Here is a 115,343-nt window from a genome sequence, read left to right as displayed (position 1 = left end):
GAAACGGTGCAAATATAGGTTCTGTTATCAGCGGAGGCTTGAATATAAAAAGTTCCGCGGAAAAGTCCAATGCCGAGGTCACTGGACTTAGAGCAAGTTTCGAACGTCGAGAGCAGGAATGGCGGCGGCAATTGGCATTGGCGCAAAAGGATCAAGAAATTGGGAATGCGCAAATCAAAGTTTCTAGTGATCAGGTGGCCGTCGTTGATCAAGAATATGCGATCGCCAAGGCTCAGGCCGAGCATGCGATGCACATGGTTCAGTTCCTGTCCAAAAAGTTCACCAATGCCGAACTCTACAAATGGATGGCTCAAGTTCTACAACGCGCATACGGTTATTTTCTGCAACAAGCGACCGCGACCGCGCGGCTAGCTGAAACGCAACTGATCTTCGAGCGCCAACAAGCGATGCCGGCGTTCATCCAAGCCGACTATTGGCAAGCGCCGAACGACGGTTCTGCCAATCAGCCTTCCGACCATCGCGGCATGACCGGCTCGGTGCGTTTGTTGCAGGATATTACCGAGCTTGACCAGTACGCATTCCTGAGCAATAGCCGGAAGTTGCAGATGAGCAAGACCTTCTCGCTGGCGGCGCTGTCGCCGATCGAATTTCAACGCTTCCGCGATACCGGGGTGATTCGCTTCAACACCGCGATGGCGCTGTTCGACCGGGATTTTCCCGGCCATTATTTGCGTTTGATCCGCCAAGCGCGGACCAGCGTGGTCGCGTTAGTCCCGCCGACGGTAGGCGTTCACGCCACGCTGACCAATCTTGGGGTATCGCGGGTGGTCGTTGACGACGGCGGTTTCCGGCAGGTCGAAGTGCATCATGGCATGCAGTCGGTAGCGCTGACCGGCGCGGTTAATGCGACCGGGGTATTCGAACTCAATCAACAGCCGGAATTTTTGATGCCGTTCGAATCGGTCGGCGTCGATACCTTTTGGGAATTGCGCATGCCCAAGGCGGCTAACCCCTTCGATTTCACCACCATCGGCGACGTGTTGGTCACGTTGGATTACACCGCGTTGGATAGCTGGCAATACCGTAAGCAGGTCATTCAAAGTCTGCCTACCGATTTCGGTGCCGACCGTTCGTTCGGCTTGCGCGATCAATTCCCGGACCTTTGGTACGACTTGAATCATCCCGATCAGGCAGCGACACCCAATATCGTGCAGTGGGATATCGCAAAAAGTGATTTTCCGGCGAACGCGCTGGACGTGTCGATATCGCAGCTGGTGCTGTACTTCGTGGGTAAGGATGGCTTGGTCTTGCCGGAACTGCCGATCAAATTTCTTGGCCTTGATAACGGCAATGCCGAATCGGTCGGCGGTGCGGCGACGGCGGTTGCCGGTATCGCCAGCAGCCGGCGCGGCAATGCCGCGAGTTGGTTGGCGTTGCAGGGTAAGTCGCCGGTCGGACGTTGGCATTTGGATCTTAGCGATCGGCTGGCGGACGGGCGTTTAGTCAGTCAGTTGATAGGCGACGAGTCCATCGCCGATATCTTGTTTGTCGTCAGCTACACGGCCCGTTACCCCGCATGGCCCGCGTAACTGAAGACCGGCGCTAAGCATTCGAACCATCGACTAGAAACCCTGTTATACGAGGTCCCGCTAATGTTAATAACCCCTTATTTTTCTTTATCTAAAACCGCTAACCAGGCCAATACCATTTACAAGCAGGCCAGCCCGTCGGTATTGGTGCATTTGTTTGCCGAAGCGAGTAAAGCGGCCGGACCGGTGGTGTATATTCCGGCGGGCCGATACCCCTTGACCGCACCGCTGGTCATCGAAGGAATAGACGATTTAACCGTCATCGCCGAGCCCGGTAGTCTGTTGGATTATTCCGCCTATTCCGCCGACACTAGCCGGGTCGGCAACGAGACCGTCATCGGCAATCAAGCGGCCCGTAGTGCGTTGTACTTTAAAAACTGCGCGCGGCTCAAAGTCGTAGGATTAAGCACTACGGGCGATTCGACGAATTTCGTCGTCGAGGAAAATATTGGCGCCGGCATTTATTTACACGGGTGCGGCAATGCGAGAATCTCCCATTGCCAAAATTTTTACGGCGGTGCGTTGTTTATGCAGGATGCCGCGCCCGGCGATTTCGGCACGGTTTTGGAAAATTGCTATTCGTTCGGTGCCAGGAACGCAACCATTCCGGGGCCTGGCACCACATTTTCGGGCTGTGTGTGGGAATTGCCGACCGATACCGCCTATGACCGAATCGGACCGCTGGGTTCCAGTGCCGCTTGTTACGCATGGGCCGGTCGCAGTCATTGTAAGTGGCAGGCTTGCACTTTTAAAAACATTCGTCAGGCGGCGATTAAGATCAGCGGCAGCCACGATAACGTCTTCAATTCGATCATCGACGCCAATCATTTTTTGGATTGCGGCGCGGCGTTGGTATACGGCGGCGATCAGGCGGGCGACGCCGATCATTACGGCTTGTTATTTACCAACAACGCTTGTCACAATTGCGCCACCAATCGAGCAGGCTGGCATCAAGACGCCGCAGTGGTCGTGTTCGGCAGCGCCATGAGTAAAATCCTGAACAATACCTTCTTGTATACCCGCGACCATTTGGGGACGCTCAATGGCGATTCGCTGGCCTCCGCCACGCGCGGAATTTTAGTTTCCCGGTATAGCGCCGCCAGTCCGGAAGTGACCGGGGTCGAAATCGCCAATAATGCATTCCTGACCAAACTGCATAAAAATACCGCAAACAGCAACGACGAGTCGGCGAGCTCGCCGGGAAATGTCATTAATCAATGTATTTATGTCGAATCGGCTAGAGGCGTTTCCATTCACCATAATCATTTTCAAAATCAGCAAATCGGCATTTTTTCCAATAGCAATATTGGCTTGCTCGAGGAATTCAATCAAGCCGACAATACGATCATTTTCTCGCAAGGGTTTTCGAATATTACGCCGATTTATCGAAATAATTCTTTACTACCCGGACAATTTACATCGGAACACAGTCAATTGACTTCGCAATCGGATAGTTATCCGACACTGGAGGACAACTACCAATTGCGTGAAACGGCGGGCCAAGGCGATAAAATTCCGATGACTCAAACACTCGTTTAAGCCAAAATGGCAAAGGTATATTTAATCGAGGGTCCGGTCGGCGCGGGGAAATCGACATATTCCAAATCGCTGGCCGCCGAAACGAATGGTATTTATATTGCGCTGGACGAATGGTTCACGTTGCTGTTCGGTCCGGATAGACCGGATGCGGAAGTTGTAACCTGGTATCTCGAACGGAAAGACCGAGTATTGAATCTGATTTGGAAGCACGCTGGCGCCTTATTGGCTTCCGGCATCGACGTTGTGTTGGAGTTAGGTTTGATTCAGCGCGCCGACCGGCAGGCGTTTTATCGGCGCGTTATCGAAAACGGCTTTGATTTACGGGTGTTTGTACTGAGTACGCCGGAAAACATCCGACGCCGGCGAGTGCAACAGCGAAATGTCGAGAGAGGCGCCACCTTTTTCATGGTCGTCAGCGACGAGGTTTTCGATCTGGCCAACCGATTATGGGAGCCGCCAGACGAAAGGGAGACTAGCGAGTATTGCCTTGAGTTCGTAAGCTATCACAGCACTGTGCCGGAAGTTTAACCGCGACCAATACTTTTGGCGAATTTAAAATTCGAGTGCTATTGTTATGGCGATAGCGAGTATTTCACTATTCACATACGCAAAATAATCGATGTCGCTTTCCAACGCTACATCGAAGTTCATGTAGCTATGGCGTTCGAACGTTTTGAGAGTTATGGCGCCGGAAAATAACTCGATAATATTGCAATTTTTCAATTGAAATTGGATGCGATTTAAACTATCCTGTCAGCCTTTCCTCTGAATCAGGTCAAGCTGAATGGTGGATGTTCAATATCGCGTAGATATTGATCCATTATTTCAATTCAACGAAGATTTTATCAGCAAAGCCTATTAAATTTATCGGGGTTTATCGATTGATTTGCTTGGCGTCGCCTGAGTCCGAGATCGAAAATCGTTTGGCGTCTCGCCGAATCGGCGACGAAATTGACGGTAAAAATAGGAAACATCGTTAAATCCTGAGTGCAGCGCAATATCGGTTATACTCAGCTGGCGATAAATAGGCGAAGTTAACATTCTCGCGGCACATTCCAATCGGAGACGATTGAGAATTTGAGTGACGCTTTCATTGTTTTCGTTGAGTAAGGCATATAAATAGCGTTTGGATATTTTCAAGGCGGTAGCAATATCGGCCACCGACAAGCCGGGTTGCCGAAAATGTTTTTCGATATAGTCCGTCAAGGCCGCTTTGCGGGCCGCTCGAACGCCGCCCGAAGCCCCATCATCATTGCTACAGCTACCGCATAAAAAGGCCGCTAGGTCTAACACGTGTTCGCCGACCAATCGATCGAGGTCGGCGCTCGGTTCCAATTCTTGTCGGTCAAGCATCCGAAGATAATTGATCAACAACGATAGCGCTTCCTTGTTTTCGAAGGGTTGCATGGTCAGGCATTCCGCTTTCGGGACTCGATGCAAAAATTCGCCGCGCGGTAGGCACAAACTCATTTGGAATTGATGCTCTCCGGGCGCAGTGGGTGCCAAACCGCCGTTCAAAGCCCGACCGAAATCCACTAAAGCCGCTCTGTCCTTGTGCATCGACATTCGGGTCTTACCTTGGCTTATTTCCAGTTTTCCGTTCACGCAGAGCGGCAACGCGAAGCCATCCAATCCGTCGTGCGCGATATTTTGTTGGTTTCTATCGAAAAGCATCGCGGTGCTGAGGTTAGTAGCCAAGCTCACCGCGCCCAGTGCGCGAAAACTTGCCTTGGTATAGAACGGACGGACGTCGCAATGCCGCATGTCGAATCCGGCCATTTCCTTGGCAAAGGTTTCCCGCCACACGTCGAAGCGAGTGTTTTCGGGAAGTTCGGCACTGGAGTACAGGATTGCGTTATTGGTCATGGCGGCATGCGCGGCTTGCTCCGGGGATACTCTGAACGCCGGAGCTCGGTGTCGGGGGCGGATAGTTTACCGCCGGACGGAACACGATGAACACTAGATTTTCCTATGGTTCCTCTGCTTCCGAGTCTTTGAATGCGGTTATTTTTCGAAAGTTTGTCGCAAACGGAGCCCGCTGTCGGATCGATTGTTGTCAAAATGACCAGCAATCGCCTCATGCAGCACTTGCTTAGCGGAAATCGACGCTTTAGATATAGCGGCCGCCGGTTCCGCCAATCGCTTGATTCTAAAAGATCTCCTGGCTTAAACGTCTCCGGCGGGCGCGACTAGCCTTCCAAGACCGAGGCTGGTTTAAATTTTGCTTTGCTGAACGTAGACAGCTAATTGGGGTTTGAAGATGAACAAGATTGGAATTTTCTACGGGACCGAAAAAGGCATGACGGAGATGATGGCGCAAGTGATGTACCGAGTGCTGGGCGATGAGATTGCCAGCGAGCCGGTCAACGTTAATCGGGCAACGGTCGGGCAATTGCTCGGCTATAAGGCCTTGATCTTAGGCATGCCGAGTTATGGCGTCGGCGAAATCCCCGGCCGGACCACCGGCAGCGAGGAAGGCAACTGGGAAGAGTTTTTATACCGTTTGGATGAGGTCGATCTGTCCGGCAAGCGTGTCGCGCTATTCGGCCTGGGCAATCAGCAAAAATACTACGCCCGCTTTGCCGGTTCCCTGATTCATTTGTATCACTACGTCGCGGGCTACGGTGCCGAAGTGGTCGGTGCCTGGAGCACGGAAGGCTATCAATTCACCCATTCCAACTCCGTGGTCAACGGTAAATTTGTCGGGTTGGTGTTGGACCACCATACCCAACCAGAAATGACCAAGAGCCGGATTTTGGATTGGCTGGATCAAATCAAGCCCGCCTTGCTGGAGAAGCTGAATTAGGGAGCCATGCACCAATAGTGTCTGCTCGCCAGAAACAAAGCATTAGGCAATACAAATAAAAACTGACTTTTCCGCGACTCCGGCCAATACTTGTGACGTTTGCGTCATTCAATCCGAGGAGTCGAAGGCATGAGTTTTGTCGAGATTTACTTTAACAGCTCGCTGCAAAACGTGGTCGAAATCGGCGATCAGGCTTGCAGCATCGGCCGGGCCAGCTATAACCACGTTTCGATTGGCAATAAGGGCGTTTCGCTGGTGCATGCCGCGATCTCCAAACAAGGCGACGCCTGGTGGTTGGAGGATATGAACAGCACCAACGGCACTTATTTGAACGGAAAAAAGATCGAAGGCCGGCAACGACTTCAATTCGGCGACGTCATCACCTTGGGCAAGCACGAATTAAAATTCGTGGCCCAACCCAACGCCGCCAACAGCGGTATTGGCCAGACGCAAGCCGACGATTTCGACCGAACCTTGCTGGTGAATTCCGCGTCCGGCGCGGCCGGCAATGCGCCAAGAACCGGCGATTACGCGTTGCTGATGCGCGGCGAGGCCCGCAACATCAATAAGCTGCTGTTAAACCGGGATTACTATTCGATCGGCAAGGGGACGCAATGCCATGTCCGGGTGGGCGGCTGGTTTACGCCCAAGCTGATCGCCGAAATCATTCGCCTCGGCGACCATTATTATCTGACTCCGGTCGTTAAAAAGCATATCCGTTTAAATGGTCGGGAAGTCGGACATCAGGTCCGCTTGAGCAACGACGACAATATCGCGATCAAACAGGTGTTGTTGAAGTTCGTCGAGCAATGACGCCGACTCATTGGCACAGCAAAATCACCGAGATATTGTCGGTTCCGCCGTTGGCGTTGGCGGCATCGATCAACGCACCGGCCTTGGCCGGCAGATTGTCGGGGGTTAATCCGCCCAATAGGTCCGCGATTTCGCCGTCCTCCAGCATGCCGGTCAGACCGTCTGAACACAGCAGGAAGCTGTCGCCGGTGGCAAACTCCACCAGTTGCACATCCGGGACTATCGCCGGCTTGGGGCCGATGGCCTGATAAAGTCGGTTGGCGGGCGGCGCCTCGCCGGTCCGGCCGGTGTCCTGCCACTGCCGGTACAGCGAGTGGTCCTTGGTCAATGCTTGCAACGCGTTGCCGCGCAGCCGATACAAGCGGCTATCGCCGACGTGAAAAACCTGCATTTTCGCCGACCCGCGCGCCAACCGGCAACCGACCAGCGTGGTGCCTATCCCGCAGCCCTCCGCCGCGCCTCGGGCCTGATTGTCGCGATATAAGGTCCGATTGGCTTCCCTAATTATGTCCGCCAGCAAATCCAGTTGCCGTTCCAGGCTATCCCGATCCGCTCCGTCGCGGCGCTTGAACCAACGTTCGAACCAGCTCGGCGCGAATGGCTCGGCGGCGGCCGGCAAATAGCGGCCGATCAAATCGTTGACGCTGGCGACCACTTGCCGGCTGGCGACATCGCCCTGACCGTGCCCGCCCATGCCGTCGGCCAGCAAGCACAAGCCGGCGGCGGCATTTATCGAGATCGCATCCTCGTTCGCCGCCCGCGCCAGACCGGGGTCGCTGAGTCCGTAGGCGTAATAACTTTCCAACAAGCGCGTCACCGTCATTAGGGTTTCCATCGTTAAATTACCGGGCGAGATAGCAGTCGCGTTAGAGTATGGCGTAAAGTGCATCTCGATATCGAAAAGTGGCCGCAACCCACCGACTTGTCAAGCCTTGGAGCGCCAGCCTGGCTTACAGGTCGGACACGAGCCGTTCGCAAATTTTTTCCGGGTGTTGTCGATTTCCGTCAAGCGGGTTCGACTAGTCAACGCAAACCCTTTTATCCCAAGCAGGAGTTATACGATGAGCAAGCCAGTCAACCCCATTCCCGACGGTTACCAAAGCGTCACGCCCTATCTGACCGTCGAAGACGCCGCGGCGGCGTTGACGTTTTACCAACAAGCCTTCGGCGCCCAGGAATTCATGCGGCTGACGATGCCGGGCGGCAAAATCGGCCATGCCGAGTTTACGATCGGCGTCTCGCATTTCATGATTTCCGACGAATATCCGAACGCCGGTTCGACGTCTCCAACGAAATTGGGCGGTACGGCGGTCAAACTGCATTTGTACGTTGACGATGTCGATGCCAGCTTCGCCCAGGCCGTCGCGGCCGGCGCCGTCCCGGCCATGCCGCCGGCCGATCAGTTCTGGGGCGACCGGATGGGCGTGCTGATCGATCCGTTTGGCCATCAGTGGATGTTGGCGACCCACGTCGAAGACGTCGAGGCTAGCGAATTCCAGTCGCGTATGGACGCGATGTTCGCCGGCCACGGCGGTTGTGAGTGAAACGACGATGGCTACGATCACACCGTTTTTATGGTTCGACGATCAAGCCGAACAGGCGATGAATTTCTACTTGTCAGTGTTTGCAGAGGCCAGGGTGCTGAATGTCAACCGCTACCCTGCCGGGGCGCCGTTGCCGGAAGGTACGCTGATGACCGCCAGCTTCGAGCTGAACGGTCTGGCTTTCGTCGCGTTGAACGGCGGGCCGATGTTCTCGTTCAATCAGGCGATCTCCTTCGTCATTAACTGCGAATCCCAACAGGAAGTCGATGACTACTGGGAAAAACTGTCAGCGGAAGGTCAGCCCGGCCAATGCGGTTGGTTGACCGACCGGTTCGGCGTACCTTGGCAAATCGCGCCAACCGCGCTCGGCCGCTTGCTTAGCGACCCCGATTCGGGCAAAGCCGCCAGAGTCATGCAGGCCATGCTGAGGATGGGCAAAATCGACATCGCCACGCTGGAGCGCGCCGCCGCGGATGCTTGAAGCGCTCGCCGCCAGTCACTGAGGGCACGCCAACCGGGTTCGGCCGGCGTGCCTCGCTTTTTAATATTTTTAATGGGAGAAACCCGATGACCGATTTAGATCCGCGACTCGACCTGACATTCGAACGCATCACCGACCTTCCTAAGGACAAAATCTGGCAAGCGTGGACCGTGCCCGCGCATGTGCTGCCCTGGTTTTGCCCGCTGCCGTGGAAAACCGTGGCCTGCGAAATCGATTTAAAGCCCGGCGGCGCGTTTCGGACCACGATGCGCTCGCCGGAGGGCGAGGAATTTCCGCATCTCGGTACTTATTTGGACATCGTCGAAAACCGCCGCTTGGTTTGGACCAATGCGTTGTTGCCCGGCTTTCGGCCGAAACGGTTCAGCGCCGGGGATGAGCCTGCGGCCTGCGGCGACTTTGCGATGACCGGCATTATCGAGCTCAGCGATCACCCGCAAGGCACGCTCTACAAAGCCACGGTGTTGCACGCCGATGTCGCCGGCCGCGATCAGCACGCCGCGATGGGTTTCGAGGACGGTTGGGGCAAGGCCTTCGAACAATTGGTGGCGTACATGAAAAGTTGCTGATGCGGGTTAGTTTTGCCGCTAGAATTTATCGGTGCCGAATGTTTCCGGCTCAGGCAGATTCAGCCTCCTTTTTCAAACATCATCCAGGAATCCAATATGAGCAATCCCACGTTACGTCACGGCACATTTAGCTGGTGCGAATTGTTAACCACCGATCCGCAAGCCGCGAAAGACTTTTATGCCAACTTGTTCGACTGGACGCTGGAGCCGGCGCCGAACGCACCGCCCGGCGTCGATTATTCGGTTGCCAAGCTCGACGGCGAACCGGTGGCCGGGATGATGGCCATTCCGCCCGGCGCGGCCGGCATGCCGCCGCATTGGGGGAGTTACATCACCGTGAACGATGTCGACGCCACCGTGGCGCGGGCTACCGCACTGGGTGCCAGCGTGTGCGTGCCGCCGCAGGATATTCCCAAGCTGGGCCGCTTCAGTATGTTGCAAGACCCGCAAGGCGCGGTGTTCGGCATTATCAGCTATTTGCCGACGCATTGCGGGTAAGCGCGGTCGGCATCAAGGTAGCCCGCCAATCAACAGCGTCGGTTTTCAAGTAGTGCCGGAGCAGTCCGGCACCGTTCGATGGCTATCCACACGTAAAGCTTACGATGGCGTTGGGATATTCCATTCAGCCTCTTCGATCCATGTTGTACAGGTGGACTTCCAAGGCAGGAGCGGAATAACCCGGCTCGCCGGGATCGTAGCGTCCAACGACACAGGTTAGGCGCTCCGGTAATCCAATCGATTTACGCGATGCGACGTCGGCTTAGCGAAGCACCGGCCAGGCCGATCAAGCCGGAAACAAAGGGCCATACCGCGGCGGGCAAAGGCACGCTGGGGACGTCGGTCGAACCGCTGATTGCCGCGCTGCTAGTCGCTTGGGCGTAAAAACTGTAGGTCTCGCCGTCGGCAACCACGACCGGCAAGTAGAGCGTACCGGTTTTCCGTTCGGAATGCGCAAGGCCATTCGGGGACGCCGGGAACAGTAACTCGTAGGCGAGATGGTTGCTGTTGCTGGATGCGGTGGCTTTAGCGGCGCCCAAGGTGGCGCTGGCGGTCGCGTTAGAGCTCGGTGAGTAGCCATCCGGGTAAAAGTCGATGGCTAACGAATACGTCACCGAAAACAGAATCAAGCCGTTGCCGGACACGGTGAATTCGCCGTGCCGAATCGCCGAGGCGGTCGCGCTGCTGCCGCCGGTCGGGTTCACATCGCTGGCGTTGGCCGAAATGGCGTCCGCGGCGATTTCAGCCCATGCCTGAGTCGATGAGTCACCGGCGCTCGATAGCGAACCGGTCCCCCAGTCAGGCACAAAATCGGTTTGTGAAATATCCGGCCCGGAGGTGATGGCCGAGGTACTGGCCGAATAACTGCTGTCTATCCAGGTCAGCATCGGCGTGCCGGCGCCTAGACTGATCGTGGAAACCGAAAACGTACTCCAGTCTAGCGACGCGCCGGCGGAGGCCGAGGCCGCGAGCGCGGTGTTTGACAGACATGGAATGGATAATGCCAAGATTAACCAATTAGCGTGGCGCATGATTTTCTCCTTAAATAACTGTGGGAATAACTTTTCGCGGATCAAGCCGATTTTGGATTTCACCGGCAATTGGCAAGCAATAATAAATCCGGTTGATGCCTGACTTGCAGGCGGCTGTTTTATAAAGAATTTTTCCTAAAGAAAACTTCCTTAAAAAAACTACTGTAAAAATAATCGACGTATATTTGCCGCTGTGCACGTAATCCTAAAATCCCATTCGAAGGACTCCCGTTTGGCGATTTATTATTAAGGGAAAGCGGAGGACACCAACGGTAATCCGCCGAATATTCAGTAGCGCCGTAAACTCGGTTCCGAGTCTTATGCGGCGAGTTCTTTGACGTACGACCGAATTTGCCGATTGCGCTGCCGGCTAAGCGGTGCCGACGCCAGGAATTCGCTCCAGCCGTTTGCCTCGGCAACCGGCTTGTTTCAAAACCCACAGTCTGTCGGCATTTCGGTGCCGGATAGGCGGCTAAGTACGGAATGCCGAAACCGGCGAATTGGCGTTAAAACGCCGTCAAGCCAGGTTTGGCGGGCATCCAGCGAGGGTCAATCGGCTTGGTATTTATCTTGCAGCTTTACCGAAACATTCTTGTTAATTCGCCAATCAGGTAAAGACCATGCATCAAAATCCGTGGCCGGAGGAAGAAGAACTTTGGGTGATTTGGAATGGCTCGCTCGGCATCGTGGATACCGTGACCATCGGCCAAGTCGAAGCCGGTCCGCTGGGTAAGAGCGCTTGGCTGGAGGAACCGTACGACATGGTCGGTCCGTTTGATCTTGACTGGTTGGAGGCCAACGGCTGGATAGACTTCGAAGCCTGTACGGTAATGTCCCGGCAAAAATGGCGGGAGGATCAGGTGGCGTTGCGCCGGGAATCGTTAAAGCTGCGCAGCGCGGCTCAAGAAAGATTGTTCGAATACCAGGCCCGTCACAATCAGAGCCGTTTTCGCTATCCGGGGCAGGACCGTACGCTCGGTGACCAGCGGCATCGGGAGACCCTGAATCTGCCGCTCGAAGGCGTGCTGGAGGCCGCGCAAATTAAAGCCGCGTTTCGCCGGCTCGCCCAAAAGACCCATCCCGATGTCGGCGGCAGCCACGAACAATTCATTCGTATTACCGAAGCACGCAACGCCTTGCTGGAACGCGCTTCGTGAACTAATCCAACGCGGATGATAAAAACGCGGGCCGCGTTCGCCTAACCGGCTTAACCCGGCAGGCTATCGAGATGCGGTTCGCGGCTAAAACATCTTCAAGGTTGAAGTTTGCCGAGGATAGCGCCGCCGTATTAAAGGCTTAGCTTAGCCATGGGTACTGAAACGGCTGGAATGTTCTTCGTCGTCAAAAATCGGCTCGCCTCTGCCCATCAGCGACTTTTTGCCCAGCGCGACGAAATTGATCAGGCGCACGGCCGTCTCATCGGCGATTTTCAATTGCTCCAGCGTTGCTTGCAGTAGCTCCAAGGCCACGTCGTAAACGTCGTCCACCGGCTGCAATCGCAGAAAGTGGGAATGCGCCGGGCAAAGCAAGGTCAAGCGCGGCGTGCCGTCGTCGTCGCCGACGATATTGCCGTTCATCAGCGCGCCTAGAAACGCGAAATCGCGATTGTTGACCAAGCTCGGTTTGGCGTTGCCTCGGGCAAAGGCCGCGGTAAACGCCTCGTCCGCCAGCCCGGACAAGGTTGCCGGATCGACGGTCTGGTTCGCCAGCAATGCGCGCATCAGGTTCTTCAACGACGCGATCTGGTCGGCGATCGGCCGGTCGTAAAAATAACGGTTAATGCGGAAATCGTCGCGCATTTTGGCGTACCAGACTTCGACCAATTCGGCCAGTATGTGGTCGTCCAAATTAAATTTTAAAGAGTTACTCATGTTCTCCCCCTATCGGCTGAAAAAACTACCAAGGCACTCCGCAGCCATTCTCATGGCCGAGCTGAAGTGTAACGCTAGCCGGTGTTAAAGGCTAACCGCCCGTTTCGCGTCGTCTAACCCGGCTAGTGAACGGTAACTTTCCCGCGATGGCCCGGCCTGGGGTCTAAACTGACAGCGGCTAGTATGCCGCGAGATTTTGATTTGGATAGAACGCCGACCGCTCGCGCCGGGCCGATCCGCCGATTGGTGGGTTAAAGTCTTCATTTTGTCACAGTATTCGCGGCATAATCAGTCTAGCGCGCGTCGTCCCGTGCGCGCCGGCTTAACCCTGATAACGCCCCCTGAGGAGTGTCCATGTCCCTAACCAAATTGTTTGCCGCGGTTTGCCTGGCGCTGGTCGCTGTCCTCGCCCATGCCGACTGCGTCGATCCGAAAGATACTTACGAGTCTTACAATGTGGTCGCCGATCCAACCCAAGACCGGCCGTCGGAGTTCTATGTTTTGTCTTATTCCTGGGCCCCGAGCTATTGTGCCCAGAAGGGAGGGCAACGCCGTCCGGGCCAAAAAGACTATCTGCAATGCGGCGGCAAAGCCCACTTCGGCTACATCTTGCACGGACTCTGGCCGCAAGGCAGCGTGGCCAGGCCCAATGACTACCCGCGCGCCTGCGGCGGCGATCAGCCTAAAATCGACCGGGCGTTACTGGCGAAATATTTCTGCATGACGCCCAGCGTGTGGTTGTTGCAGCACGAATTCGAGAACCACGGCACCTGCATGATCGATCAACATCTGCGCACGCCGGTGGCCTATTTCGATAAAGCCCTGACGCTGCATAACGCATTGCATCTGCCGAGTCGGCAAATGACCAACGAAGCTCAGGGCAAGGCTTGGTTCGTGCTACACAATCCGCAACTGCCCGAGGACAGCGTTTACTTCGACCGCGAGGCCAAGGAATGGCGCATCTGCTACGACCGGGACTTCGCCCCGTTTGCCTGTCCCAGGCCCGGCGAACAAACGGGAGGCCAAACAGGCGGCCAGTCCGGCGGCGGCGATACGAACGCCGGCAACGGCGATGCCAACGCCTGCCCGGTCAAGGGCAATATCTCGGCCAAGCATCGCAAACTCTACTTCGAACCCAGCCATCCGACCTATGCCAGCGTGGTCATCGACTTCAGCAAGGGCGAACGTTGCTTCGATAACGTCGAACAGGCGGTTGCGGCGGGCTGGCGAAAGGCGCCGTGATTTTTACTGGTCGCTTGGAGCTTTGATCGGCATTTGCCGAAATCACTCTGGATAAACTGCCGGTCTGATTGCGATCGCGGCGTGACGATGCGGAAAGTGCGAGATAAGCCCGTTGGACAAAACTTAAATGATCAACACCCAATGTCCATCAAAACCCGACGCGGTGTGTGATGATTTACGAACTACCGATTGCTAAACCCATGGCCAATAGCGAAAGTCGGGACTGGGCGAATCCCCGGCTTTCCGAAAGGGCCATTAAATGCCCTCGGGCAATTTCGCCGCCATCATCTCCCGCCGATCCAGCTTAACGCCGTCGGCAACGAAACTGCCGTCGCCAACCGCGTGCAGGGTGCGGCGTTCCGCGCGTTCGTCGTCCAGGTAAGCGGCCAGCCCCTCCAGCACGACGATGTTATGGCGTTCCACGATGTCGATCACCCGGCATTCGATGTTCGCTAAGCATTCTTGGATTAAAGGCGCCGCGACGTGCTGGCCGCGTAGCGCGGTCAAACGGAATTTGGCGAATTTGTCGGTATCGCTGCCCGAGCAAATGCCTATGCCGACCACCCGGTCGAGCAAGTCCAGCGTCGGAATCGCCAGCACGCAGGCCTTGGTGTCGCGCAACGCTTGGTAGGAATGGTTCCACGGCCCGGTTGCGATCGCGAACTTGGGCGAGAAGTCCAGTACCATGCTCCAGGAAATAGTCATCACGTTGTCGCGCCGGCCGTCGTTGGTCGTCACCCACACCACCGGGCCGGGTTCGATCAACGTGAAGGCGTGGTTGAGGGGCAGGGTTTTCATCCGGCTAGACTCCGAAAGGGGGACGCCGGTAAAGCCGTCACAGCTTCACAAGCGGTCGTGATGCATCGCGTACCACGGGTACCGGCATAAGCTTATCACCGTAGCGAAGCCGGAAACAACGCGGTAGGTTCGTACTGGTTGGTATTGCGTAGCCTTGATGCAGTGTTAGCGGAATCGAGGGTGTCGGCGGTTCTGTCACGAGACTAACATCGGCGAGTTGTGGGGGGTATGTCTTCGAATCCTCGATTCCATTGAGGTTACTTGCTCCGGCCGCTCTCGCCAATCCGGCCCGGAGCGCCGGTTCAGCGACCGCCGCCATCGGGAGACCTTACACCTGCCGCTCGACGGCTTGCTCGAAGCCTGGCAAATCAAAGCCGCATTTCGCCGCCTGGCCCAAAAGGCGCATCCCGACGTCGGCGGCAGCCACGAGCAATTCATTCGAATTACCGAAGCCCGCAACGCCTTGCTGGAACGAGCGCCTTAAACCATCTAGGTGGACGTGGCTCAGAACAGAATTCGGCCAACTATGCCGGATTGACCGGACCGCATAGGCCATGGCGCCGAACGGCCGGCTAACGATAACCCTCTAAATTAACGAGAGATTTATGGCTAAAGATTTAAACGAACTCCGTGCGGTATTGGACAAGCTGGACGCAATGGTCAAAAGCATGAGCGAAATGGACGCCGAAATTCTGGATTTCGTCGAAGCACATTATCCGGACGCGCACTGAACGATCAAAAAGTGTTGCAGGCGTTTAAAAATATCGGCGACGCCGAAGACGAATTGCAAAGGCAGCTAAGTTTGTTGCGCTCCCGCTTAGCCGCCGACATTCCGGAATTGAACGGCTAAGCGCCGCTTGTCTAGCCGGTTTTGGGTCGGGTTACGCTGCGCTAACCCGACCTACGGGCTATCGGGCGGACTGGGCTTGCGTAGCCTCAATGGAGCGTTAGCGGAATCGAGGGTGTCGGTCATTCCGTTATCAAACCAACACCAGCACTTGAAAGGATGTTGGTCTTCGACTCATCGATTCCATCGAGGCTTGCTTTATCTCGAATCAGCTTCTTCCAATAACGCCGTAGCGACGACTAGGCAGATGTAGGGTACGCAACGTGTACCTTAAGAGGAGTCCGGAGATGAAGACAGAAAATTACGTGATGCGGACTACAGGCTGTTATCGCGGCGAAGGAAAGGTACGCGGTGCGTACCCTACGCGGCTTGCTGGTTTTGATGCGATACACGCCAGACATAGAGCCAAAAGCCTCTCTCGATAAGCGCTCCACTAAATTTCAGCTCGTGTGCTTTCACAGCTGCTAACGCTCGCCATAACCGGCAGCCAAAAGTGGTACGACGAAGGAGCGGCGCTTTTGGCTGTCCGTGTTGATGGCGTTGTTAGCCATTATCTTCTTTCTCGCGGTAGTACTTCCGAAGGACTTTCTCTTCTTTCGCTTCGTCCCACCATGCCCCGAGCTGATCCCGAAAGATGTACGATTCAGGAACCGCCTTTAGCTCGTTCCATGGAACGAACTCGTCTCTGCGATGGTGATAAAAGGACTCCACAACACTGATTTTTGGATGTGGCATAGGAGTACGCACCCTCTTAAAGGGAACGTCATAACCGCCTGCATCCCTCTGCTCGGCGAGTTCAACGTCGTACCACTCTGAATAAGGAACGTGACGCCAGGCCAATCCGTAGTGGACGGGTGTAACCATAAGCCCATCGCCTTTCATCCAGTAGTACGTCCGACCGTAGTATATTGAGTGGAGATATCGTTCATACAGTCGCGGACTAATAAAACCTTCTGGAAGTGGTTCCTTCAAAGGAACGATCCATAGAATCGCCACCCCCCGCCCGGAATACCCTTTTACGCGCTTTACGATCTGAGGCAATGTCAGTGCACTCACTTGGATTTCTATCGCAACTCGCTTGCCGTTTATTCGGCCGCCAATGTCCGGTTGCAATTCAGGTAGCTTCTTCGTCTTATCTGCTTTTATGCGCACGCTATCGCACACCCAATGCCCGTCGGGGATTTCGTGCTTGAGAGCTTCAAATATTTCTAGCTTGCATTCCCGATGGAGTGCGGACTCATTGTGACCGATGACCTTGGTCGTAGGCGCTTTATGCGCGAAATGATCCTTCTTTTCGGCGTAGTGTTTCCTGACCGCATCTGAGAAGCAACTCGCACACATGAATGGGCCGTCTGCTCTCGTAACCTCCTCAACATGCACTCTCTTGCCGGAATTGCGAATCACGGCAAAGCCATCAACCAGGCCATAGCATCCTACCTCCACTGCCTCGCGGTGTATGTGATCTGCCGGATTACGATTATTCATAGGCTAACTAGTTATTAGATGGTTTCCGTATATCCACCAAAAAACGATCCCCGAAACAATAGTTTATTGATAAGCATGGGAGTTTTCCTTCCGTATATCATCGGAGCCAAGTAGATAGAGTAGGTCTACATCAAGTTGCCGGCATTGAATCAGATTGAACGGTAGGCTGCAACCGCGCGCAGGCCGGTGCGCAGCCCCCAACTCACCTCTCCCCCAACAACGCATAACACGCCGGGGTCAAAATCAAGCTGGCGGCCATGCCGATCAGCAGGCCGGCGGACAGCGACAGCGTCATCGGGATCAGGAATTGGGCTTGGGGGCTGGTTTCCAGCAGGGTGGGCAGGAAGCCGGCGAAGTTGGTCAGGAAGGCCAATAGGATGGGCCGGAAGCGGGAACAGCAGGCCTCGGCGATCAGCACGTCCACCGGCCGCTCGTCGCCGTCGTGCTGGCGCAGATAGTCCAGCAACACCAGGCTGTCGTTAACGACGACGCCGCTAGCGGCGATCATGCCGACCAAGGATTCCATCGACAGCGGCAGGCCGGCCGCCCAGTGGGCCAGCACCGCGCCGCACCAGGCCACCGGCGCGGCCAGCAGAAAGATCAGCGGTTTGGCGTAAGAGCGAAACGGCACCGCGATCAAGGCGTAGATCACCAACAGCGCGATCAGCGTGTTTTTGCCGAATGCGGCCAGCAGCTCTTTCTGCTCCTGGCGTTGCTGGCCAATTTTAACGTTCAGGCCGGGAAAGCGGCTTTCCAACGTTGGGAACACGTCGCGTTCCAGTACCGCGTAGACTTCGTTGGCGTCGGCCACGGTCGGATCGACCCTGGCCTGGACTTTCAGCACTCGTTGCCGGTCCTCGCGAATGATGCGGGCGTAGCCTTGCAGCACTTCGACGTCGGCCAAGCTCGCCAGCGGCGCGCTGGCACCGTTGGGCAGCCGTACCGGTTGGGCTTGTAGTTGCTCCAGCGAGCGGCGCTCGCGCAACGGAAAACGCACCATCACCTTGACTTCCTTGCGGCCGCGCATGAAGCGATGCACTTCCTCGCCGTAATAGCCGTTGCGGACCTGCTCGGCCAGTTGTTCCAGGCGCATGCCCAGCCGTTCGGCCTCGGGCTTTAGCGTTAAGTGAATTTCCGGCTTGCCGGGCTCGCCGGAATCGATCACGTCGTAGGCGCCGCGAAAGCCTTTGATTTGTTGCTTGAGTTGTTCGACCGCCGGGCCGAGTTGGGCCGGATTGTCCGCACCGACTGTCAGCTCCAGGTCGTAGGGTTCGTCGCCTTCCTTGAAAATGAAATCCACCTGGCCGATTTGAATCTCGCCGATGCGCTTGCGCCAGTCGCGGATGAAATCCTCGACCTTGATGCGTTGGCGGCCCGCCGCCGACAATTCCAGCCACAGTCCGCCGCCGTGTTCCCAGACGATGGTTTCGACGCCGACAATGACGCTATTCTCGGGATCGTGGTCGCGCTTGCCGGCGCCGGGCGGCACGCCGTCCAGTTCGTCGCGCAATTCAAACAAGGCGTTTTCGACGCGGGTGGCCAGGGCTTGCGCCTCGCTATACGGCGCGCTTTGCGGCAGCCGGATCGAGACCCAAAAGCTGTCCTTGGACACGTCCGGATTGATCGATTGACGGACCCGGTCGCTGGCGACCAAACCCCAGCAAATAATCAGCAGGGCCGCGAACAGCGCGACGGTCAGATAGCGCCAGCGCAAGGCCGCCGCCAGTAGCGGCCGGTAAACCCGCTCGACCAAACGGTCCAGGCCGCCGTTCAGCCGCGCGCGCAGCCGGTGCAAGGCGTTGCCCGAGGCCGGCGTCTGTACCGGCGCGACCAGATGCGAGGGCAGGATCAGCAGCGCCTCGATCAGCGAAAACACCAGCGTCAGGATCATGATCAGACAGATCGGCCGCATCATTTGCCCGGCCCAACCCGGCAAGTACAAGCCCGGCAGAAACGCGACCAACACGATCAACACCGACAGGGTCACCGGCAAGGCCACCGCGCGCACGCCGTTGACGGCGGCTTGCAGCGGGGTTTCGCCGCCTTCGATCTGCCGGCTGTGTACGCTTTCGCCGATGATGATCGCATCGTCGACCAACACGCCCATCGCCAGCAAAAAACCGAACAAGGACAGCATGTTCAGCGAAATATCCAGCGCGGGCATCAGCCAGAACGCGCCCAGTACCGACGTGAAAATGCCGACGCCGGCCCACAAGGCTACCCGCACCCGTAGGAACAGCGTCAACACCAAACACACCAGCAAAAAGCCGCTCAGGCCGTCTTCGAGCAAGGTGCCGATGCGCTCGTCGTAGGCCTGGGAATCGTCCCACCAGCTAATCAGGCGCAAACCTTCCGGCAGACCGGCGCGGATGGCCTCGATTTCAGCCTTGACCTTGCGCGCCACCGCCACGCTGTCGCGCTCGGTGTGGATTTCCCAGCCCTGCGCGGTTTCGCCGTTGTGGCGCCAGTCGTACAAGCGTTCCTCCAGGCCGTCGCGGATCGTGGCAATCTGGTCCAGCCGCAGCCGGTTGCCGTCAGGCAGGGTCTTGACGATCAGCGCGCCGACCGCGTCGGCGTCCTTGGCCCGACCAGCCACCCGCAGCAGCAATTCGCCGTCCGGATTGCGGATCAGGCCGCCTGGCAGGTCGACCGACGCCACCCGCACCGCTTGGGTGACTTCGTCCAGCGTCAATTGATATTTGCGCATTTGTTCCGGCGCGACTTCGATGCCGATTTCGTAAGCCCGTTCGCCGTAATTGCGCACCCGGCTGACGCCGGGGATGGTCGACAGCTGTTGCTGAATCCGGTCGCCGAACTGTTGCAATTTGAAGGCATCGGTGTCGCCGTGCAGCGCCACCCAGATCACGCCGTCGTCGTCCTTGCGGTCGGCCGGCAGTACGTCGATTTTTTCCAGTTGCTTGGGCAGACGCGGAATGGCTTGCACCCTGGCGCGCAACAAGGCCATCATTTGTTCGCGATCCCGGTCGGGCCGAATTTCGACCGATACCAGACAGGTATCGCCCTGGATTTCGCCGTGCAAATGCTTGATACCGGGCAAGTCCTGAATCGCTTCCTCTATCGGGATGCACACCGATTCCTCGACTTCGGATGGTCCCGCGCCGGGGAAGGTGGTGGCGATCTCGATCTGATGCGGACTGAAGCGCGGAAACACTTCCTTGTCGACGTCCAGCATGCCGATCACCCCGCCGGCCAGAATCAGCAGCATCAGCAAATTGGCCGCGACCGGGTTGCCGGCAAACCAGGCCAAGACCCCGCCCCGGCGGGCCGCGCCTTGCGAGCGGCTCATGGCCGTTCTGCCGAGACTTCGACCCGCATGCCGGCCACCGGCATCGGCATGTCCGAAACCACGATACGCTCGCCGGCGTTCAGGCCGGATTTGACGATGACCCGGCCGGGCTCGCCGCGCAGAAGTTCTACGTCGCGGAAGGTTAGGCGTTGTTCGGCATCGACCAATTTGACCTGGCCCAGATTGTTCAAGGCGTTGCGCGGCACGGCGTACAGTCCGGCCCGAGCCACGCCTTCGATTTCGGCTTGCACGAACAAGCCGCTCAGCAGCGGCGCGCCGCCGTCGCGGCTGTTATCGGGTTGTTCGACCTGCGCGACTAGAAACAATTGGCCGCTGCTGCTGTCCAGCTCGGCTTCGCCGCGGACGATGCGCCCCCGCCAGGTTTGCGGCTGGCCGGCCACCTCGGCACTCAAGGTCACCGCCGGCCATTGCGCGGCCCGGCCGGATTGACCCAGCGGCAAATCCAGAAACGCCAGTTCGTTGATGCCGACCGGTAGCCGGATTTCGGCGATGTCGTTGGCGTAAATTCGGGCGATCGTCGCGCCGGCCGGCAGAAATTGGCCGCGGCCGACTTGCTTGTTCAGCACCCGGCCGGAAAACGGCGCGCGGATTTCGCAGCGGCTACGGTCCAGCTTGGCCTTGGCCAGGTCGGCTTCGGCGGCTTGCAATTTGGCCTCGGCTTCGGCCAGCTGCGGTTTGCGCAAGGCCAGATCGCTGGCTTCGCCCTCACCCAGCGCCTGCCATTCGCTGCGGGCTTGCTCGGCCTGGGCGCGTTCGTTGATCAACACCCGTTTGGCTTCGGCGATCTTGGCCTGGGTCGCGACGATGGCGTAATCGTAGTCGCGCGGATCGATGCTCGCCAGCAGCTCGTCGGCCTTGAAGAAGCCGCCGGACACCAGGGCCGGGTGCATCTTCTCCACCTTGCCGGCGACTTGGGCGATCAAGTCGATGGCCTCGCGCGGCGCGACCACGCCTTGCGAATGCACTTTCAATTTCAAGGTTTGCGGCTCGGCTTTGATGACCTCGACGCGCGGTACCGGCGGCTCGGCCGGGGCCGGCAGACTGCCGGGTCGCAACGCGATCATCGCCCAGGCCGCGCCGACCGCGGCGGTCAGCACCACGGCCGGCAAAATCAGTGGTAACCATCGGGATTTTTCGTTCACACAGGGCCGCCCAAGGCCAAATACAAGTTAATGCGATTGGTTAATAACTGCCGCCGCACCGCCAGATGCGCGCTTTGCGCATTCAAGGTGCTGCGGTAGCTGTCCAGCAAGGTCAGAATTTCGATCAAACCTTGCTGATAGGAATATACCGCCAACTTGCGGCTGGCTTCGGTTTGCTCGACCGCCTCGCGCAGCGCGCGTTCCTGGTCGCGCAGCCTGGCCTCGGCGGCTAGTGCCTGTTCGACTTCGCGAAACGCGTTCAGCGCCACGCTTTGGTATTGCTGGTAGGCGTCGCGGACGCGGGCTTCGTTCAGACGGATGTCGGCCTGCAAGCGGTCGCCGGTGAACAAGGGTTGGGCCAGACCGGCCGCCAAGTTCCAGGCCGCCGAGCGCGGATCGACGATGTCGGCCAGGGCCGGCGTACTGGTGCCGCCGCTGCCGGTCAACGTCACGCGCGGCAGCAAGGCTTTTTGCGCGCTTTCCAGCCGGGCGTCGGCGGCCGCCAAACGCCGAAACGCGGCGGCGATATCCGGGCGGCGTGTCAGTAATTCCGCCGGCAGGCCGACCGCCAAGGCCTGGGGCGTTTCCGGCAAGGCCCTGCGGCCGGCCAATTCGCCGTCGGGGTAGCGGGCGATCAGACTCTGCAAGCGCTTGGCCAGAATCTGCACGCCGTTAAGCGCGCTGGCCGATTGCGCTTCGGCGTTGGCCAGATCGGTCAGGGCCAGACGCAAGTCCAGGCCGCGGGTCAGACCGCGATTGAAACGGCCGCGGATCAAATCGACGATCACGCGGCGATCCTTGACCGACTGGGCGGCGACTTCGGCTTGCCATTGCGCTTCCAGCCATTCGAAGTAGGTCTGGGCGATCGCGGCGGCCAGCGACAGGCGGGCGGCGGCGTAATCGGCGCCGGTCGCGTCGGCCTCGCGCTCCTGGCCGATTTGGGCGGCCTTGATTCGACCCCACACGTCCAGCTCCCAGCTGGCGCTGAACAGCGCGCTGAAGGCGCCGGACTCCACCGATTGGCGGCCGTCGGCGTCGCCGCGCTGGTAGCCGGGAACGAAGGACAGTTGCGGCCAGCGACCGGAGCCGGCGATCACGGCTTGTTCGCGCGCGGCATCGACCCGCGCGGCGGCGGACAGCAGGTCGAAATTCTCGGCCAGCCCCACCCGGATCAGCGCGTTCAGTTGCTCGTCGCCGAAACCGGCCAGCCAGCCGGCTACCGGTTCCTGCACGCTCGCCGCTTCTCGCCACTGCGCGGGCACGGCCAAGGTCAACGCGGCCGGATCGCGTTCCGGCGCGGTTTCGCAAGCGCTCAGCACGCCGGCCAGACTGCCGACCAGCGCTGCGCGGCGGACATTGAATTTCGGTATTCGAATCAAGCGATGAGCGATTTAATGAGTTTTAGGGCGGCGCTTTTTCAACCAGATGACCACGCCGGTGACCGACAGCATCACAATGGTCAAACCCAGCAGGCACACGAAGATCCGGTAGGGCATGCCGAACACGTTGGCCATGTGCAAGGCCGCCAGCCAAGCGGTAATGGTATTGCCATTGTATTGGCCGCTGGGCAACAGCAGCATTTTTTGCGCACCGCTGACCGCGTCGATCACCACCCGCAATTGGCCGCCCTTGTCTTGGAAATCCAGGTCGCTACGCGCGCTGTATACGTAAAAGCCTCGGCCGGCGTTATACCAGATCGCCGCAGGTTGCAATACCGCGAAGCCTTGCTCGGCCCCGGCTTTGCGCGCGGCGGCGTCCGCCAACTGAAAGGCCTCGCCGATCACGACCGGCGGGTTTTGCAAGGGTTGCGGCAATTCGGGAATGTCGGTCCAGGGCTGCCGGAAATCGCTGACCGTCTGCATCACCTTGGCGTAAACCGTATCGCCCAAGTTCATGTACACGCTGGACCAGGCGAAAGCCAATAGCGCGATCCACACCCACAAACCGCCGGCGCGGTGCAAGTCGTAATTGATGCGGAACGGCGAGCCGCGCCATTTTACCGCCCAAGCCGGCCGCCAGCGCCGCCAAAACGACGGGCCCGCCGCGCGAGCCGCTAGCGGCTCGCGCGGCAAGGTCAGATAAAAACCGACGAAACAATCCAGGGTCCACACCAGCGCGGTGATGCCCAATGTCCAGGCGCCGATGTCGTCCAGGGCCAGGTTGTAATGCAGTTTATAGATAAAGGGCATCAAGTTGCTTATGCCTTCGGTAATCGAGCCCCAGTGCCGCCGGCCCAGTTCCGCGCCGGTGTAGGGGTCCAGAATCACTTGATCGAAATCCAATGCCAGCGGCTGGCCGGTTTGGGCGTCGTTGTTGGGCGAAACGCCGATATCGACGTGGCGCGGCGACAGCCACAAGGAGGCTACCCGCGCGCGGCTGCCCAAGGCGTGTTCGGCGCTATCGAGTAACTGCGGAATCGGCAAAGTTTGCCGCCCTGCGGGTTCGGCGTATAGGTGCGGGCTGACCAGGCCGTCCAATTCCTCGTAGAAGGCCAACAGACTGCCGGTCAAACCGACCACGATCAAAAACGCGGTCATCGCCAAGCCGGCATAACGATGCACCAGCACCCAAAACGGGCGAATTTTCATAAGCTCTCCTTTTCGATTCGGACTTACCAGCCGTTAGTTTGGCACTCAATCTAATAAGACGACTGAGACCGCAAAATCCCCACCAAAACAGCCGATTATTTGGATTGATGGATGAAGATGGGAAATTTGCCTGGGTGTTTGCGGCATTCGAACCGGAGGCGATCGGCTCAATGCCGGCCGATTCACTGGTCTGGGCGCTAGGTTGACGCCGTTAGCGAAGACTGGGACGAAATTGGCGGCATGTCGCGATAACCCGGCTGAACAGGCTCGCCCGAATCTTCGCGTTACGCGTTCTCGGCTGAAAATTACTGTTCGAAGCGCCGCGGGGGGGGCATTCCCCACACGTCCGAAAATCGCGCCGGTTTATTGCTCTCTGCGCTGGTATGTCCAATTAGGGTTATATTTTTCAGGCGACGCGAGGGGCAGGGTGTTCGCATTGAATGCGGGATCGAAAATCTTTCCAAAATTTAGGCATATGCTAGGATAGGTGTGTGTGCATATATGCTGGCAATTTTGCATGGCAATTAGAGTGGTTGTAGATACAAATGTCCTTGTTGCCGGCTTGATCGGCGGTAAAGGACCGAATCGAGAAGTTCTTCGCCGTTGCCTCCAAGGCGATTTACAGCCCTTTGTCGGCAACGCACTTTACCTTGAATATCAAGACCTTCTTAATCGGCCGAAGATTCAGGCTCTTTGCAACCAAACTTCGGTGGCTTTGCAGGAATTTCTTGATGGTTTTGCACAGGTTTGTACCGCAATCGACGCCCGCTACTTATGGCGGCCCAATTTAAAGGACGAAGCGGATAATCATTTGGTGGAACTGGCGATTGCCGCTCGTGCCGCTTACATCATCACCAACAATGTGTCGGACTTTGCCCATGCCGAGCTTAAACGTTTGGGTTACGAAGTCGTGACACCGGAGCAAATATTGAGGTTATTAAGATCATGACAACCTTATCCATTCGATTGCCCGACGATATGGCCGAAAGGCTGAAAAACATAGCCAAGGTCCGCGACATCAGCCTCAACAAGCTGATGTTCGAATTATCCATCCAAGCCTTGGCGGAAGAGGATGCCAAACAACGCTTTCTAGCCGCCCAACTGCGAGGCGACCCTAAGCGGGCTTTACGGTTGTTGGATGAATTGGATGCGCTGGGGTTTTGAAGGGTGCTGTTCGGCAATTTTGATTACGGCGAATTGGTAGCACGCTAATTGCTCGACAACCCTTTGAGTACTGGCAATGTTTGATCGCAAGACCTGACCCCTTTATCCCCGCCACCGTCAAAAGGCAGTGCATCCGCGTCAATGGCCGCCCTGGAAGCAAACCGATTACCGATTCCGTTAAATCATCGGACGCCGAAATCGATGCCGAAATTCGAGAGTTAACGGAAATTTTTCGCAGTCGCTTGCTAAAATTAACTTTTAACACTTATAAAATGGCAGAATTTGCCAGATAACATCCACTCCAACAAACCAAAATTGTTGCAACCTACAGAAAAGCCAATGACCGTTAGTTCTCATGTTCGGGTAGAGATACCAACCGACCAACTTCTTTTTGATATTCAAAACCCTAGATTAGTTGGCGAGTTATCATCGGGGAGCACAGGCGATATTTCGGTGATACAACACTTGTGTGAAACAGCGGATATTGCTGAACTTGTCATTTCAATCTTAAAAAATACTTTTGTCGATTTTGAGCCGATTGTGGTCATAAAGGCGACAGATCAAAACTATCGTGTACTAGAAGGGAATCGTCGATTAGCGGCTATTAAGTTATTACTAGATCCGATATTATCGCAACAACTTGAGTCATCCTTAAAATATCATATTGATAGGCCTCTCCCTCAGGATGTGGAAGCATCTATAAAAACAATACAGGCCATTGAGGTAACTTGTGAGGAAGATGCTCAGGCTTACATCGGCTTTAAACATATCAATGGTCCTCATAAGTGGACGTCTTTTGCCAAGGCAAAGTTTGTCACAAATTGGTTTAAGCAAGGGATGTCGATTGATGAAATCGCGCGAAAAGTGGGGGATAAAAACCAGACAGTTAAAGATTTAATTGCTGGCATGTTAGTTTTAGAACAAGCAGAAGAAGAAGAGTTATTCGATATTTCAGACAGGGCAAAACGCGGTGTATTTGGATTTTCCCATTTATATACGGCATTGAATCGAAAGGAATACAGGAGCTTCTTGGGGCTAAGCAAGGATTGGACTGATGATATGCAAGAAAACCCGGTAAAAGAAGAGAATCTAGGTAAGCTTGAAAAAACATTAAAGTATATGTACGGATCAAAACGTGACAATATTGATTCAGTTATTAAATCTCAAAATCCACATTTACGAGAACTGGGAGTCGTATTAAGCCATCCAATTGCAATTCAAAAACTAATAGACACCAACAATTTACAACTCGCCCTAGAAGAAACCGAATCTCAGTCTGCACTATTTGAAAAATCATTAATCGCATCACATACAAATCTACAGAAAGCGGCAGGCACAGTATCCAGCTATAGTGGTGGAAAGGCTATATTTGATCTAGCTAAAAATATGGAAAAGATGTTGGGAGTCATTGTTAACAGCATGGAGAAGCTATCAAATGCCAACTAAAATAACTCCATCTCATACAGCCCCAGTTGAAGATACTATTAGCAACTTAACGGATTGGGTTGAATTCAAAGCGTTACAGTCAGATTATCACGCTTATAATCTTTATGAGCTAGCGAGCCTAAATGAGGAATATGAAGACGAAGAAAATGAAAACTTTGCCGAACAGGATTTGTTTAACGAAGAAATAGTGATGAGGGTAATTGACGAAATTGCCCACCGGGCAAAAGTACTAAATGAAGCCTACCCTTTTGCACTTTGCCACAATGACAAAGACATTTGCTTGAAAAGAAATTCTTTTAACATTGGGCAGTGGATTTACCTGTACTGTTTAATTATCTCTCATAGGGCAGCGGACGGTGTCAATATAGACAGTTTTGACCTGAGCAATGCGGATAGAGACCTTCTACAAATTGCTTCGGTATATGCTGCTGTAGGACATCTGGATGATGCATTTTCTTTTGGATTTCCAAGACCAGAAAACAGTGGTTTCTTTGATGCGTTGAGAGACGTCTTTGCAAAATTTGGAGAGGGAACACCTCTAACCGAAACCAAGTTAGGTTATAGCCCAAAAGTAAAAGATGGCGAAGTCGACATTGTTGCTTGGCAAGTTATGAATGATCACTTGCCTGGAAAAAAGTTTTTACTTGGCCAAGTCGCAACTGGGGCTAACTGGAATCAAAAATCTATTAAATGTGCCATAGAATATTTTCTAGACAGTTATTTCTTAGACTCCCCCAAAAGCACTCCAATACCTGCAATGTTTATTCCTTTCTGCATTGAGGAGCAATACGGCGGAACACGGCACCATGTAATGCTTAATCTAACCAAACAATTCGGTATCATCTATTACCGATTGAGATTGCCTTACTATGCATTAATGGGTTTTAATAAGCCTAATAATTTTCATCGAAAGAATGAAAACAACAAAATAGTGGATTTTGTTAAAAACTGCTTAGGCGATCAGTTGCCCGATGTTGTTTTTACGACGTAATCGAGAGGAAAAAACAATTAGTTCAGATCCTTTGCGTTTGATTTGGGCTGTATAATTCAATGAAAAAGATTCTGGATTGAAAACCTTATACAATTCATAAATTTCCGGCGTATCATCGTAAGTTAGCATCCAACGTTGATCGAGATTTGCAATGATACTTGCCAAACGAACATGATCTTCATGGTCAAAAAAGTTTTGATACAACTCTTTACCTTTATTGTAGTACGGGGGGTCAATGTTAATTAATACATGATCTCCAAGCTCGGTTAATTTAGTCTCCAAAAAATCACCCGCATCCAAGTTGCTTAATTGTATTTGCTTAGAGTAGCTTGCTATTTTTTGAATTTTTTTTATCAAATCTAGCTTATTAAAACGACAATCTAATTTATAAAGACCAGATTGAGCTTTGCCTCCAATAACACCCGCGTTAATAATCCCTGAGCGATTAACCCTATTCAGGAAAAATGTGGAAAAACCAAGTTCAAGTCCAGATACCTGCTGCCGCTGAATATCTTTCTGTTGATACCATTGGTCTATGGTAATGGGCGTTGATTCGATCATCTCACAAAAGTCTACTGTATGATTTAAAACAGCAAACCAAAACGAATAAATCGATACAGATAGGTCGTTAATAACGACGTTTTCGACTATATGATTCCGTAACAGATGCCACGCAATGCCAGCTCCGCCAGCAAATGGCTCAACATAGACCCCCCCCACCAAACCGTTATGTTTAATAAGGCTCTCCACGAAGGAGGACAATTGTGTTTTTCCTCCAGGGTATCGTAAAGGCGAATAAGTTACGGGCATAAGTTAAGAGAGTAAGCTGCAAGATCATGTATCATTTTACATTAAACACGCGATGCTCAATTTTTTTCGAAAAAAGAGGCCAGGTTAGCGCAGAATTACTGGATCGGGTCTTGCAATCAAGCACCGATAGCTAATTGAATGGCAGAATTTTAATCGCAGTAAGTGCGGTTAACAAACAACGTGTATCGCTTCGTTCGCGGCCGTTGCGCCCGCAAAGCTCGACGCAAGCAGTTTTTGGCAGGGCCGTAGTTCTACTTTGTCAGATTATTAGAAGACCGTCATACACGCCGGGAAGCGGGTATCCAGTGCCATGGATGGCGAGCTTCGAATCATCCATGGCGGCTAGATTCCGGCAATCCATGCCGGAATGACAGCCTTCGGTAAGTGGGAGCCTGAAATCTGACAAAGTTGAAGGATGCGGTAAACAACATGCACCGCATCGTTTGCAGCCCGCAAAGCTTGACACAAGCAGTTTTTGGCAGGACACGCTTCGCGTATTACCGAATTGCTACTGATCCGCGCTGAACTCCCCAGAAATGTCACGGGCGCCGTGGAGTACCCTGATTAATGGTCACTTCTTGCTCAGCGCACTAAAGAAAATCACGTAGTTACTATAGGCGCACGAGCGGAGGTCCTCCGCCAACTCAGGACGGAGACGGTGCCTAGCGGATTTCCAGCGATGGTTTTGCACTGAGCAAATAACTCTCTAACAAAATTGACTGCGCGCCAGGGATTATCTTGGGCAATGTAATCGCCGATCGCTTCGATGTCGCATTTGGCCAGTGGCGTGACAATCAGCTTGCTCACTGGCTGTCGGCTTGTTGCTGGTACTTTGCTTCTAATCGTGCGAAAAAGCTATTGGCTGGGATGCCGGGCCCACTGGCTTTGCCGGCAGCGATTTCGGCTTTTAACGCTTCCAGTTGTAAAGCCTGGCGTTGCTGTTGTTCTTCCAGTAATCGCAAGGCCGCACGCACCACTTCACTGGTATTGTTGTAACGACCGCTGGCGATCTGGTCACGGATGAAGGTTTCAAAATGTGGGCTTAGTGCGACGCTGGTGGGCATGAGAACTCTCCTAACAATTATTAATTGTTATTTGACTCGTCTTAAATAGGGCTGTCAATTGTCTAAGGTCAGTAGCAGGCGGTAAACGGCATCCGCTGCATCGTTCGCGACTGGCGCACCCGGTAGATGCTGCGAGATAGGGCTGTTGCCGCAGTAATGTCGTTTAAGGAGCGGATGAAATAAGCTTTAGCAACAACCCGGCAATCAGCGCGGTCTGTAACAGGCCGACGCTAACGACCCAGCGGATCAGCACTGGTTTGGTTTCGACGATTTTTAGCTCGACATCCTTAATGCGTAAATCCAACGATTGGTTGGTCACTAGGTTATCCAGCTCGAAATCGTGTTTTGCCCGGTCAAGCGTGGAGGCTACCGCCAATTTTTGCAGCTTGGTAATAATTTCCGCCTGCGCCTCGCTGAAGCCGGCACCTTCAGCTCTATCGGCGGATTCCGGCCGAAAACGCCGACGCAAAAAAAGCCCCCGATCCGATCCCGGACGGGGGCTGTGGAAGTACAGAGCACTTAACAACGGGAGGTACTACGAACTTACAGCAACGCCGGAACACTGCGGTCTAGCGGTTTCCGACGTTCGCGCGTCCGTGCGCTCCGAAGATGCCGGCTCGACCGGCACCCGAGCTAAAACCGGGACATCGCTCGCGCGGGTTTGGCGGGTTGCAGATTGCTGGCTAAAGCGGCGGCGCCGAACAAGGCCATGGATAACAGCCATTGCTCCAACACCAATCCAAAAATGCCGGCTGAAAAGAACGCGCCGGTCGCGATATCTCTGTATAAAGAGTCGGCCTTTTTCATTTCTGCTCCTAGACTGCATCGAGTCGGTTAGTGAAGTTGGTTTCACTTTAGGCCTGAGCGGATTTATTTACAATACGCATTTTTACAGATTTAAAATTTCCAAATAAGAAACAAAATTCTTCCCACAAGGACCGTCGCTCTTGTTAATATCTTGAGGATTGGCTGGAAACCGTCATTAACTTGTAAAGACGGCCGGGAATGGCGTCACCGGCTGGGAGACGACAAGTACGCTTAGGCCTCGTTCTCGCGGTCAATCAATGCGTCGCAAAACCGTCAGCGGCGCTTGCCGCACCACGCCGCGCACGCCCCAGAATCCCGCCAAACCCACGCCCAGCATGCCGATCAACGGCAATGCCAGCCACAGCGTAAAGTTGGGCCGGTATTCGATCTGCATCACTCGGTTATACAAAGCAAACAACACCGCTTCCGAGGCGATCACCGCCAGCACGCCGGCTGCTCCGCCCAACACCGCGAACTCGATCCAATGGCCGCGCCGCAAGAAGCCGCGGCCGGCACCGAGCGTGCGCAACAAGGCGCTCTCGCGGATGCGCCGGTCCAGGCTGGCGTAAACCGCCGCGAACAATACGGTAAACCCGGCGGCCAACGCGAAGTACAGCAAGACGTCGATGGCGCGGGTCAGTTGGGTCAGGATGGTTTTGAACTGCTTCAACAACAGATCGACTTCCAGGATCGTCGTCGCCGGAAAGCGCTTGACCAAACCGGTCAACAGAGATTTTTGCGATTCGTCCAGATAAAAGCTGGTCATGTAGGTGGCCGGGAAGCCGGTCAACGTGCCGGGCGAGAAAATCATGTAAAAATTCGGCTGCATCGTATCCCAACGCACGCTGCGCAGATTGGCGACCGTCGCGGTCAAGCGCTCGCTGCCGACCGTGAAACTCAATCGGTCGCCGGGATGAATACCCAGATTGTCGGCCAGCTTTTGTTCGACCGATACCAGGCCGGGCGCCAAGCCCCGCCAGGCGTCGCCGGCGACGACGCGGTTATCCTCGGGTAATTGCTCGGCCCAGGTCAGGCTCAGTTCGCGTTGGGTCGCCGCTTCGCCGGTGCTGTCCTTACTAACTCGGCGCTGCACCGCTTCTTGATTGATCTCGATTAGACGTCCCCGCACCACCGGGTAGAACGGGCTGGCGGTGATGCCAACGCCGGCGATGTCCCCACTAAAACCGCCGACCTGGTCCGGCAGAATGTTAAGCGCAAAGTGGTTGGGCGCCTGGTCCGGCAATTGCTTTTGCCACTCGGCGATCAAATCGGACCGTACGGTAAAGCTCAAGGCCATTGCCGCCAGGGTTACGCCGAAAGCCAGGATTTGACCGATGCCGGCCGGGCCGTGACTGATCAGGCCGCGCAAGGCCATGCGCCAGCCCAGATTCATGGCCGGCAGCGCGCGGCGGGCGGCCCTCAGCAGGCCGTAGAGCAACAAGCCCAGCAGTGCCAAGGTCAGCGCGCCGATGCCGAGTATCGTCGCGGTCATTTTCCAATCGCCGGTATAGCGCCAGATCAACGCGCCCACCACGCTCAGCGCCAAACCGTAAATCAGCCAGCCGCTGGCCGGCATCGGTTCCAGATCGCGGCGCAATACCCGCAGCGGCGCGACCCGGCGTAGCCGCAGCAGCGGCGGCAATGCAAAACCCAGCAGAATCGCCAAGCCGGTGGCGAAGCCGAAACCGACCGCCAGCCAGCCGGGATCGGCGACCCGCGCCGGCAACAAATCGCGCAGCATCAGGAACAAGCCGTGCTGGGCCAGCCAACCCAGCAGCGCGCCGCTGCCGCTGGTGACGATACCCAACATTAAAAATTGCCCCAAGTACAGCGCCACGATTTCACCCTGCTTGCAGCCCAGGCAGCGTAACAGCGCGGTAGCGTTGAAATGCCGCTCGGTGTAGCGGCCGGCGGCCATCGCGATCGCGACGCCGGCGATTAAAATCACCACGACGCTGGACAGCCCCAGATAGCGCTCGGCCCGGCTCAACGCCGAATCCAGTTCCGGCCTGTCGTTACGCACGTCCAGCAGGCGTTGCGACGGGTTCAACTGCGGCTTCAGCCAGTCGCGGTAGGCGTTCAGCGCCGTCTCGTCGCCGCTGAATTGATACGCGAAGCGCACCCGGCTGCCCGGTTGAACCACGCCGGTCGCGGCGAGATCGGCCAGCGCCATCATCACTCGCGGCGAGAAACTGTACAGATCGCCGCGCCGATCCGGCTCGTAGCCCAGCACTCGAGTCACGGTCAGCACGGCCTCTCCGACGGTCAGCCGGGCGCCCGGTTCCAGTTTCAAAGCTTGCAGCACCCGCTTGTCGACCCAAACCGTGCCGGGTTCCGGACCGGTGTGGACTTCGCTCAAATGATCGAAATCGCCGTCGCCGGTTTTCAAATAACCGCGCAACGGATAACCGCCGCCGGTCGCCTTGATCGAGGCCAGCAGCATTTCACCGTTTTCCAGCAACATGCTTGGGAATTCGACGGTTTGCGATTGAGCCAAGCCCAGTTCGCCGGCCTTGCCCAGCCAGGCGGGGTCGATTGCGGCCGGGCCGGCGACGGCTAGGTCGCCGGCCAGAAATTCGGCGGCCTGCAGCGTCATCGTGCGCTGCAGTCGGTCGGCGAACAGCGCAATCGCGGTCGAACTGGTCACCGCGATCAGCAAGGCCATCACCAACAGGGTCAATTCGCCGGAACGGCCGTCGCGCCACAGCATTTTCATCGCTAAGCGAAAGCGCTTCATACGATGCTCCCGGCTTCCAGCCGTATCGTGCGCTGGCAACGCGCCGCCAAGCTCATGTCGTGGGTTACCAGAATCAGGGTCGTGTGTAATTCCTGGTTCAATTCGAACAACAATTCGACGATGTGCGCGCCGGTGTTGCTGTCCAGATTGCCGGTCGGCTCGTCGGCGAACAAAATCGCCGGCCGGCCGACGAAGGCTCGCGCCAACGCGACGCGTTGCTGTTCGCCGCCGGACAGTTGCCGAGGCGTATGTTGCAGCCGCTTACCTAGGCCGACCCGCTCCAGCAAGGTTCGGGCGGCCGGTTCGGCGTTCGCGTTCCCGGCCAGCTCCAACGGCAGCATGACGTTTTCCAGCGCGGTCAAGGCCGGCAGCAATTGGAAGGACTGGAACACGAATCCGACCAACTCGTTGCGCAGCGCGGCCCGGCCGTCTTCGTTCATTTGGGTCAAATCGCGGCCGGCAACGATCACCGAGCCGCTACTCGGGGTGTCCAGCCCGGCCAGCAGACTCAACAGCGTGGACTTGCCCGATCCGGATTCGCCGACGATCGCGATGCTTTCGCCCGGCTTGATGATTAAATTCACCGATGCCAAGATATGCAAATCCCCATCCGAGGTGGGAACGGTTTTGCCGAGACCTTCGGCGACAATGACAGGTAGAGCGGCTGTGCGATTAATTGACATGACTGGAATGGTCCTTGCGATGGTATTAAGTGTGGCACCCACCGGGGCCGCGGCTAAGACGATCGTGGTGTTGGGAGACAGTATTAGTGCCGGTTACGGCATCGAAGTTCAGCTCGGCTGGGTCGCGCTGCTGCAAAAAAAACTGGTCGACGCCGGCAGCCCCCATGCGGTATTCAACGAGAGTATCAGCGGCGACACGTCGGCCGGCGGCTTGGCGCGTTTGGAGTCGATCTTGGCGCGTCACAAGCCCGATGTCGTGGTGCTGGAGTTGGGCGCCAACGATGGCTTGCGCGGCCTGTCGCCGCAAGAAATGAAGCGTAATCTGACCGAAATCGTCAACCGCTCGCGACACATCGGCGCTGAAGTGTTGTTGCTGGCGATGAAGATTCCCCCCAATTACGGCAAACGCTATATCGAGATGTTTTACGAAGTTTATCCGCAATTAGCCGGCGAGCTACAGTTGGCATGGGTGCCGTTCATTTTGGAAGACATTGCGCTGAAACCGGAACTGATGCAGGCCGACGGCCTGCATCCCAACGCCGACGCGCAACCGGCGCTGGTCGAGAAAATTTGGCCGTCCTTGCTTCCGTTGCTGAAATAGCCGCCGTCAACCGGCGATGAACGGCGACTTCCAATTGCCGGAACGGTAGCGTTCCAGATTGTCGCGAAATACCCCGGCGCCGCGGTATTCCCAATAGCCGGACAATTGGCCGAGGTTGTTGCAAAAACTGCGGACCATGACGATGACCGGCACGTAAAACCAATAGCTCGGCCGCAAGTCGGGGTTGTTGCGCTTTAAGGTGGTGATGACCGGATTGACCAGCGTGAAAAACATGAAGCTCAGTACCGCCATCGCGATCAACCAAAAACCGAAGAAACCGAAGCCCAGCAGCAGCGCCAGCATCCAGATCACGTGGTTGCGCAAGTGATAGAACACCGTTTTCAAGTCGGTTTGGCCAATCCGCCCAGTCCCCTTGCCGTACAAATAATATTGCTTGGCGAGTTTTTTCAGATTCGGTCGTGGGCGCCAGGAAATCACCGCCTCCGGCGCTACCGCCACCTTGCAGCCCAAGGCCTTGGCGCGCTGGGCGAATAAGGTGTCTTCGGCGGTGTACAGCCATTCCGGATAACCGCCGGCCGCCAGCCAGACGCTTTTGCGGAATGCCGAATTCCGGCCGTGAAACACTCGTTCCTCCTCGTTGGCGGCGTTGCCCGACGTGGATAGTTTGCCGGCGAAGAACTCGAAGTCGTTGATGCTTTCGACATTCCTGACCCCGGTCACGGCGCCGTAGTTCGGGTCGTTCAGCAAGGGTTGCACCAGCGCGGCCAGCCAGCCGTCCACCGGCCGGCAACCGCCGTCGGTGACGGCGACAATATCGCAATGGCTGCGGGCGATCGCGATATTGCGGCCCTGGGCAATATTGACGCCCGGCTCGACAAAGAACTTAACGTTGCGATGTTCGGCCGCGTAAGCGTTCAGCACGTCCAATGTACCGTCGCTGGAGCCGCCGTCGACGATGACGATTTCATCGGCGCGCAAGCTTTGCCGCAAGAAAGCGTCCAGCAATTGCCGAATGCTTTCGCGTTCGTTTAACACCGTGGAAATGATGGCTATAGTTGGTCTTTGCATGGGCTGCACACTTACCTTTTGGGGTTGATCGGAGCGACTCCGCCGCTACAAAGGATTGTCGAAATAGTCGCCGTCGAGTCCGCTACGATACCAAGCTTCCGTTACGGCGGCGGGTAACGGCGGCTCGCTAAAAACATGGTAACGATTGCCCTGCGACGGCAGGGCCTCGTAACCCAGGTCGCGAAACACCGGCGTCAGCCAGGGCGCCGCGACCTCCAGGTTGATCCAGGTCATACCGATTTCCCGCCAGTAGGCATATAGACGATACAGCAAGGCCGGCAGGGCTTCGCTGTCGTCGAGCCGGTAAAACACATCGCGCAACACCGCCATGTCGATCCCGTCGCCGAAGGCTTGCCGGTGCCAGACGGCGTAAGCTCTCAATCGCCCGCTAGCGTCGCGCAAACCCATTAGTTTCAACGGACAAGTAGGAAAATCGAATATACGCCAATTCAAATACCGGCTGCTTCTTTCCAGACAGGAGACATAGCCGCCGCGTGCCTGGTTCCACAATATGTCGTACTCGTCGCCGCAACGGGTTTCCTCGGTCAGCTTGAAGCCGGCGCGGCGCAGTTTGGCATCTCGAAGCGACAAACCGAGATCGAACAGCGAGCCGATGATCCGGCCGGCCGAGGTGCCGACCCGTTTTTGCCACGAGGCCTTGAAGCTGCTCCGCAAACGGAAAAAATCGTTGCTGTCGCCGCCGATCGCCGCGTACCCGAGTTTCCGATAGGCTTTTTGGGTAACGACGCCGGCCGAGGTACTGCTGGTCATCGCCGCGAATTGTCGGCATTGATCGATCAGCTCGGTCCCTATACCGCGACCGCGATAGGTCGAATCGACACTGGTGTTGGCGGCGAAGGCGATAACGGTCGATTGGCCGTCCAGCCACCACGGCTGGGCGAAGATGGCCCGAAACCCGATCAATTTACCGTGGTCCCTGACCCCGACGCCGATACCCGGAAATGCGGCCTGCCACGGGTTGTTGAGAATTCGGCGCTCCAGCCAATCGCCGACGCATTCCGGCGTTTGCTGAAACTCGGTAAAACTGTTCAATACCACCTGAATGCAGTCCGGAATATCGGCCGGACCGATGAATGAATAGCTGAAATTGTCTGCCTGATCGGGCTTGGACATGGAGATTCTCTAAAACTGGACGGAAAACGCGGCGGCCCAAGGCTCGCGCGCTACCCGGCAATCATAGTAGAAGCCCGGCGGCTTTGCCAGCGCCGGCGCCGCCAGTCCTTAAGTCCGGCTCTCCATTCAAGCTCGCGCTAATCGCTTGCCGACGGCCGCCCGTTTTTGTAAGCCCAGTAAAGTCAGCATGCCGCTTAAAAACAGCCAGGCGGCCGACGGCAACGCGCCTTTTAGATCGATAGATCGGGTCTCCTCGACGATGGGTTGAAACACGCTATTCAGTAACAGGGGAAAGTCGATGTCGATACTGCTAGTACTGACGCTACCGATTGCCGTGATCGCGCCGCCCAAGGTTTGCTCGGCTTCGAATCGAACTTGTTCGAAAACCGCTTCCGCTAAATCCCGAGCGGCGCCGACGCTAAGCGGCGCGGCGTCGGCGGCAAGCGCGGCGCCGCCTAAACCGATGCTTTCGTTACCGTTGGCCGGCGTGAGATTGGCCGCTAAACCCGCGTCCGCCCATAATGGACAGACTAACAAAATAACAGTCGAAAACCGCGTGATGCTCTCCATATAAACTCCCTATCAATATTCCAAAACCGATGGCTCGTGTGTTTCCCCTTCGAACCCGCGCGATCGGCCGCTTCAACAAGCCGGACTCAGGCGACCGCCATCCCGATCAGTAGTTTAGCAACTAACACGCCAGATGCCAGTCTCGATGGCCCATTTTTTTCAGGCTTACCGTGGCTTCCGGCGAACTGGCTCAAGGACTCGCCGTGACGAATGCTGGATTGCCGACAAATATTGCCTGGCACTTGTTGCACATACAACAATTCGGTCGGCGCCGACATTGATCGCCGCGAAGGTCCGCCCCGGCACGTCCCGAATCTCAGGGAAATCCCCCAGGGAAATACGGTTGAAAGATCGGCGCAACTTGCTACAGTAGCCGGCAGGTCGCCAACTCAAGGACTGCCGCCATGCTACGCAAAATCCTGATCGCCAATCGCGGCGAAATCGCGGTGCGGATCATTCGCGCCTGCGCCGAAATGGGTATCCGCTCGGCGGCGGTCTATACCGAGGCCGACCGCTTTGCATTGCACGTCAAGAAGGCCGACGAGTCGTATTGCATCGGCAGCGAGCCGGTCGCCGGCTATCTCAATATCTACGGTTTGGTCGATCTGGCGCTACGCACCGGTTGCGATGCCATCCATCCCGGCTACGGATTTCTGTCGGAAAACGCGCTGTTCGCGACCGCCTGCCAGGAACGCGGCCTGGTCTTCATCGGCCCGTCCGCCGAAGTGATCCGCAAGATGGGCGACAAGACCGAAGCTCGCGCGGCGATGCGGGCCGCCGGCTTGCCGGTCACGCCCGGCAGCGACGGCAACGTGGCCGATGTGGAACAGGCGCTGCAAGTGGCGGACGCGATCGGTTATCCGGTGATGCTGAAAGCCACTTCCGGCGGCGGCGGGCGCGGCATCCGCCGCTGCGACCATGCCGACGAACTGCGTCAGCAGTATCCGCGGGTGATTTCCGAAGCCGGCAAGGCCTTCGGCAGCGCCGAAGTGTTTTTGGAAAAATGCATCGTCGATCCGCTGCATATCGAGGTGCAAGTCCTGGCCGACCAATTCGGCAATACCATCCATCTCTACGAGCGCGATTGCTCGATTCAGCGCCGCAACCAGAAGCTGATCGAAATCGCCCCGTCGCCGCAACTCGACGAAGCCCAGCGCCAGTATCTGGGCGGTCTGGCGGTGATGGCGGCCAAGGCGGTCGGCTATACCAACGCCGGCACCGTCGAATTTTTGCTGGATCGCGACGGCCGCTTCTACTTCATGGAAATGAATACCCGCGTCCAGGTCGAACACACCATCACCGAGACCATCACCGGCGTCGATATCGTCGAAGAGCAGATTCGCGTCGCCGCCGGTTTGCCGTTGCGCTTCCGCCAGGAAGAGATCGTTCGGCGCGGCTATGCGATTCAATTCCGGGTGAACGCCGAAGACCCGCAGAACAGCTTTCTGCCCAGCTTCGGCCATATTTCCCGCTACTATGCGCCGGGCGGGCCGGGCGTGCGCACCGACACCGCGATTTATACCGGTTACGAAGTGCCGCCGTTTTTCGATTCGATGCTGGCCAAGGTCATCGTCAGTGCCATGACCTGGGAAGACGCGCTCAATCGCGGCGAACGGGCGTTGCGCGACATGGGCTTGTTCGGCATCAAGACCACGATCCCTTATTACCTGGAAATCCTGCGCCATCCGGATTTTCGGCGCGGCCGCTTCAATACCGGTTTCGTCGATGCGCATCCGGAATTGGTCAACTACTCCAACAAACCCCGCCCGGAAATTCTCGCCAGCGTGCTGGCGGCGGTGGTTGCGTCCCACACCGGCCTGTAAGCCGAGGAGCTAGCGATGAAAAAAGTCTATGTCACCGATGTGATTTTGCGCGACGCTCATCAATCGCTGATCGCCACCCGCTTGCGTACCGAAGACATGTTGCCGGCCTGCGCGCTGCTGGACGACATCGGCTACTGGTCGCTGGAATGCTGGGGCGGCGCCACCTTCGACGCTTGTTTGCGTTTTCTGAAGGAAGATCCGTGGGAGCGTTTGACTAAACTGAAAGCCGCGCTGCCCAACACCCGGCTGCAAATGCTGTTGCGCGGCCAGAACTTGCTCGGTTACCGGCATTATTCCGACGACGTGGTACGTAAATTCGTCGAAACCGCTGCCCAAAACGGCATAGACGTATTCCGGGTTTTCGATGCGCTGAACGACATCCGCAATCTGGAAACCGCCGTCGCGGCCGCCAAGACCGCCGGCAAGCATGCCCAGGGCACGATTTGCTACACCACCAGCCCGGTCCACGATATCGCCAGTTTCATCGCGCTGGGCAAGGGCTTGGCGGATCTTGGCTGCGACTCGATAGCGATCAAGGACATGGCCGGCCTGCTGACCCCCTACCGCGCCGAGGCATTGGTCAAGGCCTTGAAAGATGCGGTCGATCTGCCGCTGCATCTGCACTGCCACGCCACGGCCGGACTGGCCGAAATGTGCCAGCTCAAGGCCATCGAGGCCGGCTGCGAGCACGTCGATACCGCCTTATCGTCCTGGGCCGGCGGCACCAGTCATCCGCCGACCGAAAGCCTGGTCACCGCGTTGCGGGGTAGCGAATACGACACCGGCCTGGACTTGGACAAACTGCAGGCGGTTAACCAATACTTCGCCGAAGTCCGCAAGAAATACCGGCGCTACGAAAGCGAGTTCACCGGCATCGACACCCGCGTCCACATTTTTCAGGTGCCGGGCGGGATGATTTCGAACCTAGCCAATCAACTGAAGGAACGCAACGCGCTGGACCGGATCGGCGAGGTGTACCGGGAGATTCCGGCGGTGCGCAAGGACCTTGGCTATCCGCCGCTGGTGACGCCGACTTCGCAAATCGTCGGCACCCAGGCGGTCTTGAACGTGTTGACCGGCAAGCGCTACGAGACCATCAGCAACGAGGTCAAACGCTACCTGCACGGCGGTTACGGCAAGGCGCCGGCGCCGGTCGATCCGGAACTGCTAAAGAAAGCGGTTGGTAAGGAGGAGCCGATCGAGTGCCGACCGGCCGATCTGCTGAAGCCGGAATTTGTACATCTGCGCGGCGAGATCGGCCATCTGGCGTTGAACGACGAAGACGTGCTCAGTTACGCGATGTTTCCGGAAATCGGCAAGCAATTTTTGGAATTGCGTTCGACCGGCAATTTGGTCCCGGAACCTCTGGAACTGGAGGCCCCGCCGGAGGCTGTGGACAACAAGAAAGCGCCGACCGAATTCAACGTCGCGCTACACGGCGAGTCCTATCACGTCAAAGTCACCGGCGCCGGCCCCAAAAACCAGAGCCTGCGGCATTTTTACTTCACCGTGGACGGCATGCCGGAAGAAATCGTCATCGAAACCCTGGACGAAATCGTGCTGGACGGCGGCGCCCAGGGCGCGGTGAAAAGCGCGATCGCCAGCAAGCGGCGCCGGCCGGCCGCGCCGGGCGACGTGGTGACCAGCATGCCCTGCAACATCATCGACGTATTGATCCGCGAAGGCCAAAAAGTCGTGGCCGGCCAGGCCTTGCTGGTGACCGAAGCGATGAAAATGGAGACCGAAATCACCGCCCCGCTGGCCGGCATCGTCAAGGCCATCTTCGTTGCCAAGGGTGATGCGGTGAATCCGGACGAGGTGTTGATCGAAATAATTTAACACCCAACCGCCGGCTCGGAAGGTAAAATAGGCCGTTTGCTATCGAGACCGGCATCCTCCAAACACAACCAGCCGCGCGCGGCCGGGAGGAGCAACCGGCTCCAGTCTCATCGTTTATCTAGCCGGCAAAGACATTGACTCCGACTCCCGTCACCGAACAATCGATTAATCAGGCCGCCGATTTGTTGCGGCGCGGCGAATTGGTCGCCTTTCCGACCGAAACCGTCTACGGCCTGGGCGGCGATGCCGCCAATCCGGCCGCGGTCGCCAAAATTTTCGCGGCCAAAGGCCGGCCGGCTGACCATCCGCTGATCGTGCACATCGCCTCGGCCGAGCAACTGACCGAATGGGCCGTCGAGATTCCGGACGCGGCGCTGAAACTGGCCGCGCAGTTCTGGCCAGGCCCGTTGACGATGATTTTGAACAAGCGCCCGGACGTGCCGGACGCCGTGACCGGCGGTCAAACCACGATCGCGGTGCGGGTGCCGTCCAACCCGGTCGCGTTGCAGTTATTGCAAGCCTTCGGCGGCGGGATCGCGGCGCCGTCGGCCAACCGCTTCGGCCGGATCAGCCCGACCCAGGCCGGCCACGTCGCCGAGGAATTGGGCGATCGCGTCGCCTGCATTCTGGACGGCGGCGCTTGCTCGGTCGGCGTGGAATCGACGATTATCGACCTCAGCGACGGCCAGCCGGCCATCCTGCGGCCGGGCCGGATCACCCGCAGCCAGCTCAAGGCCGCGCTGGGTACCGAAGTCCGCCTGTCGCCGCAGAGCAAAATCCGCGCGCCCGGCATGCTGGCGGTGCATTACGCGCCGAATACGATGGCCTTGCTGTGTCCTGCCGACACCCTGATCGCGATGACCGACGAGCTGTGCGGCCAGGGTAAGCGCATCGGCATTCTGGCCTTCAGTCCGGCCATCGCCGAGATTCCCTGCCCGAACCTGATCAAATTGCCCGAGCAAGCCGAACACTACGAAAGCGCGCTGTACAGCGCCTTGCGCGAATTGGATAGCCGGCAACTGGACACGATTTTGATCGAGCAACCGCCCGACAGCGAAGCCTGGGCCGCCGTCAACGACCGGTTGAGCAAAGCCACGGTGTGAAATGACCGACGCCGAATGGATGCGCCACGCCATCCGCCTGGCGCAACGCGCCGAAGCGCAAGGCGAGGTGCCGGTCGGCGCGCTGTTGGTGCTGAACCAGCGCTGCATCGCCGAAGGCTGGAACCAGCCGATACAAAGCGACGATCCTACCGCCCACGCCGAAATCGTCACTCTGCGCAAGGCCGGCCGGGCGCTGCATAACTACCGCTTGATCGACACCACCTTGTACGTGACGCTGGAACCCTGCGTGATGTGCATGGGGGCGATCGCCCACGCCAGGGTCAAGCGCCTGGTGTTCGGCGCCTACGATCCTAAGCGCGGCGCGGTCTGTCATGCCCTGCAACTCAGCGACGCGCCGTTTTTGAATCATCGGGTGGAATGGAGCGGTGGCGTGTTGGAAGCCGACTGCGCCGAACTACTCAGCGATTTTTTCCGAGCCCGGCGCGGTTAACGACATGTATCAGTTTCTGGGTCGAAGTAGGTCGAAATGGTGCAAACTCAGGGGGATATCGTAGACTCCCCGGAAATTGGCTCGGGTAACGCGCCGGTTTGACCGCGCCGAGAATTCCGTCGGGCGCAAAGGCTGCGGCCTGCCATGCGACGGTCATGTGGGGCTGGGGCTTGGTAGCGCCTCGCCCGTTTCTGGAACCAGCCAAAGAGAGCAAGCGATGGGAAAGCGTTACACCGAATTGTCCGATAAACACATGCAATTCATCCGCGAACAAAAGCTGTTTTTCGTCGGCACCGCCACGGCCGACAGTCGGGTTAATATCTCGCCCAAGGGCATGGACTCGTTCAAGGTGCTGGGGCCGGCACGGGTGGCCTGGCTGAACGTCACCGGCAGCGGTAACGAAACCGCCGCCCACGTGCGAATCGCCCCGCGGATGACGATCATGTTTTGCGCCTTCGTCGGTTCGCCGTTGATCTTGCGCTTGTACGGCAACGCCCGCGTCGTGCATCCGGGCGATGCCGACTGGCCGGACTTGTTCGGCAAATTCCGGCCGCTACCCGGCGCCCGGCAAATCTTCGATGTAGAAATCGACTTGGTGCAGACTTCCTGCGGAATGGCGGTGCCGTTTTTCGATTACGCCGGCGAACGCGAACAGTTGTCCGATTGGGCCGCTGATCAAGGCGAGGCCGGCATCCGTCGTTATTGGCACGACAAAAACCAGCTCAGCATCGACGGCCTGCCGACCTATATCGTCGAAAAAAGCGGTTGAAATCGCGGAGTACAAACCGAGGTTTGTACTCCAACCCACCGGCGAATCGGCCTCGGTGCTGCTTGGACGTTATCCGGTTTCGTTGCCGTCAAATATTGCCATCCCCAATGTGTCGGCGATAACGCCAGACCGCTAAGTCACGGAGTACAAACCTAGGTTTGTACTTACCAGTCAACGAAACGAGATTTTCCCACTTGGGTATTGATCCGCCGATTCGACCGCGCCCTTTTTGCCATCGCCGCCGGTTTTCGCCTATGCTAAGCGGCTGATTCCACTCAATGGCTCGTTACCATGCACGTTACCCTCGTTCACGTCCACGTCAAACCCGAACATATCGACGACTTCATCGCCGCCACCCGTTTGAACCACTTGGCCTCGGTGCAAGAGGTCGGCAACCGCCGTTTCGACGTCCTGCAAACGCCGGACGACCCCAGCCAATTTATCTTGTACGAAGTCTACGCCTCAGCCGAAGACGCGGCCGCGCACAAGCAGACCGAACATTATCTGGCCTGGCGCGACACGGTCGCCGACTGGATGGCCGAACCGCGCCGGGGCGTGCCGTATAAAGCCTTGTTTCCGGAGACGTGAGCATGCAGACTTTCAAGCCGTTTTACATTGCCCGCCTGCCGCGCATCTTGTTCGGGCGCGGCCGCCTGAACGAAGCACCCGCATTGATCGCCGGATACGGCCGCAAAGCCTTGCTGGTCACCGGCAAGCAGTCGTTTTGCGGCACGCCGGGCTGGCAAAGCTTTGTCGACGCGTTGGCCGGGCAAGGTGTGGCATGGCAACATTGCACGGTGTCCGGCGAACCCTCGCCGCAATTGATCGATGACACGGTGAGCCGATTTCGCGAGCAGAACATCGAAGTCGTGGTCGCGATCGGCGGCGGTAGCGTACTCGACGCCGCCAAGGCCATCGCCGGTCTGCTGCCCAGCGGCGATTCGGTGATGGACTATCTGGAAGGCGTCGGCCGTAACCAAACCTATCACGGTCCCAGCACGCCTTTCATTGCCGTACCGACCACCGCCGGCACCGGCAGCGAAGCCACCAAAAACGCGGTGCTCAGCGTGCAAGGCCCGGACGGCTTCAAAAAATCCTTTCGCGACGAATGTCTGGTGCCGGAATACGCCATCCTCGACCCAGACTTGCTAGCGACCTGTTCGCCGGCATTGATCGCCGCCGACGGCATGGACGCGTTGACCCAATTGCTGGAATCCTACGTGTCGGCCAAGGCCAATCCGTTTACCGACGCGCTGGCCTGGAGCGGTATCCAGGCGGTCAAGTCCGGTTTCTTCGCGGCCTGGCGCGGTGTGGAACCGGACGCCGGCGAAGGCCGCGCGGCGATGGCCTATGCGGCGCTGTTGTCCGGCATCACGCTGGCGCAAGTCGGCCTGGGTTCGGTGCACGGCTTGGCGTCGCCGCTGGGCGCCTTCTTCCCGATCCCGCACGGCGTTGTGTGCGGCACGCTGGTCGCCGCCGCGACCGAGGTCAACATCGGCGCGCTGCAAGCCCGCGAACCGGCCAATCCGGCCTTGGTTAAGTATGCCCAAGTCGGCCGCCTGCTGACCGGGGAAACCGGCATGGACGATCAACAAGCCCGCGAGGCGTTGATCGCGCTGCTGGCCGACTGGAGCGACACCCTGCAATTGGACCGCCTCGGCGCCTACGGCATCGCCGAAGCCGACTTCCCGTTGATCGTCGCCAACGCGCGCGGCAGTAGCATGCAGACCAATCCCATCGTATTGACCGACGAAGAGATTGGGGAGATTCTGGCGCGGCGGATTTGAGTCGAATGAGCCGTCCGGAATGGCGACGCCCCTGTATTGTCTCGGGATTCAATGAGCGCGAAGCGATGAATTCCGCTTTCGAAGGTTTAAGTTCCCTTCGGCTCCGCTCAGGGAACGAACGACAGGTTCTCCGGCGCAGCGGTGAGTTCCCTGGATGGATTTCGCCTTCGAGTTTTAAATTCCCTTGGGCGCCGCTCAGGGACCGAGCGACACGTTCTGCGGTATAGCGGTGAGTTTCCTGGATGGATTTCGCCTTCGAGTTTTAAATTCCCTTGGGCTCCGCTCAGGGAACGAACGACAGGTTCTCCGGCGCAGCGGTGAGCTCCCTGGATGGATTTCGCCTTCGAGTTTTAAATTCCCTTGGGCTCCGCTCAGGGACCGAGCGACACGTTCTGCGGTACAGCGGTGAGTTTCCTGGATGGATTTCGCCTTTGAATTTTAAATTCTCTTGGGCTCCGCTCAGGGAGCGATCGACACGTTCTCTGGTACAACGGAGCGTTCCCTGAATGGATTTCGCCTTTGAATTTTAAATTCCCTTGGGTTCCCCCCCAGGGAGCGAACGACACGTTCTGCGGTACAGCGGTGAGTTTCCTGGATGGATTTCGCCTTCGAGTTTTAAATTCCCTTCGGCTCCGCTCAGGGACCGAGCGACACGTTTTCCGGTACAGCGTGCGTTCTACGGCACACCGCGCGTTCCCTGAGCGGAGCCGAAGGGAACATGCCGGTGGGTTCAACCCTTTACAAGCCCGATCTATAAACCACAAAACCCAGGCATTCACCAAAAACGGGAGTACACAGTGAGTTCGAAACGATATTTTCATCATCCGCTATATGCACTTTTTCTGACTTCGGCGTTGCTATCCGCCTGCGCCGGCAATCGGCCCGTGCCGCCCGCTAAACCCATTGCCGAGACTGCACCGGTCAGCGAACCGGCGGTTTCCGAGCCGTCGTTGCCGGCCGACGAAAAACCCGGTCCGGTCGACGTGTATATCCTGCCGCTGGACGATTTTTCCGACGACGCGGCGGTCGAGGTGGCGAAGATTGTCGGCCGGGAATTCGGCATCTGGGCGAAAGCCAGTTTGCCGCTCGGCGCGCTGGCAATCCAAGCCTTTCCGGGCACCCGGCAATTCGCGGCGGAAGACATTTTCGAGCAAGCCCGCGCCGTGATGCGGCGCCTGCCGGAAACCGACCCCAACACTCATTTCGTGTTTTTGACCAATCGCGACATCAACAGCCGTACCCGCAATTTCCGTTTTCAGTTCTCACATCACGATCGGGTGTGCCGCTGCTCGGTGATCTCCACCGCCCGCATGCACCAGCCGGGCGACCGCAATGCCAACCAGGCTGCCGCGACCCGGCTGTTGAAAATGACCAAGCGCGCGATCGGCGAAATGGATTTCGGCTGGACCCGCTCCGCCGACATCAAGGACCTGATGTACGCGCCGATCATGAGCCTGGACGATCTCGACGCCATCGGCGACCGCCACCCGCCGATTCCGTTGCGTTGAGATTGCGCTAATCCTGTCGCCTTAGGTGCGTTTTGCTAGCGTCAAGTCGCCAATAGAGCACGCTGCCTTGCCGAGTAGAGACCCGACCCCGATATTCCATTCCACAAAAGGGCCGTTGGGGAACTTGCGGCGGCTGGTATGACCGAGGGCGTCGGTTTGTTCGATAAAGCAACCGACGTCGTCGTAGACATAGATGGCCTGATCGGTCAGGGTTTCGACGCCGGAGGCGCTGCAACAGCCGACGCGGATGGTTTGGACGTCGCCCAAGGGCGGTGTACTGGCTTTCGGTGACCTGGCAAATGCCGGTCAGTCCCCTTCGCCGACGCCGGGTTTCACTCAGCTTACCCAGCACTAAAATAACGTAGAAATAATTGCCGGCCGGTCTGATTCGCAACTAGTTCCACTTACTATAACGTTAATTGGTTTATTTATAACTTTTGATGTTAATAGTGAAGCATAGATTCTGGACTGAGTCTCTTTGGTTAAAGTAGTGAGGACCATATAACTATCGGCGTCAAGACAGTTTGCGGGATTTGTTCTGCCCTGGTCCGTAGTAACACGAATTACGTTCTCGTTTGCCCCGTTTCCTCCAGCACTTGACCACACATTAAAACTGCTTAATGTTACGGTTTCGTTGGCAATGGCGGATAAAGAAATAATTGCTAATTGTATAAAGCCTATTAATTTTATTTTCATAAAAATCTCATGAGCTAAAGTAAATAATTTTTATATCATGATTGAATCAGGAATGACTAGCGGTAAATTAGAGTCATTTTTTATATATTCCAATTGTAACGGTAATACCTGAATCCGTGCTCCTTGCGGTTTAAGTGAGGGCTGCCGCGTTTCTGGGGCAGTTTTTTAAAATACCTGCCACCCATCGAAATTTAAACGTCGTTCATGAATCCTTTAACACGATTCGGTGCGCATCCATAGGTTGTGCCTAGCCAGCGACGAGACCTAACGGTCGCGAACGATGCGCCTAACGCTCATGAAAACGCTGTATCGCCCCGGTCAATGAAAGTCAGTGGGCGGAAGCCGATACGACTGCAGGGATGCAGGCGGTAGAGCAACGCATGGAACAGTTGCCAAGGCGTTCCGCCTTACGGCTTTACCGTTTACCCCTCATCGCCAACGCTCATCGTTGACCGTCGGCAGTTCGCCTATGTCGCCACACCCATCCAACGGTAAAATTTCATTCAAAACATAGCGATGGAAGGTGGAATATGGCCAATCTCTCACTCGCTCGACATAGCCATGTTTCAACGGATTGACGTGCACGTAATCAATATGCCGGACATAGTCCAATTCGTCGATGACAGTATGTTCCCAATAGCGTCTTTGCCAAACACCGCGCTCGCGGCGTTTACGGCGCGTGGCCGATAGTCGTTCGGTGCGCGGCAATCCTTTGGCAAACAACAATTTCATCAAGCGCAAACGCACGGGAAAATCGTCGGTATCGGGCGGCAAGGTCAATACCATATGCATAGGGTCCGGAAGCACCACCCAGGCGTCGATATGAAACGAATACCGCCTTTTGACCCTACGCACCGCGTCGCGTAGCAAATCGATGTGATCGGTCAACAACGTCCGTTGGCGTTCCAGCAAGTTCACCGTGAAGAAATAGCAGCCGCCTGCCACAAAATTCCGTCGATAGTTCGGCACAACCCCTCCCAAAATCAATCCATGAAGTGCACCGCCATGCAACTCCATGGGAATGGCGTAGGGCGGATTCGGAGCGCAGCGACAATCCGCCAAAACCCAAGCCAACCGCATAGCAAGGGCGCGAGCAAATTAAAAGCCATCAATGGTGGATTGCTTCGCGAATCCACCTTACGACACGTCACCGCGCGATTTATCCGCTGTACGGCCGTATCCGCCATACGGCCATTGGCTCCCGCCGTTGGCCCGGAGCCTTTCCAAACGGGCGGCATACCATCAGCCGCATCTTGCAGCAACGTAGGGTATGCACCGCATACCATTTTCGAGGTTTCCGATGGATCAAACGCCAAAAAGGTACGCGGTGCGTACCCTACTTGGCTTTTAAGACGGTATCTACTTGGCTTTCACCACACTGATTGTGCGCCCTTACGGGCGCACGCAATACGGCTTCGCCTATTGGCGCCCTACCGATTACACCTTACGGCCGTGGGCTCATAGTGATAATGGCCGCCGCGCGGTCAAGCCCGGCGTTCCAACGCGGCGCGTGGGAACGAGGGAAATTCCTCACCAACAGCAACGTAGGGTATGCACCGCATACCATTTTCGAGGTTTCCGAAGGATCAAACGCCAAAAGGTACGCGGTGCGTACCCTACTTGGCTGTGCGGCCGTATCCGCCATACGGCCATATGTTACCCTCGGATTTTGCGACCCTTTAAGTCGCCGGGTTCAACCGCCGGATGCGGAAAACCGCATGTCCGGTGGTGTGGGAGAGGTGACGGGCGCAATCCCGTCACCCCGACCCGATCGGACTTAAGCTTGAAAAAACAGGCATGCTTTTAGAAATTCGAGCTTGAAGTGCGGCAACCGTATCAAACATACCTGGCATCGCTGGTATTTGAACCGTACCGCGATGCTTTTTTAATGCTTCCACTTGTTCCTCTTCAGTGGGTGATTTTTTAAATCTGTATATCGCTACTATGTCTCCATTTCTATCCAATTGCATAAGTGAATGCTGAGGAGCAAACTTCCTTTTTAGCCCTTCCTCATAATCAAGATTATTAATTATACGAACTGCCTCAGATATGTTCATAGTGCCGTTCCATTACATGCTTATTTAATATCATAACGGAAAATGCGTTCTGTCTTGTATAAGAACTTTTCCTTATTCTGATCAATAAAGACCTTTTCAGCCCTCGCCCATTGGCCACTTCCGCGCCCGATAACTTGTTCGGTAGGTATGTCATCCATGATCTGAATAATTTTATCCGCCTTTCTCATTTCACTGTAAATGTATTTAAACAGTGCTTTGCTGTCATTGGCTACAGCAGCGTTATCGATAACCCGGCCATTTACTGATTCGGCTAACGGTTTTAACTCATTAGGTGTACCGCGCCCTAATACAAGAATATCCTCAGCCCTGTTTGCAACACCCGACCTAATAGAATTAGCTAACTTAATCGAACCCGCTGTCGCCCCACCTGCAATCGCATCAATAGGCGAAGCCGAACTCTGTAAACCGATAGGCTTATATCCGCCCCCACCTGGAATTTCATCGAAACGGTCACGCGCTGTGACATCTACTCCAAATAGCAAAGAGACAGCAGTATTCCCTACATACGCCGACGTCCCCCCAACACTCGGCCTCGCCTTCGACAACCCCAACGGATCACTAAAGCTAATCGGATTATTCCCCACATAAGCATAAGGATTGATCCCATCGGCAAAGCCCGCCGGGTCGCGTTGGCCGAAGCGGCCTAGGCCGGGGTCGTAGCTTCTGGCACGGTAGTAGATCAATCCGGTTGCATCCGGCTCGCGGCCGGCATAGCCGTAGCGGAAGATGCTGCCGGTTTTGGCGAGGGTCTGGCCGAAGGCGTCGTAGCGGGCGCTGGCGGTGATGGCACCTGCGGCATTACTGGTGGCGACGATGGAACCCAGGCCGTCGGCGTGGTAGTAGGCGTTGCCGCTGGGCGTGGTGCGCAGCAGCGGCTGGTCGAGGCCGGCGTAGGCGTAATGGGCCTGAGCGGCGTTCCAGTTGGCGCCGTATTCGCTCAGGATGTCCCGGCCGCTGTAGACGAAGCGGGTCGGGGTGCCGTTGCTGACGGTTTCGATACGCCGGCCCTGGTGGTCGTAGCGGTAGCTTTCGGCGAGGCCGGCACCGCTGGCGGAGGCCAGGCGGTCCAGCGCGTCGTAGGCCAGGGTGAGATTGACGCCGCCGCTGCGTTGGGTTTGGTTGCCGGCGTTGTCGTAGCTATAGCTGGTCAGCAACGTGCCGGTGTCGCTACCGCTGCGAACTTGGGTCAGCTGCTGGGCGGTGTCGTACAGGTAACGACGGACGCTGCTGTCCTGGGCGGTACGCTGGCGGCGGTTGCCGTAGGCGTCGTAGGCGTAGGCTTCGACCTGCGTCAGGGTGGTACCGTTTTGAGTGGAGACGGTGCGTAGCCGGTCCAGGGTATCGTACTGGTAGCGGTAGTCGGTGACCGTGCCGGCGATAGTTTCCAGGTGGCTATTGCGCCGGCCCAGGCTGTCGTAGCCGTACTGGTGGCGGCTGACGGGGTTGTCGCCGGCGGTGCGGTTGATGAGTTCCTGCAGGTTGCCGTCAGCGCTATAACGGTAAAGACTACGGTAGCCGTTGGCCATGGCGGTTTCCTGGAGCCGGCCGCCGGCGTCGAACAGGAAATCGATGCGCTCGCCGGCGCTTTGGATGGCGCTGAGGCGGCCGACGGCGTCGTAGAGGTAGTCTTGCCGCCCGCCTTCGTTGTCTTCCAGGCTGTCGAGCAAGCCGCCGGGGCTGTGGCGGTAGCTGATGGTCTTGCCGCCGCGGCTGTCGGTGACCGATGCCAGACGCTGCGCGTTGTCGTAGGTGTAGTCGTAGCTGACTTCGGGGGCGTCGACGCCGGTGACTTGGCCGAGTTCGTCATAGCTGTAGTCGGTGACGTGGGGCGCGGGGTCGGTGGCGTTGAGCTTGGCGGTTTGCCGGGTCAACAGGCCGTTGCGGCTATGGTCATACTCCCATTCGACGATATGGCCGTTGGCGGACTCGCGGCGGACGGGCTGGCCGTGGGCGTCGTAGACCCAGCGGGTGGTGTGGCCGAGAGCGTCGGTTTGTTCGATAACCCGGCCGAAGTCGTCGTAGGCGTAGATGGCCTGATCGGTCAGGGTTTCGACGCCGGCGGCGCTGCGATAGCCGGCGCGGATTTTTTGGACATCGCCCAGGGCGGTGTATTGGGTTTCGGTGACCTGGCGAATACCGGCCAACCCTAAGGCATCGTGGACGGGGCCGACGGTTTTAACCGGGCGGCCCAGGGCGTCGTAGTCGGTCAGGGTTTCGCGGCCGCCGTTATCGACGCTACGGGTGACATTGCCGTTATGGTCGTAGTAAAAGTCGGTGTAACGGCGATCGGGGGTGGTGAGGCGTCGCAGACGGCCGTTACCGGTTTTATCGTAATAAGCGTATTGGGTGACAAGGCCGTTGGGGTCGGTGGTTTTCACCGGGCGGCCGGCTTGGTCGTATTCGGTGGCGACGGCGTTGCCTTGGGCGTCGAAGGCGCGGGTCGGCCGATTCGCGGCGTCGTATTCGAAACCGACACTGTAGCCGTCGGGGTTGGTGATTTTGACCACGTTGCCGGTGGCGTCGTAGACGGTGCGGGTGGCGTTGCCGGCCGTGTCGCGCTGGGTGATGGGCCGGTCGAGGTTGTCGTATTCGGCGACTTGTTGTTGCAGCAGGCGGTAATTGCCCTGGGCATCGAAGCCGGCCAGGCTGGTGCCGATGGGGTTGCCGTTGTTGTCGTACGCGAAGTCGCGCCATTGCCGTAGTCCGTCGGTGGCGCGGGTGACTTGGCCATCGGCGTTGTAGAGGGTTTCGGCCGGGTAGAAGCGTTCGTCGACGGCGCTCGTCGGCCGGCCCAAGTTGTCGAAGCTTTGGCTCATGCTGGTGCATTGGTCGGCCAGGACTCCGCCCAGTTGCTGAAAGCCGCAACGTTTGACCGAGACCGGATTCAGCGCCGAGGCGTCGTAGCCGTATTCGAGATAAGGGCCTGCCTGGGTGGCGAAGTCGCGCACCCGTTTCACACGGGTCAGGTTGCCGGCCGCATCGTAGCTTTGAATGGTCCAGGCGGCGATTTGCGCGGCCGTGGGGGTCGCGGTATTGACGCCCGGCTTCAGGGCGATAGTCTCGGTGCGGTTGCCTTTGGCGTCGTAGCGGTACAGGGTGTAGTTGCCGTTGGCGTCCTTGGTTTTGGTCGGCAGGTTGAAGGCGTTGTAGTCTTCGTAAGTGACGGTGCTAGTGTCGGGCAGGGTCATGACGGTGACGTTGCCGGCCGCGCTGTAGGTATATTGCACCGCGTGGCCGAGGGCGTCGCGGCGCCGGGTTTCGCTGAGCGGGTTGGCGGTATCCTGGTATTCGTAGACCAGCCGCGAACCGTCGCCTTGCAATTGCTGCAGCGGCTGGCCGTATTCGTTGAATAAATGGGTCTGGCTATTCCCGCGCTCATCGACGGTGGTGGTTTCCCGGCGGAATTTGTTGTAGCGGAAGGTGTAGCTATGGCCCTGGCTGTCGGTGTGACGGAAGGTCTTGCCGTTGGCGTAATACTCGAACTGCATGACGTTGCCGTTCGGCCGGGTGTAGCTTTTCAGCGCATGGTCCAGGTTGGTGCCATCGGCGGCCTTGTAGTAACTGTAGGCCGTCGAACCGCCGCGCCGTCCGGCCACCGCGTCCGGGCTTTCGGACTTGACCAGATCGCCGCGGCTGTCGTAGCCGTAGCGGTAGGTGCGCTCGGCCCAGTCGGTAATCCGGGTAATGTGATTGCCGCCGTTGTCGTACCAGAAACGAAGCGTGCGGCCGATGCCGTCGGAGACGCTGGCCAAATTCACGCCGCTATAGCCGAAGCTTAAGACGTTGCCGTTGCGGTCGACTACGCGCGACAGGCTCGCCGTCTGCCCAGGTGTGCCGGCCAGGTCCTGGAAATAGAAGGTCAGGCCGGATTTTTCCTTCAAGCTGTATTCGCCGTTGATCTCCCGTTTGGCGGTGACTCGCAGACCGGTTTGGGGCGTGAAGTTGGTATTTACCGGAACGCCGGCAGTGGTGCCCACGACGGTCAACTTATTAGCCGCGCCGGTGCCGTCGATCCAGATTGCGGCATCGACCGCGCCGTTCGCGTCTTCGTCGAAGAACAACAACTGATGGTTGAAGCTGTGGGTCCAGCCGTAGCCAAGCGGACCGTCCTTGCGCACGTTGGAGTTGTAGGTGCGCTCGAAGACCAGATCGAGCCCGCCGCGGCCCTTGATCGTAAAATCCCGCTCCGGGTGGTAGAGGTTGCCGGACACCAGATTGACGGGGTCGCCGCCGAAGTTGGTGTTGACGGCGTTGTAGCCGGTGTTGATGCCCCCGAAGGAATTGATCGTGTTGAGCTTGAGGTCGCTGTTGGTAACCGTGCCTACGGTCAGATAATTTGAGATAGTTTGCGCGATCACACCTTGATACCCGGTGCCCAACGATGGCGAATAGCTATTAGAGATCGGATTGGATAGGGAATAACCGCCCTGAGCGATGACATAGCTGCCATTAATTATATAGCCGGTACTAGCGCTCGGCGGCGGCGGTGCATTTGGGGACGGTGGATTCAAGGCTATTAAATCGCCTTGGCTGTCTACCGCCGCTTTTTGCGAAATCCACACGGCACCTTCCCAGCCGTCGTAACTGATCAGGCAGCGGGGCAGGGTAATTCGGAAAAAATAGCCATTCGGATTTGAGTCAGTTGGTTTAGGGAAGAAAGCCTTCAAAGAATCTTTGTAAGCGGTCGAATAGTTCAGGCTACGCGGCGACGTCGCGCAGCTGACGTTCAACAGGCTATCGACGTCTGCTGAGCTGTTCAATACCACGACGGGCACACCGGTCTCGTCGGCAAACTGCAGGCCGCGCACGGTGCTGACCGCATCGACATGGGCCTGTTCCTGCCAGATGTAGGACTCGTAAGCGGAACCGGAATAGCCAGACACCAAGTAATTATTGTAATTCGACTTTCCAGTGACTATGTTGTTGCTGCGCGAGATGAGGCCGGGCATGTCCACCAGCAGTCCCTTACGCGACACCGCAAAGGGCAGGTCGAACACATATTCCACTTTCATCGCGGTGGAGGCGAGTCCGATGTGATGGCCGCTGTCGCCAGTCTCGCCGTAGAGCTGGCCTACGGTTTTGGCCGCCTCGGTGACGTAGCCCATGTATTTCAGGCCGGCCATGTGCAGGTATTCGCCCAGGGTGGCGTCGATTTGCGCGTTCGGGTCGACATTGGCGTCCACGGCGCCGAGTAGCTTGGCCGAGCGAGCTTCCAGCATCGCGTCGGAAGCCTGAAAGGCGTAGAGCTGGAGCGCGTGGTAGTTGTACGCGCCGATATTGTTGTATTCGACCTGATTGACGACGGCATTGTTTAGCTTAAGGCTAAGCGCCAGACGGTTGTTGCCGGAGCAGAAACCTACCGGCGTATAAGTGCCGGTGGGCGTAACGTCCGTACCGTCCTGCTTGAAAATGGGCCGAACCAAGGTTTGCAGATAGGTCGAACCGTTGGCGCAGGGCACTACCATCGCGCTACCGGACTGCCAGGCCGCGACGTTGCCGGCGGCGGTATTTGCTGTGTTGGTTTGGACGAAAGACAGGGTTAGGCGGCCGGAGGCGAGTTCGGCCATCGGCCGCTTCAGGGGCGGCGTCAGGTTTTTGTCGTGTGCGGCGTTGCCGTCGAACGGATTCTTCGGCGTGATCTCGGCGAAGTAGCGGTGGCTGTCCGGCAGCGCCGCAGTGGCGGAGGGGCCGCTGCCCCAATCCTTGAATTGCAGCACCTTGTAAGGCAGCGTACTCGGCAAGACGTCGATGTTTTTCTGAACGATGCTGCCGCGATAACCGCCGCCGTGCTCCAAGGTTTTTCCCAGTGCCGCTTCCATCTGATCGCGTAGCGCTTCCTGCGGCATGACGGTGGTGCGTTTGCTCAAATAAGCGTTGTAGTCGAAACTAAAACCCGGAATCTCGCCAACGGTCGTTCCTTGGGTATAGCCCATCTCCTTGAAGCTCGGGTCCAACGGAATCCAGTAGAAACCGCTGTTGTCGTTACGTGAGCCCCGATAATTGCCGTAGGGCACACAGGCTTCGACCCAGACATGGATAAAAGCGATAGTTGTACCCGGGCTTGTCGGGATTTGTCCATTTGCCAATCGTTGGGCGGCGCCTACCGCAGCTTTTGCGCCCAGCCAGTCCAGCAGCCGCGGATCGTTAGCCGAAAAGCTGATTTCCCCCAGAACATAGCGGGCAGGGATTTTCGAGGCGCGCAGCAGGGCAATCAACAGCGAGGCCTGGTCGGTGGCGTTGCCGGAACCGCTGACCATCGTCGTCGCCGCGCCCTTCAACGAGCCGAAATAGGGTTGGAATTCGATTTGGTTTTTGACGTATTGGTAAATCTCGGTCGGCGAATAGTGCAGTTTCTCGGCAAGTGCCAGAATTTGAGGATCGTTCAGTTTGATTTCCGGCAAGGCGTCGCCAATATCTGCCGGCAGGTAACCGCAAGCGGCGGCCTGCGGCGCGGGGGCTTGCGGCGCGGCAGCCTGGGCGGCGCCGATTCCTAATGCATCCAGCAATGTGTCGGCGGATACTTTGGCCAGCCTGGAGTGATCCGGCGCTTCAATGCGGCTGGTGTTGGCGCCGGAAGGTGCGGCGTAGGCGGGCGGCGGCGCGTTCGGCGTATCGTCGGGGGTCAGCGTTGTCGGTTCCTGCAGGGTAAACGTCGGTTGGGATGGAACCCGAACCTCGGCCGTCGGCGGCTGAAGCTGCTTCAACAGATTTTGCAGGTTCGCCTCGGCCCGCTGGCGTTCGCCGTCCGTTTTGGCGTCGAGCACCTTGTCGAACGCGGCGTCGAGGCGGTCGAAGCGGTCGCGCACTTGTTCAGCCAGCGCCGAATCTTCGAGGCCTTGGCCGGCGAGCCAGCTGTCGATTTGGGAACGGTAGGCGAGGAAGCCATCTCTTTTTTGCCGCAACTGCTCGGTGCGCGGCGACAGGTTGCCGTTGCCGGTGGAAGACGCTTCGGCGAGCAACTGTTGGGTGGCCCGGTGATCGCTGGCGATACCCTGGGACCAGTTTTCGGTTTCGCTGGGGTGTCCGTCGCCGGTGTAGGCGGCTGCCATGGTCCCGGCCATGGAGTCGAAATCGGGCATTGTCGCGTCGGTGCGCCGCGACGCCGGCTTGGCCGTTTGGGTCTTGACCGACCCGGCACTTGCCACCGGAGAGTCAGTAACGGCGGGTTGTTTGCCGGGATAAAGCCATGCCAAGGCCAGTATCGTGGTAACTGCCAAGACGGCAACGATTGGAAGTCGCGATGTCGCTCGCGGCGTATTGTTTTGCATGTGTTAGGGTCTCCAAGAACGCATCCGTGCGCAGCCACTAACAGAGGCGGCAATACGGCCTGATTAGGGTTTATCTTCCGGCTATAGCAATGTGTTAATGACGCCGATCACCGCCGGTTCGTTTACGGCGGGGTTGCGCCCGATTTGAACTTCGGCGCCGTCGCCCAGGTTGTCGTGATCGCTGTCGACGACCTCGGGGTCGCTACCGTGGCGGAATTCGTCGAGATTCGAGAGCTGGTCGCCGTCGGGGTCTAATCCCGCATCGCCGGGATCATAGGGATTAAAGCCATAGGTTTTTTCCCAGACATTGGGCATACCGTCCTTATCCGTATCCCAATAATCGGGATAATTGCTCCATTCGAGACTGTCGGGAATACCGTCGTGATCGGTATCGGCAGCGAGCGGATTCAGTTTGTCGCGCAGCTCAAAATAGCTTGGGACGCCGTCGCCGTCCGTGTCGGTTGTGATGTCGTTTACCGCAATGACGCGCAGAAATCCGGGCACGGTTACGGAAACGCCTAGGCTGTCTTTCAGGTTCAGTACGAACGGATAGGAGCCGGCCGCGGTGGGCGTACCGGTTAGCGACCAAGGTGCCGTGGCACTCACCGCAACGCCGGGCGGCAGTTGTCCACCGCCGAACGACCAGTTATAGCCTGGCGTGCCGCCTGCCGCCGACAGCGGATAGGAAAAGGCGGCATTGGCGAGGACTTCTGTTACGACCGGATTACCTTGCAATCCGGTTGGGTTGGGGGTAGCGGTCAGGCCATTTTGCGGCTGCAATTTCCAGCTGTCGGTTAGGTTCGGGTCGGTGCCTACCAAGGGTTCGACCGCGTCGGGAATCCCGTCGTGATCGGCGTCGGCCATGATGGTGGCGGGAAAGGTGCGCAAGGAGAGTGCCGTCGTGTAGGCATCATTATTCCAACTACCGTTGGCTGCTTGCCGGTTCTGAAGAAAGCCAGCTGCCTGTAACAATGCGGCACTCGCGCCTGCCGGCGCGAGTGCCGCATTCGAGGCCGCTTGCAAGGCAATATAGGCGGTGGCGGTGTTCCGTTCAGGGTTGGTATCGGCGGAGCTCTCTGTAAAACTGCCGTCGCTCTGCTTTTTTGTCAACAACCAATTTGCAGCGCGCGCGACCAGCGTATTTATGCCTATCTGTACCGTTTGATTATTTACGTCGAGGAGGGTAACACCGGTAATCCCGTCTTGATAGAAATGACTCAATGCCGCGACGTTGCTTGCCGTCGGCAGAATGGCGGGCGCTTTATTCACGCCAAGGACACCGCCCCAATAAGACCACCCCTGATTGCCGCTTCCCTGTCCCTGGTATGTGCTGGAAATGTACTCGGCGACAGGGGCCGCAGGGGAAGTAATTCCGGCCGCGCGCAAGGCTTCCATCGCTAGCCCGGAATCCGGAAATCCGCCGCCATATCCTGCATAAGCGCCCCAAAGCCCGGTATCATTATCAAGTTTGAACAATGCGTCGGTGAGGCGTAACTCTACAGTATCGACGCCGGCATTTTCCAAAGCGATGATTTTCCGAGCCAGGGAGTCGACACTGTCGGTTTTTTGATTCGAAAGCCAAGCCAGCGCACGGGTGTAATGGAAGCCTTTGTCGGCGCTGGCGTTTTTTAGCGCGGCCAAGGCTTCCGCAGTAGCCGCGACCTCTGCTCCACCTTGGCCCCAACTGCCGTCGCCATTTTGGTGTTGGATCAGCCAGCCGATGGCTTCGGCACGATCCGCATCCTGGTTGGCGACAGCGGTATTAAACACGGTGGCAACCATCGTGGATAGGCCAACCATCGCTGGAATCAATTTTTTGCGTTTATACGTTTTCAAGGATCCCTCGCCGATCTACGTTGTTCCTTATCGTTTAACTAGCAGCGCATAGCACATACGCGCAGAGCTCTTCTAAATGAATCGCGGCAATTTTTGTCAGCCGCTAGTTTGCGTTGAGAATAATCTGGTCAATACTGTTGTAATCATTAACACAGGCGGCTGAATAAATTGAGATGACTTTCCCTGTCGCTACGGCTAACGAAATTTGAGAAATGAAGACCTTTTGCGCTTCGGTGGGGACGCCACTTGCTGGATAAAGTAACAAGAAACCGGGCCACGACGAGTCATAGCCGCTGCAGGCGTTAACGTTAATAGTATCCTTCGGGTCTAGGTATACAAGAAAACCGCCAGCATATGGCCGCGTATTAGTGACTTTTACAGAGTGTGTCCATCCATCCGCCCACCCTGACGCGGGAAACGACATTGTGCCGGCAAGCGTAATATAGATGCTCGATTGCAATAGTACTTTTCCCGCGCGTCGAACGATTTTTTTCCGCATGGCTTTTCTCCAAGGCCGTAATTTAAATAAATTTGTTGGGGTATCAAGAGGCTAATCAGCAGTATGCCTTATATTCGGCTATTTACATTCGCACAATGCCCGTTGGTTATTGCGTGTGGGGTAGTGCAGCGTGCAAGAAACAAAATCATCTCCTTTCTGGAGAAGGGTTCTTTCATTCGACCCTCCCGAGAAGGCTTCAGTAGTGCTAACTTCAAGCAACTAAGACGAAACTGCGGCAGTCCGTAGTTTGGCAAGGGTAATCTATTGTCTAGCGTTCCAGTCTATGCGTCAATACTTGTGCAAACACTCCAAGTTGGAAGTCGAGTTGCGAGTGGAAATGCTGGGCTTGCTTGCCAATGCCTCCGAAACCGATCAACAAGAAGTTAACGACGAGTACGCCGACAAAGTGGCTCGCCGATTTAGTGGGGCAAAAGCCGAGTCTTAAAGCATCTAAATCCCAGAAACGCAGGTCAAATCGCTATAAGTGGAGATTATTTCAATAAATCCCTTGAAGTACATCTTTGTCAAAGTGGGAAACTTGGATTGTGGGCACTTGTGAAGCCCGTGCTGAGTAGTAACAGATGCTTTAACTTAAGCGCTGCACAAAGTCATCGCAATTCGCCGGTAACGGGAAATTATCCTTTTCTTAGCGGTGATATGCGATGCGGCAAATCGTTCGATGCTTCTCAAGCAACGGCACGCCTACCCACAAACGCCGAAAACGACGTATTATTTCCGTTAGATCGCCATAGGGTATTATCAGGACATCGCTCCCGGAAGCCCGCCTGACCCGCGCTTTTAAAGGAGTTCTCATGAAAACCACCACTCAGCAACGCGAACATCTGGAAGCCTTGATCGGCCGGGCCGAGCAGGAAGCCAAGCGGCGACCGAGCGTGTATCGGGCCAAGGTCGGTCTGTTGGCATTGCTGGGCTACCTGGTGATTTTCGGCATGCTGTTTACCTTGGTGGCGATCAGTGTCGGCATCGGTTGGGCGGCGCTGGCGAGTACCACGTTCGCGATATTGCTGCTGAAGAAGAAGTTGATCTTCGTCATTCTGGCGATGATTTACGTGTTGCTGCGGGCGCTGTGGGTGAAGTTCGAGCCGCCGACCGGCTACCGTTTGACCGCCAGGCACTATCCGAAATTGTTCGAGCGCTTGAAAACGCTCAGCCGGCAATTACGCGCGCCCAGGATTCATCAAGTCATTTTGACGCCGGAATACAACGCGGCGATCGTGCAAACCCCGCGCTTGGGCGTGTTCGGTTTTCCGAAAAACACGCTGTTTTTGGGGTTGGAATTGTTGCTGAGCCTGTCGCCGGCCCAGGCCGAAGCGGTGATCGCCCACGAATTGGGCCATTTGTCGGCCGCGCACAGCCGATTCGCCGGCTGGATTTATCGGGTGCGCTTAAGCTGGCAACGCATCGTCGCCGGATTGGAGCGTCAACAAAACATCGGCGCCTCGCTGATGCGGCGGTTTTTCGATTGGTATGCGCCCACCTTCGCCGCCTATTCCTTCGCGCTCGCTCGCACCAACGAATTCGCGGCCGACGCGGTGGCCGCGCAACTGACCAGCCGCCACGATGCCGCGCAAGCCCTGGTCAATACCTACGTCGTCAGCGGTTTGGTCAACGAGCATTTCTGGACGCCCTTCCTGAAGCAGGCCGACACTAGCGAGCTGCCCACGGCGCCGTTCAAACCCTTGCGCGATTTCCTGCGTCAACCGCCGTTCGAAACCGCCGATTTGCACGCGAAAGTTGCCGAAGCCTTGAAGGTCGCCACCGGCCATTACGACACTCATCCGGCGCTGAGCGACCGGTTGCAAGCCCTGCAAACCGAGGCGCCGTTGCCGAAAATGCCGGCCGATTCGGCCGCGCGGGCGTGGTTGGGCGGCGAACTGGACCGGGTTTTGGCGGATTTCGACGCCGATTGGCTGAAAAACAACGACGACAAATGGCGGGAGCGCTACCGCTATTGCCAGGAAGGCCGGCAAACCTTGGCGGAATTGTCCCAACAGGCTTCCGAAACCCTCAGCGCCGCGCAACATTGGCAATTGGCGGTGTTGACCGAGGAATTCGCGCCGGACATCGATCCGCTACCGCTGTTTCAAAGCTATCGCGCCGCCCACGCCGATGCGGACGCCGATTTTGTAATCGGCCGGCTGCTACTGAAACGCGATGACAGCGCCGGCATCGCGGCCATTGAGGCTGCCATAGCCGCGAAGCCGGAGTTGACGCTGGAGGGTTGCCGCTGGTTGGACTATTTCTACCGGCGGCGCGGCGACGAAGCCGCCGCCGATGATTGCCTGAAACGGGCCGAGCGGCAGATGGACATCAACCGGGCGGCGGGGCTGGAGCGGGATACGCTGACCCGCAAGGATAGGTTCGTCAAACCGCGGGCGGACGAGGCCACGCTGGCGGCGATTCGCGCTGCCGCGGCCGAAGTGGCCGGCGTCAAACGCGTTTGGCTGGCCGAAAAGCCGATGCAACACTATCCCGAAGCCAAGACGTATGCCGTGGTATTCGCCAAGTCCGCTTTCGCCAACGAGAAGAAATTGACGCGACAATTGTTGGAGCGTCTGTCGTTGCCGCACACGCTATTCGTGCTGGCCAAGTCCGGGTCGCATGCCGCGATCGCCAAGCGCGCGATCAAGGCGGGTAGCGAGATATATCGGCGGTAGATGCGGCGTGTCGCGGAATGTTATAGGTCGACACCCCCACTGTTTCGAGAATGCCTTAGCGGCGAGTGGCGGTTGCTGGGCGGAGCTGAGGTTGCTGAGCGGAGCCGAAGCAAAGCCGCTTCAATGAGGCCCGGCGGGTGCCGGGGAATGCGACGCAGGATGGAACATACAAGGGTACGCACTGCGTACCCCACATCTATCAGATGGAATAGCCCAGTAGTCGCCGCGGCGTTATTGGGGAAGCTGATTCGGGATGAAGCGGATTTTCTAGTGTATTTCAATTGTATTCATAATAGACCGACAAAACTAACTGGTTAATGCCGTTAAAAGGCTGGCCATACTCGACTTGTCACCAATGCGTCTAACGCGACGTCCATCCTCTAACTTTGGCACGAATTGATGAAGACTTATATCGAATTAACTAGCTTTAACATACAGCCATTTTAGGAGATCAATTATGCGAGCGTTTCGATTTCCCTTAGCGATTGCGCTATTTTTTTGTTTTCTATATGCCGCGAATGCTAACGTATATCTTAATGAAATAAACGAGATCGACAATGACGAGATTGGCGTAGTCTTCAATATGAAGTATTACCCGAAGGACAAACTTGTTGTTTACTCATTTGAGGTCTCAAACAAAGGCAAAAACCCAATATTCTTGCCTCCCAAATATGACGCAACAACTCCACCGCACAAAGGTTTCGATCCTTTTTGCGATATCGAGCTTAAAATCAACGACCGATGGGTTCACTGGATCGATAATCGTCGAGTTCCGGGTTGGGAAAAACAGAATGGCGGCATGACTTATTCCCCGTTTTATGTAGGCACACTTCGTGCGAATGCTCAACCCATACCATTAGAAACAAATAATCGGGAAATAAAATTTCGTTCAGTACCGACTTTTCCACAAGCCATTCGAGTAAGTTTTCCTTATAAAACCAAATTGCAAGATAAGGACGAAAAAATCGCAATTTTTGTTTTAGAACAAAAATCCCTGGAAGAATACCGAAAACTGTTGTCTGAATAAGCCAAGAAAATAGCCTCGATGGAATCGAGGATTCGAAGACATCCCCCCACAACTCGCCGATGTTAGTCACGTGACAGAACCGCCCACACCCTCGATTCTGCTAACTCTGCATCGCGGCTACGTAATACCGACCGATAGGAACCTACCGCGTTGTTTCCGGCTTCTCTACGGTGATAAGCTTATGCCTGTACCCGTGGTACGCGATGCATCACGACCGCTTGTGAAGCTGTGACGGCTTTACCGGCGTCCCCCTTTCGGAGTCTAGCCGGATGAAAACCCTGCCCCTCAACCACGCCTTCACGTTGATCGAACCCGGCCCGGTGGTGTGGGTGACGACCAACGACGGCCGGCGCGACAACGTGATGACGGTTTCCTGGACCATGGTGCTGGACTTCTCGCCCAAATTCGCGATCGCAACCGGGCCGTGGAACCATTCCTATCAAGCGCTTCGCGACACCAAGGCCTGCGTGCTGGCGATTCCGACGCTGGACTTGCTCGACCGGGTGGTCGGCATAGGCATTTGCTCGGGCAGCGATACCGACAAATTCGCCAAATTCGGTTTGACCGCGCTACGCGGCCAGCACGTCGCGGCGCCTTTAATCCAAGAATGCTTAGCGAACATCGAATGCCGGGTGATCGACATCGTGGAACGCCATAACATCGTCGTGCTGGAAGGGCTGGCCGCTTACCTGGACGACGAACGCGCGGAACGCCGCACCCTGCACGCAGTCGGCGACGGCAGTTTCGTTGCCGACGGCATAAAACTGGATCGGCGGGAGATGATGGCGGCGAAATTGCCCGAAGGTATCTGATCGCCCATCCGCAAAAGCGGCGGATTTCGGTCGGTTCCGGCATTCGTTTTTAGCGACGACGTTAGCGCGGCGGGTTCATGCGGCCGCTTGCGGTCCGGAACGCGACGAAGGATGTTCCGAACTCGGCGATTCTGGTTTCTAGCTCAAACGTTGGCGTTATTTACGCCAGCGTTCGAGCTCCCCTGGAAATCATCAAGAAATTTTCGACTATGCCCGAGCCTCCAGCAAACCGTCGAGCTTTTTTGGAAAACGTTATCCTGCCGAACGGCAAGGTTTCGGCGACGAGGGCCGTAGGGCGGATAAGCGAAGCGTCATCCGCCGATAAAGCTGTCAATTATCCGGTCCACCCGCTTCAGCTCGTAGATACTCTGTTCAAAAGCAACAAATTTCGTCGTTTCTTTATTGCGCGACATTTGGTACCGGAATGGCATAAAAGCGTGTGTTATCGAACGGCTGATCGTGCTTCAGCATGCCATGGATCGCATGCAGTAATTTACGCATGACGGCGCAGACGGCTTGCAAAGGTTTCTTGCTGGAAGTACGCCCGCACATGCGGATCGTGCTGTTTGGCACTCAAGGCCGGCATATACAACGCCGAACGAATATGCCGGTTACCGGCCTTGGACAGCCGCATTTTCTTGTGTACGCTTTTGCCCGACTCAAAGGCCTTGGGATCGAGTCCGGCAAACTTGACCCATTCGCGATGCGACAGATTGGGCGGCAATAGCAGCAGCTCCCCCATCAAGGCAATGGCACTGGTTTGGGCAATGCCTTTGATGCCGGCCAGCATTTCGAATATTCGTTGAAGATCCTGGTATTGGTCGATCAACGCCAGCGCCTCGCTAGCCAACGTATCGATACGTTTTTCCAGCTGACTAATCGCCAATTTGGCATCGCGCAGCAAGGCCTGCGGAGTTTCCTCTGTCGCACTCAGCGCATGCAGATGATTTCTCGCGGCGGCTTTTTGACCCGTCAGTGCATCGATGCGGCGAGCAAAACCACGCAAGGCCAACACCTGATTCGAAGGGGGTGTCCAGGCGACGAAATCCATGCGCTCGACATATTCGGCGAGGGTATTGGCATCGACGGCGTCGGTTTTACTGTTTTTCATCAAGGCCTTGGCGAAGTTATGCGAAGCCTTGGGATTAACCACCATCACCGGAATGCCGGCGTCATGTAGCGCAATAGCGAGATCGAAATGGTAAATACCGGTGGCTTCCAGACAGACCTTGATGCCGGGTAATTTGATCAGTTTATTGACCAAACTCGCACGGTCAGCGCGGATATTCGACCGATACATCGCTAACATTTTCTCTGCGGCCGCCTTCACCAACTCCCGCAAAAACCCTGGCTCCACCACTTCCACCTCGGCGCCGTATTTCAGAATATCCATCAGCAATTCTTCGTGGCGGTTGAAGGGGATGCGTAGTTGGTAACGGCCGTCGGTCAGCCACTCGGATTCTTGTCGGCTATGCCAGGTTTCGTCCGCTACCCAGCGGCCGGCCTTGGCGGAGAAATTGAGGATGGCGGTATGTTTTGGGGGTGCCGGCGAAGATGCCGTAGGCGGAGCGAAGTGTTGTTGCAGTGTGTCCGGCTCCAGCAGAAGCGCCGGTTCGCCGCTGGCGGTTGCGGACCTGATTCGGTCCAGCGCGAAGGTGCGCGGTTCGTCGAGTTGGTGGCAGTAGGCGTCCAAGTACCAGTTGTCTTTATATAAAACCAGGTTTTGCGGCGAGATGGTCCGTTCGCTGGTTTGGTCGTCACTACGGGCGTGGTAATGAACCAGTAGCCGTTGTTGCTCGAACAGGGCTTGGACCAGTGTTAGGAACAAGTCGCCGTCGCGGCAGCGGTAAGCGTGGCTGAGGATTTTGACCCGGCTCAGTTTCTGGGTTTTGATGCCCGGCGAGCGGTCCAGTAATTTTTCCAGATGGTCGCGGAGTTGGCCGATTTCGTTGCGTAACAATCCCGGCGTCAGGTTGCCGAGCAGATGCTGGCAGGCAATCAAGGCTTGCAGCTCGTCGGCGGTCAGCCAAATGCCGGGCAGTTCGAACGGGTAACGCAGGTCGGTACGGTCGTAGTAATAACCGCCCGCCGAGCGGTTGCAGATCAGCGGCGCGTTTAAATGGTCGGGCAGTTCCTTCGTCAGGCGTTGTCGAGTGGATTTTGAGCATCCCAGTTGTTTATCGAGTTCTTTTCCGGAAATCGGTGTGCGCCGGTGTTTTAGCAGATTATGGAATTTGATGATTTTGTCGATGTGCTGCATGGTCCGTCATCGCGGTGATCTTCTCGATCGAGAAGTCTAGCGCCTGTTTCCAGGCGCCGGATGTTGGCCGAATTCGGGTTGCCGTTCGCCGCCAGCTTGCACGCTTGGCAAGTCTTGCGACGGTTGGATTTGTCGTGAGCTTGCGGATTTTTTCCCAATTTTGGTGACTGTTTATGAAAGCCATTGGGCAAAGGACCGGCATACCTGGGTCGGAACGCCTTCGATCGCCGCTGAATCCGCTACGACGCCCTTCCTTATTCATTGTCCGCAGTGACAAATCGTTTCATGATCGTTAGGTTAATATCGAGGATTTGCGCGCCCGGTTTTGCGGTGTAATCGTCGCTGGGATGTAAGTGTTGCGTGAAATTACCGGCGGTTACATGCAATAATGGTTCCTTTTTATTTTGCGGTTTTGGGGCAGGGTAACGGGTGAGCGGCGATAACGATATTCAGGCCTTGGCGCTGGCGGTGATTCAGACCGAAATGCAGGCCGTCGCGCGTCTGGCGGAACGGATCGACGAGGCGTTCGTTCGGGCCTGCCATTTGTTGTTGGACTGCAAGGGACGGGTGGTCGTGACCGGCATGGGCAAGTCCGGGCATATTGCCGGTAAGATTGCCGCGACGCTGGCCAGCACCGGGACGCCGGGGTTTTTCGTACATCCGGGCGAGGCCAGCCATGGCGATCTGGGTATGATTACTCGCCAGGACGTGGTGTTGGCATTATCCAACTCCGGCGAGACCGGGGAAATTTTGACGATCTTGCCTATCATTAAGCGACTGGGCGTGCCCTTGGTGGCGATGACCGGCAATGCCGATTCGACGTTGGCCCGCATGGCCAGCGTGCATCTGGACGTCTCGGTGGAACAGGAGGCCTGCCCGTTGGGCTTGGCGCCGACCGCCAGCACGACGGTGGCCCTGGTGATGGGCGACGCGTTGGCGGTGTCCTTATTGGAAACCCGCGGTTTTACCCGCGACGATTTTGCGTTGTCGCATCCGGGCGGTAGCCTGGGCAAGCGCCTGCTGTTGCGGGTCGAGGATATGATGCATCGCGGCGACGAAGTGCCGGTGGTGGCCGACGACGTCTTGGTTAGTCGGGCCTTGCTGGAAATGACCGAAAAGAAATTGGGCATGACGGCGGTGGTCGATGCCGATCGCAAGGTGGTGGGAGTTTTTACCGACGGCGATTTGCGGCGGATGCTGGAGAAAAATCTCGATGTTCACATTACTCAAGTCGCGCAAGTCATGAGCCGACCCGGCACAGTCATCGATGCCGGAATGTTGGCGGCGGAGGCGATGCGCATTATGGAAACCAAAAAAATCAACGCCTTGTTGGTTGTCGATCACGAGCGGGTCTTGCAGGGTGCGCTCAATACCCACGACTTGCTGCGGGCCGGCATCGTTTGAGGGCATTGCGACATGTTTGGATTGGATAGACAAAAGCTGCAACTCATTGAAAACCTCAAACTGTTGATTTTGGACGTCGACGGCGTGTTGACCGACGGCCGGCTGTTTTTCGACGACGAGGGGCGAGAATATAAATGTTTTCATGCCCGCGACGGGCACGGTATCAAGTTGTTGCGGCAGACCGGCGTCGAGGTGGCGGTCATTTCCGGCCGCAAGTCGAATTCGGTGACGTTGCGCATGCGTGGTCTGGGCGTCGAACACGTGTACCAGGGCCACGAGAACAAGCGAGCCGCATTCGCCGAGATTCTGGAGTTGTTGGGGTTGCGAGCCGAGCAGGTCGGCTATGTCGGTGACGATGTGTTGGATTTGCCGATTATGCGCCAGGTAGGTTTCGCGGTGGCGGTTGCCGATGCCAATTTCGCGGTCAAACGTTACGCCGACTGGCAAACCGAAGCGGCTGGCGGACTGGGCGCGGTGCGCGAGGTTTGCGATCTGATCATGCAGGTGCAGGGGCGTTTCGATTCGGTTTTGCAGGCCTATCTATGAAGGGACGCATCCGCAATCTGGCCGTGTACGCTTACGTCGCGCTGGCGGCGGCGTTGTCCTGGTGGCTGGCGGAAATGCATGAGCTGCGTCAGGAGCAGATCAAGATCGAGGAAAACAGTCCCGATTTTTTCAGCGAGGTCTATTACAAACAGGAAATGGGTCTGGACGGTATCGCTAAAAACGAGCTGTCCGCCGAGCGGATGCAGCATTTTAAAACCGACGGCAGCACCCATTTGCAAAAGCCGGTGATGACGCTGTACAACCCCAACCAAATGCCCTGGGTGATTAAAGCCGATAGTGGCGTGATGGCCGCCGACGGCGAACATTTGCAATTGAACGGCACGGTTTTTATCAATCGGGAGGCGTCCAAAACCAACGCGGCGCTGACCGTCAATACTTCGGATTTGCGGGTTAATCTCGCCAGCCATTATGCGGAGACAGCGGCTTGGGCCGAAATTATCGGCCCGCCCAATAAAACGGCGGGAATAGGTATGGAAGCGACTTTCGTCAGTCCGATTCACCTGAAATTGTTGTCCAAAGTGAAAGGTCGCTATGAAATTAAGTAAAATGCTGGGTTGGAGCCTGCTATGGCTCGCGCCGGCGGTCGTTGCGCTGGAGTCGGATTCGGAACAACCGATCTACATCGACTCGAACAATGCCGTCTACGACGAGAAAACCCAGGTCAGCACGTATACCGGCGGCGTCGTCGCGACGCAAGGCACGATTCGTATCGATGCCGATCAGTTGGTGGTTTACCTGAAGGACGGAGCCATCACCAAGCTAATCGCCACCGGTAAGCCGTCGCGCTTCAAACAGTTGCCCGCCGTCGGCAAGGACGAAATGCACGGCGAAGGCTTGGTCAACGAATTCTACCCGGAAAAAAATCTGCTGATTTTCATGAAGAACGCCTCGGTTTGGCAGGGCGACGCCAAACAGTCCAGCGAGTATATCGAGTACGATACCAAGAACTCGCTGTTGAAGGCCGGCGAGCAGAGCACCGATGGCAAGCGGGTGCATTCGGTGATTCAACCCAAGACCAAAAAGGCTCCGTAATGGCGCGTTTGCTTGCCGAGCAGTTGTACAAGCGCTACAACAACCGTAACGTGGTTGATGGTGTCGGTTTGCAGGTCGATACCGGCGAAGTCGTCGGCTTACTCGGCCCCAACGGCGCCGGGAAGACCACCAGCTTTTACATGCTGGTCGGTTTGATTAGGGCGGATAAGGGCGATATTTACCTGGACGATCAGCGCATCACCTACCAGCCGATGCATCGGCGGGCCCGCTTGGGGATAGGCTATCTGGCCCAAGAAGCGTCGGTGTTTCGCAAATTGAGCGTGGCGGATAATTTGCGGGCGGTGTTGCAGATTCGCGACGACTTGACCGACGGTCAGATCGAGCTAATGATTGACGAACTACTGGCGGAATTTAATATCAACCATTTGCGCAAGCAACTGGCGCTGGGCTTGTCCGGCGGCGAGCGGCGCCGGGTTGAAATCGCCCGTGCCTTGGCCAGCGAGCCGCAATTTATTTTGCTGGACGAACCGTTTGCCGGCGTCGATCCGATTTCGGTGCTGGAATTGCAAAAAATCATCGCGCATCTGAAGCAGCGCGGCATCGGTATTTTGATTACCGAGCATAAGGTCAGAGAAACATTGGAGATATGCGATCGCGCCTACATCCTGAACGACGGCAAGGTTATCGCGGAGGGTGTATCCCGCGAACTGGTCGACAATGCGGAAGTGCGCAGAGTGTATCTGGGCGATAAATTTAGCTTATAGATTTTTAAATACACATGAAGCAATCCTTACAACTCCGTATCGGTCAGAGTCTGACGATGACGCCGCAATTGCAGCAGGCGATCAAATTGTTGCAGATGTCGACCCTGGATTTGCAGCAGGAAATCCAGCAGGCGCTTGAATCCAATATGATGCTGGAGGTGGAAGAGGAAGAGTCGCTGAATTTGGATTTTCGAGAAAAGAAAGCCGAAAACCCCGATCAAGTCACCAGCGAGGGGTCGCAAACCGACATGCCGGACGAATTGCCGGTCGACGTCAGCTGGGACGATGTTTACGAAAGCAGTTTGCCCAGTGGCGGAGACGACGGCGACACGCCGGAATTCGAAAGCTTCCGCAGCAAGTCCGAAAGCCTGCACGATCATTTATTCTGGCAATTGGAGTTGCTGCCCATCTCCGACCGCGACTACGCGATCGCGGCGGCGATTATCGATGCCATCAACGACGACGGTTACATCGCCACCGATCTGAACGACATTTGTCAGGGCTTGCAGGAGCAACTCGACAATCTGGAAATCGACGAGGTTCAGGCCGTGTTGCACATGCTGCAGAATTTCGACCCGGTCGGCGTGGCGGCTTTGGACTTGGCCGATTGCCTGCGTTTGCAGTTGCTGCAGTTGCCGGCGACGACACCCTACCGTGAGGATGCGCTGGATTTTGTTAAGCGGCATCTGGATTTACTGGCGACTTGCGATCAAGCCCGCTTGATCAAGCGCGTCGGTATGACCGAGGACGTGTTGCGGGGCGTGTTGGCCTTGATCCGCACCTTGGACCCCAAGCCTGGCGGTCAAGTCCAGGAAGTCAGCGTCGAATACGTGGTGCCCGATGTGTTCGTCGCGAAGGTAGCCGGGGCGTGGCAAGTCAATCTGAATCCGGAAATCGCTCCCAAATTGCGAATTAATCCGTTTTATTCCGGGATGATCAAGCGGGCTGACAACAGCCAGGACAACGTCAGCATGAAAAACCATCTGCAGGAAGCGCGCTGGTTTATCAAAAGCCTGCACAGCCGCAACGACACCTTGTTGCGGGTCGCGCGCAGCATCGTCGAAAAGCAGGGCGATTTTTTCGAGCACGGCGCGATCGCGATGAAGCCGATGGTGTTGCGGGATATCGCCGAGGAACTGGAACTTCACGAGTCGACGATTTCCAGGGTCACCACCCAAAAATACATGCACACGCCGCACGGCGTCATCGAATTCAAATACTTCTTCTCCAGCCATGTCAGTACCGATGGCGGCGGAGAATGTTCGGCGACCGCGATTCGGGCGCTGATCAAAGAATTGGTCGGTTCCGAAAACCCGGCCAAGCCATTAAGCGATAGTAAAATATCCGACTTATTGAATGAAAAAGGCATCAACGTCGCCCGCCGCACCATTGCCAAATACCGGGAAGCGATGTCGATACCGCCAACCAGCCAGCGGAAAAGGCTTATCTGAGTACGGAAGCATAATTTTTAAAAACAGGAGTATTCCATGCAAGTTAGTATCACCGGTCATCACGTAGAAGTTACCGATTCGTTAAAAGCTCATGTCGAAGACAAAATCAGCAAGATCAAGCGTCATTTCGACAACGTCGTGGACGTTCACGTGATTTTGACCGTCGAGAAACTGGAGCAAAAAGCCGAAGCGGCCGTGCAAATCAGCGGCGCCAAACTGTATGCCGAGGATGTCCAGGAAGATATGTATGTCGCGATCGATAACATGGTCGATAAACTGGACAGACAAATCGTCAAACACAAAGAAAAAAACCAAAATCACCGTTAATTCCTATCGGTTCGCGGGGACGGTTTGGCGTCCCCGCCTCGAATTCTCATCATGAAACTCGTCATCGTCAGCGGCTTGTCCGGTTCCGGAAAAAGTATCGCCCTGGATACCCTGGAGGACTGCGGTTACTACTGCATCGATAACCTGCCGGTGGTGCTGTTGCAGCAATTTGTCGACGACGTGATGGCGAAGGCGCCGGCCACGTACGCCAAGACCGCGATCGGCATCGACGCCCGCAATCGCACCGAAAAACTGGCGGACTTCCCCGATTGCATCGCATTTATTCGCGGCAAGGGTATCGATTGCGAAGTGGTTTACATGGAAGCCGACGAAAATATCATCCTGAAGCGTTACAGCGAAACTCGGCGCAAACATCCGTTGACCACCGAAAGCTTGCCGTTGCGCGAGGCGCTGGACATCGAACGACAAATGTTGCATCCGGTGGCGGTGATCGCGGATATCGTCATCGATACCAGTTTTACCCATTACCATCAGTTGCGGGACTTGTTGAAAAACCGCTTGGGCGAGAAAGGTAGGAGTTCGCTGTCCATTTTGTTTCAGTCTTTCGGCTTCAAATACGGCATGCCGCTGGATGCCGATTTCGTGTTCGACGCCCGCAGTTTGCCGAATCCGTATTGGGTGCCGCAGCTAAGGGGTTTGACCGGTAAACACGCCGAAGTGGTCGAATTTTTGCAGCACGAAACGGCCGTCAAGGAATTTCTGCACGATGTCGGTTATTTCGTCGGCCGTTGGGCGCCGCGTTTCGAGTCCGACAATCGCAGCTACCTGACGATCGCGATCGGCTGCACTGGCGGTCAACACCGTTCGGTATACTTGGTCGAGACGCTGGGGCAACACTTTAAAACCCTTACCCCTAACATTATCGTCAGGCATCGGGAGTTACGTTTCCCGGCCTCCTAACCTTCCGGTTTCAGCTTATGACAACACCCACCCTGCCGGAAAACGGCGAACATCTCTTGGCGCGCGCTACGGCGATTCTGGCCAAGGGCTCGCAGATCGAAATTCGCAATCTGGTGCGTTCGCTATATCCGGCCGAAGCGGCATTCGTGTTGGAGGCGCTGGAACCGGAGCCGCGCGCCAGCCTGTGGCGTTTGATTCCGCCCGGTGTCATGGGCGAGGTGTTGATCGAGTTGAATGTCGAAGTTGCGACCGCGTTGTTGGCGATCACCGACCGTAAGGATTTGATGGCCGCGACCGAGCAAATGGGTGCCGACGGCATGGTGGACTTGTTGCATGTCTTGCCGGAACCCTTGCTGTCTCAGGTTATGGAATCGATCGGAGTGCACAACCGCAATCGGTTCGAACAAGCCCTCAGTTACCGCGAGCATACGGCGGGCGGCTTGATGTCTCAAGACGTCTTGACGATACGGGCGGATGTTACCTTGGATGTGGTGTCGCGCTATTTGCGGCTGCGCGGCCGGGTGCCGGCCGGCACCGACAGCCTGATCGTCGTCGATCGCAAGGATAGTTTTCAGGGGGTGTTGGCGATCAGCCAGTTGTTGACGCACGATCCGCACACCAAGGTTTCCGAGTTGATGGATACCAAGAGTCCGGGGATTTCCTACAAAACCCCGAGCCGAGACGTGGCCGCGCTGTTCGAGCGGCGCAAATTGCTGTCGGTACCGGTACTGGCCGACGACGGTAAAGTGTTGGGTAGGATTACGATCGACGACATCCTGGATGTGATTCGCGAAGAAGCCGATCATTCGCTGATGAGCATGGCCGGCTTGACCGAGGAACACGACATGTTCGCACCGGTCGTGGCCAGCGCCAAACGCCGGGCCTTGTGGCTGGGCGTCAATTTGTTGACCGCGTTTCTGGCGGCCTGGGTCATCGATTTGTTCGAAGATACGATACAGCAAATCGTGGTTTTGGCGGTATTGATGCCGATCGTCGCCAGCATGGGCGGTATCGCCGGAAGTCAAACCTTGACGCTGGTGGTTAGAGGCTTGGCGCTGGGTCAGATCAGCGGCGGCAACGCTCGCGGCTTGTTGTTCAAGGAAATTTCGGTCGGCTTGTTGAACGGGCTGATTTGGGCGGTCGTCGTCGCCGCCGTGGCCGGAGTTTGGTTTCACAATCCGCACATTGGTATCCTGCTCGGCGCGGCGATGCTGATCAATTTGGTCTGCGCGGCCTTTTCCGGTGTGGCGATTCCGGTTTTGTTACAAAAAATCGGTGTCGATCCGGCGTTGGCTGGCGGGGTGCTGTTGACAACGGTCACCGATGTGGTTGGTTTTATGACCTTTTTAGGTTTGGCGACGCTGTTTTTACTGTAAGCGATTGTGCTTTTTGTCACGGAAAATGCTAACATTCGGGGTCATACATGAGCTGATTTTCCCAAATCGATGTCCACCGGCACCATTAACTCGCAAAAAACAGCTTTGGAGTTTAAAAGCACCTCATTGACCGTCCCGGTGCTGCTGCTGTCCGGAAACGACTTGCCCGCCATCGACGAGCAACTCAAGGAAAAAGTCGCCCAGGCCCCGGAGTTCTTTCGCAATTCGCCGCTGTTGATCGATTTGCAAAAGCTCAACGCGCAGAATCTGGTGCTAGATTTCGCCGACATCGTGGCGACCGTGCGTTCCCACGGTTTCATGCCGGTCGGCATCCGCGGCGGTAACGAGCAACAAAACCAAGTAGCGCTGGCGATGAATCTGCCGGTGCATTCGCTGCACGGTAGCAATACTCCGCTAATCAGCAAAGAGCCCGCCAAGCAGCCATTGCCGACGCCGGAGCCGCCACCATCGGCCCCCGCCGCGTCGAACGTCGAAAATAAATTAATCACTCAACCGGTACGTTCCGGACAGCGCGTTTACGCCAAAGGCGATTTGATCGTGACCGCGACTGTCAGTGCCGGTGCCGAAATCATGGCGGAGGGCAACATCCACGTCTACGGTTCGTTGCGGGGACGCGCCTTGGCTGGCGTACTAGGCAACGCCGAGAGTCGGATTTTTTGTTCCGATTTGCAAGCCGAGTTGATTTCGATTGCCGGCACCTACCAGCTCCGCGACGATTTGAGTCAGCACGCCCCGCATAAACCGGTACAAATCAGTCTGGCGAACCAGAAGCTGATCATCAAAGAACTTTAGATTTCTAGGAGGAACGACATTGGCCAGAATTATCGTAGTAACATCAGGAAAAGGCGGCGTGGGTAAAACCACCACCAGCGCGGCGATCGCGATGGGTTTGGCCAAGAAAGGCCATAAAACCGCTGTTATCGATTTCGATGTCGGTCTGCGTAATCTGGATTTGATCATGGGGTGTGAGCGGCGAGTGGTCTACGATTTGGTCAATGTGATCAACAACGAAGCAACCTTGAACCAAGCCCTGATCAAGGACAAGCGTTGCGATCAGCTCTATATCTTGCCCGCCTCGCAAACCCGCGATAAGGATGCGCTGACCCTGGACGGCGTCGAGCGCATTCTCGAAGAACTAGCCAAGGATTTTAAATACATCGTTTGCGATTCGCCCGCTGGAATCGAACGCGGTGCTACACTTGCCATGTACTTTGCCGACGATGCCTTCGTCGTGACCAACCCGGAAGTGTCGTCGGTGCGCGATTCGGATCGGATGCTGGGTATACTGGCTAGCAAGTCGCGCCGCGCCGAGAAGGGTGACGAGCCGATCAAGGAATATTTGTTGCTGACCCGTTATTCCCCCGATCGGGTCAAGCTGGGCGAAATGTTGAGCGTGGATGACGTGCAGGAAATTTTGTCGCTGCATCTGTTGGGCGTGATTCCCGAGTCCAAGTCGGTATTGAATGCCTCCAACTCGGGCACCCCGGTGATTTTGGACGAGCAAAGCGACGCCGGTCAGGCTTATGCCGACATCGTCGCGCGTTATTTGGGCGAGGATCGTCCCCACCGATTCATAGAGGAAGAGAAGAAGGGCTTGTTTAGCAAGCTGTTCGGGAGTAAGTGATGAGTCTGTTAGATTATTTCCGGTCATCCAAGCCCAGTAGCGCATCGTTGGCCAAGGAACGGCTGCAAATTCTGGTCGCCCACGAGCGCGCCTCGCGAAATCAGCCTTCTTATCTGCCGCAATTGCAACAGGAGTTGCTCGCGGTGATTCGTAAATACGTCAATGTCAGTCAGGATGCGATTACCGTCAATTTCGAGCAGGATGGCAATCAGGAAACATTGGAACTCAATATTGTGTTGCCCGACGAACGTTAATCGCGCTTTAGCGTTTGTTGTATGTCTGCCGCGTGGCGCCGGACCGAATACCCGATTTTTTTGTTGCTTAAAGTGTGAGGAGCTGAAATGGTAGAGATAATTGGTGAAGCGGCCGGAAAAATCTGGCAATTTTTGAATACCAACGGTGAGGCCAGTGTCAACAAAATCACCACCGAGACTGGTTTGGGCAAAAACGAGGTACAGCGGGCCTTGGGCTGGCTGGCTAAGGAAGATAAACTCAACATCGAAATGAAAGGCCGCGTTGAAACGGTCTCTCTCAAGTAATCGTTCCTTTGTCTCTCCGGAGCGCTTAAGACTGGCCTAAGCGCGTTCGCTTCCAATACCGGTGGCTGTATCGCGGTATTGGACGATCCGGGAGGTGCCCTCCGATTCGCCGTCCGCCGGGAATGCCCGGCGTGGCGGCGTTAACGTCCGTCGGTGCGACCGATGCGTCTCGATAACCGCCATAACAACAATAATTTTTCCCTAGCGGAGTTTGTCACCCGAAATGAAAGCCAAAATTGCCACCTTTTTTTCATTGGTGTTTCTGGTTGCCGTCAACCTCGGTATCTGGTCCTACATTAACAATCCCCTAAAAATCCCGTCCTGGAATAAAACCATGATGGGGCTGACCTTCAGCCCGATGCGTCGAGATTCCAACCCGCGCGAAGGCAAATACCCGACCCAGGAACAAATCGCCGAAGACATTAACCTGCTGTCGGACAAGGCGCATTCGATCAGAACCTATACCGCGTTGGAAGGCATGGAAGTCGTGCCGGAACTGGCGGCCAAGAACGGCTTGAACTTGGCGATGGGCGCCTGGATAGACGACGACCGCGAGAAAAACCGCCGGGAAATCGAAGCGCTGATCCAGCTTAGCAACCAATATCCGAAAGCCATTGTTCGCACGCTGGTCGGCAACGAGACCCAGATCCGCAAGAACGTCGAAATCGAGGAGCTGATCGAGTACATCCGCGAGGTGAAAAAACGCACCTGGAAGCCGGTCAGTACCGCCGAAACCTGGGACGTGTGGGAAGCCCATCCCGAGCTGGTTGCCGAAGTAGATTACATTGGCGTGCATATTCTGCCCTACTGGGAAGGCATTCCGATCGAAGAGGCGGTCGATTACGTATTCATGCGCTATCACGAATTGCAAGCCATGTACCCCGGCAAGCAAATCGTGATTTCCGAGGTCGGTTGGCCGTCGGACGGACAGCCCTACAAACACTCGACCGCTTCGTTGGCCAATCAGGCTAAATTTCTGCGTGGATTTTTGAACCGGGCCACCGAGGAAAAGCTGATTTATTACGTTGTCGAAGCCTTCGACCAACCTTGGAAAATCGAGATCGAAGGGACCGCCGGTGCCTATTGGGGTGTGTTCAACGTCGATCGAGAGCCCAAGTTTCCGATGGAAGGCGACGTGCTGGCCAACCCGACTTGGCGCAACTGGGCCAGCGGCGCGGCCTTGTTGAGCATCATCCTGATGGCGGCGTTCCTGTTCACCCGCAAGAGCTTGAAGCTACCCGGCAAGCTGTTTTTCGGCATCGTCGCCAACTTGGCGGCATCGGTACTGTTTTGGTCCGCGTCTATCGCCGCCGCGCAATATCAGACCGGATTCTCCGTGGTGTTTTGGGCGATTTTGTTGATGATGCAGGCGATGGCGATTTTGGTGCTGTTGACCGAGAGTCTGGAAATCGCCGAAGTGTTATGGCACCGCAAGGGCCGACGTACCTTTACGCCGTTAACGCCGCCGACGGATTTCCGATATCCGAAAGTGTCCATTCATTTGCCGATCCATAACGAGCCGCCGGAAATGGTCCGCAAGACACTGAACGCGCTGGCCAAGGTCGATTACCCGAACTTCGAAGTCCTGGTGATGGACAACAATACCAAGGACCCGGCGGTATGGCGGCCGGTCCGCGACGATTGCGACCGGTTGGGTGCGAAATTCCGCTTCTTCCATTTGGACAATTGGCCGGGCTATAAAGCCGGCGCGATCAACTACGCACTGGAAAACACCGCTGAAGACGCCGAAATCATCGCGGTCATCGACAGCGATTACATCCTATCGCCGGATTGGCTGAAAGCCATGGTGCCCTACTTCGATCAGGAAAACGTCGGCTTTGTGCAATCGCCGCAAGACTATCGGGATTCCCACCAAAGCTCTTTCAAAAACATGTGCTATTGGGAGTACGCCGGCTTTTTCAATATCGGCATGGTGCAGCGCAACGAGTACAACGCGATTATTCAGCACGGCACGATGACGATGATCCGCAAATCGGCTTTCGAAAAAGTCGGTCCGTGGGGCGAATGGTGTATCTGCGAGGATAGCGAACTGGGTTTGCGCTTGTACGAGGCTGGTTACGACTCGGTTTATTGCAAGGAATCCTTCGGTCGCGGTCTGATGCCGGATACGTTTTCCGGTTACATGACCCAACGTTTCCGGTGGGTCTACGGTGCGATGCAGATCATCAAGCAACATTGGCGGCATTTCTTGCCCAATAAGAAGTCCTCGTTGACGTCGGCGCAGCGCTACTACTTCGTCGCCGGTTGGTTGCCCTGGTTTTCCGACGCGTTGGCCCTACTGTTCACCGGTACCAGCCTGGTATTGACGGCCTTGCTGCTTTACGATCCGAAACATAGCGAGTTGCCGGTCAACGCCTTTCTGTTGCCGACGATAGGTTTGTTCGCGTTCAAGATCCTGCGTGGGCTGTGGCTGTATAAGGCCAGGGTGGCATGCTCGCTCTGGCAAGCCTTGGGCGCGGCCTTGGCCGGTTTGTCGTTGACCCACACCGTGGCGCGCGGCACCTTGCAAGGCTTGTTTACATCCGGCAAACCGTTCATGCGGACACCTAAATACGAGCAGCAAGGCCCGCTAGTTGCCGGTTTGCTGATTATCTGGCAGGAACTGCTGCTGCTGATCCTGCTGCTGGCAGGCGCGGTCGCGATGCGGATGGAGCCACAGTTCGATAATCTGAGCGGCCGCTTGTGGGTGGCGGTATTGGTGGTGCAGTCGGTGCCGTATATTGCGACCTTCCTGACCATTTTGATCAGCGTGGCCCCCAACTACATCCCCGGCCAGAAGCTGTCGGCCGACGAAATGGACGCTGAATAACTAACCGGACCGACCGAGCCCTCGCCGACGTTAAGTTGGCGAGGGCTTTTTTATGCCGTTTTTTGATGGTCGTCCCGCGCCGAAAGCAAGCTTAAGCAACATGGCGGAATTCCTGATCGCAAACATGGAACTATCAATTCGAAAGATGGCTGCAAGTGGCTAGCAAATCCCCGCCGCTAGCGCAAAAATGGCAACAACACGCCAAACAATAAAATCAACACCGCGCCGAGCAGCGCGGTTGAGCTGGGGATTTGTTCAAAGAAGATCGCGCCCCAGCTCAGACTCAGCACCGGCGTCAGATAACCGACCGAGCTGACCAAGGCCGCCGGTGCCGATTGGTAGGCGCGGGTTAGATAGTGCTGGGCGCCGCTGCCGAGCAGACCGACCACGATCAGCAAGCCCCAACTCTCCGGACTGGCCGGCCAGCGGAAGCCGAACGCCGTAAAATAGGCGGCGTGCAGGATTAGCGCCGCCAAGCAAAAATAAAAGATTACCGTGGTCGCCGGGTTGCTGCGTCCGGCCCTCGCCAACATCAAATAGGCCAGCGCCGACAGCAAGCCGGCGCCGAGCGCGGTGGTCTGGCCGAACAAATTGCCGCTTTGCCGAAAGTCGAATAGCAAACCGACCCCGCTAAAGGCGCCAACGATGGCCAGCCAGACCGCCAACGAGTTCTTCTGCGCCAGTAGGAAAGGGCTGAGCAAGGCGACGAACACGCCGCTGCTGGAGGTTAAAAACGTGCTTTCGCCGGGACCGATCCAGGCGATCGAGGTAAACGACAGCATCAGCGCGCTGGCGCCGAATAAGCCGCGCAACCACAGCGATGGCCGGCCGTCGCCCAGCAAGGCCGTCAGCCGACGGCCGGCTAATGCCGGAAGGATCAGTACGGCAAGATTGCACAGAATCCGAATGAAGCTGGCCATCACCGCCGGCAAGCCGGGGTCCAGTCGTTGGCTGGCGTAAACGCCGGCGTTCATCAACGAGAACAATAAACAGGCGGCAATCATGTCCAGCAAGCCCAAGGTTTGCCGACGGCGCGCGGCGCTGGAAACGAGCCGGGCGGCCGGCGGCGAAGTGGATTTGGACACGGTCGGGTGAATGGATAAAGGTTTAGTTTACCTGCTTTTGACGGTGCTTCGGCGGCCCGATTCGGGTTGGAGGTATACGCGGGCGGCATTTACCGCGAGAATGGCGACAAACATTCGCCTTTTGTAACTGTTCAGATGGCGCTTGGGGTAAGTTGGTTGCCTTTGGCGTTAAGTTGAACGGTTACAGTCGATGTAAGCAGTTGTCAAAGCGGAGCCGAAATAGGACGTTGGCTGAGCGGAGCCGAAGCCAGCGATGTCGCTTCGACTCCGCTCAGCGAACGGCGTAGCTGACGCTGAGGTGTTCATTCCCCTGCTCCGTTGGGAGAAGGTGTTTTTTACTTCGCGCTAAATGGTTACCGCCTTTTTTGAATTCCCTCTTCACTCGGAGTCAACCCATGCGCTTGCGAGACACCCTGCTCCAGGCCGGCAAGGCCATCGCCGCCCAAGCGTTACGAGCCGGTTTGATTGTGCTGGCGATGAGTATCGGCGTGGCGTCGGTGAATATCCTGACCGCGTTGGGCGACAGCGCGCGCAACTATGTGGTTAACGAATTCGAGTCGCTGGGCACCCACTTGTTGATTGTGTTGCCGGGCCGTAGCGAAACCACCGGCGGCCACCCGCCGCTGCTCGGCGAAACGCCGCGCGATCTGACGTTGGACGACGCCGAAGCCCTGTTCCGCAGCCGCAATATCGCCGCGATCGCGCCGGTCAATATCGGTTCGGCGCCGGTGTCGGTGGCCGGCCTGGAGCGGGAAACCAACATCATGGGTTCTACCCATGCCTTGCTGCGGGTGCGACATTTAACGGTCGCCCAGGGCCGATTTCTGCCCGAAGCCGCCGCTGGGCGGGAACTGTCGGTCTGCGTCATCGGCAAGAAAATCCGCGAGGATTTGTTCGGCCAACGTCGAGCGGTCGGCGAATGGCTTAGAATCAACGACCGCCGCTTCCGGGTCGTTGGCGTGCTGGCCGAGGAAGGCCAGTCGATCGGTACCGGTTTCGATGAACTGGTGATCGTGCCGGTGGCCTCGGCGCAGGCCTTGTTCGATAGTCACTCCTTGTTCCGAATTCTGATCGAGGCGCATAGCGAGTCGGCGATGCACCGAGCTGTCGACGAGGTGCGCCGCATCATCCAAGCGCGCCATGAAGGCGAGGACGACATTACCGTGATTACTCAAGACAGCGTGGTTAACACTTTCGACAAGATTCTTAGCGCACTGACTTACACGGTGGCCGGCATCGCCTCGGTCAGCCTGGCGGTGGCCGGCGTGCTGGTGATGAACGTGATGCTGGTCAGCGTCAGCCAGCGTACCGCCGAAATCGGTCTGTTGAAGGCCTTGGGCGCCCGGCGCGCCGAGCTGCAAGCGCTGTTCTTGACCGAAGCCGCCTTGTTGTCGCTGGCCGGTGCTGTACTCGGCAATCTATTGGGCAACGCCGGCATCGCGGCGTTGGGCTGGTGGTACCCTAATTTCCCTCTGCATTTGCCGGCTTGGGCCTGGACAGCTTCGCTGGCGGTGGCACTGGCGACCGGCCTGGGCTTTGGGGTGTTGCCGGCCCGTAAGGCGGCCGGTCTGAACCCGGTGACGGCCTTGGGACGGCGCTAATCATGAGCTGGCTAGATACCTTAATGCTGGCGCGGACCAGCGTGTTCAGCCATAAGCAGCGCTCCTTGCTGACCGCGCTGGGTCTGATCATCGGCATCGCCGCGGTCGTGATTCTGACCGCGATCGGCCAAGGCATACACCGTTTCGTGTTAGCGGAATTTACCCAGTTCGGCACCCATTTGCTGGCGGTGTTTCCCGGCAAGACCACCACCTTCGGCTTGTCCGGCGCGACGATCAGTACGGTGCGGCCGTTGTCGGTGGCCGATGCGGTCAGCTTGGGCCGGCTGGACAATGTCGTCGCGGCCATGCCGTTGGTGCAGGGCAACGCCCGGATCGAAGCCGGTAATCGCCAGCGCCGCGCCAATGTGTTCGGCGTCGGCGCGGCCTTACCGCAAGTCTGGCAACTCGGGGTCGCCAGCGGCCGCTTTCTGCCCGATTCCGCCGACCATGCCTCGCGGGCTTTCGCGGTGCTGGGCAGCAAGGTGTATCGCGAATTGTACGGACGCAGCAGTCCGCTCGGCCAACGGCTGCGGATCGGCAACGACCGGTTCCGGATCGTCGGCGTCATGGAGGCCAAAGGCCAAATGCTGGGCTTTGACCTGGACGACACGGTATTTGTCGCCGCCGACAAGGCGATGGAAATGTTCGACCGGCAGAGCCTGATGGAGATCGACCTGTTGTATAGCGGCGAAGTGAGCGTGGCGACCGTGGAACAGGCCATCAAACGCCGATTGATCGCGCGGCACGGCAGCGAGGATTTCACGCTGGTCAGCCAAAATCAGATGCTGGAAAAAATGGATTCGGTGCTGGGCGTGCTGACCATGGCGGTTGGCGCGCTGGGCGGAATCTCGCTGTTGGTCGGTTCGGTGGGTATTTTGACGATCATGACCATCGCGGTTTCGGAGCGAGTCGGTGAAATCGGCTTGTTGCGTGCCATCGGCGCCGAGCGGGGTACGGTGTTCCGGCTGTTTCTCAGCGAAGCCTTGTTGTTGAGCATGAGCGGCGGCTTGGGTGGCCTCGCGGTCGGCGTCGGCGTGGTGCTGGCGGTACGGGCGCTGTTGCCGGGTTTACCGGTTGAATTGGCCTGGGGTTATCTGATCTCGGCGTTTTTTTTGTCGTTGGCGATAGGCGTCGCCGCCGGCGTGGTGCCGGCGATCCGCGCCGCGCGCCTGAATCCGTTGCGGGCGTTACGGACCGAGTAAGCTTGAATTGTCGAATCCCGGTACCGGATAGGCTAAAGCATTCCCTTGGCGCTCGATCGCGCCGATAGTGCTGGGGCGAGTCGAATCGACGGCGTATCCGAAAAGGATTGGAAACCCGATGCGATTTACCAATATTCGCGGCGACGGGGCTGATGATGTTGTTCGGTCTTGGCGCCGTCAATGCTATCGGCATGCCGAAGCGCCGGCTAACGTATAATGTTCGGGTAAATTGCTTACCGAGAGTGATTGGTCATGCGCGACACTGGCGATTGCCGATATTCGATCCTGATACTTTGCCTGTTAGGCACGGCTTGCCGACCGGCCGTTGCCGACGAGGGCAGCGATGCGATCAGTTCCACGGCCGAACTGCTGCCTCTGAGTTGGGAGGAACTGACTGAGTTGGATGTCTCCGGTCTGGCGCGTCGCCAGCAATCGGTCAAGGACAGTCCGGCGGCGGCCTTCGTGATTACCGGCGAAGATATACGCCGTTCCGGTGCCAATAGCCTGCCGGACGTGTTACGGATGGTGCCGGGCATGAACGTGGCGAAAATCAATGCATCCAATTGGGCCGTCAGCGCGCGCGGCTTCAACGATCTATACGCCAATAAACTTCAAGTGATGATCGACGGCCGCAGCGTTTACGACCCGTTGATCAGCGGGGTGTATTGGGGCCAGCAGAATCCGGCGCTGCAAGACATCGAGCGTATCGAAGTGCTGCGCGGTCCCAGCGGTACCTTATGGGGCGCCAACGCGGTGAACGGCACCGTCAACATCGTAACCCGCTCGGCTCGCGACACCCAGGGCGGCTTGTTGTACGGCGGCGGCGGCACCGAGGAGCGCGGTTTCGGCGGGGTTCGCTACGGCGGCCAACTGGCGGACGGCGTTCATTGGCGGGGCACCTTGAATGCGGTCAACCGCGACGCCAGCGCGCGGCTGAACGGTGCCGGCGATACCGCCGACTATATGAACGCGCAAAACGCCAATTTTCGGCTGGACGGCCAAACCGGCGAACGGGATCAATGGATGCTGGAAGCCAATGTGGCGCGTTACCGTTTACAGGGTGACTACATCGGTGTGACCAGTATCGATCCGCCCGCTTGGCGCTCCGACGACTTCGGCCGCGACGGCGTGACCGGCAGTCTGCAGGGCGATTGGCGACACCGGGCCGAGAGCGGCCACGATTGGCGCCTGAACATGGCGTTCACCCAAACCGAGTGGACGTTGGCGATGAACCGAATGAGTCGATCGCAATACGTGCTGGATTGGCAGGATAGTCTACCGTCCGACGGCGCCCACCATTGGTTGTGGGGTTTGAACTATCAAATGATCAACGATCGTTTCGATAATACCCTGACCTTGAGCTTTTTGCCGGCCGAATTCACTCAGCACAACGTCGGTCTGTTTCTGCAGGATCAAATCGATTTGGGCGAAGACGTCAAATTGACGCTAGCCAACCGGGTCGAGCATTTCACTTACACCGGGTGGGAAACCGAACCGAATGCCCGTCTGATTTGGACGCCGGACCGTCGCCACAGTCTGTGGGCGGCGATATCGCGGGCGGTGGTTTTGCCGAATCGAGCGCAGCACAGCATTCGGCTGTACAAGACGATTCCCGGTACCGACCGGTTTTTCGAAGCCATTGCCAATCCCCACATGTTGACCGAGAACTTGATGGCCTACGAGTTGGGTTGGCGCTGGCAGGCGACCGATACCTTCGATATCGATACCGCGCTGTTTTACAACATCTACGATCGGATGCAGGGCACCCGATTTACCGGCCAAGTTTTCAACGATCCCATTCCCGGCACCTTGGAAGCCACGGTCGGCAACGAGCGGCAAGTCAAAAGCTACGGACTGGAAGTGTCGGCCAACTATCGAGTCAACCACGATTGGCGCCTGCAGGCCTCATACAGCGCCAACCAATTCGATATCGAATACGACCGTAGCCAATCCTGGCTGCGCGATCCGCTGACCGAGCAGCACTTCAATCCCAGCCATCAGTTGTCGCTGCGCTCGCTGTTCAACCTGACCAGCGAAATCGAACTGGACGCCTGGGCGCGCTATGTCGATAGGCTTTATGTGGATCAACGCGAAATACCGGATTACATTACCCTCGATTTGCGCCTGGGTTGGCATCCGCACCGGAATTTGGAGTTTTCGGTCAGCGGCCAAAATTTGCTGGACGCCTACCATCCCGAGTTTAGCGACATTCTGTACATACAATCGGTCAGTCAATTGCAGCGTGGTTATTTTGCCCAAGTATCCTGGCGGTTTTAACCGGTCGGTCGTGGGCATGCTGGTGCGCTGGCGCGTTGGCTGGATTTCGCTGTTGGCCGTGGCGGCGATTTCGTGGGTCGCTGCCAGCGACAGCGTGCCATCCAATCAGGAGTATCAGCTAAAGACGGCCTATTTGTTTCATTTCGCGGAATTGGCGGAATGGCCGGAATCGGCGCCGGTCAATATTTGTCTGTTGGGCGACAGTCCGCTACGCGACTATTTACCGGTTTTGGAAGGCTGGCAAATCGATAACCGCGTCGTACACGTGTCGCTGGGCGATAACATCGACAATTGCCGCATCCTGTTTTTAAGCGATCTCCACGTATTGTCGAAGGCGGTCAGCGAATATGCCCGCATCCGCCACGTACTGCTGGTCAGCGATGTCGAGGATTTCGCCCGCCGCGGCGGCATGGTGCAATTTACGTTGCGCGACAATAAATTAAAGTTGGTGGTCAATTTGCCGGCGGTCAGGGACGCCGGTTTGAAACTCAGTTCCAAATTGTTGCGAATGGCGGAAATCGTGCAATGAACCGCGCTCGTCCGAATCTGGGCTATGGTTAACCTGCATTTGTTTTCAGTCAGGAGTTTGTATGCTCAACATCGTCAATTATTACGAGCAATTGGTCGTCGACCGGTTATGGAAAATGGCCGAATCCGGCGAATTACCGGAGGGGGGCGGCTTGCGGGAAGACGTGGCTTGCCTGGCCTTGAACCGATTAACGCCGTGTTACGTGCGCAATCCGATCGACAAGGGGATACACGTTGACGACAGCCAATATCAACGAATGACCGCCAACGTCGAGGTGGCGATTGCCGAAGCCGTTAAACAGGTGCTCGATAGGCCGCGAAGCGACCGGGAGGCCTCGTGAGACGGTCGGCTAGGACAGTGGTCTGCTCGACGCTGATGCTGGTTATTGCCGGTTGCGGTTCTGCCGATCAGCCGCCGGACGCACCTCGCGCCGGCGGCGATGGCCGAGCGGTCGCCGAGGCGCTGCAAAAGCCGGTCGAACAAGCCAGGGACGCGGAAAAACAAATTTTCGAAAGTGCCGAACGCCAAAAGCAGGCGGCCGACCAGATGTGATACAGGCCGAGCCCGCGCCCATCGGGCGCGGGTCGGGAGAGTCAAAGGCTTATTTCAGATTGGGACAATCGAGGTATTTGGGATGGCTGGTGGTAATCGTGGCGACCCGATAATCCTGGTTGGGCGTATTGTCTGGACCTTGGCCTTCACCGGTGGCGCTGACGGTCAATTGCTCGGCCTTGGCGCCGTGATCGATCAATAACTTGACCACGGTATCGGCGCGGCGTTTGGACAGCGCCATGTTGTCGTTGGATTTGCCGACCGTGTCGGCCGATGCAGTGACCGCCGCCTTGGCATCCGGATGCGCGCCAAGGTAGTGACCGAGATGGCCGATGCCGCCGTGATCCGTTTTGAACGGTACCGCGCTGCCGGTTTTGAAATAGGCTGCGACGTGGTGGATCGGCTCGTTCTGGTGATGGTTGTGGCCGTGAACTTCGGTCAACCAAGCGCACAGTTCCTTCTCTGACTGCAATTTATGCTCGGCGGCGGCTCGCGCGGCGGCCTGAGCCTGTTGCTTCTCGTCGATATTCCAATAGTAGCCTTTCTCCCAATGCTTCAGAATGTGATTGGCGGTTTCCAGGTTTTCTTCGGCTTTTTCCTCGTGGAGGATAGATTGTCCGTAATGGCCGGCCATGGAGGCGTCGATTTGTGCTTTTAATTCCGAGGTATCTTGTTTCGGTGTGGTGCAGGCCGTCAAGGACACGGCTAAAACCGCGAGTGGCAAGTAAACTGATTGCGTTTTCATGGTGTTCTCCTCGTCGTGGTGGTGCGCCGTTACTCGCCGTCGTCCATCGGACCGTAATGGGTCCAATAGCCGGGCAGGTGCAGACCGAAATAGCGGGTGTCTTCGCTGTAGCGTTCCCAGACGTAGGCCGGGGAGATGAACTCGTCGCTCGGGATCGGCGCGCTGATGAATTCGACGGTACCGATCAAGGTTCGGCCGACGGTGTGGGCAACACCGCGCAACAAACCCCAGCTCATGCCGACCAGAATATTCTGTTCGCTGCTGATATTGACGATGTTTTTCGGCAGCTCGCCGACGCCCAGCGCCATATTAAAAAAGCCCTGATTAATTTTGTCGGTAAAGTCGTGCAAATAACCGTTTTCGTGTGCGTTTGCCGCCGGTGTCAACAGGAAACCGGCAAGCAGGCAGGTGGTGAGAAATGGATGGATTTTCATGTCAGTGCTCCCGTTATGTTGCATAAGGTAATTCCGCATAGCCGCTTAAGCATAGCAGCGATCACCGGAAAAGCATCCGTGACAGCGGATATTTAGGGTTTAGCGGTTGCCAGGGGGCCTTCTTTTCAGCTCAGTCGCCAGCAACTTCGACCCGATTGCGGCCGTTTTTCTTGGCGAGATACAACGCATCGTCGGCGGCTTGGATGATGGCTTCCAGCGTCAGGAACGGATCGATGGGGCGGCTGCAGATACCGATCGATATGGTCGTCGGTATGTAGCGGTTTTGGAAACGGAAACTATGGTTCATCACGGTTAAACGAATACGCTCGGCCCAGGCGACCGAGGCTGCAACGCTGGATTCGCGTAGCAGCATGATGAATTCCTCGCCCCCGTAGCGGGCCACCAAGTCTTCCTCGCGCATTTCCGCGCCGAGGATGTTCGCCAGTTCACGGAGAATCTGGTCGCCAGCCAAATGGCCGTAGGTGTCGTTTTTCTGTTTGAAATGATCGGCGTCGCACATGACGATGGTCATTCGAGCGTCGGCACGTTTGCAAAACGCCAACTCTTGTTGAGCCCGCATCATAAATGCATTGCGGTTCAGGATGCCGGTCAGCGCGTCGATATTGGCGGCTTGGTACAGTTCCTCCTCGGAGCGGGCTTCTATGAAGCGCTTATAATCGATCTTCAGGTATAAATCGCCGACCCGGACCCTATCCAGCAAATCGATGCGTTGCTTTTGGATGCGTTTGCCGTTGACGAAGGTGCCGTTGGTGGAGTTGAGGTCGGCGATAACGATGTAGCCGGGATAGCGGATGAAGGCACAATGTTGGCGGGAGATTTTTGGGTCCGGCACGCAGATGTCGGCATCCGCCCCCCTCCCCAAACTGATTTGCGGCTTGTCTAGTTTGTACTGTTTGCCTTGATGATGCCCCGACAGCATGATCAGGTAAGGCTCCAGCTCGGTTCTGGTCCTGCCGGCTTCCGACAGTTTGGTCACCAGCGTGTTCGCCGAGTCTTGCTGGGTCTTATCCGGGGGAGTGCTGGTCATGGCGGCATTGTAACCCTGTTCCGTCGTTAGTGTTTAAGGGTGTAGTCAAGCATAGGCCAATATTGTAAAACCTCCGGCGTTTGGTGTCTGCATTTGCCTGAAACGGTGGAGCTGCGGAGGCCGCGTCGATAGCGAGCGCGCCGACACGATGGCGGGTAGGGTATTGGCGCCAACGCTTACACTGACAGGCAGCACCCATTTTGAAAAAGTCGGTTTGGCTGCTCGCCTGGTTTGAAACTGCGCCGCGATATTGTCCGTCGCACCGCGAGCCTAGTAGCCATATCCGGTCAACCTAACCTGCAGCGGGCTAGCGAAACCGGAAAATGGGTCGAAAACGCCGATGAGATTGTCATCGAGAGTCCTTCAACCTAAAAAGGGCAGTTGGCGTGTATTGCGGGCCGTTCGTGCTGAGCAACGTCGAAGCATGGACGGCTCGCAATACACTCACCAAACGGGTGAATGAAAAGTCCCGCGCGCCCTTCGACAAGCTCAGGACGAACGGGATTTTTCATCGCCAAACTGCTCTTTTTAGGTTCAACGCTGTTGAAATCGCGGTCCACCATCGGCCCGAGTCGAGCTGAACAGCTTTTCGAAGTTCGCCGCCGTCACCGGTTTCGAGAAAAGGTAGCCTTGCCCGTAATCGCAGCCGGCCTGCATTAATAAATCGCGCTGCACCTCGGTTTCCACGCCTTCGGCGATCACTTTCATGCCCAATACGTGCGCCAGCATGATAATCGCCTCGCACAAGGCCATATCGGTGGAATGCGCGGTCAAACCGGACACGAAAGCCTGATCGATCTTCAAGAAATCGATCTGGTATTTTTTCAGATAGGATAGCGACGAATAGCCGGTGCCGAAATCGTCCAACGACGTCTGCATCCCGGCGTTTTTAAAAGCCAGCAGTTTCTCGGTAACGGTATTGGAAGCGTCCAGCAACAAACCTTCGGTAATTTCCACCGCGATGCACCCGCCCGGCAAACCCAAACGTTGCAAGTGTTCGAACCAATCGCCCAATTTGTCGCTATTGTTATGAAACTGCGCCGGCGATTTATTGATACTGATCTGAAACTGGGCGCTGTGACGATGGCGCCAAACCGCGACTTGCTCGGCCACTTGATGAAACACCCAGGAGCCGATTTCGGTGATCAGCCCGGTGTCTTCGGCGATGGGAATAAATTCGGCGGGATTGACGCGGCCGCGAGTGGGATGCTCCCAGCGGATCAGCGCTTCGGCTTTGCGGATTTCGCCGGTAGCCAAATCCACGATCGGTTGATACGCCACCCAGATTTGTTGATCGGCCAACGCGTGGCGGAGGTCGTTGGTCAGCCGCAAGCGAATTTCGGCGGCTTCCTGCATTGCCGGCGTAAAGTAACAAAACCGGCCGCGGCCCAGCTTCTTGGCGGCATACATGGCTTGATCGGCATTTTTCAGTAAATCCTCCACTGAGTCGGCATCGTCCGGATACAGCGCGATGCCGATGCTGATGGAGATGTAGCAAAGCTCATCCTTCAATTTGAACGGCGCCGTCATGGTCCGCAGAATCGCCTGCGCCACCCGATCGATGCTGTTAAGGTCTTGCAATTCCCCCATGATCAGCGTGAATTCATCCCCGCCCGGCCGCGCCAGGGTATCGGTCTCGCGGATGCAGGCCATCAGACGATGCGTGGTTTCCTCGAGCAAACGGTCGCCCACGTCGTGTCCCAAGGTATCGTTAATGTCTTTGAAGTGATCCAGGTCCAAGAACATCAGCGCCAATTTTTGGTGGCCGCGGCGGGATTTTCCAATCGCGCGTTGCAAGCGATCCAGAAACAGACGCCGGTTAGGCAGGCCGGTCAAAGGATCGACGTTGGCCTGTCTGTGAATGATTTCTTCCGCTCGGCGTTGTTCGGTGATGTCGGACGACATCGCCACCCGGCGAACGATTTGGCCGCTGTCGCCGTAGACGGTGCTGATCGATAAACGCGCCAGAAATTCCTCGCCGTTTTTGCGGCGGTTCCAAAGCTCGCCTTGCCATTGGCCGGTTTGATGCAAGCTGTGCTACATCGCCTGAAAAAACGCCTGATCTTGGCGACCGGATTTCAGCAATGAGGTGGATTGCCCGATGGCTTCGTCGGCGGAATATCCCGTCAGCGAGCTAAACGCCGGATTGATCGCGACAATGCGGTTGTCGGCGTCGGCCACCATAATCGCCTCCGAGAGCGCCAGGTAAATTGTCGCGGCCAACTGTACTTCTTGTTCGTTGCGTTTGCGCTCGGTGATGTCGATGACCGCCGCCAGACAGGTTCGATTTTTCCGATCGGCAATCGCCTCGATAGTCACCCAACGGGAAGTTCCGGCCGCTGCCAGAACGATCTCGCAATGCCGCGCGGCGATTCCGGCAAACACCTGCTCCAGAAATTGATCGAACACAGGCCGAAATTCGCCGGCAACGAAATCTGCGAAGCGTCGCCCGTCAACCGTGAAGCGCTGCAGCTTCAATAATTGTTCGCCCTTGAAATTGGCTTGCTGGATGCCGCCGTCGTCGCCTAACGTAAAATAGGCGATCGGCGCGAAATCGAACAATTCCGCGTAGCGCTCCAACGCTTGTTCGGCAAGGCCGCGGGCTTCCCGCAACGCTTCGTTTTGAATTTCCAGTTCGATCTGATGCACTTGTAACTCGTGCAGCGAGCGGTCTTGCGGATCAACCGGCATGTCCGGCGCGGTATTTGCCAACTGCCGTTCGGCTCGTTGGCGCAGCTCGACTTTCTTGCGAATCGTGTCATTCCGATTTTTCATGGCTGTTCCTTAATTCGGCTTCCAGCTTCTTGGTTTCGGAGATATCGATAAAGGTAATAACCACGCCGTCGATCAAATTGTCCTGGGTCCGGTACGGCATGATCCTCACCTTGAACCAACGTTCGTCGCTCGCTCTGATCTGCTTTTCCACGAACACCAAGGTTCGCAACACTTCCCGCGCATCCTGTTGTAGATCGGGATAGTCCAGATCGGTGACGATGTCGGACAACGGCCGCCCCACATCGGCGGCGATCAACTTAAACAAATGGCCGATGTGACTGGTAAAACGGCGGATATTCAGCGTGCCGTCCAGGAACACCGTGGCGATTTCCATGCTATTTAGCAGATTGTTCATGTCATTGCTGGCGCGCGACAAATCGTCGACCTTGATTTGCAACTCGGCATTGACCGTTTGCAGCTCCTCGTTTAACGACTGCATCTCTTCCTTGGAGGTGGTCAATTCCTCGTTGGTGGACTGCAATTCCTCGTTGGTCGATTGCAGCTCTTCATTGGCGGATTTCAGTTCTTCCTGCGAGGTCTGCATTTCCTCGCGCAGGGTTTGTAAATCTTCCTGGGTGTGCTGTAGCTCCGCCTGAAGCAAGGTCTGCGCCGCGTTCGGCGATTTGCGCGACACTTTACCGGCCGGCGCAGCGGCAACGTCGGTAAACACCACCATCAACATGCCCTTTAACGCATCGGGTTTGTGGATGGCCTGCACCGACAAATTCACGGTTTGGCCGCCGCTGTCGTTAGCGACCGTCAGACCGGCGACCTGCACCACGTCGGTTTCAGTTCTGGCCTTTTTGAGCGCGCCGATCAGTTCGTGCCGCAAACCGTCGCGGGCCATCGCGTGGATATTCCAATTGGCCTTGCCGGCGGCAGGCTCCAGATATTTACCGGTGCGTCCGCTGATGTAAAGAATGTCGCCATCGGCGTTAACCAAGACCGCCGCCGGAGCGAAGTGTTGCAACAGCAATTGATCCGCCAAGGTTTGCAAATTGGCGATAGGCGGGTGTTTTTCGGTATCTTCGATCATGGATGCGACGGGGAAATATTTGGTCGGGAAATCGACGTTCAACGGGAAAGGCGTATCGATGCGCCGATAAAGTCTTAATTTATGGTCGGTCGCGCTGAACAAATGACTGGCATTCCCGATCGTTTCGGCGTTGCCGAGCGTCAATATCCCGTGGCTGGCGAGCGTATAGTGGAACAGCAAAATCAGTTTTTGCTGCAATTCCTGACTCAGGTAAATCAGTAGATTTCGGCAGCAAAGCAGATCCAGCTTGGTAAACGGCGGATCCATGATCACGTTGTGCGGCGCGAAAATCACCATCTCGCGAATGTCTTTTTTGATGCGGTAGCCGCCGCCGTCCACATTAAAGAAGCGGCTAAGCCTATCCTCGGACACCTCGCCGGCGATAGTCGCGGGAAAGAAGCCTTGCCGCGCCTTGTCGATGGCATCCTGATCCAGATCGGTGGCAAAGATTTGCAGCTTGAACGGACGCGGGCTCTGGCTTTCCGCTAACACTTCCTTGAAGATCATCGCCAGCGAATACGCTTCCTCGCCGGTCGAGCAAGCCGGTACCCAGGCCCGTAAGGCCTTGCCGGCCGGATATTCGGCCAACAGCGCCGGAATGACCTCGGTCTTTAGCGACGCCCAAACCTCCGGATCGCGGAAAAAGCTGGTGACGCCGATCAGCAATTCCTTGAACAATAAATCCAACTCTTGAGGATTCTCGCGCAGATAGTCCGCATATCCGGCGATCGCGTCGATTTGGCGCAAACCCATGCGCCGTTCGATACGGCGATACATAGTATTTTTTTTATACAGAGAAAAATCGTTACCGGTACGATCGCGCAGCAGAATCAGGATTTGTTCCAGCGAGCTGCGGCTCTTTGAGGCCGGCGCCGTTTCAGGCGTTGCGTGCAAACCGCGCGGACTGTGCTTTAGATAAGCCAGGATCTTTTCCCACAGTACTCGCGGCGGCGCCACGATATCCGCCAAACCGGCGTCGATGGCGCTACGCGGCATCGAGTCGAATTGAGCGGATTCCGGCGACTGCGCGACTGCCAAGCCGGCATTCTCCTTGATCGCGCGTAAGCCCAGCGTACCGTCCGACCCCATGCCCGACAAAATCACGCCGATCGCCCGCTCGTGCTGATCGTCCGCCAGCGCCTTGAAAAACGCGTCGATCGGCAATCGCAAGCCCCTTAGCACCCGAGGTTCGAGCAAACGCAGTTTCCCGCGCTGGATCGACAAATCCTTGTTGGGCGGAATCACGTATACCCAATCGGGCTTGACGGGCATATGGTCGCCGGCCTGAATGACGGTCAACTGCGAGGTTCGCTGCAACAATGCCGGGAGCATGCCTTGATGATGGGGATCGAGATGTTGGACGACGACAAAGGCCACGCCGCAGGCGGCCGGAACCTCAGCGAAAAATTGTTCCAAGGCTTCCAGCCCCCCCGCCGACGCACCGACCGCAACGATAGGCGGCGTGCCGCCGCTATCGGCCCTTGGCGGGGTTTTGGGCGCCGGGCCATGACTGACGGCTCGCGTCAACGCATCGGCACCTGAATGGGTTCCGGGAGTGTCGGCCATGTTTTAGCTCACTTGGAAATAGATGAATGCAGAAGGGTCAGATACTACATTGCCGTGATCCCTTTGCGCGAGTCCGGCGATAGCTGTTTGTAAAGCTCGCAAACTCTTTTAGTCACCCGCCCGAAACAATGGCAGAACTTAACACGGTCATTACGGTGGATCGGTACGTTAACGCACATATCGGCCGACGGCCGACACGCGACTCAAGCAATTTCCACTGGCGGTAGACGAGCAGGTTTCAAACGACGCGGCTTGTTGGTTGGCAAGGGAGGGAGGTCTAGCTTCGCATCCAGTCATGGTGCTGGGCGTTGATTCGCGGAGATTTCAGCGGCCGGCCCCATTGGGGACCGGCGCGGAATGGCGGATGCCGGCCGGTGTTAGGCCAAGGCTTTCTTGAAAAACTCGGGGCAGGCCAGGCTGGCTTGGTGGATGTCGCTATTGTAATAAACGGTCTCGAACGGCTTGGCGGCGGCGTCCGCTTCACGGAACTTGGCTAGATCGCCCTTGCCGGCCATCGTCGCGCTCCACCAACCGGACGGATAAATACATTGCGGAAAGAAAATGGTTTGCAGACTGCCGAAACCGCCGGCCTGCATTTCCGCACGCATTTCTTTCAGGATTTTCATATGCAACAAGGCCGATTCGCTTTGTTGAACGACAATACCGTTCTCGCTCAAGGCCCGGAAGCAATCTTTATAAAAGTCCGCGCAGAACAAACCTTCGGCGGGGCCAACCGGGTCGGTACTATCGACGATAATGATGTCCACGCTGCCGGGCTCGGCGTCCTTGACCCATTTAATGCCGTCGATGAATTTCAAATCGGCGCGGGGGTCTTGGTTGGATTCGCAAAGCTCCGGGAAATAAATTTCCGCCAAGCGGGTAACGCGTTCGTCGATGTCGATTTGCACCGCTTGCTCGACATTCGGGTGCTTCAACACCTCGCGCAAAGTTCCGCAATCGCCGCCGCCGATGATCCAGACTCTTTTCGGGTTGGGATGGGTGTAGAGCACCGGGTGACTCATCATCTCGTGGTAGAAAAAATTGTCGCGGGTCGAGACCATCGTGCAGCCGTCGATGACCATCAGATTACCGAATTGTTCGGTCTCGTAGATTTCCAGAAACTGAAACTCGGATTGCTCCTCGTGCAGCTTGCGTTTGATTTTCAATGAAAAGGCGGAGCCGGATGGCTCTTGCGCTTCGCTGAACCAGGTGGCGTCGAGCATGTGTTGTCCTCAAAAAGTCATAAAATTCGCGGCATTATACTTTAGAATTGCCACCACTTTATGACAGCACGGGGAGCTTAGGTGCCGACATCCGCATGGTCGATTGAACAGGCCAAACAGCTATACGCGATCCAACAATGGGGCGACGGCTATTTTTCGATTAACGACCGGGGGCATGTCAGCGTCAAACCGAACGGCGCTAGTCAGGTGGAAATCGACTTGTTCGAGGTAGCCGGAGCCTTGCTGGACAAAGGCTTGAGTCTACCGGTGCTGATCAGATTCACCGATATTCTGCCGGACCGCATCCGCCGGCTGCAACAAGCTTTCGATCAGGCCCGTGCCCATCACGACTATGCCGGCCGCTATACGCCGGTGTATCCGATCAAGGTCAATCAGCAGGGCAACGTCGTCGAAAGCATCGTGTCGGCCGAGCATATCGGCCTGGAAGCCGGCAGCAAGCCGGAGTTGTTGGCGATTTTGGGTTTGGCCAAGCCCAACGGCACCATCGTCTGCAACGGCTACAAGGATCGGTTTTATATCCGGATGGCGCTAATGGGCCAATTGATGGGCTTGGCGGTGTTCATCGTCATCGAAAAACCGTCCGAACTGGAACTGATTCTGGAAGAAGCCGCCAAGTTGCAAGTTCAGCCCCTGATCGGCCTGCGGGTGCGGCTATCCACAATCAGCGCCGGCAAATGGCAGAACAGCGGCGGCGAAAAATCCAAATTCGGTTTGCACGCCAACGAGGTCCTGCAATTGGTGGCCCGTCTGGAGCAGGTCGGCATGCTCGATTGCCTGCGCTTGATGCATTTTCACATGGGTTCGCAAATTGCCAACATCCACGACATCAAACTGGCATTGAAGGAAGCCGGCCAGTTTTACCGACAATTGCGCGACTTGGGCGCCAACATCACCACCGTCGATGCCGGCGGCGGTTTGGGCGTCGATTACGACGGCAGTGGCTCGCGTAGGGAATGTTCGATCAATTACAGCATGCGCGAATACGCCGACAATATCGTCCGCGCCTTTGCCGAAACCAGCCGCGCTTACGGTCTGCCGCAACCCGACATTATTACCGAGTCCGGCCGCGCCATCACCGCTCACCATGCGGTGCTGATTACCAACGTCACCGAGGTCGAAACCTTGCACGGCGCGGCGCCCGCGGTCGGGCGCTTCGGCAACGTCAGCGAGGCTTACCACAACGCTCAGTTCGACATGGCCGAAGCCCGCGCCCGCTTCGTGCAGGGCGACATCGGTCTGGCCGAACTGGCCGACGCCGAAAAGCGCTATGTTGGTTTGTGCCAACAAATCCAGGCGCAGTTGAATTTGGATAACCACCATCACCGCGAAATTTTGCAGGAACTCGACGAGAAGCTGGCTGACAAGGTGTTTTGCAATTTCTCACTGTTTCAATCGATGCCGGACATATGGGGTATCGACCAGATTTTCCCGATCATGCCGATTCATCGTTTGAGCGAGCCGCCTTCCCGGCGCGCGGTGTTGCAGGATTTGACCTGCGACTCGGACGGCCGTATCGATCAATATGTCGATTGCCAAAACATCGCTAACACGCTGCCGCTGCATGCCATCGCCGCCGGCGACGATTATTTGATCGGCTTTTTCATGGTTGGCGCCTACCAGGAAATTCTGGGCGACATGCATAATCTGTTTGGCGACACCCATTCGATTAACGTCGAACTGGACGGCGACGGTTACCGCTTCGGCGAATTCATGGAAGGCGAGGATGTCAGCGAATTGCTCGATTACGTGCATATCGATACCACCGCATTGAAAGCGGCCTACCGGCGCAAACTGGACCAGGCCCCGTTAAGCGCCGAGCAAAAGCACGCTTTCGAGCAAGAATTGCTGGCCGGACTAAACGCCTATACTTATCTGGATAAATAACGGCGTTAGCCGACGCAAGCCAACGGAGTACGAATGAAAGCGGGTTTTATCGGTTTGGGCGCCATGGGGCGGGGCATGGCGATTAACCTCGCCAAGGCCGGCCACTTGGCGGCGGTTTATAATCGTAGCGGCGACAAAGCCTCGGCGCTGGCCGCCGAACTCGGCATCGAAGCCTGCGAGAGCATCGAGCAAATGGCGGCGCGGGTCGAAGTGCTGTTTGTCTGCGTATCGGCCGACAAAGACGTATTGGCGGTGGTCGACGCGATTTGTAAAACCGTGCGGGCCGGGAGTGTGGTGGTCGACATGTCCACGGTGTCCGGTGATACCGCGCGTCAGGCCGCGCAAAGGCTAGCGGCCCGGCACGCCGACTTCCTCGACGCCCCGGTGTCCGGCGGCGTCGAAGGCGCCCGTAACGCCAGCTTGGCGATGATGGTGGGAGGCGATGCCCAGGTGCTGGAGCAGGTTCGCCCGCTATTGGCGGCCATGACCAAGCGCATCGAACATCTGGGCGGAGTCGGTGCCGGCCAAGCCTGTAAGGCGGTCAATCAAATCATGGTGGCGGGCATCAATCAGGCCGTGACCGAAGCGCTGGCGTTTGCCGACGCTCAGGATTTGCCGATGGATAAAGTGATCGACGTCATCGCCGGTGGCGCCGCCGGCAACTGGTTTTTGGATCACCGGGGCAAAACGATGACGCAAGGCTTGTTCCCGCCGGGCTTCAAACTCGCCCTGCATCACAAGGATCTGAAGATCGCCCAGCAGATGGCGCAGCATGCCGGCATGGCCAGTCCGTTGACGGTAATGACCTTGGCGGACTACGCCAAGTTAATGGCTAAGGGTTATGGCGACGAAGATATTTCGGCGCTGTACCGATTGAAACAACAGCGAAATTCCAATTAGTTTACAAGGTGTAACAATGAAAATTACAGTGTTTGGCAGCGGTTATGTAGGTTTGGTAACGGGTGCTTGCTTGGCCGAGGTCGGTAACCAAGTGATGTGCATGGATGTCGATGCCAGCAAAATCGAACGTTTGAAACAAGGCATTATCCCGATTTACGAGCCGGGTCTGGAAGAAATGGTTAAGGACAACATGGCTGCCGGCCGCTTGAGCTTCACCACCGACGTCAAGGAAGCCGTGGATTTCGGTTTATTTCAATTCATCGCGGTCGGCACGCCGCCGGACGAAGACGGCTCCGCCGACTTGAAATACGTGTTGGCGGTGGCCAAAAGCGTTGCCGAGCACATGACCGATTACAAAATCGTCGTTGACAAGTCCACGGTGCCGGTCGGTACCGCCGACAAAGTCAAGCAAGTCGTGGTCGATGTCCTGGCGCAACGCGGCGAAGCCTTGGAATTCGACGTGGTATCCAATCCGGAATTCCTGAAAGAGGGTTCGGCGCTGGACGACTTCATGAAGCCGGACCGCATCATCATCGGCACCGACAATCCGCGCACCGCCGAGTTGCTGAAAGCCTTGTACGCGCCGTTCAACCGTAGCCGCGAGCGGGTCATCAATATGGACATTCGCTCCGCCGAACTGACCAAATACGCCGCCAACGCGATGCTGGCCACCAAAATCAGTTTCATGAACGAACTAGCCAACCTGGCCGAGCGTCTGGGCGCCGACATCGAGCACGTTCGTCACGGGATCGGCTCGGACAGCCGGATCGGTTACAGCTTCATTTATCCCGGCTGCGGCTACGGCGGCTCTTGCTTTCCCAAAGACGTCAAGGCGCTGGAACGCACCGCTCGCGACTACGGCTATCATGCCGAATTGTTGAGCGCCGTCGAAAATGTCAACGACCGGCAAAAGCACCGCTTGTTCGAAAAAATCTCCGCGCACTATCCCGACGGCGTCAAAGGCAAAACCTTCGCGTTGTGGGGCCTGGCCTTCAAGCCCAACACCGACGACATGCGCGAAGCGCCCAGCCGGGTCCTGCTGGAAGCCCTGATCGCGGCTGGCGCCACGGTACGAGCTTACGACCCGGAAGCGATGGAAGAAGCCCACCGTATCTACGGCGACAAAGCAGGACTGGTTTATTGTCCTAAACAGACCGATACCTTAAACGACGCCGACGCGCTGATCATCGTTACCGAGTGGAAACAGTTCCGCAGCCCGGATTTCGACGATCTGAGCAAGCAATTGAAGGATAAAGCGATCTTCGACGGCCGGAATATGTACGAACCCCGGTTGGTCAAACAGTTCGGTTTGGGCTATTACGCGATCGGGCGTTAAATGGTCGGTATCGCTGGGGCGGGGTAATCGCGCCGCCCCGGCGCCACGCTAAGCCGCGCAATCGTTCAAGATTAAGATCGTATAGATTTTTCCCTCGGCGTTTACAGACACACCGAGGGCCGCGGCTCAGGCCGCCAATTAAGTTATTCTAAAACGCTTGGTCGGTAAACGTCGCACCCGGTGTCGGCATTTCCAGCTTCGCCAAAGTCAAGGCTTCGATGCCGTCGGTGTCCAACAATAAAACCTCGCGCTTGTCGGCGATTGTGACGGTATCGACGCCATTGCCCTCTAGTACTCGGCCGTTTCTCGGCGCCACTTGCACGCAATAACCGTAAAGACGGACGATATTCCAAATAGTCGTGCAACCGGCTGGCGATCGGCTTAGGCTCGGCGGTGCGAATCACATGTTTCGATAATCCCAACATTCGGCGGGTATCGACGTCGCATCGTCCACTTAGTGGTCGCGAGCGGACGTCGAGTCGGCCGAAATTAACGGGTCAGCTTCAAATACTTGCGGTAAAGACTGTCTTGGTCCTCGACCGCGTCAGGGTCCTTGGAGATGCAATCCACCGGGCAGACTTCCATGCATTGTGGCTTATCGTGGTGGCCGACGCATTCGGTACACAAACTGGGGTTGATGATGTAGATTTCCTCGCCTTGCGAAATAGCGCCGTTCGGGCATTCCGGTTCGCAGACATCGCAGTTGATGCATTCATCGCTAATAAGCAGTGCCATGGTTACTCCGATTTAAATTTTGCGATTAAACGTTGTTTGACCGGCTCGGGCACGAAACTGGACACGTCGCCGTGCAATTGGGCGATCTCGCGGATCATGCTCGACGAGATGAACTCGTATTGTTCGGCCGGGGTCAGGAATACGGTTTCGATATCCGGATTCAGCCGGCGGTTCATTCCCGCCAATTGAAATTCGTATTCGAAGTCCGAAACGGCCCGCAAGCCGCGAATGATGACGCTGGCTTTGTGCTTACGGGCGCAATCGACCAACAAGGTGTCGAAGCCGATCACGGTGACGTTCGGGAATTCGCTGGCGACCTCGCGAATCAAGGCCACCCGCTCGTCCAACGAGAATAGTGGATTCTTCCCCTTGCTGACCGCCACCGCGACGATGACTTGCCGATACAGTCGGGAGGCTCTGGCGATCAGATCCAGATGGCCGTTGGTAACCGGATCGAAGGTACCCGGGTAAATCGCGGTAATGTTCATGGATTTGGGGCCATAGGAAAAAGGCGCGCATTTTAACCCATCCGGATCGCGAAAGCCTTAGCAGCGTTGCAACAGGCTGTAGGCGACTTCGCCGGCCGTCTTGGCCTTCAATAACCGCCAACCGTCCGGCCAGATCGGCAGCGGTCGATTGCTTTCTGTTTCGACGTAGATTTTTGCATAAACGCTCAACCAGCCGGCGGTTTCCAGCAACTCGCAAGTTGGGCCGGCCAAGTCACGGCCGAATGGCGGATCGAGAAACGCCAGATCGAAGGCCCGCGCGGGGCCTTGCAAAAAGGTCGACACGTCCCGCTCGACCAAGTTGATCGAGCTGGCCGCGAGCGTGCCGGCGTTGTCTCTGATCCAGCGGCAGGCGTTCGGATGGTTTTCCACTTGCCAGACTTCCTTGGCGCCTCGCGAGGCCGCTTCGAAACCCAGCGCGCCGCTACCGGCATACAAATCCAGGCAGCGGCTGCCGGCGACATCAAGCTGCAACCAATTGAACAAGGTTTCCCGAATCCGGGACGGCGTCGGCCGCAAGCCCGGCGCGTCCTCGAACAGGATTTGCCGGCCGCGCCACTGGCCGCCGATGATGCGTATCCGGTTCGCCATGCTTATTCGCCGGCCTCGGTTGCTTTGGCTTGCTTCGCGGGCGTGGGTTTGGCGGCCGCGCCGCCGACCGTAACGGTTTGCAGCAACTCCGGTTTCACCCGGCGCGCGAAGGCATCCTTGATCTGCTCGACGCTCACCGCTTCGACCTTACTCTGGAAGGTGTCCAGATAATCCAAGGGTTGCTGGTAAAAGCCTATCATCGCCACGTAGTCGCTGAGCTTGGCGTTGGTATCCAGGCGTAGCGCGAAGCCGCCGGTAATGTTCTGCTTGGCGGCGGTCAGTTCGGCATCGCTAGGGCCTTTCGCCAAAAACTCGGCGAAGGTTTGCCGCAGCACCTGCAAGGCCTGCCCGGTCTGATCGTTGCGGGTTTGCAAGCTCATCATGAACGGTCCCTGCCGATACATTGGCGCGAACACGCTGTAGGCGCCGTAGGCCAGGCCGCGTTTTTCCCGGACTTCTTCGAACAAACGCGACACCATGCTGCCGCCGCCCAGGATGTGATTCCCAACGTAAAGCGCGAAGTAATCCGGGTCTTTGCGATAAGTACCTGGCAGGCCGACCAACACGTGGGTTTGGGTCGATGGAAACTCGATGTGTTGTTCGCTGGTCTGGCTGGGCATCGTCACCGGCGGAATTTCGGCGGGCTTTTCGCCTTTCGGCAACTTTGCCAGCACCGCATTCGCGGTTTGCTCGGCTTGTTGCCGATTCAAATCGCCGACGATCACGACCATCGCGTTGGTGGCGACGTAATAGCGCTGGTAAAAGGCTTTCAAATCGGCCACGGTCAATGGGGCGACCGTTTCGATCAAACCGGCTTCCGGATGCGCGTAGGGGTGGTCGCCGAAGACCGCCTTGTTGAACGCGATGCCGGCAATTTCGCCGGGCGATTCTTCCCGGTGTTTCAAACCGGCCAGGGTTCTGGCTTTTTCGCGTTGAAAATCGGCTTCGTTGAATGCCGGTTGGCTGAGCACGGTTTCGAAATTCGCCAGGGCTTTGTCGAACAAGGCCGGGTCGGTCAGCGTGCGCACCGACAGCCAGGCCATGTCTTCGCTGACGCCGGCGCCATATTGGGCGCCGACCGATTCGAAGCGCTGGGCAATGTCGTCCGCGCTCAAGCTCCCCGCACCGCTGTCGAGCAAGGCCGATGTCAGCGAGGCGATGCCGAATTGCGCGCCGTCGCGGGCGCTGCCGGCGTCGAAGACCACGCGGACGTCGACCATCGGCAGGCCGCCGGTGTGTACGAAGTAAACCCGGCTGCCTTGCGCGGTTTGCCAATGTTCGATTTTGGCGGCGGCCCAAACCGACTGGCCGAGCAGCAGCAGAATCAGACCGAATAAATTAAAACGCATGACGGGCTCCTGACAGTTTTTTCGGTTTGGCCGATTCGGTGATCGCCTGCGGATCGAGGTAGGCGACGGTCAACGTGTCTTCGATCAAATATTTACGCGCGACTTCGCGCACCTGTTCGGCGGTGACCTGATTGACCTTGGCAACGTAGTCGTCGGACTTTTGCCAGCCGATGCCGGCGGTTTCCAGCGTGCCGAGCTGCATGGCCTGATAGAAATTGGAGTCTTTTTGGTAGACCGAACTGGCCAGTACCTGAGCCTTGATGCGTTGTAATTCCTCTTTGTCGATCAGCTCGTTCTTCAGTTGATAAACCTCGTCGAGCAAGGCGTACTCCAGGTCGTATACGGTTTTACCTTCGGCCGGGGTACCTTCCAGCAGGAACAAGTCCGACAAGCGCGAGGTCAGGTCGTAACCGGCTCCGGCCGATACCGCGACCTGCTTGCCCCTGATCAAACGGGCCGGCAAGCGGGCGCTGTCGCCGCCGTCGAGTATGCCGGACAGCACTTCCAGCGCGTAAGCTTCCCATTCGGGTTTGGCGGTGTTCAAGACCGGCACTTTGTAGCCCAGCATCACGTAAGGCAATTTGGCCGGCGCCTTGACGGTGATCCGGCGCACGCCGCGCTGTTCGGATTCGGCTTGCGGCTTGACCGGCTTGATCGTGCTGGGTTTTAGCGGTGCGAAGTATTGTTCGGCCAGTTGCTCGACTTGCTTGGCATCGACATCGCCGACTACCACCAAAGTGGCATTATTCGGCGCGTACCATTGTTGATACCAGGCTTGCAGGTCTTCGATCTGGTAATTGGCGATGTCGGACGGCCAACCGATCACCGGATTTTGGTAGGGGCTGTTGGTAAACGCGGTCGCCATGAATTGTTCGTGGACTTTGGCGCGCGGCTGGTCGTCGGTGCGCATCCGGCGTTCTTCGGTGACGACTTCCAATTCCTTTTTCAACTCGTCGGCTTTCAGATTCAGGTTGCGCATCCGGTCGCTTTCCAGCTTAAAACTGATTTCCAGCCGGGATTTTTCCAAGGTCTGAAAATACGCCGTGTAATCCTGGCCGGTGAAGGCGTTCTCGCTGCCGCCGTTGGCGGCGATTATTCGGGAGAATTCGCCGGCCGGATATTGTTCGGTACCCTTGAACATCATGTGTTCCAACATGTGCGAGATGCCGGTAATGCCGCCGGGTTCGTAACTGGCTCCGACCTTGTACCACACCTGCGAAACCACCACCGGCGAGCGGTGGTCTTCCTTTACCAGTAGTTTCAAGCCATTGCCGAATACGTGTTCGTGTACCTTGCTGTCCTCGGCCCTCGCCAGGATGGCAGGGCAAAGCAGCGCTAACGCTGCGAGCCTGTGTTTCATAGTTCCCTCGTTGCTTGGAATGGTGAGCGCCTGTGATTGTTTTAATAATCAGAGGTTCACTGTTATTCTATATGTTTGCCGAAACCGAAATCCATCCGCAGCCGAATGACGGACAAACCCGCGTTATCCTGGAAGAACTATTTGGAACTCTGCAAGCCCAGAGTCGTGGCATTGATCGTGTTTACCGCGATCGTCGGCATGTTGCTGGCCGTACCCGGCATGCCGCCGCTGGCCTTGTTCGTTTATGCCACGATTGGCATTGGCTTGGCGGCTTCGTCGGCGGCGGCGATCAATCACTTCATCGACCAAGAGGCCGATGCCGAAATGGCCCGTACCCGCAACCGGCCGCTGCCGACCGGCGAGCTGAATTCCCGTCAGGTACTGCTGTTCGCGGCGGCGATCGGTTTGTTCGCAATGGGCTTGTTGGCGGGACTGGTTAACGTATTGACGGCGGTCCTGACGTTTCTGTCCTTAATCGGTTATGCCTTTGTTTATACCATCTATCTGAAAAAAGCCACGCCGCAGAACATCGTGATCGGCGGCGCGGCCGGCGCGGCTCCGCCGGTGTTGGGCTGGGCGGCGATGACCGGTAACGTACATCCGCACGCGCTGTTGCTGTTCTTGATTATTTTCGTCTGGACCCCGCCGCACTTCTGGGCGTTGGCGATCGCCAAGCGCGAAGAATACGCCAAGGTTTCCATTCCGATGCTGCCGGTTACCCACGGCGTCGAATTCACCCGCCTGCAAATCTTGCTATACACGATATTGCTGCTGATCACCACGCTGCTGCCCTATCTGACCGGCATGACCGGCTTGATTTACCTGGCGTCGGCGGTATTGTTGGGCCTGGGCTTTTTGTATTACGCGGTGCAGATGATGCGCAAGAAGGACAATAAGACCGCGATGCGCACCTTCGGTTACTCGATCGTTTACTTGATGCTGATCTTCGCCGCGTTGTTAATCGACCACTACTTCCCGCTTTCCCTGTCATGACGTTGACTACCGAAGAACACCCGTTCGCCGAATTCATCAAAATTCTCGGCAAGGGCAAGAAAGGCGCCCGGCCGTTAACTCAGGACGAAGCCTATCGGGCGATGAAAATGATTTTGGCCGACGGTCAGGTCGAGCCCATCCAGCTCGGCGCGTTTTTGATGCTGATGCGGGTCAAGGAAGAAACCTGCGAGGAACTGGCCGGTTTCGTCGCGGCCGCTAGGGAGACCTTCCAATTTCGGCACGAAGTCAGCGTGGACCTGGACTGGTCGTCCTACGCCGGCAAGCGCCGACACTTACCGTGGTTTTTGCTGTCGACCTTACTGTTAGCCGATAACGGCATCAAGGTGTTCATGCACGGTGCCGGCGGTCACACCCAGGGCCGTCTGTATACCGAAAACGTCTTGAACGCGTTGGGCTTGCCGCCGGCCGCGTCGATAGCCGAGGCCGCCGACCAACTGCAACGGGGTAATTTCAGCTATTTGTCGTTGGAACACATCTGCCCCAAACTGTTCGACATGATCAATCTGCGGCCTATCATGGGCTTGCGCTCGCCGGTGCATACCTTGGTCAGATTGCTGAATCCGTTCGACGCCAGTCACAGTATCCAGGGCATTTTTCATCCGAGCTATCGCCAGGTCCATCAAAAAGCGGCGTTGTTGTTAAACCAAGCGCACATGGCGGTATTAAAAGGCGAAGGCGGCGAGACCGAGCGTAACCCGGATGTCGAATGTTTGGTGCAAAGCGTGCATGGCGACGAACTGAGCGACGAAGTCTGGCCGGCGTTGTTCGAGCGCCGTCATATGAAAGCCGAAGAACTGGACCCGCAATTATTGGCCCGAGTCTGGCGCGGCGAGATTGACGACGAATTCGCGGTGGCCTCGATCACCGGCACCGCGGCAGTGGCGCTAAAGCTGCTCGGCCGCGCTGGCAGTCAAGCGGAGGCCGAACAGCTTGCCAAGGACTACTGGCGCAAGCGCGATCTAGCCCGCGGCTTGTAAACCGGCGACGGAAAAATTCGGGATACCCTTGAAATCGCCGCGCGCCAGATGTTGGTATTGCAGACCGATCAGCGTCGAAAACTCGTCGTGTTCCACCCAGATCACCTTGGCCTGGCCCTGCAGTTCCAGATGTTTGAAGTCGAAATCGGCGATGCTGTTCGGTTGCACTTTTACCAATCCGAACATCCTGATCATCAAACCGTCGACCGAAACGTTTTCGGTGCTAAACGCATAATCGACGCCGTCCAGCACAATATGCCCCGGCTCGGTCATCGACTTGCGGTAGGCACGCCGGGAATACAGTAGCTGGTCGGCATCGTAGGATAAATGGCGAAACTCGATCGCAATCTGAAAGCCCTGCTCGGTCGCTTCGGCTCTAACCACTTCCGCTTCGCCCACGACGCGCATTTCCGGTAAATAAATATCGACGATAGGCGAAACTTGCAGGGCGCTGAATATGTCCTTAATGCCGTTTCCCGGCGGCGTATCCACCAATTCCGCCAATAGCCCCGTCAGCGAGAGATTGACGATTTTGATCGGATGTTCCTGATACCCGAGATAGAGCAAGCCCTGGCTGGTCAGGTTTTTTCGGTAGGCGCGGTTTTCAACGATGGGCATGGCCTGTCCTTTTTGATAGCGGGGGCTTCCGGTCGGGAGTCCTGAGTGACTTAGGGGTATTAGGGCATGAAAAATAAACTAATCGGTTTCGTTAGTCTAACGCTTTTCTCGGCCTGCGCCAGTCTGCCGCCGAAAAACACCGAAAATCTGTGTGAAATTTTTCGGGAAAAGGAGGACTGGTACCAGGCCTCGCTCGATTCGGCGCGGCGTTGGGGCGTGCCCATCGCGGTGCAAATGGCCATCATTCATCAGGAAAGCCGTTTCGTCGCGGACGCTGAACCGCCTAGGCCGACGATTTTAGGATTTATTCCCTGGTTCCGGTCCAGCAGCGCCTACGGTTACCCGCAAGCCAAGGACGAAACCTGGGCCGATTATACGCGGAAAACCGGGAAAGGCTGGGCCGATCGCGAGGACTTCGCCGACAGTTGCGATTTCGTGGCCTGGTACTGCGCCACCACTCGCGACATGCTGGGTATTTCCGCGTCCGACACCCACCATCTTTATCTGGCTTATCACGAAGGCCAGGGCGGATACCGGCGTAGCAGCTATTTGCAGAAACCTTGGCTATTGAATACGGCGCAAAAAGTTCACCGTCGCGCACTCAATTACGACGCGCAATTAAGCGGTTGCCGACAGGAGCTGAACGCCGAAAACTGATAAACTAAACCATTCACCAAACCGCAGGGAGTTATCGTGAAAACCGTAAAACAGCGCGTCGTCGCTACTTTAACCGCATTTATTATAGGATTCGTCATGTTCTCGATGGCCAACGCCACTACCCCCGCCGAAAATCTCGCCGCCGGCGAAGCCTTTTTGGCCGAAAACGCTAAAAAGCCCGGCATCGTCACCACGGCCAGCGGCTTGCAATATCAAGTCGTTACCGAAGGCAGCGGCGCGCAACCCGGCCCAACCGACAACGTCACCGTCCATTACCAAGGCACGACAATAGACGGCAAGGAATTCGACAGTTCCTACAAACGCGGCGCACCGGCCTCGTTCCCGTTGAATCGGGTGATTCCCGGTTGGACAGAAGGTCTGCAATTGATGAAGGAAGGCGCCAAATACCGTTTGTTCATCCCGGCTAAACTGGCGTATGGCGAGCGTGGCGCCGGGCGCGACATCGGCCCCAATTCGGCGCTGATTTTCGATGTCGAACTGATCAAGGCCCGTTAATCCGCAAGGCTTGGGCGGTGCGCCAGCCGCGCCGCCTATCCGTCCCGCTCCGCATCCAATCTAGCGAGAGCCGTCACAGTCTCCCGCCCCGCCAGCCGAAACCGCCGATAGTCGGCTTCCCGCAATACCCCGCGACTCATCCCTTCGTCCAATGTGACCGCCGCTTGGTAAAGTGCCGTGGCGCCTAGATTGCCGGCAGAGCCTTTCAGCGCATGCAACAAGCGATGAGCTTCAGCCAAATCACCTCGTTCCACAGTCCGCTCGATCCGCGCTATATCGGTTTCGGCGTGAGTTTTAAAGGCGCGCAGCATCTCCAACACGCTGGATTCGTCGCCGCCGAGCAGCGTCAACACCGGACCGAAATCGAAACCGGCGGCGCTCAATTTCACCAACTCCGGCGCATGCGGCGCCGGGACTGACGCTACCCCAACGTCGACCATTGAGGGGCGGCCCAGCTCTTCGCAAAGCCGTTCGATCAACTCGAGCGGCTTGACCGGTTTGGCGATGAAGGCGTTCATGCCGGCGGCGGCACACCGCTCCTGTTCGACCCTAGTCACTCCGGCGGTCAGCGCAATGATCGGAACGTCTGCTTGGTTTGATTCGGCTCGAATGCGGGCAGTCGCTTCCAAGCCGCTGACCAAGGGCATGTGGATGTCCATCAATACCGCATCGTAGCGGTGTTGACGCACTAGGTCGACAGCCTGCTGACCGTTGCCGGCCAGATCCACCGCGATCCCGGCCAGTTGCAGGAACTCGGACACCACGCGTTGATTGACCGGATTGTCTTCCGCCACCAGGATGCGCGCTCCGCGCAACGCCGCGCCGCGCGCCCGCATTTCGGCGGCCAGACCGGTTTGATGCCGAGCGCCGGCTTCCGGGACAGCTGGGGGCGGCAGGGTCTCGGCGATAGGCAGATTCAGCTCGAACCCGAACACCGTGCCGCTTCCCAGCCTGCTGCGGACGTCAAAATCGCTGCCCATCAACATTAACAATTGTCGACTGATCGCCAGTCCGAGGCCGGTGCCGCCGAAATCGCGGGTGATCGAATTGTCGATTTGCGAAAACGGTGTAAACAATTTGTCCAGATCCTGCTCGGCGATGCCGATTCCGTGGTCCTCGACTTCGAAACGAATCAATTCCCCTGCGGTTCCGGCGCGGCGCAAGCGTAGCGCGATGTCGCCGTGGTAGCTGAATTTGACGGCGTTGCCGAGCAAATTGGCCAGTACTTGCTGCACGCGCAGTGCGTCGCCTATCACCATCGTCGGCAGATCGGCTTCCAAGTCCACCTGGAAACCCAATTGTTTACCGGCCGCGCTGCCGGCAAACAGCGTTCTCAAGGTTTCAACCAAGGTCGGCAGGCTGAACGGTGCCGGCTGTATCGCCAATTTGCCGGCTTCGATTTTGGAAAAATCCAAAATGTCGTTGAGTATGCCGAGCAGACTGTCGGCGGAAGCGTGGATTTTTTCCAGATAATCGCGAATCTCGTCGCTGACCGGTTTGTTCAGGGCCAGCAGCGACATTCCGAGAATGGCATTCATCGGGGTGCGGATTTCGTGCGACATATTGGCCAAAAACGCCGATTTTGACTGCGCCATTGCTTCGGCGGATTCCTTGGCGGCAATTAATGCGCGCTCCACGCGCTTTCGCTCGCTAAGGTCACGGACCACGGCCTGTAACGCGGTCTGACCGTCCAGTGAGATCGCGGACAAGGTGACTTGCGCCGGAAACGCAGTACCGTCGGCGCGTAGGTGTTCCCATTCGAATTCTTGAAAACCGTGGGTCAAGGCTTGCGCCATGATTTGGTTGGCGGCCGGGTAGGAGTGGCGACCGTCCGGCTGGAATGGCGGCGAGACTTGGGCCGGATGCAGACCGCAAAAGGTCGCGGCGTTATCGTATCCAAACAGAGCCAGCGTGGCCGGATTGCAATCCACGAATCCGGCGGGCGTTACGACCATCACCGCTTCGTGCGAAACGTTGAACAACTCTCGGTATTTCAATTCGCTCTGCCTCAGGACTTCCGCGCCGGCGTGCGCCTCGGTTATGTCTTCGACGATGGTCCAGAGGGCGGGCGCATCGTCGCGGCTCGCCAGCCGCATCCCGTTCAAACGCAATAGCCGTTCGCGCCCGTCCGGCCGTAAAAACCCGATTTCGTAGGGGCTGAAGCGCTTGCTATCGGCGAGGCCTATCGTCAGGTCGGCGGGAAGCAGCATGGGTAGCGCGGTGCGGTTAAGTTCCTCGCTGGTGTATCCGGTGATGTCTCGAAACGCTTCGTTGAACTCCCGCAAGTTGCCGGCGGGGTCAAGCAGCGCGATACCCAGCGGCGACAGTTCGTAAAGTCCGCGTAATTTACCTTCTTGTTCGGCCAGATCCGCGAAGGCTTTTTTCAGATTGGCGTTGGCGATGTCCAATTCGGCGGTACGGGCTTCGACCAAGGCTTCGACGAATTCGGCGCGTCCGGTCGAGGAGAGTAGATAGATGTTCAACAACCCGGCGAACAACACCCCGCCCATCAAGACGGTCCAGGGTAGCCAGGACGATTGTTCCGAAATAAAGTCGGCGTCGGCTTGTACGACGATTTCCAGACGGCGATCGCCGAGCGTCAGGCTTTGTCGAATATCGGCCGGCATGGAGATCGTGCGGTGCGCGACGCCAAACAGATCCGAGGCCCCCTCGTCGCCGTCCGGGTCATTAAGCACCACATTCAAACCGTGCGTTTGCAGGCCCCGCAACGCGGCCGCGACCAGCGCGCCGGTACGCACCACGGTGTAGGTATAGCCGGCCTGCTCGCCGTTTTCGCCGGGTTCGAACAGAGGCATCACCAATAGCATGCCGTTTTCCTGGCCGCCGAATTGCGCCAGACCCACGTTGGTCGCGGCGCTTAGATCGCCGCTGGCCCGGGCTCGGGCCAAAGTTTGCCGGCGTTTCGGTTCGGAGCCGAGATCCATTCCCATCAAGTCGGCATTCGGAGCTGCCGGCTCGACGTACAACATCGGGTAATATTCATCGCGCGTGCCGGCAGGCGTCAACGCGCCGTCGGCTTGCAAATCCTTAATGCCGGCGGCGGCCGGCGCTCGAAGCCGTAGCTTGGCCTCGAACGCCGCGCGGTTGGCCGCGCTGACTCGCGGCGCCCACGCCAGGGCCAGAATATCCGGATTCCGGGCCAGCACGCCGTCGGCGAATACCGCGAATTCGCTGGCTTCCACCGAACTCGAGGCCCGAAATAGACTGTGTAACGACAACGAAGCCGTGACGGCCTGATTGAGGTGCTCGGCCAGCGCCTTGCCGATCGCGGCGGCGCTCGCCTCGAATTGCTGCCGCAGCCGCTGTTCCTCGACCCGCTGCACCTGAAAGAAAACCACGACCAGACCCGCCAACAGACTCAGGGTCGGTAGCCCTATCGTTACTAAACGGCCGCGCCAAAACGGCTGGGGCCGGGCGAACAGGCAAAACATCAGCGGCGACAAAATGACCGCGCCGAAGCAATCGCCGACAAACCAATTCCACCAACTCGCCGGCGCGGTCTGCGCCGTCAGCAGATCGAAATACCACAGACTGGCCACGCCGACGCTAGGTGCCAGCCAGCAAGACAACGGCCCGGCCAACAAGGTGTAGCGAAGAATTTGCCCGCCCCGGTTCAAGGCCGGAACACCGGGACAGAGCCAGTGTCGCGATAACTGGGCCGCCAACAACGTTTGCAAGGTGGTGCCGCAAGCAACCGATATCGCGGCGTAACCGACCTGCGGCGAAAAATGGCCCAGGGTCTCGCTGGCGTGACCGAGATTGATCAGCAGAGCCGCCACCCAAATCGCCGGCCAATCGCGATTTCCCCAAATCAACAGCGCCGCCAGTCCGATACCCGCCGGCGGCCAGATCGGGCTGGCGTAGCCGGGCGGTACCGCCAGGGCCAGGCCAAGCCAACCCGAGGCCGCGATCGCGGCGGTCAATACGAAACGGCGAAACAAGGTCGCGGCTAGCGCGCGAGGCGATGTCGGCATTGGCAATTCGCGAGTGGAAACGGCATAAAAGTGGCCGGTACTTTCGGCCCGAAAAGTTCCGCGGAGCAACGATTGGCGATGGCCGTCTCCGTGCTTATTGGACGGGCAGCGTCGCCATGTCGATCACGAAGCGATATTTTACGTCGTTGTTCAGCATGCGCCGATAAGCCGCGTCGATATCAGGCATTGCGATCAATTCGATATCGGCGACGATACGGTGTTCGGCGCAAAAATCCAGCATTTCCTGGGTTTCGCGGATGCCGCCGATCAAGGAACCGACCAGCGAACGGCGTTTGAAAATCAGGTTGCCGACGTTGGGCGACGGATGCGGGCGCTCCGGCACGCCGACCAGACACAAGGTACCGTCACGCTTTAATAGACTCAGATACGCATCCAGGTCGTGGGCGGCGGCGACGGTATCCAGAATGAAATCGAAGCTGCCGAGATGTCGGTGCATCGCTTCCGGGTCCTTGGAAACAACCACCTGATGGGCGCCTAAACGTTGCGCGTCGGCGGCCTTTTCCGGCGTGGTGGTGAATAACACGGTCTCGGCGCCGAAGGCATGCGCGAATTTAACGCCCATATGCCCCAGCCCGCCTAAACCGACGATGCCGACCTTGTGGCCGGCTCCAACCCGCCAATGCCGCAGCGGCGAATAGGTGGTGATGCCGGCGCACAGCAGTGGCGCAACGCCGGCTAGCGCCAGTGTATCCGACACCCGCAACACAAAACGCCGGTCGACCACGATCCGATTCGAATAGCCGCCGTAAGTCATCGTGCCGGTATGCGGGTCCGGACTGTTATAGGTAAACACGGTCGCGTTGCAAAACTGTTCTTGATGATCCAGGCAATCCGGACAGGTGCCGCACGAGTCCACCATGCAGCCGACGCCTACCCGGTCGCCGGGCTTAAAATCCCCGGCCTCGGTTCCGACGTCGACGACATGGCCGACGATCTCATGGCCGGGTACGATAGGGAAGGTCGTACCTTGCCACTCGTTGCGCACTTGGTGCAAGTCGCTGTGGCAGACGCCGCAGTAGGCGATGTCGATCAACACATCGCTAGGGCCCGGTTCCCGGCGTTGAAAGGCGAACGGCCGCAACGGCGACTGGGGATCGAAGGCGGCGTAGCCGAAACTTTGCAACATAAACGACTCCTGAGCTGACGGATGCCCGCATTGCGGTATCGGCCGATCGACTGCGGCGGACGGCCGATACCGAAGCGCTTTCGGACTAACAATATAGTCGGAATTCCTGGCGGTGGACGTAGCGCTAGCCCGCAGTCCACCGGGATTGTAGCTGGCGCCCTAGCCTAGCGGCGTAATTGGCTGTGTTTTATGCCGTAACCGAAATAAATCAAAAACCCGATCAGCAACCACACCACCAACCTGATCCAAGTGTCGACCGGCAGGCCAGCCATCAAACTCAAGCAGACCAAAATACCGGCAATCGGCACGTAAGGTACCGCCGGGCATTTGAAATGGCGTTCCATTTCCGGATGACTGTTCCGCAAAATCCAGACCCCGCCGCACACCAGCACAAACGCGAACAGCGTGCCGATACTGACCAGTTCGCCGAGTTTCTCGATAGGCATGAAGCCGGCCAGCAAGGAGACGGCGATGCCGACCAGAATCGTCGATAAATACGGGGTTTGAAATTTAGGATGTACTTGGGCGAACAGTGGGGGTAGCAGTTGATCCTTGGCCATCGAGAAGAAGATTCGGCTTTGCCCCATCAGCAACACCAGCATCACCGAAGTCAGCCCGGCGATGGCGGCGATTTTAATAATCGGCGACAACCAGCTCATGCCGACATGGTCGACCGCCAGCGCAATCGGCGCCGGAACGTTCAGCTCGGTGTACGGAATGATGCCGGTCAACACCCCGGCCACCAAAATATAAAGCAAGGTACAGACCGCCAACGAGCCGATGATGCCGATCGGCACGTCGCGTTGCGGGTTGATGGCTTCCTGAGCGGCGGTGGAGACCGCGTCGAAGCCGATGTAGGCGAAGAAAATCACACCGGCGCCGGTCAGTACGCCGCCGAAACCGAAAGGCGTGAAGTCGGCCCAGTTCTGAGTTTGAATATGTCCGGAACCGGCAATGATGAATACCACGATCACCGAAAGCTTGATCAACACCATCACGAAGTTGAAGATCGCCGATTGGCGGATACCGGTCACCAGCAGCCCGGTCAGTAGCAAGATCACGGAGACTGCTGGCAAGTTAATGAAACCGGCCTCGGGATTAGCCAAGTAGGCCGTGGTCAGATAAGTGGGTAGATGCAGCCCCAGCGCATCCAGAAAACTGGTCAGATAACCGGCCCAGCCTATCGCCACCGTGCTGCTGGCCAACGCATATTCCAGTACCAAATCCCAGCCGATGATCCAGGCCATCAATTCGCCCATCGTCGCGTAGGCGTAGCTGTAGGCGCTGCCGGACACCGGAATCATCGCCGCCAATTCGCTATAGCACATTGCCGCCAGGCCGCAGGCGATGCCTGCCAGGATGAAGGACACCACGATGGCCGGGCCGGCGTATTTGGCGGCGGCGATGCCGGTCAACACGAAAATCCCGGCACCGATCACCGCGCCAATGCCGAGCAAGGTCAAATCCTTGGCGGTCAGGGTCTGCTTCAGTCCATGCTCGACGCAGGTCAGGGCGTCGACGGATTTACGCCGGGTGAGTTGCGCGGGAATTGGCATATCGGAGCTCGTCGGTTATTGGAAATCGGGTTTATGTTGGGCGCCGTCGAAGCGGGCACCATGGGTGACAGCGCCGGTAAAAATCGCATCGTGCAGTTTGGTCGCCGAAAAATTGGCATCGGTCAGGTCGGCGCCGCTCAGGTCGGCGCCGTCCATGTCGGCCGAATAGAGATCGGCGCCGCGCAGATTGGCTTGCATCAGTTTGGCGTGCTTGAGCATGGCTCGGCCGAGTTTGGCCTGGCTGAGATTGGCGCCGCTCAGGTTGGCGCCTTTCAGGCTGGCGCGCATCAGACCCATGGATTGGTTTTTCATGTCGGCGGCCCAATCGGCGCCGCTGATGTTGGCGCCGCTCAAGTTCGCGCCGTCCATGATCGCGACGACCCGGCTACCGCTCAGGTCGGCGCCGCGCAGATCGGCATGCATCAGGCTGACGCCGAAGATGCTGGTACGGCTCAGGTTGGCGCCGTTTAGGTTAATACCGGTCATCACGGTCAAATCCAGCGTCAAACCGGCCAGATTGCTGTGATTGAAATCGGCGCGGCGCAGATCGGCGCCCCACAGGTCGGCATGGCGAAAATCCAGATGGGACAAATCGACGCCCTTCAAATCCTTGCGGCGTAAGTCGGCGGGGTGTTGCTGGTCGGCCTTGGCCAACAGCTGTTGAACTTCGGCCCGGGTCAGGTCGGCGGCGGCGGCCGGCTGGGTCGTTGCCAGCGCCACACAGACGGCTAGCAAAAAACGGACGGCGGACTTCATGATTCGAATCTCCTGAACGTGTGGTTTCGGTTCGGCGGTCGGCCATCACCGGCGGCCAACCCTCATGCCGACAGCGTATCATAACGCCGAGCTTGGGACAGCTCGATTCTGTCCGCCGGTTTGGCGGATCGCGCCGGGCCGGTTACTATCTCCGCCAATGATTCCAAGAGGTATCCGCCGGCATGAAGAAACCCGCTCCCGCGTTTAAAGCGATTCACGAATACGATATTGGCCCGCTGGCGACCTGCCTTGCCCGGCTCGGCGAGCAGCAGGCTCTGTTGGCTAAAGTCAGGACGGCGTTGCCGGAGGCCTTGGCGGGGCACATCCTTCATACCGTGCTGTCCGGTAGCCGTTTGTTGCTGTACGTGGATAGCGCGGCCTGGGCATCGCAAATTCGGTTTTTTCGGGACGCGATACTGGCGCTGGGTCTGCAAGCCGGTCGGCAATCGGTCAACGACGTGCAACTCAGGATACTGCAAGCCGAGGCGGTTGAGCGCGTGCGGCGAGCTAACTTGCCGACGCCGGAAACGGCGGAACGGATTGCCGCGGAAAGCGGAGCGGAAGGGGACGAACTGGCGGCGGCGTTAAACCGCCTGGGAGCGACCTTGCGGCGGCGGTTGCGCGAGCGCTGACCGCCGCCGATTGGCGGAGATTTAGCCGGCCGCGCGGGCGGATGGCTGAGCGGAGTGCATGAACGAAATCGGCGCTTCCTCGACACTGTCGAAGGTGACCATTTCCCAAGCATCCCGGTCGTTGAGCAAGCTCAACAACAATTTATTATTTAACGCATGACCGGACTTGAAGCCTTGGTATTCGCCGATCAGGCTGTGGCCTAGCAGATACAGGTCGCCGATCGCATCGAGAATTTTGTGTTTGACGAATTCGTCGGCGTAGCGCAGACCGTCTTCGTTCAAC

The 115,343-nt window shown here is 57.1% G+C and carries 104 protein-coding genes and 1 pseudogene (2 of these 105 only partly in view); 58 read left to right on the top strand and 47 right to left on the bottom strand.

The annotated features are described in order from the left end of the window. The 3 genes from BJL95_RS15610 to BJL95_RS15600 all read left to right on the top strand — a co-directional run. On the top strand, positions 1–1,550 hold the final stretch of the coding sequence (locus BJL95_RS15610) for a neuraminidase-like domain-containing protein (protein ID WP_139306282.1). The gene continues 3,475 nt to the left of window position 1, outside the view; only the last 1,550 of its 5,025 coding nucleotides appear in the window; its start codon lies beyond the left edge, outside the window; the stop codon is at positions 1,548–1,550. A 63-nt stretch (positions 1,551–1,613) separates the two neighbouring features. After that, positions 1,614–3,089 (top strand): right-handed parallel beta-helix repeat-containing protein, encoded by a 1,476-nt coding sequence (locus tag BJL95_RS15605; RefSeq protein ID WP_071159201.1) that lies wholly within the window; start codon positions 1,614–1,616, stop codon positions 3,087–3,089. Positions 3,090–3,095: 6 nt separating this feature from the next. Further along, a complete protein-coding gene (locus BJL95_RS15600) occupies positions 3,096–3,617 on the top strand; it encodes an ATP-binding protein (protein WP_071159198.1) in 522 nt (173 codons plus the stop codon). A 336-nt stretch (positions 3,618–3,953) separates the two neighbouring features. Here the strand turns inward: BJL95_RS15600 and BJL95_RS15595 are convergent, their stop codons facing one another. Continuing rightward, positions 3,954–4,955, bottom strand: a complete 1,002-nt coding sequence (locus tag BJL95_RS15595) for a helix-turn-helix domain-containing protein (RefSeq protein ID WP_071159196.1) — start codon at positions 4,953–4,955, stop codon at positions 3,954–3,956. A 394-nt stretch (positions 4,956–5,349) separates the two neighbouring features. On the opposite strand from BJL95_RS15595, the gene BJL95_RS15590 reads away from it, so the two are divergent. Both BJL95_RS15590 and BJL95_RS15585 read left to right on the top strand, forming a co-directional pair. Beyond that, positions 5,350–5,895 (top strand): flavodoxin, encoded by a 546-nt coding sequence (locus BJL95_RS15590; RefSeq protein ID WP_064023894.1) that lies wholly within the window; start codon positions 5,350–5,352, stop codon positions 5,893–5,895. Between the two features lie 129 nt (positions 5,896–6,024). Then, a complete protein-coding gene (locus BJL95_RS15585) occupies positions 6,025–6,708 on the top strand; it encodes an FHA domain-containing protein (protein ID WP_071159194.1) in 684 nt (227 codons plus the stop codon). A gap of 7 nt (positions 6,709–6,715) precedes the next feature. On the opposite strand, the gene BJL95_RS15580 is transcribed toward BJL95_RS15585, so the two are convergent. After that, positions 6,716–7,543 carry a PP2C family serine/threonine-protein phosphatase gene (locus BJL95_RS15580; RefSeq protein WP_175463729.1) on the bottom strand — a complete coding sequence of 276 codons (828 nt, stop codon included), beginning with the start codon at positions 7,541–7,543 and terminating at the stop codon, positions 6,716–6,718. A 226-nt stretch (positions 7,544–7,769) separates the two neighbouring features. Here BJL95_RS15580 and BJL95_RS15575 point away from each other — a divergent pair, with 226 nt between their 5' ends. The 4 genes from BJL95_RS15575 to BJL95_RS15560 all read left to right on the top strand — a co-directional run bounded on the left by BJL95_RS15575 (position 7,770) and on the right by BJL95_RS15560 (position 9,818). Then, entirely contained in the window at positions 7,770–8,252 is a 483-nt protein-coding gene (locus tag BJL95_RS15575; protein WP_071159190.1) for a VOC family protein, read from the top strand. A 7-nt stretch (positions 8,253–8,259) separates the two neighbouring features. Continuing rightward, entirely contained in the window at positions 8,260–8,733 is a 474-nt protein-coding gene (locus BJL95_RS15570; protein ID WP_071159187.1) for a VOC family protein, read from the top strand. Positions 8,734–8,819: 86 nt separating this feature from the next. Then, a complete protein-coding gene (locus BJL95_RS15565; RefSeq protein ID WP_071159185.1) occupies positions 8,820–9,320 on the top strand; it encodes an SRPBCC family protein in 501 nt (166 codons plus the stop codon). A 96-nt stretch (positions 9,321–9,416) separates the two neighbouring features. Further along, positions 9,417–9,818: a VOC family protein gene (locus BJL95_RS15560; protein ID WP_071159183.1), complete on the top strand. Its 402-nt coding sequence runs from the start codon at positions 9,417–9,419 to the stop codon at positions 9,816–9,818. A gap of 242 nt (positions 9,819–10,060) precedes the next feature. Here the strand turns inward: BJL95_RS15560 and BJL95_RS15555 are convergent, their stop codons facing one another. Then, positions 10,061–10,849, bottom strand: coding sequence for a hypothetical protein (locus BJL95_RS15555; protein WP_139306281.1), 789 nt, complete (start codon positions 10,847–10,849; stop codon positions 10,061–10,063). Positions 10,850–11,469: 620 nt separating this feature from the next. Between BJL95_RS15555 and BJL95_RS15550 the strand changes: the two genes are divergently transcribed. Further along, positions 11,470–12,006 carry a J domain-containing protein gene (locus BJL95_RS15550; RefSeq protein WP_071159179.1) on the top strand — a complete coding sequence of 179 codons (537 nt, stop codon included), beginning with the start codon at positions 11,470–11,472 and terminating at the stop codon, positions 12,004–12,006. 144 nt (positions 12,007–12,150) lie between these two features. Here BJL95_RS15550 and BJL95_RS15545 read toward each other — a convergent pair whose 3' ends face one another. After that, positions 12,151–12,720, bottom strand: coding sequence for a hypothetical protein (locus tag BJL95_RS15545; protein ID WP_071159177.1), 570 nt, complete (start codon positions 12,718–12,720; stop codon positions 12,151–12,153). A 354-nt stretch (positions 12,721–13,074) separates the two neighbouring features. Here BJL95_RS15545 and BJL95_RS15540 point away from each other — a divergent pair, with 354 nt between their 5' ends. Continuing rightward, on the top strand, positions 13,075–13,962 hold the full coding sequence (locus BJL95_RS15540; RefSeq protein WP_071159175.1) for a hypothetical protein: 888 nt from the start codon (positions 13,075–13,077) through the stop codon (positions 13,960–13,962). 255 nt (positions 13,963–14,217) lie between these two features. Here BJL95_RS15540 and BJL95_RS15535 read toward each other — a convergent pair whose 3' ends face one another. Then, positions 14,218–14,760, bottom strand: coding sequence for a flavin reductase family protein (locus BJL95_RS15535; RefSeq protein WP_071159173.1), 543 nt, complete (start codon positions 14,758–14,760; stop codon positions 14,218–14,220). Positions 14,761–14,977: 217 nt separating this feature from the next. Between BJL95_RS15535 and BJL95_RS15530 the strand changes: the two genes are divergently transcribed. Together BJL95_RS15530 and BJL95_RS25950 are read left to right on the top strand one after the other, a co-directional pair. After that, positions 14,978–15,244: a J domain-containing protein gene (locus BJL95_RS15530; protein WP_217631694.1), complete on the top strand. Its 267-nt coding sequence runs from the start codon at positions 14,978–14,980 to the stop codon at positions 15,242–15,244. Positions 15,245–15,365: 121 nt separating this feature from the next. After that, entirely contained in the window at positions 15,366–15,491 is a 126-nt protein-coding gene (locus tag BJL95_RS25950) for a hypothetical protein (RefSeq protein WP_302848350.1), read from the top strand. Between the two features lie 659 nt (positions 15,492–16,150). Here the strand turns inward: BJL95_RS25950 and BJL95_RS15525 are convergent. From BJL95_RS15525 to BJL95_RS15505, 5 genes are all read right to left on the bottom strand, one after another. Next, positions 16,151–17,092, bottom strand: coding sequence for a competence protein CoiA family protein (locus BJL95_RS15525; protein ID WP_071159171.1), 942 nt, complete (start codon positions 17,090–17,092; stop codon positions 16,151–16,153). Between the two features lie 202 nt (positions 17,093–17,294). Then, positions 17,295–20,399, bottom strand: a complete 3,105-nt coding sequence (locus BJL95_RS15520) for an efflux RND transporter permease subunit (protein WP_071159169.1) — start codon at positions 20,397–20,399, stop codon at positions 17,295–17,297. Continuing rightward, the gene (locus BJL95_RS15515) at positions 20,396–21,562 is read right to left on the bottom strand and encodes an efflux RND transporter periplasmic adaptor subunit (RefSeq protein WP_071159167.1); all 1,167 of its coding nucleotides are present in this window, start codon (positions 21,560–21,562) and stop codon (positions 20,396–20,398) included. The genes BJL95_RS15520 and BJL95_RS15515 overlap by 4 nt, the downstream gene beginning before the upstream one ends. Then, entirely contained in the window at positions 21,559–22,941 is a 1,383-nt protein-coding gene (locus BJL95_RS15510; protein WP_368086606.1) for an efflux transporter outer membrane subunit, read from the bottom strand. Before BJL95_RS15510 ends, BJL95_RS15515 begins: the two co-directional genes overlap by 4 nt. A 12-nt stretch (positions 22,942–22,953) precedes the next feature. After that, a complete protein-coding gene (locus BJL95_RS15505) occupies positions 22,954–24,150 on the bottom strand; it encodes a PepSY domain-containing protein (protein WP_071159165.1) in 1,197 nt (398 codons plus the stop codon). 517 nt (positions 24,151–24,667) lie between these two features. Here BJL95_RS15505 and BJL95_RS15500 point away from each other — a divergent pair. The 4 genes from BJL95_RS15500 to BJL95_RS15485 all read left to right on the top strand — a co-directional run bounded on the left by BJL95_RS15500 (position 24,668) and on the right by BJL95_RS15485 (position 27,751). Then, positions 24,668–25,099 (top strand): putative toxin-antitoxin system toxin component, PIN family, encoded by a 432-nt coding sequence (locus BJL95_RS15500; RefSeq protein WP_071159163.1) that lies wholly within the window; start codon positions 24,668–24,670, stop codon positions 25,097–25,099. Beyond that, on the top strand, positions 25,096–25,314 hold the full coding sequence (locus BJL95_RS15495; protein WP_071159161.1) for a ribbon-helix-helix protein, CopG family: 219 nt from the start codon (positions 25,096–25,098) through the stop codon (positions 25,312–25,314). Before BJL95_RS15500 ends, BJL95_RS15495 begins: the two co-directional genes overlap by 4 nt. Before the next feature lie 282 nt (positions 25,315–25,596). Further along, positions 25,597–26,760, top strand: a complete 1,164-nt coding sequence (locus BJL95_RS15490) for a ParB/Srx family N-terminal domain-containing protein (protein WP_139306280.1) — start codon at positions 25,597–25,599, stop codon at positions 26,758–26,760. Further along, positions 26,750–27,751 carry a hypothetical protein gene (locus BJL95_RS15485; protein ID WP_071159159.1) on the top strand — a complete coding sequence of 334 codons (1,002 nt, stop codon included), beginning with the start codon at positions 26,750–26,752 and terminating at the stop codon, positions 27,749–27,751. The genes BJL95_RS15490 and BJL95_RS15485 overlap by 11 nt, the downstream gene beginning before the upstream one ends. Here the strand turns inward: BJL95_RS15485 and BJL95_RS15480 are convergent. From BJL95_RS15480 to BJL95_RS15460, 7 genes are all read right to left on the bottom strand, one after another. Then, complete coding sequence (locus BJL95_RS15480) at positions 27,713–28,561, bottom strand: DNA adenine methylase (RefSeq protein WP_071159158.1); 849 nt, start codon at positions 28,559–28,561, stop codon at positions 27,713–27,715. The two genes, BJL95_RS15485 and BJL95_RS15480, sit on opposite strands and share 39 nt — an antisense overlap. A 600-nt stretch (positions 28,562–29,161) precedes the next feature. Beyond that, positions 29,162–29,368 (bottom strand): type II toxin-antitoxin system RelE/ParE family toxin, encoded by a 207-nt coding sequence (locus BJL95_RS26080; RefSeq protein ID WP_217631692.1) that lies wholly within the window; start codon positions 29,366–29,368, stop codon positions 29,162–29,164. Then, positions 29,365–29,625 (bottom strand): type II toxin-antitoxin system ParD family antitoxin, encoded by a 261-nt coding sequence (locus BJL95_RS15475; protein ID WP_071159157.1) that lies wholly within the window; start codon positions 29,623–29,625, stop codon positions 29,365–29,367. The genes BJL95_RS26080 and BJL95_RS15475 overlap by 4 nt, the downstream gene beginning before the upstream one ends. A gap of 163 nt (positions 29,626–29,788) precedes the next feature. Beyond that, entirely contained in the window at positions 29,789–30,094 is a 306-nt protein-coding gene (locus BJL95_RS15470) for a DUF1640 domain-containing protein (protein WP_071159155.1), read from the bottom strand. 164 nt (positions 30,095–30,258) lie between these two features. After that, positions 30,259–30,432 (bottom strand): hypothetical protein, encoded by a 174-nt coding sequence (locus BJL95_RS25230; RefSeq protein ID WP_168028434.1) that lies wholly within the window; start codon positions 30,430–30,432, stop codon positions 30,259–30,261. A 250-nt stretch (positions 30,433–30,682) separates the two neighbouring features. Next, positions 30,683–33,169: an ABC transporter permease gene (locus tag BJL95_RS15465; protein ID WP_071159153.1), complete on the bottom strand. Its 2,487-nt coding sequence runs from the start codon at positions 33,167–33,169 to the stop codon at positions 30,683–30,685. Further along, positions 33,166–33,852, bottom strand: a complete 687-nt coding sequence (locus tag BJL95_RS15460) for an ABC transporter ATP-binding protein (protein ID WP_064023871.1) — start codon at positions 33,850–33,852, stop codon at positions 33,166–33,168. The genes BJL95_RS15465 and BJL95_RS15460 overlap by 4 nt, the downstream gene beginning before the upstream one ends. Between BJL95_RS15460 and BJL95_RS15455 the strand changes: the two genes are divergently transcribed. Further along, positions 33,851–34,453 carry an arylesterase gene (locus tag BJL95_RS15455; protein ID WP_071159151.1) on the top strand — a complete coding sequence of 201 codons (603 nt, stop codon included), beginning with the start codon at positions 33,851–33,853 and terminating at the stop codon, positions 34,451–34,453. The genes BJL95_RS15460 and BJL95_RS15455 overlap by 2 nt on opposite strands. 6 nt (positions 34,454–34,459) lie before the next feature. On the opposite strand, the gene BJL95_RS15450 is transcribed toward BJL95_RS15455, so the two are convergent. From BJL95_RS15450 to BJL95_RS15440, 3 genes are all read right to left on the bottom strand, one after another. Further along, the gene (locus BJL95_RS15450; protein WP_071159149.1) at positions 34,460–35,482 is read right to left on the bottom strand and encodes a glycosyltransferase; all 1,023 of its coding nucleotides are present in this window, start codon (positions 35,480–35,482) and stop codon (positions 34,460–34,462) included. Between the two features lie 45 nt (positions 35,483–35,527). Continuing rightward, on the bottom strand, positions 35,528–36,616 hold the full coding sequence (locus BJL95_RS15445; RefSeq protein WP_071159147.1) for a GNAT family N-acetyltransferase: 1,089 nt from the start codon (positions 36,614–36,616) through the stop codon (positions 35,528–35,530). A 126-nt stretch (positions 36,617–36,742) separates the two neighbouring features. After that, a complete protein-coding gene (locus BJL95_RS15440; RefSeq protein ID WP_071159146.1) occupies positions 36,743–37,186 on the bottom strand; it encodes a hypothetical protein in 444 nt (147 codons plus the stop codon). A 404-nt stretch (positions 37,187–37,590) separates the two neighbouring features. Here BJL95_RS15440 and BJL95_RS15430 point away from each other — a divergent pair, with 404 nt between their 5' ends. From BJL95_RS15430 to BJL95_RS15395, 8 genes are all read left to right on the top strand, one after another. Beyond that, a complete protein-coding gene (locus BJL95_RS15430; protein ID WP_071159144.1) occupies positions 37,591–39,009 on the top strand; it encodes an acetyl-CoA carboxylase biotin carboxylase subunit in 1,419 nt (472 codons plus the stop codon). Between the two features lie 15 nt (positions 39,010–39,024). Further along, positions 39,025–40,848: a sodium-extruding oxaloacetate decarboxylase subunit alpha gene (gene oadA, locus BJL95_RS15425; protein ID WP_071159143.1), complete on the top strand. Its 1,824-nt coding sequence runs from the start codon at positions 39,025–39,027 to the stop codon at positions 40,846–40,848. 134 nt (positions 40,849–40,982) lie between these two features. After that, a complete protein-coding gene (locus tag BJL95_RS15420; protein WP_071159142.1) occupies positions 40,983–41,951 on the top strand; it encodes an L-threonylcarbamoyladenylate synthase in 969 nt (322 codons plus the stop codon). A gap of 1 nt (position 41,952) precedes the next feature. Next, on the top strand, positions 41,953–42,402 hold the full coding sequence (gene tadA, locus BJL95_RS15415) for a tRNA adenosine(34) deaminase TadA (RefSeq protein ID WP_071159140.1): 450 nt from the start codon (positions 41,953–41,955) through the stop codon (positions 42,400–42,402). Between the two features lie 217 nt (positions 42,403–42,619). Next, positions 42,620–43,171: a pyridoxamine 5'-phosphate oxidase family protein gene (locus tag BJL95_RS15410; protein ID WP_071159138.1), complete on the top strand. Its 552-nt coding sequence runs from the start codon at positions 42,620–42,622 to the stop codon at positions 43,169–43,171. Positions 43,172–43,462: 291 nt separating this feature from the next. Beyond that, positions 43,463–43,759, top strand: coding sequence for an antibiotic biosynthesis monooxygenase (locus BJL95_RS15405; protein WP_071159135.1), 297 nt, complete (start codon positions 43,463–43,465; stop codon positions 43,757–43,759). 2 nt (positions 43,760–43,761) lie between these two features. Further along, the gene (locus BJL95_RS15400; protein ID WP_071159133.1) at positions 43,762–44,958 is read left to right on the top strand and encodes an iron-containing alcohol dehydrogenase; all 1,197 of its coding nucleotides are present in this window, start codon (positions 43,762–43,764) and stop codon (positions 44,956–44,958) included. A 797-nt stretch (positions 44,959–45,755) separates the two neighbouring features. Then, positions 45,756–46,466 (top strand): hypothetical protein, encoded by a 711-nt coding sequence (locus tag BJL95_RS15395; RefSeq protein WP_071159131.1) that lies wholly within the window; start codon positions 45,756–45,758, stop codon positions 46,464–46,466. A gap of 21 nt (positions 46,467–46,487) precedes the next feature. Here BJL95_RS15395 and BJL95_RS15390 read toward each other — a convergent pair whose 3' ends face one another. From BJL95_RS15390 to BJL95_RS15370, 6 genes are all read right to left on the bottom strand, one after another. Continuing rightward, complete coding sequence (locus BJL95_RS15390; RefSeq protein ID WP_071159128.1) at positions 46,488–46,733, bottom strand: hypothetical protein; 246 nt, start codon at positions 46,731–46,733, stop codon at positions 46,488–46,490. 858 nt (positions 46,734–47,591) lie between these two features. Continuing rightward, positions 47,592–48,131, bottom strand: a complete 540-nt coding sequence (locus BJL95_RS15385) for a transposase (RefSeq protein WP_071159290.1) — start codon at positions 48,129–48,131, stop codon at positions 47,592–47,594. Between the two features lie 788 nt (positions 48,132–48,919). Then, positions 48,920–49,219 carry a hypothetical protein gene (locus tag BJL95_RS24760; RefSeq protein ID WP_139306279.1) on the bottom strand — a complete coding sequence of 100 codons (300 nt, stop codon included), beginning with the start codon at positions 49,217–49,219 and terminating at the stop codon, positions 48,920–48,922. A 20-nt stretch (positions 49,220–49,239) separates the two neighbouring features. After that, positions 49,240–56,508: an RHS repeat-associated core domain-containing protein gene (locus tag BJL95_RS15380; protein ID WP_071159126.1), complete on the bottom strand. Its 7,269-nt coding sequence runs from the start codon at positions 56,506–56,508 to the stop codon at positions 49,240–49,242. A gap of 81 nt (positions 56,509–56,589) precedes the next feature. Continuing rightward, positions 56,590–58,149 (bottom strand): putative Ig domain-containing protein, encoded by a 1,560-nt coding sequence (locus BJL95_RS15375; RefSeq protein WP_175463728.1) that lies wholly within the window; start codon positions 58,147–58,149, stop codon positions 56,590–56,592. 298 nt (positions 58,150–58,447) lie between these two features. Beyond that, positions 58,448–58,843, bottom strand: a complete 396-nt coding sequence (locus tag BJL95_RS15370) for a hypothetical protein (RefSeq protein WP_071159123.1) — start codon at positions 58,841–58,843, stop codon at positions 58,448–58,450. 283 nt (positions 58,844–59,126) lie between these two features. On the opposite strand from BJL95_RS15370, the gene BJL95_RS25225 reads away from it, so the two are divergent. The 4 genes from BJL95_RS25225 to BJL95_RS15355 all read left to right on the top strand — a co-directional run bounded on the left by BJL95_RS25225 (position 59,127) and on the right by BJL95_RS15355 (position 63,360). After that, entirely contained in the window at positions 59,127–59,288 is a 162-nt protein-coding gene (locus tag BJL95_RS25225; RefSeq protein WP_175463727.1) for a hypothetical protein, read from the top strand. Positions 59,289–59,655: 367 nt separating this feature from the next. Then, positions 59,656–61,521 (top strand): M48 family metallopeptidase, encoded by a 1,866-nt coding sequence (locus BJL95_RS15365; protein WP_071159121.1) that lies wholly within the window; start codon positions 59,656–59,658, stop codon positions 61,519–61,521. A 457-nt stretch (positions 61,522–61,978) separates the two neighbouring features. Then, positions 61,979–62,548: a hypothetical protein gene (locus tag BJL95_RS15360; protein ID WP_071159119.1), complete on the top strand. Its 570-nt coding sequence runs from the start codon at positions 61,979–61,981 to the stop codon at positions 62,546–62,548. A gap of 269 nt (positions 62,549–62,817) precedes the next feature. Then, complete coding sequence (locus tag BJL95_RS15355) at positions 62,818–63,360, top strand: flavin reductase family protein (RefSeq protein WP_071159117.1); 543 nt, start codon at positions 62,818–62,820, stop codon at positions 63,358–63,360. A 493-nt stretch (positions 63,361–63,853) separates the two neighbouring features. Here the strand turns inward: BJL95_RS15355 and BJL95_RS15350 are convergent, their stop codons facing one another. After that, positions 63,854–65,620, bottom strand: coding sequence for a WYL domain-containing protein (locus BJL95_RS15350; RefSeq protein WP_071159115.1), 1,767 nt, complete (start codon positions 65,618–65,620; stop codon positions 63,854–63,856). A gap of 429 nt (positions 65,621–66,049) precedes the next feature. Here BJL95_RS15350 and BJL95_RS15345 point away from each other — a divergent pair, with 429 nt between their 5' ends. The 14 genes from BJL95_RS15345 to BJL95_RS15280 all read left to right on the top strand — a co-directional run bounded on the left by BJL95_RS15345 (position 66,050) and on the right by BJL95_RS15280 (position 78,437). Beyond that, positions 66,050–67,024: an SIS domain-containing protein gene (locus tag BJL95_RS15345; protein ID WP_071159113.1), complete on the top strand. Its 975-nt coding sequence runs from the start codon at positions 66,050–66,052 to the stop codon at positions 67,022–67,024. 12 nt (positions 67,025–67,036) lie between these two features. Next, positions 67,037–67,570, top strand: coding sequence for a 3-deoxy-manno-octulosonate-8-phosphatase KdsC (kdsC, locus tag BJL95_RS15340; RefSeq protein ID WP_071159111.1), 534 nt, complete (start codon positions 67,037–67,039; stop codon positions 67,568–67,570). Beyond that, positions 67,567–68,136 carry an LPS export ABC transporter periplasmic protein LptC gene (gene lptC / locus BJL95_RS15335; protein WP_064028127.1) on the top strand — a complete coding sequence of 190 codons (570 nt, stop codon included), beginning with the start codon at positions 67,567–67,569 and terminating at the stop codon, positions 68,134–68,136. Before kdsC ends, lptC begins: the two co-directional genes overlap by 4 nt. Then, a complete protein-coding gene (gene lptA, locus BJL95_RS15330) occupies positions 68,123–68,623 on the top strand; it encodes a lipopolysaccharide transport periplasmic protein LptA (protein ID WP_064028129.1) in 501 nt (166 codons plus the stop codon). Before lptC ends, lptA begins: the two co-directional genes overlap by 14 nt. Beyond that, complete coding sequence (gene lptB, locus BJL95_RS15325) at positions 68,623–69,348, top strand: LPS export ABC transporter ATP-binding protein (RefSeq protein WP_064028131.1); 726 nt, start codon at positions 68,623–68,625, stop codon at positions 69,346–69,348. Before lptA ends, lptB begins: the two co-directional genes overlap by 1 nt. 14 nt (positions 69,349–69,362) lie before the next feature. Beyond that, the gene (locus tag BJL95_RS15320; protein ID WP_071159110.1) at positions 69,363–70,799 is read left to right on the top strand and encodes an RNA polymerase factor sigma-54; all 1,437 of its coding nucleotides are present in this window, start codon (positions 69,363–69,365) and stop codon (positions 70,797–70,799) included. Between the two features lie 36 nt (positions 70,800–70,835). Next, the gene (raiA, locus tag BJL95_RS15315) at positions 70,836–71,126 is read left to right on the top strand and encodes a ribosome-associated translation inhibitor RaiA (protein ID WP_064028135.1); all 291 of its coding nucleotides are present in this window, start codon (positions 70,836–70,838) and stop codon (positions 71,124–71,126) included. Positions 71,127–71,177: 51 nt separating this feature from the next. Then, positions 71,178–72,047 (top strand): RNase adapter RapZ, encoded by an 870-nt coding sequence (gene rapZ / locus BJL95_RS15310; protein ID WP_071159107.1) that lies wholly within the window; start codon positions 71,178–71,180, stop codon positions 72,045–72,047. A 17-nt stretch (positions 72,048–72,064) separates the two neighbouring features. Beyond that, on the top strand, positions 72,065–73,423 hold the full coding sequence (gene mgtE / locus BJL95_RS15305; RefSeq protein WP_064028140.1) for a magnesium transporter: 1,359 nt from the start codon (positions 72,065–72,067) through the stop codon (positions 73,421–73,423). Between the two features lie 69 nt (positions 73,424–73,492). Beyond that, positions 73,493–74,236, top strand: a complete 744-nt coding sequence (gene minC / locus BJL95_RS15300; RefSeq protein ID WP_071159105.1) for a septum site-determining protein MinC — start codon at positions 73,493–73,495, stop codon at positions 74,234–74,236. A gap of 19 nt (positions 74,237–74,255) precedes the next feature. Next, the gene (gene minD / locus BJL95_RS15295; protein WP_071159103.1) at positions 74,256–75,068 is read left to right on the top strand and encodes a septum site-determining protein MinD; all 813 of its coding nucleotides are present in this window, start codon (positions 74,256–74,258) and stop codon (positions 75,066–75,068) included. Then, on the top strand, positions 75,068–75,322 hold the full coding sequence (minE, locus tag BJL95_RS15290; RefSeq protein ID WP_064028145.1) for a cell division topological specificity factor MinE: 255 nt from the start codon (positions 75,068–75,070) through the stop codon (positions 75,320–75,322). Before minD ends, minE begins: the two co-directional genes overlap by 1 nt. A gap of 87 nt (positions 75,323–75,409) precedes the next feature. Next, complete coding sequence (locus BJL95_RS15285; protein ID WP_064028147.1) at positions 75,410–75,607, top strand: winged helix-turn-helix domain-containing protein; 198 nt, start codon at positions 75,410–75,412, stop codon at positions 75,605–75,607. Between the two features lie 223 nt (positions 75,608–75,830). After that, complete coding sequence (locus BJL95_RS15280; protein WP_071159101.1) at positions 75,831–78,437, top strand: glycosyltransferase; 2,607 nt, start codon at positions 75,831–75,833, stop codon at positions 78,435–78,437. A gap of 176 nt (positions 78,438–78,613) precedes the next feature. On the opposite strand, the gene BJL95_RS15275 is transcribed toward BJL95_RS15280, so the two are convergent. Further along, on the bottom strand, positions 78,614–79,522 hold the full coding sequence (locus BJL95_RS15275; RefSeq protein WP_254786815.1) for a DMT family transporter: 909 nt from the start codon (positions 79,520–79,522) through the stop codon (positions 78,614–78,616). A 395-nt stretch (positions 79,523–79,917) separates the two neighbouring features. On the opposite strand from BJL95_RS15275, the gene BJL95_RS15270 reads away from it, so the two are divergent. The 6 genes from BJL95_RS15270 (at position 79,918) to BJL95_RS24755 (ending at position 85,683) form a co-directional block, all read left to right on the top strand. Continuing rightward, positions 79,918–81,123: an ABC transporter permease gene (locus tag BJL95_RS15270; protein ID WP_071159099.1), complete on the top strand. Its 1,206-nt coding sequence runs from the start codon at positions 79,918–79,920 to the stop codon at positions 81,121–81,123. A 2-nt stretch (positions 81,124–81,125) separates the two neighbouring features. Beyond that, positions 81,126–82,325 (top strand): ABC transporter permease, encoded by a 1,200-nt coding sequence (locus BJL95_RS15265; protein ID WP_071159096.1) that lies wholly within the window; start codon positions 81,126–81,128, stop codon positions 82,323–82,325. Positions 82,326–82,577: 252 nt separating this feature from the next. Further along, a complete protein-coding gene (locus tag BJL95_RS15260) occupies positions 82,578–84,602 on the top strand; it encodes a TonB-dependent siderophore receptor (protein ID WP_083386070.1) in 2,025 nt (674 codons plus the stop codon). Beyond that, positions 84,577–85,131, top strand: a complete 555-nt coding sequence (locus tag BJL95_RS15255) for a YfiR family protein (RefSeq protein ID WP_254786814.1) — start codon at positions 84,577–84,579, stop codon at positions 85,129–85,131. Before BJL95_RS15260 ends, BJL95_RS15255 begins: the two co-directional genes overlap by 26 nt. A 61-nt stretch (positions 85,132–85,192) precedes the next feature. After that, positions 85,193–85,471: a late competence development ComFB family protein gene (locus BJL95_RS15250; protein ID WP_071159095.1), complete on the top strand. Its 279-nt coding sequence runs from the start codon at positions 85,193–85,195 to the stop codon at positions 85,469–85,471. Then, a complete protein-coding gene (locus BJL95_RS24755; RefSeq protein WP_139306277.1) occupies positions 85,468–85,683 on the top strand; it encodes a hypothetical protein in 216 nt (71 codons plus the stop codon). Before BJL95_RS15250 ends, BJL95_RS24755 begins: the two co-directional genes overlap by 4 nt. Positions 85,684–85,732: 49 nt before the next feature. On the opposite strand, the gene BJL95_RS15245 is transcribed toward BJL95_RS24755, so the two are convergent. The 7 genes and pseudogenes from BJL95_RS15245 to speE form a co-directional block, all read right to left on the bottom strand. Then, positions 85,733–86,428, bottom strand: a complete 696-nt coding sequence (locus BJL95_RS15245) for an OmpA family protein (protein WP_071159094.1) — start codon at positions 86,426–86,428, stop codon at positions 85,733–85,735. A 29-nt stretch (positions 86,429–86,457) separates the two neighbouring features. Continuing rightward, the gene (locus BJL95_RS15240) at positions 86,458–86,862 is read right to left on the bottom strand and encodes an exosortase system-associated protein, TIGR04073 family (RefSeq protein ID WP_071159093.1); all 405 of its coding nucleotides are present in this window, start codon (positions 86,860–86,862) and stop codon (positions 86,458–86,460) included. 130 nt (positions 86,863–86,992) lie between these two features. Next, complete coding sequence (locus BJL95_RS15235) at positions 86,993–87,910, bottom strand: GGDEF domain-containing protein (RefSeq protein WP_064026728.1); 918 nt, start codon at positions 87,908–87,910, stop codon at positions 86,993–86,995. 534 nt (positions 87,911–88,444) lie between these two features. Beyond that, the gene (locus BJL95_RS15230; protein WP_368086608.1) at positions 88,445–89,833 is read right to left on the bottom strand and encodes a putative bifunctional diguanylate cyclase/phosphodiesterase; all 1,389 of its coding nucleotides are present in this window, start codon (positions 89,831–89,833) and stop codon (positions 88,445–88,447) included. Next, positions 89,807–90,601 (bottom strand): annotated as a pseudogene (locus BJL95_RS25775) (PAS domain-containing protein); the annotation flags it as partial. The pseudogene BJL95_RS25775 and the gene BJL95_RS15230, both read right to left, overlap by 27 nt. Positions 90,602–90,668: 67 nt before the next feature. Then, a complete protein-coding gene (locus tag BJL95_RS15225) occupies positions 90,669–93,287 on the bottom strand; it encodes a chemotaxis protein CheB (protein ID WP_083386066.1) in 2,619 nt (872 codons plus the stop codon). A 377-nt stretch (positions 93,288–93,664) separates the two neighbouring features. Beyond that, positions 93,665–94,510, bottom strand: a complete 846-nt coding sequence (speE, locus tag BJL95_RS15220) for a polyamine aminopropyltransferase (RefSeq protein ID WP_071159092.1) — start codon at positions 94,508–94,510, stop codon at positions 93,665–93,667. An 81-nt stretch (positions 94,511–94,591) separates the two neighbouring features. Between speE and speA the strand changes: the two genes are divergently transcribed. The 3 genes from speA to BJL95_RS15205 are packed head-to-tail and all read left to right on the top strand — an operon-like array spanning position 94,592 to position 98,651. Beyond that, the gene (gene speA, locus BJL95_RS15215; RefSeq protein ID WP_071159090.1) at positions 94,592–96,415 is read left to right on the top strand and encodes a biosynthetic arginine decarboxylase; all 1,824 of its coding nucleotides are present in this window, start codon (positions 94,592–94,594) and stop codon (positions 96,413–96,415) included. A 33-nt stretch (positions 96,416–96,448) separates the two neighbouring features. After that, positions 96,449–97,315 (top strand): NAD(P)-dependent oxidoreductase, encoded by an 867-nt coding sequence (locus tag BJL95_RS15210; protein ID WP_071159088.1) that lies wholly within the window; start codon positions 96,449–96,451, stop codon positions 97,313–97,315. Positions 97,316–97,331: 16 nt separating this feature from the next. Next, positions 97,332–98,651 (top strand): UDP-glucose/GDP-mannose dehydrogenase family protein, encoded by a 1,320-nt coding sequence (locus BJL95_RS15205; protein WP_071159086.1) that lies wholly within the window; start codon positions 97,332–97,334, stop codon positions 98,649–98,651. A gap of 148 nt (positions 98,652–98,799) precedes the next feature. On the opposite strand, the gene BJL95_RS24085 is transcribed toward BJL95_RS15205, so the two are convergent. From BJL95_RS24085 to BJL95_RS15180, 6 genes are all read right to left on the bottom strand, one after another. Continuing rightward, a complete protein-coding gene (locus tag BJL95_RS24085; RefSeq protein WP_175463726.1) occupies positions 98,800–98,973 on the bottom strand; it encodes a hypothetical protein in 174 nt (57 codons plus the stop codon). A gap of 167 nt (positions 98,974–99,140) precedes the next feature. After that, on the bottom strand, positions 99,141–99,386 hold the full coding sequence (locus BJL95_RS15200; protein ID WP_071159084.1) for a YfhL family 4Fe-4S dicluster ferredoxin: 246 nt from the start codon (positions 99,384–99,386) through the stop codon (positions 99,141–99,143). A 2-nt stretch (positions 99,387–99,388) separates the two neighbouring features. Beyond that, positions 99,389–99,874: a pantetheine-phosphate adenylyltransferase gene (gene coaD / locus BJL95_RS15195; protein WP_071159082.1), complete on the bottom strand. Its 486-nt coding sequence runs from the start codon at positions 99,872–99,874 to the stop codon at positions 99,389–99,391. A 57-nt stretch (positions 99,875–99,931) separates the two neighbouring features. Continuing rightward, complete coding sequence (rsmD, locus tag BJL95_RS15190) at positions 99,932–100,483, bottom strand: 16S rRNA (guanine(966)-N(2))-methyltransferase RsmD (RefSeq protein ID WP_071159081.1); 552 nt, start codon at positions 100,481–100,483, stop codon at positions 99,932–99,934. A 2-nt stretch (positions 100,484–100,485) separates the two neighbouring features. Further along, positions 100,486–101,832, bottom strand: coding sequence for a pitrilysin family protein (locus BJL95_RS15185; RefSeq protein WP_071159080.1), 1,347 nt, complete (start codon positions 101,830–101,832; stop codon positions 100,486–100,488). Beyond that, positions 101,822–103,192: a pitrilysin family protein gene (locus BJL95_RS15180; protein ID WP_071159079.1), complete on the bottom strand. Its 1,371-nt coding sequence runs from the start codon at positions 103,190–103,192 to the stop codon at positions 101,822–101,824. The genes BJL95_RS15185 and BJL95_RS15180 overlap by 11 nt, the downstream gene beginning before the upstream one ends. A gap of 93 nt (positions 103,193–103,285) precedes the next feature. Between BJL95_RS15180 and cyoE the strand changes: the two genes are divergently transcribed. Together cyoE and BJL95_RS15170 are read left to right on the top strand one after the other, a co-directional pair. Then, the gene (gene cyoE, locus BJL95_RS15175; RefSeq protein ID WP_064028512.1) at positions 103,286–104,185 is read left to right on the top strand and encodes a heme o synthase; all 900 of its coding nucleotides are present in this window, start codon (positions 103,286–103,288) and stop codon (positions 104,183–104,185) included. Further along, positions 104,182–105,183 carry a glycosyl transferase family protein gene (locus BJL95_RS15170; protein ID WP_071159078.1) on the top strand — a complete coding sequence of 334 codons (1,002 nt, stop codon included), beginning with the start codon at positions 104,182–104,184 and terminating at the stop codon, positions 105,181–105,183. The genes cyoE and BJL95_RS15170 overlap by 4 nt, the downstream gene beginning before the upstream one ends. On the opposite strand, the gene BJL95_RS15165 is transcribed toward BJL95_RS15170, so the two are convergent. Next, the gene (locus tag BJL95_RS15165) at positions 105,166–105,801 is read right to left on the bottom strand and encodes a PilZ domain-containing protein (protein WP_064028454.1); all 636 of its coding nucleotides are present in this window, start codon (positions 105,799–105,801) and stop codon (positions 105,166–105,168) included. The genes BJL95_RS15170 and BJL95_RS15165 overlap by 18 nt on opposite strands. A 66-nt stretch (positions 105,802–105,867) precedes the next feature. Here BJL95_RS15165 and BJL95_RS15160 point away from each other — a divergent pair, with 66 nt between their 5' ends. Together BJL95_RS15160 and BJL95_RS15155 are read left to right on the top strand one after the other, a co-directional pair. Beyond that, positions 105,868–106,458 (top strand): hypothetical protein, encoded by a 591-nt coding sequence (locus BJL95_RS15160; protein WP_071159077.1) that lies wholly within the window; start codon positions 105,868–105,870, stop codon positions 106,456–106,458. A gap of 96 nt (positions 106,459–106,554) precedes the next feature. Next, complete coding sequence (locus BJL95_RS15155; RefSeq protein ID WP_302848351.1) at positions 106,555–106,974, top strand: FKBP-type peptidyl-prolyl cis-trans isomerase; 420 nt, start codon at positions 106,555–106,557, stop codon at positions 106,972–106,974. A gap of 35 nt (positions 106,975–107,009) precedes the next feature. Here BJL95_RS15155 and BJL95_RS15150 read toward each other — a convergent pair whose 3' ends face one another. From BJL95_RS15150 to BJL95_RS15135, 4 genes are all read right to left on the bottom strand, one after another. Then, positions 107,010–110,969: a CHASE domain-containing protein gene (locus BJL95_RS15150; protein ID WP_071159075.1), complete on the bottom strand. Its 3,960-nt coding sequence runs from the start codon at positions 110,967–110,969 to the stop codon at positions 107,010–107,012. Between the two features lie 94 nt (positions 110,970–111,063). Beyond that, entirely contained in the window at positions 111,064–112,116 is a 1,053-nt protein-coding gene (locus tag BJL95_RS15145; RefSeq protein ID WP_071159074.1) for an NAD(P)-dependent alcohol dehydrogenase, read from the bottom strand. A 164-nt stretch (positions 112,117–112,280) separates the two neighbouring features. After that, on the bottom strand, positions 112,281–113,672 hold the full coding sequence (locus tag BJL95_RS15140; protein ID WP_071159073.1) for an amino acid permease: 1,392 nt from the start codon (positions 113,670–113,672) through the stop codon (positions 112,281–112,283). A gap of 15 nt (positions 113,673–113,687) precedes the next feature. After that, entirely contained in the window at positions 113,688–114,428 is a 741-nt protein-coding gene (locus tag BJL95_RS15135) for a pentapeptide repeat-containing protein (protein ID WP_071159071.1), read from the bottom strand. A 182-nt stretch (positions 114,429–114,610) separates the two neighbouring features. On the opposite strand from BJL95_RS15135, the gene BJL95_RS15130 reads away from it, so the two are divergent. Next, the gene (locus BJL95_RS15130; protein ID WP_071159069.1) at positions 114,611–115,060 is read left to right on the top strand and encodes a DciA family protein; all 450 of its coding nucleotides are present in this window, start codon (positions 114,611–114,613) and stop codon (positions 115,058–115,060) included. 21 nt (positions 115,061–115,081) lie between these two features. Here the strand turns inward: BJL95_RS15130 and lpxC are convergent, their stop codons facing one another. Next, positions 115,082–115,343, bottom strand: the final stretch of a protein-coding gene (lpxC, locus tag BJL95_RS15125) for a UDP-3-O-acyl-N-acetylglucosamine deacetylase (RefSeq protein WP_064028470.1). Its footprint extends 665 nt past the window's final position; 262 of the gene's 927 nt are visible here — the last part of the coding sequence; its start codon lies off the right edge, out of view — the gene reads right to left on this strand; its stop codon occupies positions 115,082–115,084.

The sequence above is a fragment of the Methylomonas sp. LWB genome (assembly GCF_001856095.1).
Classification (GTDB): Bacteria; Pseudomonadota; Gammaproteobacteria; order Methylococcales; family Methylomonadaceae; genus Methylomonas; species Methylomonas koyamae_A.
This window is presented reverse-complemented; position numbering and strand designations above follow the sequence as displayed.

What these genes read in the sequence shown, in the direction of transcription:
- BJL95_RS15605 (WP_071159201.1), top strand. Translation starts at nt 1,614, where the DNA reads ATGTTAATAACCCCTTATTTTTCTTTATCTAAAACCGCTAACCAGGCC.
- BJL95_RS15600 (WP_071159198.1), top strand. Translation starts at nt 3,096, where the DNA reads ATGGCAAAGGTATATTTAATCGAGGGTCCGGTCGGCGCGGGGAAATCG.
- BJL95_RS15595 (WP_071159196.1), bottom strand. Translation starts at nt 4,955, where the DNA reads ATGACCAATAACGCAATCCTGTACTCCAGTGCCGAACTTCCCGAAAAC.
- BJL95_RS15590 (WP_064023894.1), top strand. Translation starts at nt 5,350, where the DNA reads ATGAACAAGATTGGAATTTTCTACGGGACCGAAAAAGGCATGACGGAG.
- BJL95_RS15585 (WP_071159194.1), top strand. Translation starts at nt 6,025, where the DNA reads ATGAGTTTTGTCGAGATTTACTTTAACAGCTCGCTGCAAAACGTGGTC.
- BJL95_RS15580 (WP_175463729.1), bottom strand. Translation starts at nt 7,543, where the DNA reads ATGGAAACCCTAATGACGGTGACGCGCTTGTTGGAAAGTTATTACGCC.
- BJL95_RS15575 (WP_071159190.1), top strand. Translation starts at nt 7,770, where the DNA reads ATGAGCAAGCCAGTCAACCCCATTCCCGACGGTTACCAAAGCGTCACG.
- BJL95_RS15570 (WP_071159187.1), top strand. Translation starts at nt 8,260, where the DNA reads ATGGCTACGATCACACCGTTTTTATGGTTCGACGATCAAGCCGAACAG.
- BJL95_RS15565 (WP_071159185.1), top strand. Translation starts at nt 8,820, where the DNA reads ATGACCGATTTAGATCCGCGACTCGACCTGACATTCGAACGCATCACC.
- BJL95_RS15560 (WP_071159183.1), top strand. Translation starts at nt 9,417, where the DNA reads ATGAGCAATCCCACGTTACGTCACGGCACATTTAGCTGGTGCGAATTG.
- BJL95_RS15555 (WP_139306281.1), bottom strand. Translation starts at nt 10,849, where the DNA reads ATGCGCCACGCTAATTGGTTAATCTTGGCATTATCCATTCCATGTCTG.
- BJL95_RS15550 (WP_071159179.1), top strand. Translation starts at nt 11,470, where the DNA reads ATGCATCAAAATCCGTGGCCGGAGGAAGAAGAACTTTGGGTGATTTGG.
- BJL95_RS15545 (WP_071159177.1), bottom strand. Translation starts at nt 12,720, where the DNA reads ATGAGTAACTCTTTAAAATTTAATTTGGACGACCACATACTGGCCGAA.
- BJL95_RS15540 (WP_071159175.1), top strand. Translation starts at nt 13,075, where the DNA reads ATGTCCCTAACCAAATTGTTTGCCGCGGTTTGCCTGGCGCTGGTCGCT.
- BJL95_RS15535 (WP_071159173.1), bottom strand. Translation starts at nt 14,760, where the DNA reads ATGAAAACCCTGCCCCTCAACCACGCCTTCACGTTGATCGAACCCGGC.
- BJL95_RS25950 (WP_302848350.1), top strand. Translation starts at nt 15,366, where the DNA reads ATGGCTAAAGATTTAAACGAACTCCGTGCGGTATTGGACAAGCTGGAC.
- BJL95_RS15525 (WP_071159171.1), bottom strand. Translation starts at nt 17,092, where the DNA reads ATGAATAATCGTAATCCGGCAGATCACATACACCGCGAGGCAGTGGAG.
- BJL95_RS15520 (WP_071159169.1), bottom strand. Translation starts at nt 20,399, where the DNA reads ATGAGCCGCTCGCAAGGCGCGGCCCGCCGGGGCGGGGTCTTGGCCTGG.
- BJL95_RS15505 (WP_071159165.1), bottom strand. Translation starts at nt 24,150, where the DNA reads ATGAAAATTCGCCCGTTTTGGGTGCTGGTGCATCGTTATGCCGGCTTG.
- BJL95_RS15500 (WP_071159163.1), top strand. Translation starts at nt 24,668, where the DNA reads ATGGCAATTAGAGTGGTTGTAGATACAAATGTCCTTGTTGCCGGCTTG.
- BJL95_RS15495 (WP_071159161.1), top strand. Translation starts at nt 25,096, where the DNA reads ATGACAACCTTATCCATTCGATTGCCCGACGATATGGCCGAAAGGCTG.
- BJL95_RS15485 (WP_071159159.1), top strand. Translation starts at nt 26,750, where the DNA reads ATGCCAACTAAAATAACTCCATCTCATACAGCCCCAGTTGAAGATACT.
- BJL95_RS15480 (WP_071159158.1), bottom strand. Translation starts at nt 28,561, where the DNA reads ATGCCCGTAACTTATTCGCCTTTACGATACCCTGGAGGAAAAACACAA.
- BJL95_RS15475 (WP_071159157.1), bottom strand. Translation starts at nt 29,625, where the DNA reads ATGCCCACCAGCGTCGCACTAAGCCCACATTTTGAAACCTTCATCCGT.
- BJL95_RS25230 (WP_168028434.1), bottom strand. Translation starts at nt 30,432, where the DNA reads ATGAAAAAGGCCGACTCTTTATACAGAGATATCGCGACCGGCGCGTTC.
- BJL95_RS15465 (WP_071159153.1), bottom strand. Translation starts at nt 33,169, where the DNA reads ATGAAGCGCTTTCGCTTAGCGATGAAAATGCTGTGGCGCGACGGCCGT.
- BJL95_RS15455 (WP_071159151.1), top strand. Translation starts at nt 33,851, where the DNA reads ATGACTGGAATGGTCCTTGCGATGGTATTAAGTGTGGCACCCACCGGG.
- BJL95_RS15460 (WP_064023871.1), bottom strand. Translation starts at nt 33,852, where the DNA reads ATGTCAATTAATCGCACAGCCGCTCTACCTGTCATTGTCGCCGAAGGT.
- BJL95_RS15450 (WP_071159149.1), bottom strand. Translation starts at nt 35,482, where the DNA reads ATGCAAAGACCAACTATAGCCATCATTTCCACGGTGTTAAACGAACGC.
- BJL95_RS15445 (WP_071159147.1), bottom strand. Translation starts at nt 36,616, where the DNA reads ATGTCCAAGCCCGATCAGGCAGACAATTTCAGCTATTCATTCATCGGT.
- BJL95_RS15440 (WP_071159146.1), bottom strand. Translation starts at nt 37,186, where the DNA reads ATGGAGAGCATCACGCGGTTTTCGACTGTTATTTTGTTAGTCTGTCCA.
- BJL95_RS15430 (WP_071159144.1), top strand. Translation starts at nt 37,591, where the DNA reads ATGCTACGCAAAATCCTGATCGCCAATCGCGGCGAAATCGCGGTGCGG.
- oadA (WP_071159143.1), top strand. Translation starts at nt 39,025, where the DNA reads ATGAAAAAAGTCTATGTCACCGATGTGATTTTGCGCGACGCTCATCAA.
- tadA (WP_071159140.1), top strand. Translation starts at nt 41,953, where the DNA reads ATGACCGACGCCGAATGGATGCGCCACGCCATCCGCCTGGCGCAACGC.
- BJL95_RS15410 (WP_071159138.1), top strand. Translation starts at nt 42,620, where the DNA reads ATGGGAAAGCGTTACACCGAATTGTCCGATAAACACATGCAATTCATC.
- BJL95_RS15405 (WP_071159135.1), top strand. Translation starts at nt 43,463, where the DNA reads ATGCACGTTACCCTCGTTCACGTCCACGTCAAACCCGAACATATCGAC.
- BJL95_RS15400 (WP_071159133.1), top strand. Translation starts at nt 43,762, where the DNA reads ATGCAGACTTTCAAGCCGTTTTACATTGCCCGCCTGCCGCGCATCTTG.
- BJL95_RS24760 (WP_139306279.1), bottom strand. Translation starts at nt 49,219, where the DNA reads ATGAACATATCTGAGGCAGTTCGTATAATTAATAATCTTGATTATGAG.
- BJL95_RS15380 (WP_071159126.1), bottom strand. Translation starts at nt 56,508, where the DNA reads ATGCAAAACAATACGCCGCGAGCGACATCGCGACTTCCAATCGTTGCC.
- BJL95_RS15370 (WP_071159123.1), bottom strand. Translation starts at nt 58,843, where the DNA reads ATGCGGAAAAAAATCGTTCGACGCGCGGGAAAAGTACTATTGCAATCG.
- BJL95_RS25225 (WP_175463727.1), top strand. Translation starts at nt 59,127, where the DNA reads ATGCGTCAATACTTGTGCAAACACTCCAAGTTGGAAGTCGAGTTGCGA.
- BJL95_RS15365 (WP_071159121.1), top strand. Translation starts at nt 59,656, where the DNA reads ATGAAAACCACCACTCAGCAACGCGAACATCTGGAAGCCTTGATCGGC.
- BJL95_RS15360 (WP_071159119.1), top strand. Translation starts at nt 61,979, where the DNA reads ATGCGAGCGTTTCGATTTCCCTTAGCGATTGCGCTATTTTTTTGTTTT.
- BJL95_RS15355 (WP_071159117.1), top strand. Translation starts at nt 62,818, where the DNA reads ATGAAAACCCTGCCCCTCAACCACGCCTTCACGTTGATCGAACCCGGC.
- BJL95_RS15350 (WP_071159115.1), bottom strand. Translation starts at nt 65,620, where the DNA reads ATGCAGCACATCGACAAAATCATCAAATTCCATAATCTGCTAAAACAC.
- kdsC (WP_071159111.1), top strand. Translation starts at nt 67,037, where the DNA reads ATGTTTGGATTGGATAGACAAAAGCTGCAACTCATTGAAAACCTCAAA.
- lptC (WP_064028127.1), top strand. Translation starts at nt 67,567, where the DNA reads ATGAAGGGACGCATCCGCAATCTGGCCGTGTACGCTTACGTCGCGCTG.
- lptA (WP_064028129.1), top strand. Translation starts at nt 68,123, where the DNA reads ATGAAATTAAGTAAAATGCTGGGTTGGAGCCTGCTATGGCTCGCGCCG.
- lptB (WP_064028131.1), top strand. Translation starts at nt 68,623, where the DNA reads ATGGCGCGTTTGCTTGCCGAGCAGTTGTACAAGCGCTACAACAACCGT.
- BJL95_RS15320 (WP_071159110.1), top strand. Translation starts at nt 69,363, where the DNA reads ATGAAGCAATCCTTACAACTCCGTATCGGTCAGAGTCTGACGATGACG.
- raiA (WP_064028135.1), top strand. Translation starts at nt 70,836, where the DNA reads ATGCAAGTTAGTATCACCGGTCATCACGTAGAAGTTACCGATTCGTTA.
- rapZ (WP_071159107.1), top strand. Translation starts at nt 71,178, where the DNA reads ATGAAACTCGTCATCGTCAGCGGCTTGTCCGGTTCCGGAAAAAGTATC.
- mgtE (WP_064028140.1), top strand. Translation starts at nt 72,065, where the DNA reads ATGACAACACCCACCCTGCCGGAAAACGGCGAACATCTCTTGGCGCGC.
- minC (WP_071159105.1), top strand. Translation starts at nt 73,493, where the DNA reads ATGTCCACCGGCACCATTAACTCGCAAAAAACAGCTTTGGAGTTTAAA.
- minE (WP_064028145.1), top strand. Translation starts at nt 75,068, where the DNA reads ATGAGTCTGTTAGATTATTTCCGGTCATCCAAGCCCAGTAGCGCATCG.
- BJL95_RS15285 (WP_064028147.1), top strand. Translation starts at nt 75,410, where the DNA reads ATGGTAGAGATAATTGGTGAAGCGGCCGGAAAAATCTGGCAATTTTTG.
- BJL95_RS15280 (WP_071159101.1), top strand. Translation starts at nt 75,831, where the DNA reads ATGAAAGCCAAAATTGCCACCTTTTTTTCATTGGTGTTTCTGGTTGCC.
- BJL95_RS15270 (WP_071159099.1), top strand. Translation starts at nt 79,918, where the DNA reads ATGCGCTTGCGAGACACCCTGCTCCAGGCCGGCAAGGCCATCGCCGCC.
- BJL95_RS15265 (WP_071159096.1), top strand. Translation starts at nt 81,126, where the DNA reads ATGAGCTGGCTAGATACCTTAATGCTGGCGCGGACCAGCGTGTTCAGC.
- BJL95_RS15260 (WP_083386070.1), top strand. Translation starts at nt 82,578, where the DNA reads ATGCGCGACACTGGCGATTGCCGATATTCGATCCTGATACTTTGCCTG.
- BJL95_RS15250 (WP_071159095.1), top strand. Translation starts at nt 85,193, where the DNA reads ATGCTCAACATCGTCAATTATTACGAGCAATTGGTCGTCGACCGGTTA.
- BJL95_RS15245 (WP_071159094.1), bottom strand. Translation starts at nt 86,428, where the DNA reads ATGAAAACGCAATCAGTTTACTTGCCACTCGCGGTTTTAGCCGTGTCC.
- BJL95_RS15240 (WP_071159093.1), bottom strand. Translation starts at nt 86,862, where the DNA reads ATGAAAATCCATCCATTTCTCACCACCTGCCTGCTTGCCGGTTTCCTG.
- BJL95_RS15235 (WP_064026728.1), bottom strand. Translation starts at nt 87,910, where the DNA reads ATGACCAGCACTCCCCCGGATAAGACCCAGCAAGACTCGGCGAACACG.
- BJL95_RS15225 (WP_083386066.1), bottom strand. Translation starts at nt 93,287, where the DNA reads ATGGCCGACACTCCCGGAACCCATTCAGGTGCCGATGCGTTGACGCGA.
- speE (WP_071159092.1), bottom strand. Translation starts at nt 94,510, where the DNA reads ATGCTCGACGCCACCTGGTTCAGCGAAGCGCAAGAGCCATCCGGCTCC.
- BJL95_RS15210 (WP_071159088.1), top strand. Translation starts at nt 96,449, where the DNA reads ATGAAAGCGGGTTTTATCGGTTTGGGCGCCATGGGGCGGGGCATGGCG.
- BJL95_RS15205 (WP_071159086.1), top strand. Translation starts at nt 97,332, where the DNA reads ATGAAAATTACAGTGTTTGGCAGCGGTTATGTAGGTTTGGTAACGGGT.
- BJL95_RS15200 (WP_071159084.1), bottom strand. Translation starts at nt 99,386, where the DNA reads ATGGCACTGCTTATTAGCGATGAATGCATCAACTGCGATGTCTGCGAA.
- coaD (WP_071159082.1), bottom strand. Translation starts at nt 99,874, where the DNA reads ATGAACATTACCGCGATTTACCCGGGTACCTTCGATCCGGTTACCAAC.
- rsmD (WP_071159081.1), bottom strand. Translation starts at nt 100,483, where the DNA reads ATGGCGAACCGGATACGCATCATCGGCGGCCAGTGGCGCGGCCGGCAA.
- BJL95_RS15185 (WP_071159080.1), bottom strand. Translation starts at nt 101,832, where the DNA reads ATGCGTTTTAATTTATTCGGTCTGATTCTGCTGCTGCTCGGCCAGTCG.
- BJL95_RS15180 (WP_071159079.1), bottom strand. Translation starts at nt 103,192, where the DNA reads ATGAAACACAGGCTCGCAGCGTTAGCGCTGCTTTGCCCTGCCATCCTG.
- BJL95_RS15170 (WP_071159078.1), top strand. Translation starts at nt 104,182, where the DNA reads ATGACGTTGACTACCGAAGAACACCCGTTCGCCGAATTCATCAAAATT.
- BJL95_RS15165 (WP_064028454.1), bottom strand. Translation starts at nt 105,801, where the DNA reads ATGCCCATCGTTGAAAACCGCGCCTACCGAAAAAACCTGACCAGCCAG.
- BJL95_RS15160 (WP_071159077.1), top strand. Translation starts at nt 105,868, where the DNA reads ATGAAAAATAAACTAATCGGTTTCGTTAGTCTAACGCTTTTCTCGGCC.
- BJL95_RS15155 (WP_302848351.1), top strand. Translation starts at nt 106,555, where the DNA reads ATGTTCTCGATGGCCAACGCCACTACCCCCGCCGAAAATCTCGCCGCC.
- BJL95_RS15150 (WP_071159075.1), bottom strand. Translation starts at nt 110,969, where the DNA reads ATGCCGACATCGCCTCGCGCGCTAGCCGCGACCTTGTTTCGCCGTTTC.
- BJL95_RS15145 (WP_071159074.1), bottom strand. Translation starts at nt 112,116, where the DNA reads ATGTTGCAAAGTTTCGGCTACGCCGCCTTCGATCCCCAGTCGCCGTTG.
- BJL95_RS15140 (WP_071159073.1), bottom strand. Translation starts at nt 113,672, where the DNA reads ATGCCAATTCCCGCGCAACTCACCCGGCGTAAATCCGTCGACGCCCTG.
- BJL95_RS15135 (WP_071159071.1), bottom strand. Translation starts at nt 114,428, where the DNA reads ATGAAGTCCGCCGTCCGTTTTTTGCTAGCCGTCTGTGTGGCGCTGGCA.
- BJL95_RS15130 (WP_071159069.1), top strand. Translation starts at nt 114,611, where the DNA reads ATGAAGAAACCCGCTCCCGCGTTTAAAGCGATTCACGAATACGATATT.